A 113,659-nucleotide genomic window follows, 5' to 3' on the forward strand; every position below is an offset into this window, starting at 1 on the left:
GAAGAAGATCCACCGCACCTGGGACCGCGTGCTCGTGAGCGCCTTCCTCGGTGGTGCCTACATCGCCTTCGGCGCGCTGGTGGCCATCACCGTCTCCTCGGGCCTGGACCCGGCCACGTGGGGCACGCTGCCCACGCTCTTCATGGGCGCGGCCTTCACCCTCGGCCTGATCCTCGTGCTCATCGCCGGCTCGGACCTGGCCACCGGCAACATGATGCTGGTCCCGCTGGGCGCGATGCACGGACGACTGAGCCTGGGCGACGTCGGCAAGAACCTCACGCTGGTGCTGGTCGGCAACCTGCTCGGCGCGCTGTTCGTCGCCTACTTCCTCGCCGTCCAGACCGGGGTCATCGGGTCGCCGGGCGCCTCGGGCAGTGCAGCCCTCACGCACGACCGGCTGGCCTCGATCGCCGAGGCCAAGGCGCTCCACGAGTCCCCGTGGCAGGTGTTCCTGCGCGGCGTCGGCTGCAACTGGCTGGTCTGCCTGGGGGTGTGGATGTCCCTGGCGGCGTCCTCGGTGTCGGGCAAGGTGCTCGCCGTCTTCCTGCCGATCATGGCGTTCGTCGCCATGGGGTTCGACCACGTGGTGGCCAACATGTTCTTCCTGCCGGCCGCGGTGTTCGCCGGCATCCCGGACATCGGCTGGGGCGACGTGCTGCTCAACTGGCTGCTGGCGGGCGCGGGCAACCTGGTCGGCGCGGTGGTCTTCGTCTCGACGTCCTACTGGTACCTGTTCCTGCGCGACGAGCCGGCCGAGCAGCCCAGCCGGACGCCGACCGGCGGGGAGGCCGCTGAGCGCGCATGACCCGACCCGGTCGGGGGCACCGCCGCTGCGGATGGCACCGGCTCGGCGTGCCACACGACCGGGAGGGTGCCCAGCCATGAGGTACAGCGAGGGAGCAGACCTCGACCCGTCGGGCGTGCAGGACCGCCGGGGTGGCGGCATCGGCGGAGGGCGCGGCCTCGCGGTCGGCGGTGGCGGGCTGGGCCTGGTCGGCGTCCTCGTGCTCGTGCTGTTCCAGGTCCTCGGCGGTGGCGGTGAGGGCGGGACGGGCGCGGCGCTGGGCCAGTTGAGCGGGCTCGGGGAGGGGCAGACCGCGGACAACACCCAGCTGGAGCAGCAGTGCCAGACCGGCGCCGACGCCAACGAGTCGCTGGACTGCGCCGTCGTGGCCGACATCGAGTCGATCCAGGACTACTGGTCCGGCGTGCTCGGTCCGGACTACCGGCCCACCGACACGGTGTTCTTCAACGGCTCGGTGCAGACCTCCTGCGGCGGGGCGACCAGCGGCTCGGGGCCCTTCTACTGCCCGGGCGACCAGCTGGTCTACATCGACCTGTCCTTCTTCGACACGCTGCAGCAGCAGTTCGGCGCGGAGGGCGGGCTGTTCGTCAGCGCCTACGTGATCGCCCACGAGTACGGCCACCACGTGCAGAACCTGCTCGGGATCAACCAGCAGGTGACGCCGGGCGAGACCGGCCCGGCCAGCGGCACCGTGCGGCTGGAGCTGCAGGCCGACTGCTTCGCCGGGACGTGGGCCAACCACGCCGAGACCGTCCCCGACGAGTCCGGCCAGCCGCTCATCGCCGAGATCACCCAGGACGACATCGACCGGGCACTGGACGCCGCGGCCCGCATCGGCGACGACTTCATCCAGCAGAACCTGGGCGGCGGCACCGTCGACCAGGACGCGTTCACGCACGGCTCGTCGGAGCAGCGGCAGCGCTGGTTCACCACCGGCTACGAGACGGGTGACCCGGCGCAGTGCGACACGTTCGCCACCGACGCCCTGTAGGAGGACCCGCCTGCCCCTCCACCGTGGAAGGACCCCGCGGGCGGGCCGCTCCGGTGATCAGCTGGGATCACGGTCGCGGGTCCTGGCTCACCACCGGTGGTGAGCCAGGACCGCGGACGATCAGCTCACCTGATCACCCGGCGGCGGGACGGGGCCGCGGAGGCGGGAGGCTCAGGCGACCTGGCCGACCGTCTGCTCGTCGGCCTCCACCGCGGCGTTCCACTCCGCCTTCTCGGCCCGCCAGCCCTCGTCGGTGCGACCCAGGCGCCAGTAGCCCGACGCCGAGAGCTGCTCGCGCGGCACCGCGCGCTCCACCCGCAGGTAGCGGCGCAGCTCGCGCACGAACCCGGCCTCGCCGTGCACGAAGGCGTGCACCGAGCCGGTGGGCAGCGCGGCCCCGCGGACGGCGGCCACCAGTGCCTCCCCCGGCAGCCCGGTGCGGTGCACCCAGGTCAGCTCCGCACCGGCCGGCAGCGGCAGCGGCTGCTCCTCGGCGGCGTCGGCGACCTCGACGAACACCCGGGCCGCGGCGCCCGCGGGCAGCCGCTCGAGCGAGGCGGCGATCGCCGGCAGCGCGGTCTCGTCGCCCGCCAGCAGGTGCCAGTCGGCGTCCCCGCTGGGCGCGTAGGCGCCGCCGGGGCCGAGCAGCTGCACCCGGTCACCCGGCCGGGCGGCGACGGCCCAGGGGCCGGCCAGCCCCTCGTCCCCGTGGACGACGACGTCGAGGACGAGTTCCCCGGCGGCCTGGTCCCAGGCCCGCACGGTGTAGGTGCGCAGGCACGGCCACAGCTCGCGCGGGTGCTCGCGCTGCACGGCGTCCATGTCGAACGGCGCGGCGTAGGGCGCGCCGGCCGGCGGGAGCACCAGCTTGACGTAGGCGTCGGCGTACTCGGGCGCGAACCCGGCGAGGCCCTCTCCGCCGAGCACCACGCGGACCAGGTGGGGCGTCGGACGCGAGGTCCGCAGCACGGTGGCCAGCCGGGGCGTGCGCGGGCGGCGCGGGGCCTTGTCGGCCATGGCGGGAACTCCCTCGGGTCGAGCACGGATAGGTGAGGCTCACCTTAGTCGCTTTCCCGGGGCGGGAGCCGCGCCCGGGAGGAGCAGGGCCGGCCGGAGGGACACGCGGGGGTCGCACCGTCCTCCGTCCGGGGTGTCCACCGACCGGTCCCTGCACCCGCACCCCGGTGCCGTGGAGCACGACCCGGGTGCCCCGTCGTCCCCGGACACGGATGGGAACGGCCGTCGGCAGGCCATGTGTGGGTGATCGTTTGACGGGTACCGCCTCGGCTGACCACGACGTTTGCCGAGGAGGAACGATGACTCACTCGATCGATGCCCCGTTCCCGCCCCCGCCCTCCACCGGCTCGGGCGCCACCAGCGGGGCCACCACGGCCACCACGACCACGACCACCTCGACGGGCTCGCCGTCGACCAGTGACGTGGCCAAGGACGAGGCCCGCAACGTGGGCCAGACCGCCGCCCAGGCCGGCAGCCAGGTCGCCTCGACCGCTGCCGACCAGGCCAAGGAGGTCGCCCACGAGACCCAGCGACAGGCGCAGGACCTGCTGCACCAGGGGCGCCAGCAGCTGCGCCACCAGACCGTGGCCCAGCAGCAGAAGGCCGCCTCCGGGCTGTCCTCGCTGGCCCAGGAGCTGCGCGGCCTGGCCGACGGCAGCAGCCAGGGCGCTCCCGGCCCGGCGCGCGACCTGCTCCAGCAGGCCTCGGGCTACGTCGAGCAGTTCGCCGACCGGCTGCAGAACCGCGAGCCGGCCGACCTGCTCGACGACGTCCGCGCCTTCGCCCGCCGCCGGCCCGGCACCTTCCTGCTCGGCGCCGCGCTCGCCGGTGTCCTGGCCGGTCGCCTCACCAGTGGCGTGAAGGCCGCGCACAGCGACGACTCGTCGGCGAGCGGCACGCAGCAGTACCGCAGCAGCTACGCCCAGACGAACTACGTCGACCCGGCGCCGGCCTACTCCGGGTACGCCGAGACGACGTCCTACGAGACCACCACCGGCGGCGGGACCACCGGCACACCCGTCCCGCCGCCGCCGTACGGCACCGTCCCGCCCGCGGGCGCCGCCGTCCCGCCGACCACCCCGGCCGGCTGGGACGACCCGACCCGCCGTCCCGGTCAGGGGGTCTGACCCACATGAGTTCTCCCTACTCCGGCGCGACGCCGGTCGGCTCGTCCTCGGGCCAGGAGCCGTACGCCCAGGGCAACTACGCCGTGTCCCCCGACGAGTCCTACGGCGCCCACAGCGGGGCCGCGGGCACGCCGACGACGGCCGAGGGCCGGCCCGACGTCGAGGGCACCTCGGTCGGGCAGCTGTTCGGCGAGCTGGCCAAGGACCTCTCCACGCTGATGCGGCAGGAGGTGGCCCTGGCCAAGGCCGAGGTCCAGGCCGAGGCCAAGAAGGCGGGCAAGGGCGTGGGCATGATGGCCGCCGCCGCGGTCGCCGGGTTCCTGACGCTGCTCTTCCTCTCCAACGCCCTGTGGTGGGCGTTGGAGAACGTGATGGACGCCGGCCTGGCCGCGCTCATCGTCGCCGTCCTCTGGGGCGTCATCGGCGCGATCGCCTTCTCCATGGGCAAGAAGAAGCTGCAGCAGGTGAACCCCAAGCCCGAGCGCACCGTGGACACGCTGTCCGACGTCCCCAGCGCTCTGAAGCCCAACTGACCCGCGGCCCCAGGCCCCCTCAGACATCGGAGTACCGACCATGACCACGAGCAACGACCCCGAGGCGATCCGGCGGCAGATCGAGCAGACCCAGCGCGAGCTGAGCTACGACGTCGACGCCCTCAACGAGAAGGTGAACCCCTCCCGCGTCATGGACCGCCGGGTCAGCGCGGCCAAGGGCCGGATCGGCCGGGTCCGGGAGCGGGTGATGGGCAGTGCCCACGACACCCGGGCCACGGCCCAGCACCGCACCCAGAACGCCGCGGGCACCGTGCAGGACCGGGCGCACGACGCCGCGGAGTCCGTTCAGGGTGCCGCGCAGCAGGCCGCGCACGCGGTGCAGCAGGCCCCGGACACCATCGTCCGCCAGGCCCAGGGCAACCCGCTGGCCGCGGGCCTCATCGCCTTCGGCGTCGGCTGGCTGGTCTCCAGCCTCCTGCCGGCCTCGGAGCGGGAGCGCCAGCTGGCCGAGCAGGCCGAGTCCGCGGTGCGCGAGCACAAGGACACGCTGCTGCAGCCGGCGAAGGATGCCGCGCAGGAGATCCGCGAGGAGCTCCAGCCCGCCGCCCAGCAGGCAGTCCAGGAGGTCAAGTCCACCGCGCAGGACGCCGCCCAGACCGTCAAGCAGGAGGGCCAGTCCGCCGCGCAGGACGTCCAGGGCCAGGCCCAGGAGTCTCGTCACACGGTGCAGAGCCAGACGCGCAGCTGAACGAGGGCCTCCCTGCCCCCACCGTAGACGGACCCCGTCCTACCCACCCTTCGCACGCTCAGGGTGGGGCCCGGGACGGGGCCACGGCGGGACCATTCAGAGAGGCCACTGCACCACCACCAGTGCGCCCCGCCGGGCCCTCCCCGGCGGGGCGCGCTGCTGTCCGCGGCCGGGTCCCCTGTTGGGGTGAGGCCCCGGCGGGTGCGCTGCAGTCCGTCCTCGCGAGCGCCGACGTCCCCCGGGACGACACCGCCCGAGCGAGGGAGCCCGACCCGTGCCGACCGCAGCGCCGCGCGTCCTGGTCGCCGACGACGAGGACGACACCCGGGCACTGGTGGGCCTCGCCGTCCGCCGCGCCGGCTGCACCGTCGCCACCGAGGTCCCCGACGGGACGCAGGCGCTCGCCGCCGCCCGCACCGACCCGCCCGACCTCGCCGTCTCCATGCCGGGTGCGACCGGGCCGGAGGTCTGCGCCGCGCTGCGCGCCGACCCGGCCACCGCCGGCGTCCCGGTGCTGCTGCTGTCGGCCGGCGCCTCCGCCGACGACGTCGCCCGCGGCCTGGCCGCCGGCGCCGACGCCTATCTGGCCACGCCCTTCCCCGTCGCCGGGCTGGTCGCGCAGGTGCGCGAGCTGACCTCCGGGGGAACCGCGTGACCGTCCTCGAGCCCGAGCCGGCCGAGGAGCTGGCCCGGCTGCGCGCGGAGAACACCGGGCTGCGGGCGCAGATGCAGCACCGCGACGACGAGCTGCAGGTCGCCACCCGGATGCTGCAGGCCCGCGCCCAGACGATGACCAGCGTCATCGACGCGGTCACCGAGCAGTCGATCATCGGCACCGACGTGGACGGCGTGATCCGGGTGTGGAACCCCGGCGCCGAGCGGATGCTGGGCCTCCCCCGCGCCGACGTCGTCCGCCGCCGGTCGATCACCGAGTTCCACCTGCCCGAGGAGCTCGACGACGCCGGCGGCGGCCTGGCCGGCCTGGTGCGCACCGCACAGGAGCAGGGCAGCGACGTCCGGGACTGGACCTACGTCGCCGCCGACGGCGCCGAGCTCACCGTCTCGGTGGCGGTCACCCCGCGCACCGACGACCGCGGTGTGCACGCCGGGTGGAACTTCGTCGGCACCGACATGACCGAGGCCCGGGCGACCGAGCGCATGAAGGACCAGTTCGTGAGCCTGGTCAGCCACGAGCTGCGCACGCCGCTGACCTCCATCCTGGGCTACCTGGAGCTCGTCCTCGACGACCCGGACCTCGGCGAGGAGTCGCGGGCGCACCTGGGCACCGTCGAGCGCAACGCCCGGCGGCTGCTGCGCCTGGTCGGCGACCTGCTGTTCACCGCGCAGGTGGACGCCGGCCGGTTCAGCCTGCAACCGGCGGACGTCGACCTGGCCGACGTCGTCCGGGCGGCGGAGGAGACCGTGCGGGTCACCGCCGCGGCGACCGGTGTCGAGGTCGTCGTCGACGTGCCCGACGACGGCCTGGTGGTGCACGGCGACGCCGTCCGGCTGGGGCAGGCCTGCGACAACCTGGTCTCCAACGCGGTCAAGTTCACCCCGGCCGGCGGCCGGGTCACCCTGGCGCTGCGGTCGGCCTGGCGGACGGCGGACGGCGCGGTCGTCGACGCCCCGCAGGACGACGCGACGCCGGTCGCCCGGCTGGCGGTCAGCGACACCGGCATCGGGATCCCCGCCGGCGAGCAGGGCCAGCTCTTCGCCCGGTTCTTCCGCGCCTCGACCGCCCGGCGGCACGCGGTGCCCGGCGTCGGGCTGGGGCTGGCCATCACTCGGGCCATCGCCGCCGCGCACGACGGCACCCTCGAGGTCGCCAGCGTCGAGGGCCGGGGCACCACGTTCACGCTGACGCTCCCCCGCTGAGGTCCGCGGCCCCCTCGCAGGTACGGGGACCCCGTCCTCATCACCGTGGGGGACCCCGTGGGGGCACGGGGATCCCTCCATCTTGCGGATCCCTCGTGGTTGGCGGGCGGGTGCCCTGCGGTCGGGCGGCCAGGGTCGTTCCTGTCCCCGGGTCACCGCGATCCCGGCCCCACGCAGGAGGAACCCCGGTGAGCAGCAGCACCCCGCCGGCCACCGCCGACAACACCTTCCAGGGCAAGACCAGCACCCTGGCCCTCACCTTCTCCGGCGTCCAGCGCGCCGCCACCACCCGCTGACCCCGGCGACGACGAACCGGACACCGCCATGACCGCCGTCCTCCCGCTCCGCACCCCGCCGGCAGCCCGCACGCTGCCGTTGGTGGCCCCGGCAGCCCTCCGCGTCCTGCGCGACGCCCTGGCGTTCCTGGGACGCTGGTCGGTGCGGCTGCTGGTGACCGCGGCGGTCCTCGCCTTCGCCGTCCTGGCCGCCGGCCCGCACCTGCTGGGCTACCGCACGATGACGATGCTGACCGCCAGCATGGCCCCGGGCATCGAGCCCGGCGATGTCGTGATCACCACCCCGCTGGTCGTCAGCGACGTCATCGAGGGCATGGTGATCAGCTACCACATCCCCATCGACGACCACCGCGTCGTCAGCCACCGCGTCATCGACGTCCAGCGCGCCCCCGACGGCACCGTCACGGTCCGGACCAAGGGCGACGCCAACGACCACCCCGACCCCTGGACCGCCGTCCTGCAGGGCGACACGGCCTACGAGGTCCGCGCCGTCGTGCCCGAGCTCGGGCACCTCATCACCGCCCTGCGCGCCCCCGCCGTCCACCACGCCCTCGTCCACGGCGTGCCCGTGGTCCTCGCCGGCTGGCTGCTGCTCGCCATCTGGCGGCCGGGGGACGAGGAGGACGAGTCGTGAGCGCCGTCCCGACCGCCCTCGTCGTCGGCGCCGACACGGCCGGCCGCGCACCGCTCGCCGCACTGCTGCAGCTGACCGGGTGGGACGTGCGGGAGTCCGCCGGCACCCCGGAAGCGCTCGGCCTGGCCCGGCGCCTGGAGCTGGACCTGGTCGTCGTCGACCTGGACGGCCCGGCCGGGGAGGCGCCGGCCCTGCTGCGCCGGCTCCGGCTGGTCGGCTGCCGGGCCCACCTGCTCGCCGTGACCGCCACCGCCGACGCCTCGGACCGGGCCACCGTCCTCGAGGCCGGCGCCCTGGCCTGCCTGCCCCGGCCGGTGGACGCCCTGCTGGTCGGCCTGCTCGCCCGCCGGGCACCCGGACCGCAGGCCCCCGTCGCCGGCGACGCCCCTGGTGCGGACGTCGACGCCGAGCTCATGGACCGGCTGCAGCAGGTGTACGCCGCCGCACTGCCCGACCGGCTGACCGCCATCGCCGACGGCGCCCGTACCGGGGACGCCGCAGCGCTCGCCCGGGCCTCGGCCACGCTGGCCGGCACCAGCGCCCAGCTGGGCCACCCGGAGGTCGCCGCGGTCTGCCGGGCCATCGCACGAGACGCCCGCCGCGGGGTCCTGGCGCACGAGCTCGTCGTCGAGCTGCGCAGCGTCGCGGGCGGCTGAGAGCGGAGCCTGGCCCCCCTTGCAGGGTCCCGCCGCGAGCTCGCGAGTGGCGGGGGGCAGGGGGTCCTTCTTCAGGCGACGAGCCGGTAGCCGACGCCGCGCACGGTCCGGATCGACGGCGAGGAGAGCCCCGCGGCCTGCAGCTTGCGGCGCAGGTTGGACATGTGCGCCTCGACCAGGCGCACGCTGCCCTCCCAGTCGGTCTGCCAGACCTCGCGCAGCAGCGTCTCGCGCTGCAGCACCCGGCCCGGGCGCGAGGCCAGCGCGGCGAGCAGGTCGAACTCGGTGCGGGTCAGGTCGACGACCACGCCGTCCACCCGCACCTCGCGGCTGTGCTCGTCGACCTCGAGCTCGGCGAGCCGGAGCACCGACTCCTCGGCCGGCGTGGGACGCGGCGCGGGGATGCGCGGACGGCGGAGCATCGCCTGCACGCGGGCGACCAGCTCACGCGGCGAGAAGGGCTTGGCCATGTACCCGTCGGCGCCCACGGCCAGCCCGATGAGCAGGTCGACCTCCTCGGCGCGCGCGGTGAGCATGAGGACGTAGCACTCGCTCTCGGCGCGGATCTGCCGGCAGACCTCGGTGCCGTCGGCGTCCGGGAGGCCAAGGTCCAGGACGACGACGTCGGGCGCCGCGCGCCGGACCTCGGCCAGCGCCTCGGCACCGGACGCCACGGCGCGGACGTCCATCCCCGCCCGGCGCAGGACCGTGCAGACCAGGTCCCTGATCTCCTCGGTGTCCTCGACGACGAGCACGGACTGCTCGGACACGACGTCTCCTCCTGTTGCCTGTGCGACCGGCACCGGGCCGCGGGGGTCGGGCGTCACCTGACCGGGTGATCGGCGGAGGCCCGGGCCGCCTTGAGCGCGGTGTCCCGGCCTCACCCGGGAGGAGGAGGCGCGGCCCCGGCGGGACGGCGCAGCTCGACGGCGGCAGAACCGATGCCCGCGGCCGCCGCCCGGCGGTGCACGGCGGCGAGGCCGAGGCCGCGGGCGCCGCCCAGCCGGGTGACCGGCGCGACGACGTCGTCCGCCGTCCCCGGCGTCATCACCGAGAAGGCGACGACGACCCGGCCGGAGGGCGCGAGCACCCGGTCGACGACGTCCCACGTGGCCGCCTGCGCGGGGTCGGTGAGCGCCCGCACGTCGAAACAGACGACGACGTCGATGGGGACGGACCCGAGGTCGGCGTCGGACAGCGCGGCCGCCTGCAGCCGCACCCGGCCGGCCTCGACCGCCGCGCGGTTGCGGCGGGCAGCCGCGGCGACCATCGTCGGCGAGCGGTCGACGCCGAGCACCTCGCCCGCCCGCTCGGCCAGCAGGGCCACGAGGACGCCGTGGCCGCAGCCCACCTCGAGCACCCGCTCCCCCGGCCGGGCCGCGACCACGCCGGCGGCCCAGATCTGTCGCGCCGACGCGGTCACGGCGCCGACCGTAGGGCTCTCACCCCGACGGGGCGGACCGTGCGGCGCGGGCTCAACCGGGGGCGCCGAGGGGTCGAAGGCATGGGCACCTCACTCCCGAGGGAGCCGCCGGGGCCCGATGCCCCGCCCACCCGGAGGACCGCGATGATCGGCCTCACCCGCCGCACCGGCGAGCACTGCCGTCTGGACCCCGACCACATCGAGCGGGTCGAGGCCGGGTCGGACACCGTCGTGATCACGACCGACGGCAGCTGCTACTGCATCCGCGAGACGATCGACCAGGTCATCACGCGCATCATCGAGTACCGCGCCAGCGACATCGCCGCCTGCTACGTGCTCGACCGCGGTGAGGACGCCGACCCGCTGGGCCTCGGCGGCTCCGGCGTCCCGCCCCAGGCGCACGCCCCCGGCCCCGTCGTGCCGATCCGGCTGCCCTGACCGCAACGGCTCCTCCCCCCTCGGGAGGGGCCGCACCGGCTCGGGTCGACCTCCGTCGGTCCACGGCCGAACTCCTGACCGGAACACCGACCCAGCGAGGAGACGACCGTGAAGATCACCGCCCGCGGGGTGCCCGCCACGGACGCACAGGTCTACAGCGAGGTCGCCCAGCTGCTCGACCGACGGGCGGCGATGAAGCACCCGCCGTTCAGCCTCACCGTGTCCGACTCCGTGGCGCTGGGCATCGCGCGGCTGTTCCGCAGCACGTCGCTGTCCGGCGAGGTGCTCGACCGCTTCGCCGCCGGCAGGAGCGTCGACAGCGACGAGCTGGTCGAGGCCGTGCGCTTCGAGCAGGGCTACGCCTCCCCCGAGGGCTACGCCGCGCTGCGCTGCCTGGTGCTGTGGGTGCACCACCAGGAGCACCGTCGCGACGAGCGCCGCGCGCACGCGGGCTGAGACGCGCGCCGCACCGCAGCAGCGCCTCGTCGCCGGCCAGGCGACCGGCACGGTCCGAGGCACCTCGGCTGGGCGGGATCCACGGCACCCCCAGCACACCGATCCAGCGGCAGTGCTGCCCCTCCAGTGGGGCGATGCTGGGGGCGAGGATCGGCGATCTAACCGGCTGTTGCCGCTTGGGGCGCCGATGCCTGCTGCGGGCCGCTTGCCGACGCCGAGCCGTCCGATGCGCGGAGCAGCTGCGCCATCGCCTCGAGGTTGTCCGCCGCCGACGCGCCGCCGCACGTCAAGGAGGCGAGGATCGAGCCGAGCAGACCGTCCCGGTCAGCCAGGATCCGGACCCGACCGATCTCGACGACGAGACCCAGCAGATCGAGACGGAGTCCGTTCGGGATGTCGAGGATCACACATTCCACCGGCGTCGTCATCGAGCGCCCCTTCCGATGATGGGCGTGCGGTTCACTGCACGCAGCAGGATCCGAGCCTCCTCGGCAGTCGCCTCCCGCCGCTGCACCTTCGGCGGCGTCGGCACAGCGACAGCCTGGAAGGACGGATTCAACACGCGACGGCGTCACCGAAGCGTCACCGGTCCATCACTCGAACCACGCGAGGCAGGCAGCGCCGACCGGACGCCGGCCAAGCGCAGCTGGCCGGCGCGGTCACCCGCGAGGCGCGCAGCTGGTCGGCCGCCTTGAAGCGGGCCATCTGGGCGCTGCGCCGGACCACGTGCAGCGGGCGGTTGATCTCCACCCCACCCTCGGGACGCGAGGAACCAGCGCCGCTCCTCTCGCGTGTCGTGGGTGCTCGCACGTGCCCACGCCTGGCGGGGTATGGAGAGAGCGCACTGGCCAGGTGGCCGATCCGCGGCTGCAGCAAGTGCGGAAGGGTGGCACGGCAGCTCATGACCGATTCGGATCGGCGATCTCCGCCCTGCGCACTGGTCATCTTCGGCGCCTCGGGCGATCTCACGGCACGCAAGCTGCTACCGGCGCTGGAGCGGCTCGCTGCCTACGGAGCGCTGCCGCCGGAGGTGGCCGTCATCGGCGTGGCGCGAACCCCGATGACCGACGACGAGTTCAGGGAGTACTGCCGCGAGCGGGTGCCCGGGACGGAGAACCCCCGCTGGGCCCAATTGACTGCTGCCGCGCGATACGTCGCCGGGGCGTATGACGACCCCGCCACCTACCAGCGGCTGTACGAGGTGCTGGACGAGTGCGATCGCTCCGCTGGAACATCCGGCAACCGGGTCTACTACTTCGCCACCCCACCACGGCTCTTCGGCCCTGTCGCGCTCAGCCTCGGGAAGGCCGGACTCAGCCAGCCGATGGGGAACGGCTTCGTCCGGGCGGTGATCGAGAAACCGTTCGGCTGGGACGAGGAGAGCGCCCGTGAGTTGTACTCCGACCTCTCCTCGGCGTTCTCGGAGGAGCAGATCTTCCGGATCGACCACTACCTGGCCAAGGAAACGGTGCAGAACCTGCTCGCCCTGCGCTTCGCGAACTCCATCTTCGAGCCGATCTGGAACCGCACGTGGGTCGACAACGTGCAGGTCACCGTCGCCGAGACGCTCGGCGTCGGTGACCGGGGCGGGTTCTACGAGACCACCGGCGCGATGCGCGACATCGTCCAGAACCACGTCCTGCAGGTGCTCTCGTTGTTCCTCATGGAGCCGCCGACGTCCTTCCACCCGGAGGCGATCCGCGACGAGAAGGTGAAGTTGCTGCGTGCGATCCGGCCGCTCGAGACGGAGGCGGACATCGCCGCCAACGCCGTCCGGGGGCAGTACACCCGCGGGGGGACCCGGGACGACCTCATGCCGGGCTACCGCGAGGAGTCCGGCGTCGACCCGTTGAGCCACACCGAGACGTTCGTGGCGATGCGACTCGAGGTGGCCAACTGGCGGTGGAACGACGTCCCCATCTACGTGCGCACGGGCAAGCGGCTCCCGGCGCGGGTCACCGAAGTGGCCATGGAGTTCCACCGGCCACCGCAGCTCCCGCTGTTCCCCAGCCGGGAGCACAACTCGGAACCGGACGCACTGATCGTGCGGGTCCAGCCGGACGAGGGCCTCAGCCTCCGGTTCGGCGCGAAGGTCCCCGGCCACGCCTTCCGGGTCCAGAAGGCGTCGATGGACTTCTCCTACCGGAGCTTCGACGAGCAGTCGATCGATGCCTACGAGCGGGTCATCCTCGACGCCCTCATCGGCGATCCCACGCTGTTCATCCGAGCCGACGAGGTCGGCCGGTGCTGGAAGATCGTCGACCCGATCCTGCGGTACTGGGAGCACGATCCCCGGCCGATCCCGCTCTACCAGGCTGCGACCTGGGGACCGCCCGAGGCCGCAGCACTCATCGCCCGGGACGGCCGTGGATGGCGCTCCCTGGCCTGAGCATCGAGGAGGGGCGGGATCCGGCCGAGGATCCCGTCGGTGTGGCCGCAGCCCCGGCTACGACCGACCCGGTCGCCCACCACGGTGAGGGGCCGGTGTGGTCCCCCGCTGGGGCGGGTTCCGCCGGGCGGACCTGCCGGCCGGGGACGTGCTCTCCCTGGCCGACGACACGACGGTGGGCCGGCGGCACGTCAGCGAGGTGGACGCGGCGCTGCGTCGCCGACGGGACGGCGGCGCAGCCCTCGGCATCGAGCATGGCTCCGCCCCGGACGGCGCCTGCACATCCTCTGCGGGGGCCGTCCGGGAGCGGGCACGAGGCGGTGGTGCCACCGGTCCTCGGAGGTGGGGACCGCCCCGCTGCGACCTCAGCTCCGCCCGTGACCAGGCGAGCCCTCGGTCCGGGGGCGCGGGCGGTCGGGGACGGCGTCGGACCAGGCGTCCGTGCGCACCTCCGTGCCGTCCTGGCTCCACCGCGTGTGGAAGGAACCGTCGGCGTCGACGCGGTGGTAGGTGTGGGCGCCGAAGTAGTCGCGCAGACCCTGGATGAGGTTGGCCGGGCCGCGTTCGCGCCGGTAGCCGTCGTAGTAGGACAGGGACGACGCGAAGGCCGGGATCGCCACTCCCTGCTCGGTCGCGGTTGCCACCACCCGCCGCCAGGCGTCCTGTGCGTTGGCCACGGCGTCGGTGAAGTACGGCACCATCAGGAGGTTGACCACGTCGCCGTGCTCGGCGTAGGCCTCGCGGATCCGGTCGAGGAACCGGGCGCGGATGATGCAGCCCCCGCGCCAGATCATGGCCATCGCCCCGAGGTCCAGGTCCCACCCGTTCGCCTGCGACGCCGCGCGCATCTGCGCGAAACCCTGGGCGTACGCCACCACCTTGCTCGCGTACAGCGCCAGGCGGACGTCCTCGACGAGGTCCTCGCGGTCGGCGCCCTGCCCCGGCGCGGGCCCGGTCAGCGTCGCCGCCGCCGCCCGCCGCTCCTCGCGGAGCGCTGAGAGCCCGCGGGCGAACACCGCCTCGGTGATCCCGGTGAGGGGGACGCCCAACTGGAGGGCGTCGATGGCCGTCCAGGTGCCGGTGCCCTTCTGGGCGGCCTGGTCGACGATCACGTCGACGAGGGGACCCCCGGTCTTGTCGTCGGTCTTCGCCAGCACCTTCGCGGTGATCTCGATGAGGAAAGAGTCCAGGTCACCGGAGTTCCACCGCTCGAAGATCCCGGCGATCGCCGGTACGTCCAACCCGGCCACGTGCCGCAGCAGGTCGTACGCCTCGGCGATGAGCTGGATGTCGGCGTACTCGATCCCGTTGTGGACCATCTTCACGTAGTGGCCGGCGCCGTCCGGGCCGACGTGCACACAGCACGGCGTGCCGTCGACGACCGCGGCGATCGAGGTGAGGATCTCCTCCACCTCGGCGTAGGCGGCCGGGTCGCCCCCCGGCATGATGCTCGGTCCGTTGAGCGCGCCCTCCTCGCCGCCGGACACTCCGACACCCATGAACCGCAGGCCCCTCGCCGCGCAGGCATCGGTGCGCCGTCTGGTGTCGGGGAAGTGCGAGTTCCCTGCGTCGATGAGGATGTCGCCCTCGTCGAGCAACGGCGTGAGCTCCTCGATGACGGCGTCGACCGGCGCTCCCGCCTTCACCATCACGATGATCGTCCGTGGCCGCGCCAGCGCCGCCACGAAGTCCTCGAAGCTCTCGCACCCGGTGAAGCTGCCCTCGCTGCCGTAGGCCGCGACGAACTCCTCCATCCGCGCGGTCGTCCGGTTGTGCACGGCCACCGGGAATCCGTGGCGGGCGATGTTGCGAGCCAGGTTCGCCCCCATCACCGCCAGCCCGGTGACCCCGACGCGGCACTGCCCTGTCGAATCAGTCATCGCACACCTCTGCCTCCTCGGTTCTCGACCCCGCAGCGACACCTACGTCGGCTGCTGGCCGGCTGGTGCATCCGGCGCGGTCGTCGCGTGAGTACCCGGTCCGGCTCCATCGGACCCGGAGCGGCAGCCGCGTGGCACGACGCAGGCCCTCACGGGGTCATCGACCCCTCGCGCCGCTGACCGTCCTGCAGCGGTCCGCCGCGCGCTTCCACGCACGAGCTGGAACGCCGTCAGCTGCAACCAGAACTGCCACCCCGCCGGCCGGCTCTCAGCCCTCGTCGTCGGCGCTGGCTGTGGCCTCAGCTGGCGGCTGCGGGCTTCACCCGCGCCGCAGCTGTTCGGTCATGGAGGCGACGGTGACACGCGACGGTCGCATGCTGGCCGGACGTCGCTCGCACCGACCGCCGCGAGCACCTCCCATGGTGTCCCTGTAGACGGCCCTCAGGAGACTCCGGCGGCACACCGCTCCTGTTCGGCCCTCTCGACAGGCCATGTCCGACGCCCTCACTCGCCGCCCCGGCAGCTCGCTCTGGTTCCAGCGCCGTCGGTAGCCGTCGCTGATTCCGCGCCTTGCCCTCCAGGCGATCGAGGGGATGCCAGGCCGGCAACATGGTTAGGGCAGGCTAACCTCGCCTGGTGTTGAAGAGATCGGGCCTGCTGCGCCCGTCCCGTCTCGCCGTCCCCCTCGCCGTCCTGGCCCTGTCCGGAGTGCTCACCGCCTGCAGCGGCTCGGAGGACGACGGCTCCGCGCCCGCCGTGCAACCGTCCTCCACATCGGACGCCTTCCCGGTCACCATCGAGAACAAGTACGGCACCACCGAGATCCCCACGGAGCCTCAGCGCGTGGTCACCGTCGGCTTCAACGACCAGGATTTCGTGCTGGCCCTGGGCGTGACCCCGGTCGGCGAACGGGAGAACCTGGGTGAGTACGACGCCACGACCCGTCCGTGGGCAGAGAACCTGCTCCCGGCGGAGGACATCCCGACCGTGGGAGGCCAGGAGATCAACCTCGAGGCGGTCGCCGCCTTGGAGCCCGACCTGATCGTGGGCGTGTACTCCTTCATGGACCAGACGGTCTACGACCAGCTGTCCGGCATCGCGCCGACGCTCGCCCAGACCGACGAGTACGCCGACGGGGCCACCCCGTGGCAGGAGCAGACCCTCCTCATCGGTCAGGCGCTCGGCCGTGAGGAGGAGGCGCAACAGCTCGTCGACGACGTCGAAGGCCAGGTCGAGCAGGCGGTCGACGAGAACCCCGATTTCGCCGGCAGCTCGATCGCCGTGGACCTGACAGGCGTCGGCTCGGGTCACTATCTGCTCGGCAGGGACGACCTGCGCACCCAGTTCTTCACTGATCTCGGCTTCACCGTCCCCGACGCCAGCACCGACCTCAGCCAGGAGCGGCTGGACCTGCTGAACGCAGACGTGCTGGCGGTGAACGGGTACGACCAAGAAGACGCCGATGCGGACACGCTGTTCTCCAGCCTCGACGTGGTGACCCAGGGCCGCACGGTCCTGCTCGGTGGCTACTCCGGCGATGTGTCCGCCGCGCTCGGCTTCGGCAGCCCGCTGTCGCTGCCTTACCTGCTGGACGAGGCCGTGCCGGCCCTGGCCGCCGCCGCTGACGGCGACCCCTCCACCGTGGTCCCGGCCCTCGGCTGAGTGCTCGACGTGCCCTCGGCCACCCGGCCGAGGGCGCGTGCCGCCTCGGGAGAGATGCCGGTCCTGGACGGGACAGACCAAGACGAGCGCGACGACCTGAGCGCCATCGGACCAGTGGAAGGAATCGACTGCTCAACGGCACCCTGACGGTGCGGCGGAGCATCCACCGCGTCCGGAGTCGCCGCCAGCCTGCCGGTACCCACCTCATGCGCAAGACGATCATCATGACCATCGCGGCGGCGGCGCTCACCGCCGGCTGCGGGGGCGGGGACTCCGCGGAGGCGACCGCCCAGGCCACCGAGTCCAGCACGAGCGCCGCAGCACCCGAGTCCGCGGCCGCGGCCGCACCGTCCACGACCGCCCAGGTGATGGACGCGGAGACCGCACTGGCCACCCTGCAGGACGCCGGGCTGCCCATCGCCGACAGCGCGGTGATCACGGAGACCAACGACGCGAACGACCTCATCGGGCGGCCGGGGCAGTACGTGTCCAAGGTGGCGTTCGCCGACAGCCGCCTGGGCGTGCCGATCGACCCGACCGAGCCGGGCAACGAGGGTGGCGGCTCGATCGAGGTGTTCGCCGACGGCGCCGACGCGCAAGCCCGGTCGGACTACATCCAGGAGACCCTGCAGAGCCAGTCGCCGGTTTGTCCTGAGACGACGACGAAGAGCCTGGCCGGTCGACCTCCGAACAGTCGACGAGCCAGGCTCAGGCCCAGTAGCAGCCAGTGGGCATGATCGCGTCCGTGGCTGTGGTGTCTCTGGTGCCTCACGGCCGGCTCGACGAGGTGGCAGGGCTCCGGCGGTGACCGACCGGCGCGGCGTGGATGCGCTGCAGCCCCCGACGGTGCAGCAGGTAGCCGAGGGCCGCAACGGCCAGCACGAGGGTCGCGGGAACCACCACGGGCGGGCGGGCGACGACGCGAGCAGGCTGCCGATGTTGAGCCCCCCTGCCGAGCGACGGCCTGCTGCATCAGCGTCGGCTCTGCCGAACCGGGACACCAGGGGGCGGGTTGACCCGCACGGAGCTGCGGACAGGTCGGACGCACACGCCTCCTCGGGAGACGGTGAGCCAGCGTCGGCACGCCGGGGGACGTGGCGGCGTGATCGGTCGGCGTCGACTGGTTCATTCGACGGCCACTCCTGGATCGACCGCGGACTCGGCGGCTCTGCTGGACGTCACGGCCGAGTGCATGGTGACCGCGGCACACCGCGCGGGCAGCCGGGTCCTCGGCGCAGCGCCTCCGCCAGGCGCTCACTCCTCCCGCATGCGCTGGGGGCGGAGGTGGGGCCTGACCTTCAGTCGCCGGGCACCCTGAAGTCCCTCAGCGTCGCCGCGCCCGGCCCGACGGCGGCGAAGGACACGGCGAGCTCGAACACCGCCACACCCCCGGCCGGGAACCCCGACTCGACCCCACGTCGCGCCACCGGATCGCCCCGACCGTCGTCGAGGACGCCCGCCAGCTCACCGATCGAGGGGTTGTGCCCGACGACGGCCACCGACAGCACGTCCTCCGGGGTCTCCCGGATCGCCGCGAGCAGCGCATCGACGGTGTTGTCGCCGATCCGCGGGTCACCGATCGGCTGCACTCCCGATGACAGTGCGGCACCGACCTGCTCCCAGGTCTGTACCGCGCGGCGGGCAGGGGACGCGAGCACCCGGTCAGGCACCAGACCGGCGTGCTCCAGCCAGGCCCCGAGCGCCGCGGCCTGCTGCACGCCTTCGGCAGTCAGTGGCCGCTCCGAGTCGACCGGGCCGCCGGCGGCCCTGGCATGGCGGATGAGCAGGAGTCGACGCGGCCGCACCGGCCGAGTCTGGCACCCATCCGCGCGTGGCTCAGCCGGTGACAAGGCGCGCGCGTCGGAGCCTCGGGCGCAGGGCGCGGCCGTCCGGCGTCCATCGACACTGCGATGCCGAGGACCGACGCGAGCGCCGCTGCCGCCTTCGGAGCTCGACACACCTTCCAAGCTGGCCATGCGGGTTCGATCCCGTCACCCGCTCCACGCACAACCGCAGATCAACCCGGCTGTTGCGGTGCTCTACACGGCCGCGGAACGTCACCTCGGGGAGGTAGCGCTCGCGCAGCCCCTCGTACTCCAACGGCTCGACGCCGGCCGGGCATGCGAGGTCGAGCGCCGTGACGGCGAGTTCTGGCAGAGCCACATCCGGGGTGAACCAGCCAGGCACATGGCTGGGAGCCGCGACCGCCACGAGGTCGTAGACGTCGCCCCGAGCAGGGCCGGACAGCACCAACCTGAGCGCGGCGATGCAGGACGTCCCGGTCGATGCGCTCGCGCTTCGTCACCGCGACATCGTCATCCGAAGGCCTCGTCCTGGACTGCCACCCCGAGGACGCCGCCCAGCCCACTGAATCGAGCGCCCGGGCGGGGCGGCGCAATCCAGTACGACAGGCGGCGCCTTCGACAGGTCAACATGACGGCCAGGACACGTTCACGTCCACGGCATCCACCGGCATCGGGCAGTGGCTACCGGACGGTCCAGGCCATGTGCTGTGGGGCTGAGGACCTACGGACCTCCCGCGCCTCATCGTGAGAACGGTGAGGCCCTCGTATCAGACCGGCTGGTTCGACGCTCGATCTCCTTAGCTGCGCACAAGGGGGAAGCCGTGACCGTGAGTGGGCCAGCGGGCGCCGCAGCTGGCGGCGCGACCCCGTGGCGCGTCAGCGGTGGGGAGACCGACTTCTTCATCAGCCACGCCGGCCGGGACACCGGCTGGGCGGAGTGGCTGGCTTGGCAGCTGCAGCAGGCCGGGTACACCGTCGAGTTGGACGTGTGGGACTGGGCGCCGGGCGAGGACTTCGTGACCCGCATGGCCGCGGCGCTGCAGCGGGCTGACCGGCTGCTGGCGGTGTGCACCGAGGCCTACTTCTCCAGCACCTTCGGCCGTGCAGAGTTGCGCGCGGCGTTCGCCCGACACGGGGTGGCCGAGGGGCGGATTGTGCCGGTGATCGTCGAGCCGGTGCGCCTGCCGCCGTTGTACGCGCCGCTGATCTCCCTGGACCTGACCGGCCTGGACGAGGCCACCGCGGCGACTCAGCTGCGGGACCGGCTGACCCGCGGGCGGCCGACGACCGCTCCGCCGTTCCCTGAAGCGGGACTTGCGCCGACGGACAAGCCGGGGTTCGCCGGCGTGCTGCCGGGGGTGTGGCGGGTGCCGCCGCGCAATCCGCGGTTCACCGGCCGGGACGGCCTGCTCACCGAGCTGCGCCAGCGCCTGCACGCGGGTGAAGGCACGTTCGTGGTGCAGGCGCTGTACGGCCTGGGTGGGGTCGGTAAGACCCAGCTGGCGATCGAGTACGCCCACCGGTTCGCCTCCGACTACCACCTGGTGTGGTGGATCGACGCCGAACAGCCGGTACTTATCCCCGACCAGCTGGCTGCACTGGCCGCCCGGCTGGACCTTGCCCACGGACCCACCGTGGCCGACACCGTGGAGCGGCTGCTCACCGAGCTGCGCCACCGCGATCGCTGGCTGCTGGTCTTCGACAACGCCGAACGGCCTCAGGACATTGCCGCCTACCGGCCCGACGGCGCGGGGCACGTGCTGATCACCTCCCGAAATCCTGGCTGGGGCGCGCTGGGCGGCCGGCTAGAGGTCGACGTGCTGACCCGGACGGAGACCGTCGCGCTACTCCAAGCGCGGATTCCGGCCATGAGCCAGGAGCTGGCAAACAGGCTCGCCGCCGAGCTCGGCGACCTGCCGCTGGCCGCCGCCCAGGCGGCCGGCTATCTGGAGCGGACCGACCTGCCGCCTGCGGACTATCTGCGCCGCTTCCGTACGCGCCGGGCGACCCTGCTGGCTCGCGGGGAGGTGGTGGGCTATTCCGGACGGGTCGACACCGCCTGGGCGCTGGCGCTGGAGCGGCTCGGATGCAAGGACCCGGCCGCGGTGCAGCTACTGGAGTTGTCAGCCTTCCTCGCCCCCGAACCGATCCCACTCTTTCTGATCCGGGACCACGCCCGGCTGCTCGGCGAGCCGCTGCGCGGCACCGCCGCCGATTCCGACGCCCTCGCCGACACTGTCGGCGCCCTGGTCGCCTACTCGCTGGCTCGCCGCTCCCCGGACGGCTTCCAGCTGCACCGGCTGGTACAGGCGGTGATCCGTCATCAGCTGCGGCCGGACCGGCAGCAGGCCACCGCCGAGCAGGTGGTGGAGCTGCTGGCCGCCGCCTCCCCCGGCGACCCGGACGATCCGGCCGGCTGGGATGCCTACGCCCAGCTCGCTCCGCACGTGCTCGCCACCGCCCCGCTGGGTGACCATTCGCCCGCCAGTCGGCAACTGGTCCTGCACACCACCCGCTATCTCCAAGCCAAGGGAGATAGCCCCGGCAGCCGGGCCCTCTGCGAGCAGTTGCTCGACCGCTGGCGGGCGATCCTTGGCCCCGACCACCCCGATACCTTGACCGCCGCGGCCACTCTCACCCTGGCCCTGATCCAGCTGGGCGAGGTAGAGCCGGCCCGGACTTTGGGCCAGGACACCCTGCAGCGCTGCCACCAAACGCTCGGCTCCGACCACCCGACCACCCTGTTAGCGGCCGCCACCCTGACCGCCGCTCTGCTCCCTAGGGGAGAGCCGGCCCGCACGCTAGGCCAGGACACGCTGCAGCGCTGCCACCGAACACTCGGCCCCCACCACCCGATCACCCTAGGAACGGCCGCCGCCCTCACCCTCGCGCTGGCCCGGCTGGGCGAGGCGGAGCCGGCCCGCACCCTGGGCCAGGACACGCTGCAGCGCTGCCACCGAACACTCGGCCTCGACCACGCTATTTCCCTGTGGGCGGCCGCCGCCCTCACCCTCGCCCTGGTCCGGCTGGGCGAGGCGGAGCCGGCCCGCACCCTGGGCCAGGACACCCTGCAGCGCTGCCGCCGGGTGCTCGGTCCGGACCACCCGATCACGCTCTACCTGGCCCAGGTCGCTGGCATGGGCCACCTCGTGCTCGGTGACGAAGCTGTTGGGGACCGCCACAGTCGGCCTCTGTGAAGGCCCATCCACCAGCGTGCCGCGGCCGAGCGCCCTGGGACTGCCACTGGGGAGGCCGTTCGGCGGATCGCCGCCCCGACACGGCCTGGAACTCACCGCGTGACCCGTTGTGGTCACGGCGAGGGGCGAACGAGGGCCTCCACCTGGCCGTATGAGCCCGCCCGGCGTGACCAATCCATGACCCAGCCCAACGGCCGGCCGATCGACAGGAAGTCCGACTACGACGACTGGCCCGGTTGCTCAAGGCGGCCGGCGTCGGCATGTACGGCTCCACGACGGGCGGCACACCGCCGCCACTCTGCTGCTGAGCGAGAACATCCACCCGCGGGTGGTCATGGAGCTGCTCGGCCACAGCCAGATGCGCACGACGATGGACATCTACCGCCACGTCATGCCGGCCCTGGCCCGCGAGGCCGCCGACCGGATGAGCGATCTGCTGCTGCCGGGTGAGGGTGGGCGAACTGCAACCACAACTGCGACCAGAGACGACTCAGGCCGCTCTCCGATTCAGAGAACGGCCTGGTCGACGGGGTGGAGCTGAGGGGACTCGAACCCCTGACCCCCACACTGCCAGTGTGGTGCGCTACCAGCTGCGCCACAGCCCCGTGCTCCGACCCGGTCTGGTGTGACCGAGCCGGGATCAACTGTACAGGGCCGCGACGGCGCCTCCGCGCAGGGGGTGGGGCGGGTCAGCCCTGCGTCATCTGCGCGATGCGCAGGTGGTTGCCGAACGGGTCACGGAGCCCGAAGTCGGTCCCGTACGGCTGGTCGACCGGCTCCTCGGTGATCTCCACCCCCTTGGCCCTGAGCTCCGCGTGCGTCTTGTGCGCGTCGTCGCAGCGGAAGAAGAGGTGGCCGCCCGTCGCGCCCTTGGTGAGCAGGTCCCGCACCTGCGCGGCGGTCTCCTCGCTCATCGCCGGCGGCCCCGGGACCTCCAGGAGGATCCCGCGACCGGGGTCTCCCGGGACGTTGACGGTCAGCCACCGCATGAAGCCGAGGTCCACGTCCTCGCGGACCTCCATGCCGAGCTTCCCGACGTAGAAGTCCAGCGCCTGCTCCTGGTCGAGGACGTAGATCTGCGTGGTGCCCAGTGAGGTCAACATGCGGTGGACGCTAGGGCGGGTCAGCGGCTCCGTGCTTCTCCGAAACTGCTCGGCCGCAGCCAGGCCATCGCGAAGCACGAGGGCACCGGACCGAGCGGCCCGCGGCGCCGGTAGGCCGAGGGCGGCTCCCCGACGACGTCCCGGAACACTCGGCTGAAGGTGCCGAGGCTGGAGAACCCGACGGCCATGCAGACGTCGGTGACGCTGTGGTCGGTGGAGCGCAGCAGGAACATGGCCCGCTCGACCCGCCGCCGCTGCAGGTAGCGGTTCGGCGTCTCCCCGAAGGTGGCGCGGAACGTCCGGATGAAGTGCGCCTCGGAGACGTGTGCGATCCGGGCCAGGGCGGGGACGTCGAGCGGCTCGGCGTAAGCGCTGTCCATCGCGTCCCGGGCACGCAGCAACCGCCGGTTGAGGTCCTCCGCAGCGCTGCCCACGGAACGAGGATCAGACCTCGACGCCGCGCTCCGCCAGCCACGGCACCGGGTCGATGCGCTTGCCGTTCATCCCGCCCTGGTGCACCTCGAAGTGCAGGTGCGGACCGGTCGACTGACCGCGGTTGCCCAGCAGCGCGATCGTCTCGCCGGCCTCCACGTACTGGCCGGGCTCGACGAGGATCTGGTCCATGTGGCCGTAGACGGTCACGTCGCCGTTCTCGTGGAGGACGTAGACGGCCAGGCCGAAGCCGCTGGCCGACCCGGCCCGCAGGACGACGCCGTCCATGGCCGCGTACTCGGGCGTCCGCATCGGGGCGGCCAGGTCGATGCCGTAGTGGAAGGTGCCCCACCGGCCCCCGTAGCCACTGGTGAAGCGGGCGCCGTCGACGGGCAGCACCGCCTTGGGCCGCGCGGCCTCCCGGGCCGCCTCGGCGGCGGCCGCCTCCGCCACGGCGCGCTCGGCGCGCGTGGCGGCCACCTCGGCCAGCCGGGCCTGGGCCTCCGCCTCGGTGATCGAGGCCATGGGCAGCGTCTCGACGTCGTCGCCGAGGGTGGCCAGCTCCATCTGCGCGGCGAGCACCGAGCTCGGCCCGGTCGGGGCGTCGGAGGCGTTCGAGACGCCGGTGACGCCTGCGACCAGCCCGCCCACGACCAGCGCGGTCAGCAGCAGCGGCCCGCGACGCGGGCCGGAGGCCGACCGCCGGGCCGGGGAGGATCCGGGGACCCGGGGGTCCCCGGAGCGCTGCGCGCGACGCCGACCGGTCATGCACCTACCCGTTCGTGGGGGGAGAACGCCCGTTGCCGGGCTCGAGGGGCTCGCCGCAGATCCAAACACTCCGTGACGTATCCGTGACCCGTTGCTCGGCGTGTTGCCGAGGACACGCCGTGCGTGATGTCGCCCACGTCCCGCACGTCACGGGGAGCGTGACGGCGATCCTGTTTGGAACCGGTTCCCTGCGGCTAGATTCGCGCCCCGGCGTGAAAACACCGCGCCGCGACGCCCTGCGCCATCGCGGCTCACGCCACTGGGGAACGGCCCCGGACTGGTCGGACCTCGTTGCCCCGTGTAGTCATGATCATCGCCGCACCGCGCGCGGCCCACACGTCACCGGGGCCGCTCAAGGACCGCCGCGAGGGGGGACGTCACCGCACGACTGCACGAGGAGGACCGACGCCGCATGACCACGACAGAGCCCATGACGGGCCCCCAGGCGCCGACCCACAGCCAGGCCGCGGCCACGCTCCTCCCGACGACCCCCCGGCCGGAGGCGCCGCGGGCCCGCCCGCTGAGCCAGGCGATGCTGCACAGCCACGACTCCCGCGTCGCCGTCCCCACGTACGACCGCGGCGCGCTCACCCCGGCCGTCGTCCACCTGAGCGTGGGCGGCTTCTCCCGGGCCCACCAGCTCATCTACTTCGACGAGCTCGCCGAGCGGCGCATCTCCACCGAGTGGGGCGTCGTCGGCGTCGGCCTGCGGCAGCGGCACCTGCAGGAGGCCCTGGCCCCGCAGGACCACCTCTACACCGTCGTCGAGCGCAGCCCGGACGGCGAGCGCGCCCGCGTCGTCGGCGTGATGGTCGACTACCTCTACGCCCCCGACGACCCCACCGCCGTCCTCGACCGGCTCAGCGACCGCCGCACCCGCCTGGTCACGCTCACCATCACCCCGGGCGGCTACCCCCTCGACCCGCAGACCCGCGCCTTCCACGCCGACGACCCCGACGTGGCCCGCGACCTGGCGCAGCCGTCCGCGCCGGCCACCGTCTTCGGCTACCTGGTCGAGGCCCTCGACCGGCGTCGGCGGGCGGGCCTGGCGCCGTTCACCGTCGTCTCCTGCGACAACCTGCACCGCAACGGCGAGGCCACCCGCGCCTCCGTCGTCGGCCTGGCCCGGCTGCGCGACGAGGTGCTCGCCCGCTGGATCGCCGACCGGGTCGCCTTCCCCAGCAGCATGGTCGACCGGATCACCCCGCAGACGCCGCCCGAGGAGCGCACCGCCCTCGCCGCCCGCTACGGCGTCGACGACCGCTGGCCGGTCGTCACCGAGCCGTTCTCCCAGTGGTTCGTGGAGGACGTCTTCAGCTCCGGTCGCCCACCGCTGGACGAGGTCGGGGTCCGCTTCGTCGCGGACGTCGGCGACTACGAGCTGATGAAGACCCGGCTGCTCAACGCGAGCCACTCGGCGCTGGGCCACCTGGGCTCGCTGGCCGGGTACGCCCGCATGGACGAGCTGATGTGCGACCCGGTCTTCACCGCGTACGTCGCCCGGCTCATGGACGACGAGGTCACCCCGCTGCTGCCGGAGCCCGACGGCGTCGACCTCGCCGCCTACAAGGACACGCTGCTGCAGCGCTTCGCCAACCCGGCGATCGCCGACCGGCTGTCCCGGCTGTGCCGACGCGGCTCGGCCAAGCTGCCGCAGCACCTGCTGCCCTCGCTGCGCCAGGCGCTGGTCGGGGGCCGGTCCGCACCGCTGCTCACCCTGGCCGTGGCCGGCTGGTGCCGGTACCTGCGCGGCACCGACGACGCCGGCCGCCCGCTGCCGCTGGAGGACCCGCGTGCCGCTGAGCTGCAGGCCCTGGCGCTGGAGGGCCGCGGCGACCCGCGCCCGCTGCTCGCCGTCCGCCCGGTCTTCGGCGACCTCGGCGACGACCCGGCGTTCGTCGCCGACCTGAGCGGTGCGCTCGACCGGCTCGACCGGCTCGGCGCCCGCGCCGCGGTCGCCGCCACCCTGGCCGCCTCGGCCCGCCCCCTCCCCCGATGACCGCCGCCCCACCCGGAGGTACCGCCCCGATGCCCGCCCTCCCCGAGCCGCTCGTCGCGCGGCTCGAGGCCCTCCTCTGCGACGCCGACGGCAACCTCTTCCCCTCCGAGGAGCCGGCGTTCGTCGCCTCCGCCGACGTGACCAACCGCCTCCTCGCCGACCTCGGCGTCGACCGCCGGTTCTCCCCCGAGGAGCTGCGGCTGGCCACCACGGGCATGAACTTCCGGACGACGTCGCGCCGGCTGGCCGCCGAGGCCGGGCACCCCGAGGTCGACGTCGAGCCGTGGGTCGCCGAGGAGAAGCGGGCGGTCACCGCCCACCTCGGCGCCACGCTGACCCCGCACCCGCAGACCAGCGACGCCCTCACGGCGCTGTCGGCGTACCTGCGGCTCGCCGCGGTCAGCTCCAGCGCGCTGACCCGGCTGGCCGCATGCTTCACCGCCACCGGGCTCGACGAGCTCATCCCGCCGGCCGTGCGCTTCAGCGCCGAGGACTCGCTGCCGGTGCCCACCAGCAAGCCCGACCCGGCCGTCTACCTGCACGCCTGCGAGCAGCTGGACGTCGCGCCGGAGGCCGGGCTGGCCGTGGAGGACTCCGTCCCCGGCGCCCTGTCGGCCGTGCGGGCCGGCTGCCCCACCGTCGGCAACCTGCTGTTCGTCCCGGACGCCGAGCGGGCAGCGCGCGCAGCGGCGCTGTTCGACGCGGGCGTGCTCACCGTGGTCGACTCCTGGCGGCAGCTGGCCGACCTGCTGCTCCCGGTGCTCAGCCGCCGGGCCACCGATGACCTGATCCCGACGGGAGGAGATGGGTGAACATCGTCTACGTGGCCTTCCGCGGCCACTTCTCCGACAGCCCCCGCGCGCTGTACGAGGGGCTGTACGAGCGCGGCGTCGAGGCGACCCACACGTGGCTCTCGGCCCCGCACACCCAGGCGACCTTACCCGCCGACGTCGCCACGGTCCCCTTCGGCAGCCCGGAGTCGATCGCGGCGCTGCAGGGTGCGGACCTGGTGATCAGCAACGACCACATCCCGCTGGACTGGGAGAAGAAGGCCGGCGCCCGCTACCTGCAGACCTGGCACGGCACGCCGCTCAAGCGCATCCACAACGACGTGCGGTGGGCGCCCGAGGGCCGGCTGGCCTACCTGGAGCACGACATCGCCAGGTGGGACCTACTGCTGTCGCCGAACGCGGCGAGCACCCCGCGGCTGCGCAACGCCTTCGGCTACCGCGGGGAGATCCACGAGACCGGCTACCCGCGCAACGACCTGCTCAGCAGCCCCCAGCGGGACGCCGTCCGGGCCGCCGTCCGCGCCGACCTCGGCATCGGCGAGGACCAGACCGTCGTCCTGTACACGCCCACATGGCGCGACGACCTGGTGTTCAAGAAGACCGGTCCGCAGGACTTCGAGTTCCCCGTCGACCTCGACGAGTTCACCGCCCGGCTCGGGAAGGACCACGTGCTGCTGCTCCGGCTGCACAACATGGTCATCGACCGGCTCGAGGTCGTCGACGGCTCGCCGGTGCACGACGTCTGCAGCCACCCCGACATCCGGGACCTGTACCTGGCCGCCGACGCCATGGTCACCGACTACTCGTCGACGATGTTCGACTTCGCCATCACCGGCCGGCCGATGCTGTTCTTCACCTACGACCTGGCCTACTTCCGCGACGAGCTGCGCGGGTTCTACTTCGACCTGGAGGACGTCGCCCCCGGGCCGATGCTGTCCACCAGCACGGAGCTGATCGACGCCATCGCCGACCTCGACGGGGTGCGCGAGCGCTACGCCACCCGCTACGCCGAGTTCCGGCAGACCTTCTGCCACCTGGAGGACGGGCACGCCACCGAGCGCGTCCTCGACCTGCTCTTCCCGCCGGCACCGGCCGCCGGGACCACCACCCGAGGAGGGGACGACCGTGCTCGCTGACCGCGCCACCACCGCCGAACTGAACGGGCCGGCGCCTGCCGCCCCGGGCCTGGACGTACCCGTCCAGGTCGTCATCCTCGCCGCCGGGATGGGCACCCGGCTGGGCCGGCCCTGGCCCAAGCCGCTGACCCCGCTGCACGACGGGCGCAGCATCCTGCAGCGCCAGCTCGACGGGCTTCGCTCGGTGCTCGGCCCCTCGGTCGACATCACCGTGGTCGTCGGGTTCGAGGCCGAGCGCGTCATGCGGGCGGTCCCCGACGTGCGCTTCGCCTACAACCCCGACTACCGGGTCACCAACACCTCGCAGAGCCTGCTGCGCGCCCTGCGGAACACCCGCGACGGCGGCGTGCTGTGGCTCAACGGCGACGTCGTCTTCGACCCGGCGGTGATCGAGACCGCCCTGCCGGCGCTGCGGGCCGACGAGAGCTTCGTCTGCGTCGACACCTCCACCGTCGCCGACGAGGAGGTCAAGTACACCGTCGACGCCGAGGGCTGGATCGACGAGCTGTCCAAGACCGTCGTCGGCGGCCTCGGCGAGGCGGTCGGCATCAACCACGTCTGCTCCGCCGACAAGCCGGTGCTCATCGAGCACCTCGCGACCTGCGCCGAGCAGGACTACTTCGAGCGCGGCATCGAGACCGCGATCGCCGCCGCCGGGCTGCGCGTCCGGCCGCTCGACATCTCCCAGCACGCCGCCGTCGAGGTGGACTTCGAGGCCGACCTCGAGCGCGCCAACGCGCTGTTCACCGAGCGCAGCCACCTGCAGCCGGTGACCGACGCCCCGGCGTGAGCACCGGCCCGGTCGCCGGGTCTCAGCCTCCGAGCAGGGACCCGTCGGCCGGGCGGCGGCTCTCGCGGAACCGGCGGGTGCCGACCAGGCCGCCGACCACGCAGCCGGCGCCCAGGGCCACCAGCACCGCCACCGCCGCGCGGGTCAGCAGCACCGGCCCCTCGGGCAGCACGTTGGCCGTCCACAGCACGTCGACGTCGGGCAGCCCCTGCACCAGCAGCAGCCAGCCCAGGACGACGGCCAGCAGCGCGGTCAGCCCACCGCGGCCCCGGACGGCGGCGACGAAGCCACCGACGGCCACGGCGAGTGCCAGCAGTCCGGGCAGCAGCGCCGACACCAGCGCGCCGGCGTGCGAGGAGATGCTCGCCGCGGGCTCCGGCGTGGTCGCCGCGTGGTACACCGCAGCGGCTCCTCCGAGTCCCAGCAGCAGCCCCAGCGGGCGGGGGCCCCGACCGACCAGCGCCGCGGCGACCGGGGCCAGTGCCAGGACGGTGTAGACCGGCCACACCACCCAGGCCGGCGGCGGCGGGCTCCAGGTCAGCTCGCCGCGCACCTGCACCGGCGTGCCGCCGTAGGTCATCGGCACCACCCACGACGACACCACGTGCTCGCGGGTCGGGTCGGTGGCCACCGGGGGCGGCAGCAGGTCCTCGCTCATCCAGTGCGTGCGGTGGTCGTGCCAGACGTAGCTCGGCTCGGTCGACACCTGCACCCAGTCCGGCTCGGCGGCGGGATCGGCGTGCGCGGGGAGGGTCACCCGGCCGAACCGGTCGAGGTTGATGTAGGTGGCCGGGCTGTTCGCGTTGCGCCACACGCCGTCGGGACCGATGCGCAGGTACGGCTCGTCGGAGTAGCCGGGCACCTCGACCTCGGTCGCGGTCGGGTTGACCACCTCGAACTCGTCACCGAAGGAGAGCACCCGCACCGCCACGCCGGGCAGCGCGGGGTCGACCGCCAGGACCCGCCCGTCGAAGTCGCTGCCCGCCGCCCCGCCACCGACGTGCGCCTGCGCGGGCCCGGCGACCAGCAGCCCGGCCAGGGCACCGAGGACGACGACCAGCAGGCGGGCCGCCGCCCGACTCACGCCCCGGCCACCAGGCCGAGGTCGCCGGCGATGTCGCGGCTGGTGTTGCCCGCGTCGAAGGCGACGTGGGCGAGGTCGTCGGCGCCGTAGAGCAGCAGCAGCGAGGAGTGCAGCCGGCCGGTGTCCTCGGCCAGCGGCACCCCCGCGGCCAGCTGCGCGCGGTCGATGGCGGCCTGGTCGCCGGTCAGCCCGACGAAGCGGGTCGGCAGGTCGGCGTCGAAGCGGCCCAGGTACTCGGCGAGCACCTCGGGGGTGTCGAACGCGGGATCGGTGGTGACGAAGACCACCTGCACCTGCTCGGCCAGCGCCGGGTCGACCCCGCGCAGCGCGACGGCGACGTCGGCCATCGTCGTCGGGCAGATGTCGGGGCAGTTGGTGTAGCCGAAGAACAGCAGCGTCGGCGCTCCGGCGGTCTCCGTGCCGAAGTCGTAGGGCTGCCCGTCCGGGCCGGTGAGGGTGAAGGAGGGCCGCTGGTAGGGGTCGGGCAGGTCCAGCCCGGCGTAGCGGTCCTCGGGGCCCTCGACCACCGCAGGGGCGCCATCGGAGTGGTCGTGGCCCTCGGCGGACGGGGTCCCCTCGGCGGCCGCGCCTCCGCAGCCGGCCAGCAGGAGCCCGGCCGAGACGGTCAGGACGGCCAGCCGGCTGCGGGAGGAGCTCACGAGGACACGGTACGACGGCCTGCGCGCCATCCCAGGACGACGCCGGCCACACCGGTGAACAGCGCCACGATCGACAGGAAAAGGGCGAGCGCGCCCGGGCTGGTGTCGCCGTGGCCGGTGCTTTCCGCCGCGGTGTCGGTGGCCGTCCCGGTCGCGTCGTGCGTGGTGCCGACGGCGGCGGTGGCGGCGGTGCCGGTCGTGACCTCGGCCAGCAGGAGCACCGGGGCGGGGTGCTCCGGCTCGGCCCGGCCCTCGACGGTCGGCTCGATCCACGCCGACTCGGTGCCGTCGCCGTAGGTCTGCACCGTGGGGAAGGACAGCTGGTCGGCCTCGGGGAACGGCCCGCCGGAGAGGGCGAACTCCTGGAACTCGCCGGGCCGGATGCCGCCGTCCAGCGCGCGGAACTCCACGACCGACACGTAGCTGGTCACCTGCTCGCCGTGGCTCTCCAGCGGCGTGGCCAGGTCCGACGTCGTCGTGCTCACCGTCCAGCCGGGCACCGGCTGTGCGCGCAGGGAGGCCATCGCGGACTCCTCCGGGATCGCGATGCGCAGCGCGACGGTGCTGGCGGTGTCGCTCTCGTTCGGCACCCGGAAGGTCAGCTTGCCGAAGCCGCCGGCGGCGGCGTCGGTCGAGGAGACGCCGACGTGCGCGGAGGCGGCGCCCGCTCCGGCGAGGGCGGCGGCCAGCGCCGTCAGCAGGGCCAGCACGACGACGCCGAGCCGGCCGAGCGGTCGGAGCAGGGATGAGGACACGGTTCTCCTGTCAGGACGGGCGTGGAGCGGGGGCTGAGGGGTCAGCGCACCGGGAAGGTGGTGGTGGCGGTGCCGGCGGTGAACTCGTCGAGCCGGACGGTGACGGCGAGGGTCCAGGTGCCGGCGCCGGGGATCGCCATGCCGTCGCCGACGTAGTGCCCGGGCCCGGCGGGCTCGAGGGCGACGTCGATCGGGCCGATCTCCTGGGCCTCCTCGGTGAGGGACACCCGGATGTCGACGGGCTGGGTCAGCTGCCCGCGCACGTCGAGCAGGTACAGGTGCAGCGTGTTCGCCCCGGCGGCGGCGGGATCGACCGACACCTGCACGCTGCCGTCCTGCCCTGCTGCGGTCTGCACCGGCAGCGTCACGTCCACCGGCTGGGCGACCTCCGCGCGCGCCGGGGGCGTGCCGACGAGCACGGCCGACAGCGCCAGGACGACGAGGCCGACGGCGAGCTCGACGAGCACCGAGCGGCGCAGCGCGGGCCGCTCGGCGGCGGCCGCGGTGGCCTGCGCCTCGGCGCGTGCGCCGGCGGCCGAGGCGACGACCGGGTCGGGCTCGGGCTCGTCGGACGACGCGGAGAAGGCGTGCGCGGTGACCCGGCGGCGCGGCGTGGGGCGGGTCCGACGGACACCGAGGTGCTGCTGGACCCACACCCGGGAGACGCCGGCCGCGGCGAGCAGCAGCAGGACCAGGGCGAGCTTGGCCAGCAGCACCCAGCCGTAGGTCGTCGTCACGAGGGCGGCGGGCGAGCCGACCTCGCGGACCGACTGGACGACGCCGGTGACCACCAGCGCGGTGACCGAGCCCGCGGCGAGCCGGGAGAACGGCGGCAGCGCCCGGGCGACGTCGGCCGCCGGGGCGTCCTCGCGCAGCACGCCGCCCAGCAGCCCGGCCAGCCCGCCCAGCCAGACGGCCATCGCCGCGACGTGCACCGCCGCCGCGGCGACCGCCAGGCCCGGCAGCGGCCCGGCGACCGGATGACCGACGGCGGCGACCGTGCCGACGAGGGCGGCCGCGAGCACGCCTCCGGCGAGGACGTCGAGCAGGGAGGGGCTCCCCCGCCGCCACACCGTGCGCAGCACGACCGCCAGCGCGGCCACCAGCACGATCCGCACCAGGTGCGCCGCACCGTTGCTCGAGGCGGCGGTGGCCTGCAGCAGCGCCGGGTCGGCGATCGAGGACAGCCCGCTCCCGGCGGCGTAGGGGCCCTGCAGGAGGAAGGACAGCGCGGCACCCGCGGCGACGGCGAGCAGCCCGCTGGTGGTCATCCGGCGCAGCCGCGGCGACCCCCAGCCGGCCGGCCACGCGGTGAGCAGCAGCACGGGCACGCCGATCGCCAGCGACAGGCCGGCGAAACCCAGCCAGCGGGCCGCCGGCAGCGCCGCGCGCACGACCGGGTCGGTGTCGCCCGCGCCCGCGGTGGCGCCCGCGGCCACCAGCTCGCCGTCGCCGACGGCGAAGGAGAAGGCCCCGGAGATGGGGTGGGAGTCGGCCGAGACCACCCGGTAGGTGACGAGGTAGCCGTCGTCGGGCAGGTCCGCCCGCAGCGGGACGACGACCGTGTCGCCCTCGACCGTGGCGTCCCCGGCGTCGACCCGCTCACCCGAGGCGTCGAGCACCCGGGCGTAGCCGGCCCCGAGGGAGACGCCCTCGGTGAAGGTCAGCGTGACCCGGTCCGGGGCGTCGGGCAGCCGGGCGCCCTCGGCCGGGTCGGTCGACACCAGCTCGGCGTGCGCGGCGGCCGGCGGCGCGGTCGCCACCCCCGCTCCCGACCACAGCCCGAGCAGGGCCAGCAGGATCAGCAGCGCCCCGGGCGCGCGGCGCCTCACGCCGGCACCCGCTCCCGGCCGACGGCGGGCAGCTCCCGGTGCCGGCGTCCCCGCCAGGCCACGGTGCCGACCAGCGCCACGCCGGCGAGCAGCAGCAGGTGGGTGACCGCGCGCTCGGCGTGCACGTGCCCGGCGCGCAGGTCGGCGACGGTGAGGACGGCGAGGAGCGCGGCGAAGGTGCCGAGGAACGGCAGCGCGCCGGCGGCGAGCCGGGGGGCGGCGGCCACGGCGAGGAAGGCCGCGGCGGTGCCCAGGTTCCAGGCGCCGGTCTCGTGGGCCATGTGCACCGGTGCGCTCATGGCCGCGGTGCCGGTTGCGAGGGAGGGCCAGGCGAACGCGGCCTGCGCGACGCCGACTGCCAGCAGGGCCAGGCGCAGCGCGGCGGCGGCCAGCCGGGCACGGGCGGCCGCGGCCGCGCCGGGCAGCTCGCGGGGCAGTGCGGCCAGCACCGTCGCCGTGAGATCGGGCACGTCCGGGGCGGGGGCCAGCCGGGCACGGCGGGTGACCAGCTCGGCCTGTCGCGCCCACGCCGAGCAGCCGGGACACGCGTCGAGGTGCGCGTCGAGCTCGCCGGCGGGCAGGCCGGGCGACTCGCCGTCGAGCCGCGCGGAGACCGCCTCGCGGTACGGGGTGCACTGCATGATGGGTTGGTCGTCCTCCGAGGCCGGTTGGTTCCCCCTCATTCCGGGTGACGCTGTGGAGACGGTCCACCGGGGAGGATGGGACGCGTGGAGGACCTGGAGCGGCTGACCGCTGCCGCCGTCGACGGCGACCCCCTCGCCGCCGCGGCCCTGGTGCGCGCCACCCAGTCCGACGTCTGGCGGCTGTGCGCGGCCCTCGGTGACCGGCAGTCCGCCGACGACCTGACCCAGGAGACCTACCTGCGCGCCTTCGGGTCCCTGCACCGCTTCGAGGGGCGCTCGTCGCTGCGCACCTGGCTGCTGTCGATCGCCCGGCGGGTGTGCGCCGACGCCGTCCGGTCCCGGCGGCGCCGCCGGCTCACCCTCGTGCGGGAGGACGCCGAACTCGAGGCCCTGGGCAGCGGGGACGACGCCGACCGGGTCGGTGAGGGGGCCGCGGTCGCCGACCTTCTGGCCCGGCTGGACCCCGACCGCCGCGAGGCCTTCGTGCTCACCCAGCTCCTCGGGCTGCCCTACGCGGAGGCCGCGGAGGTCGCCGGCTGTCCGGTGGGCACCATCCGGTCACGGGTGGCGAGGGCCCGGGCCGACCTGGTCGAGGCCCTGGGCGACGAGGCGGCGACCGCGCGGGCCTGACGCGCGGCGCCGTCCCACGGGCCGGGACGCCCTTTGGGCATTACTCCATCGATCTGGTAGACATTGCGTCCGTGGCGGCGACGACGGTGCTCCTCGTGGGGCGGATCCACGTCGACCTGCTGCGCGTCTGCACCGCCTGCTGTCCGGGCTGCTGACCTCTTGCGCTCCCGCGCACCCCTCGCTCTGCCTCCCGCGCTGCGCTGCGCCCTCCGGCGCGCCCGCGGCCCTCCCCGGATCCGGAGACCCAGCCCGTGAAGACCCTCGTCCTGCTCGCCCTCGTGGGCCTCGGTGCGCAGCTCGTGGACGGCAGCCTCGGCATGGCCTACGGCGTCACGTCGACCACCCTGCTGCTCGCCTTCGGCACCAACCCCGCCGCCGCGTCGGCCACCGTGCACTTCGCCGAGATCGGCACCAGCCTGATGTCCGGCCTCGCACACTGGAAGTTCGGCAACGTCGACTGGAAGGTCGTCGCCAAGGTCGGCTTCCCCGGCGCGGTCGGCGCCTTCATCGGCGCGAACGTCCTCTCCAGCCTCTCGACCGAGGTCGCCGCCCCGGTCATGTCGCTGATCCTGCTGTCGCTCGGCATCTACCTGCTGGTGCGCTTCACCCTCCGTGGCATCGACCGCCGGCACCTCGGCAAGCCGATCCGCAAGCGCTTCCTCGGCCCGCTGGGCCTGGTCGCGGGCTTCGTCGACGCCACCGGTGGCGGCGGCTGGGGCCCGGTCGGCACCCCGGCGCTGCTGGCCAGCGGCCGAATGGAGCCGCGCAAGGTCATCGGATCGATCGACACCTCCGAGTTCCTCATCGCGGTGGCCGCCAGCCTCGGCTTCCTCGTCGCACTAGGGTCCCAGGGCGTCGACGCCACCTGGGCGCTGGGGCTGCTGGCCGGCGGCCTGGTGGCCGCTCCGCTGGCCGCCTGGCTCGTCCGGCACGTGCCCCCGCGCATGCTCGGCTCCCTGGTCGGCGGCATGATCGTCCTGACCAATACCCGCACGCTGCTGCGCAGCGACTGGATCGACGCCGCCGACCCGGTCCGCTACGCGGTCTACGCCGTCATCTACGCGATCTGGGCCGCCGCGGTGGTCCACTCCTTCCGCGAGTACCGCAAGGACCGCGCGCTGGAGTCCGCCGACGCCCTGGCTGCCGAGGCGGCGCGCAGCCACGACGAGATCGAGCTGCCGGCCGACGGTGCGGATGCCGCCGACCTGCGGCGCGATGTCACGGCGGGCCGGCCCATCGACCCGCGCGACTGAGCAAGGACCCCGCTGCTCGCGGCGGGACCCTGCAGAGGCCGCGAGGGGCCTGGTCCCATTGGTGCCGGGCGGGGCCTCTCGCCGTCTCCTGTGGTGTCGAGCTCCTGTGGTGTCGAGGACCCGATCGTCCGCGCCGTCCCAGTCGGTGGCCACGGCTCCACGCCGCGGACGAGCAGGCCGCCGCCGGGGTCACCTGCTCAGCCTCACCACCGTCTCGAGGTCCGTCGTCCCGGCCACGCCGTCGCGGATCGGCGCGGAGCACCGCACCTTGGGGAAAGGCCAGCCCGCCGGGACCTCTGCGTCGGCCGTCCCACCTGCGGGCCGGGGTGCCCACCGGCGGTCACGCCACGTTCATCTGCGCGTCGACCAACTGCTGGTACGCGCCGCAGAGCGCGACCAGTTCGTCGTGGGTCCCCCGTTCCACGACCTGCCCCTTGTCCATCACGAGGATGAGGTCGGCGTCCCGGATGGTGCTCAGCCGGTGCGCGATCACGATCGTCGTGCAGTCGAGCGTCTCGAGGTTCTTCAGGACCGACCGCTCGGTGACGCTGTCCAGGTCACTGGTGGCCTCGTCGAGCAGGAGGATGGCCGGGCGGTGGGCAAAGGCCCGCGCGAGAGCGATCCTCTGCTGCTGCCCTCCCGACAGCGACGCCCCGCCGTCGAGGAGCAGCGTGTCGTACCCCATGGGCATGGCGGCGATCTCCTCGTCGATGCAGGCCAGCTTGGCGGCCTCGACGACGTCCTCGAGTGAGACGGCCGGGTCGGCGAGGGCGATGTTGTCCCGGATGGTCGAACCGAACAGGTAGGGGCGCTGGGTGACGATGCCCAGCTGCCGGCGCAGGGACTGCACCTCCAGCTCGGCCAGGTCCGTCCCGTCGAAGAGAATCCGCCCGGAGGAGGGAGGGTAGAAGCCGAGGAGGAGATGGGCGAGGGTGGACTTCCCCGACCCGGAGCGGCCGGCGATGCCCAGGCGCTGGCCGGGCCGGACCTCGAGCGAGACGTCACTCACGACCGGCGGGGCCAGCAGGCCGTAGGCGAAGGACACCGCGTCCGCGCGCACGTGCCCGGTGAGGCGGGGAGCGGTCGCCACGGTTCGTCCCTGCTGTTCCCGAGGCGTGTCCAGGACGTCGTTGATCCGTTCCATGTAGCTGCGGGTCAGCTGCACGTCCAGGCCGGTGGTGACGAGAGTGGCGAGCGGTTCGAGGAAGCCGGTTGCCAGGGCTGCGGCCGCCAGCATGGTGCCGAGTGAGAGGTCACCGTCGAGGACCTGGACCGTACCGAAGGCCAGCACGGCCAGCGGGGAGCCCATCCGGAGCGTGCCCATGACCGCGTCGACTGTCGCGTTCAGCCGGCCCTGCGCCACCGAGACGTTCACCTGATCGATGTACAACCCCTCCCAGTGCCCGGCCGCTCGTTGCTCGGCGCCGGCGGCCTTGAGCGTCTCGATGCCGGCGAGCAGTTGGTAGGTGTAGCCCTGCGCCTTGGCCTCGACGTGCAGGCTCTCGGACATCAGGTGCTGGTTGCGCCGCCAGGAGAGCACGAGCACCGCCACCTGGAGCAGGGCCAGCCCTGCCACGAGCAGCGCCAGCGGAGGGCTCAGGGCCACGAGCAGGACCAGGTAGAAGCTGGCCAGGCTGCCGTCCAGCAGGGCCGACAGGGCGCCGGTGGTCAGGATCTCGCGGACGACGGCGTTGCTCTGCAGCCGCATCATCAGGTCGCCGGCCGACCGCCGGAGGAAGAAGGCGTACGGCAGGTCGACGAGGTGCTCGACGAAGCTCGTGGTCAGGCGGACGTCGAGCTGTGTGCGCAGCAGGAGGAGGAGGTGGCCCCGCAACAGCGACGCGAGGAAGTAGTAGCCGATCAGGGCGCCGAGGGCGGTCCCGACCACGAGCAGCAGGTGGTGGTCGTTCCGGGGAGCGATCTCGTCGACGACCAGGGCGGTCAGCAGTGGCAGCGCCAGTGCGACGAGCCGGATGAGCACCGAGGCCACGAGCCCCCGACCGAGCATCCGGGACTGGCCGAGCAGCGGTCGGAGGTAGCGCCAGGTCCCCCTGCTCGCCTGATCGGTACGCAGGCCGCGCCACCCCCGAGGAGGACGGCCCTCCCGGTGGCGGTGCCGCAGAAGGGGCAGGCCCGCGGCACGCCGGAAGTCCTCACCGGCGCTGAGGACCACGGCGACGCCCGTGTAGGCGCGCCGGACCGACTCGAACGACAGCCGCCGGCGGCCCAGCGCCGGGTCGACGACGTGCACGCCGTTCCTGGCCACCCGTTCGAGGACGACGAAGTGGTCGAACTCCCAGTGCAGGATCGAGCCGGACGGGAGACGGTCCAACGCGTCGACGTCTGCGGCCACCCCGCGCGCGGTCAGGCCGTACCAGCGGGCTGCGTGGGTCAGGGCGAACGCGTCCACGCCGTCGCGGTTGGTGCTGGTCATGTCCCGCAGCTCATCGAGCGGGACGTGCCTGCCGTGGTAGGCGAGCACCATGGCCAGGCAGGCGGCTCCGCAGTCAGCCGCCTCCATCTGCCTGACCCAGGGCACGCGCCGCCGCACTAGCCGTTCCCGCCTTCGGACACGTCGTGGAAGCCGCCCAGGAGCAGGGAGAACGCCTGCTCGGAGCCCACGACGACCACGGCCCGGCCCGTTCGGCGCGGCGAGGACCCGGCCTCGTCGAGGGCCACAGCGTCAGGCTCGAGGACCCCGGTCACGAGGACCGCGGATCGGGGGAACGAGTCGAAGCCGGCTCGCCGCACGGCGGCGTCATCCGCGGCGCGCACCTCCCCCACCGAGGCCGCGACGGTCCGCTGTCCGGGGCCGTCCAGCTCCAGCCGCAGTGGGTGGTCACCGCGCACCTCGGCGCCCGCGGCGGCCGGCAGGACGGCGACGAACGTCCCTTGCTGGGGGTCGACGAGCGCGGGCCCCGAGGTGGTCCGGTCGACACGGACGGTGAGGGACACCACCAGGCCCGCGCCCACCATCGCCAGCACGAGCCAGTAGAGCCACCGCACCCAGGGCGCGCCGACCCGGAGGACGCCGCCCGATTCCGGTGGGCGGAGGTGGTGCTCCAGGGCCTCTCGGCGGAACAGCTCGGTGGACATGGTCATCCGGTGGCAGGCCGGCGCCCTGCCAGGGAGCTGTAGGCGCGGTCGAGCAGCTCGTAGAGCACCAGTTCCTGGGCCCGTTGCGCCGAGCGCAGCAGGCGGTTGACGTGCATGTGGGCGTAGCTCATCGCCAGATCCGTGAGCGGCACCGGCAGATGCCCACGACGCGCCAGCTCCTGCAGTTCCGCTCCCACGGGAGCCAGCCGCGACGATCGCCGGCGCAGCGCCTCGAGACCTGGCGCCAACCGGGCAGGAGGGTCCTGGCGGAGGTCGAGCAGGGCCTCCAGGTTCATGCGTTCCGCCCGGTACCGCCGGCCCACCGCACCCCGGAACGCGCCGTCGACACCGAACTCCCTGCCGTACCCCTCCCGCGCCGCCCGCGCCACGGACCTCCTCTCCTCCAGGTCGAGACCGAGAGCCTCGAAGAGGAGGTCGATACCGGGCAGCGCCAGGCGCCAACGGAGGTCGAGCCCCTCCTCGCCCGACAGCGACCGCAGGACGGCGAGCACGGCGTCACTGTCCGCATGGAAGACCTGCTCGGCCAGCTCGATCCCCCGGTCTCCGCCGTAGCGCTCGACCTCGCGCTCATAGGTGTCGAACTGCACCCGCCAGACCTGGCCGGCGTCGACAGAGGCAGCGGCGGCTGCCTCCAGCCGGGGCAGGACCTCGGCGTGGAGTCGTTCGGGCTGGCCGTGCAGGCGGACCCGCAGATGTCGATCGGGATCGCCGTAGCGGATGAAGAACCAGCGGTCAGCGGCGCCGGACGCGAGGGCGGAGTCCACCACGGGCCCGATCAGCTGGGTGAGTACCTGATCCGCAGTAGCTGCGCCGCCGTACAGCTTGACGTAGAGCCACTCCGACCCGGGCGGGAACCGACGACGGACCGACGCTGTCATGCTTGGAAGGAGATCGGCCGTTGGTTCCGGCACATCCGTCCGTACGAACGGAACGATCACCTGGTGCACGAACCGGCCTTCGGGTCCGGATGCGCACAGCTCGTCCGGGCCGGGGAGCATCTCCACCAGGACGGCCTCGCGCCGCCCCCGGAGCTGGTGAGCCAGGGCTTCCACGCCGAGCACGTTGTCGAGGTCAACCACCAGTTCGTTGTCGCCATCAGCGAGGGCCACATGTCGGGGCAGCCGTCGCTCGGCGCGCCAATCCTGCATCTCCGTGAAGCCGGAGGCGGTCCCCGCCCGGGCGAGCATCCGAACTTCCGGCTCGGCCACATTCCAGCGGGCGCGGGACAGCACCAGCCTCCCGCTGACGACCCGCGGGAGGAAGGGGGCCTCGCCGAGCGGGCCCCAGTCCCATTCCAGGTACCCCGCCACCTGCTGGGCCTGCAGCCGGCACAGGAAGCGGTACAGCCCGAGGCTCCGCCAGCTGTAGTTGTGCGCGGTGGTCAGCCGTGGGACCACCTCACGCCCGAGGTGGCGGGAGCGGAGCACGATCCGGTCACCACGCACCGAGACCAGGAGATCGGTGACGGGGATCTGACGATCGGCTGGCGCGCCCGAACGGCCGAGGTAGGGGATCTCGTACTCCCGCAGCACCGGGCGGCACAGGATGTTGCCGATTCGGCCCTCGGGCAGGTGGACGATCTCGGCGAACGTCTGCTCGGGGTTCCGCGCCTGCTCTGCCTGCAGATGAGCCCGGACGAACGTGAGCATCTCCTGGTCGGCATGGCAGAACCGACCCAACAGGCCGGCACCGGACGGGCCCGCGACGTGGTCGATCAGGACCTGGAACGCACCTCGGGCGATGGCGTCGTCCGACTCAGCAGCCACGGCGGCCATGACGGAGAAGGCCTTGGGCAGCGGGGGTCGACGATCAGAGCCCAACCGCTCGAGGTCGGAGGTCTCGATGCTGATCTCGCCGGCCCCTGCGGCGAGCGCCCGGGCCAGCTTCCCGAGGAGCAGGCCGTCCCGCTCGCTCCACTGCTCGTCCTCGGCCTCTCCGCTGCCACCGAACGGAAGCCCGGCCAGCAGTGGCGAGGCGCCGGCCTGGGGCGCGCTGGAGACCTCGAAGCCGATGCCGGTCTCCTCGTCCAGCGCTTCGACCAGGGGAACCTCCCGGGTCTCGTAGCGCTGGAGGAACTCGTCCCGGAATCGGGACAGGCTGTCGGAGGGAGCCGGCGCCAGCTGGTGGAGGATGTGCACGCCACGGCTGATCTCGTTGACCACCTGGCTGCCCAGCGTGGCGTCCTGGCCGGGCTTGACCAGGTCGACCTGGACGAGGCGGGACAGCTCGGCCCGGACGGGGAGGTCACCGAGGCCGGCGGCGATCCCCCGGTAGCGATCGGGTGAGACGCCCAGCCCCTCGGCGTCGATCTTCTCCAGGGCGAGCCGCGACTCGTCGAGCCGGCCGGCCAGCGGTGCCGTTCCGGCGTGCCCGTCCAGGGTCGCCACGAGGCTGTGGACGGGCTCGTCACCTGTGACGCCGGGGCGCACGTCGGACACCAGGAGCTGGCTGTCGACCAGCTCGGTCAGGAACTCCTCGGCCTCGGCCCGGGTGACCTCCTCGTCGGCCAGCGCAGCAGCCAGCTCCCCGAGAGTCACGCCTCCCTCAGCGCGTTCCAGCGTCGCGGTCAGGTAGGGGCTCTTGTCGAAGGCGACCAGGTGATAGGAGCGGCGGGCCTCGGCGAACCGGGCCTCGACCAGACGCAGCCGTCCGGCTGCCTCGTAGAGACTGGAGTTTGGGTGGTAGGTAAGTCCCGCGCGGAGCCGAGGGTCCCGCTCGACAGCTGCGGACAGCGCCCAGAGGTAGTCCATATCGAGCCGGCTGTGCCGTTGATACTGCGACCGGGGTTGCAACCGAAGACTGGTCCGCGAGCCGATTGTCCCTGTCGTGCAACCGGCGAACAGCCCGAACGGGGTCGCGCGGGCCGCAGCCCGGCTGACGTAGGCCATCAATGCGGCCTCCAGCCTGCGGCCTCGTTCGCTGTCCGGCTCTGTCTGCCACACCTCGAGCGCCTCGTCGAGGCTCGGCGACGCGAGAAAGACAGCCTCCCGTAGCTCGGGGCGGGTCACCGCGGTTCGGAGTTGATTCCGCAACCACGACCGATCCTTGTCCAGTGCCTGGTCGAGGCCCTGCGGGTCGCCGAGGGCGTCGACGGCCTCCAGTCCCTCACCCAGGGCCGCCAGCTCATCGAATGGCAGGAGCGGAGTTCGCAGCACGAAGAACCCGGATGGAGCGAATCGAAGCGGCCTCGTACCCTCGGTCATCGGCTGTGTACCTCCGGGACATCAGGTGCCGACAGCAGGAACATCCGGTCCCAGGACGGCTCGACGGGTGTGGCCGCCGCCAAGAGGACCAGAGCGATCCCTGTTACGCCTCTGGTCAGTTCGATGCCGGCCCAGGGTGCCTGTCCCGGGTCCGGGTCGGGTGCTACCCACGAGCCCCCGCCGGCCCTCGCCAGGTCGCACCACTCGAGGGTGCGCTCGAGCCAGTGGACCGCCGCACGGCCGAGCCGCGGGTCGCCCGTGGCCTGGTACAGCCGGTTGTACAGGTGGGCCAGTCCGGCGGTGCCGTGGCAGAAGCCGGCGTCGACGACTCCGGCCTCGGTCCCCGGCCGCTCCGCCGAGCGACAGGCCAGCGCCACCGCCTCACGCGCCCAATCGGGCCTGCCCGCTCCCCGGGCCGCCATCCACAGGGCCGCCGCCACTCCGGGATCGCCGTAGCACCAGGCGCTGCGGGCGGGCGTGGGCTCGAGATCCGGGGCCACCCAGATGGGATACGTCGGCCCCGACTCGGTCGCCACCGCCTGGGCCAGCAGCCAGCTGACGGATCCCTCGAGGAGCGGACGCACCGTCGCCCGCTCCACCCCCACGCCGCACAGTGCACCGAGCAGGCCGATGGCCCCGGCGACCCCGTGCGCCATGCCCAGGTCGGCGCGCCCCGACGGGTACTCCTCCCGATCCTCGGACTCCCGTATCCCGGCCGGTGGCGTCCACCAGTGGATCCCGTGCCCATCGCGCCGCGCGCTCTCGTCGAGCCGCTCGACGACGTGATGCAGACACTCGGCCGCGGAGGGACGCGGACAGCGTTCGAGGGCGTACACCCCGAGCCCGGTGACCCCGAAGACGAGGTCGTGGGGCGCCGGCCACTGCCGGGGCTGGGACAGGAGCAGCGAGAGGGCGTCGTCGACTGCATCGTTGTCGACTGCCGCGTCACCGTCCTCCACGCCACCGTCGAGGGTGCGATCGACCAGTTCCGCGGCCCACGCGATCCCTGGGAATCCCTCCCAGAACGAGCTGCCCATCGCGTCGGTCGCGACCGCCTCGATCGCCCTGTCGAGACACTGCCAGGCGAGAGAGGAAGCCTGTGGACTGCGGCCTGCCTTGGCCAGCCACGCATAGAGGACCGCTAGACCGGCCTGGCCCCCGGCGAGCGATGGATCTCGCTCGCCGGGGGCCAGCGGGGCGATGGACTCCGCCAGCGCGTCGACGGTCCCGAGCGCCCGACGGCGGGCCGCACCCGACAGGAGAGGCCGCCAGCGCAATGCGGCGCCGGTAGCAGCAGAACCCATGCTCGCAGCCCATCCCTCTCGTGAGGAGGCCGGGCCCCCGGATGCGTCGTGTACCGGGAGCCCGGCTCCTCCGCCTGTCGCAGCACAGCTTCTGACGGCAACCATCTGCTTCCCCTCGTGCCGATCACACTATGGATCGGCTCACCAGGGGAGATGGTCGGCTTCCGGAATTACGCGGTCCGACCTAGTAGCCGCCGTGGTCCTCCTTCTTCTTGTCGTGGCCCTTCGCCTTACCAGGGCACTTGGCGTTGCTGCCGCTGTTCGCGCTCTTGTCCTTGTCGCCGGCGCCACCGACAACACGGGCGAGGTCGTCGTCGTCGAGAACGCGCAGGGTCTCCTTGGACAGGGTCAGGGTCTTTCGCATGTCGCACCTCCATGTGAGGGTTCCTGGACTGATGTCACCATGTGCAGCCCAGTCCAGGTCGATTTCGGCTGCCTACTAGGAGCTCCTACTACACTGCATTCCGGCTTCTCACCGAAGGCGCGTTGAGGGGCCGGCAAGCCATTTCGGATCTAGATCAAGATGGCGAGGTGATCCTCGATACCAGAGCAGATCGACAACTATCGGTGTTCATTCCCAGACTCTCGGATAATCCCGATCGAGGGATGCGAAACGGTAAAGCCGATACGGGTGCAGGGGAAGAGGGAGCATGCACGTATCTATCAGAAATAGACACGTAGTTTTCGCTCACCCACCACGTAGATCCTTCGGTGATCTCGCGTAGTCGGCCGGTGCAGACAACACCGGGACCCCGGCGAGTCACCCGTGCACCCCGTGTGACCACTCGAGCCAGCCGGAGGTGTTCCCGCCCCCGTCAGCGGGCGGCCAGGAGCGCGGCCTCAAGGTCCTCCGGGAGTCCGGGACGGGGCAGGCCGTGCGGCGGGGGCGGCAACTCCTCCACGCCGCGCAGCCAGGCCCAGGTGTCGGCGACGGTCGCCGCGAGCGGTCGGCAGGGCAGCCCCAGGTCGCGCGCCCGGGTGGTGTCGACGTCCCAGGCGGTACGGGCCATCTCGGCCGGCAGCCACAGCGGCAGGTGCAGCCACGGCTCGACGCCGGCCGCGAGCAGGTCGGCCTCCGGGACCGGGACCCACTCCGCGTCGCCGCCGGTCACCTCCCGGCAGAGCTCCAGCAGGCCGCCGAGGGTGGCCATGCCCACGGGCCCGGTCGCGTTCACCGCGCCGGAGACGCCCTGCTCGGCCATCGCCACCAGCCAGCCGGCCAGATCACGGACGTCGACGACGGCGATCGGCTGGTCCCACCCCTCCGCCGGGACGACGACCCGGCCGCCGCGCGCGATCCGCCGCAGCCACCAGCCCAGCCGGTCCACGCGGTCGTCCGGGCCGACGATGAGCCCGGCGCGCGCGGTGAGGAACCGGCCCGGCACCGCGGCACCGATCTCCCGCTCGGCGAAGGCCTTGACCGGCCCGTACTCGTCGTCGTCGGTCTGCCAGGTCGGCTCGCCGTCCTCGGGGCCGATCGGGCCGGGCGGCAGGTTCGCGTAGGCGTTGAGGCTGCTGACGAAGGCGTACCCGCGGACGCCGCCCAGCACGGCCGCGGCGTTGCGAGCGGCCGCCCGGGTCTGGCAGGAGGTGTCGACGACGAGGTCGGGCGCCCAGCCGTCGAGCGCGGCCGGCAGCGCGGCGGGGTCGTCGCGGTCGCCGTGCAGCGCGCGGGCGCCGGCAGGTGGGGCTCCGGAGACGCCGCGGGTGAACGTCGCCACCTGGTGACCGCGGTCGAGGGCCGCCGTCACCACGTGCCGGCCGAGAAAGTGGGTGCCGCCGAGGACGAGCAGTCGCATACACGTCAGCCCAGCCCAGCCGCTCCCCCGCCGTCCAGCCGGTTCACTTTCGGCGCAGCCGGCCCCTGCAGGGTCCCGCCGCGAGCTCGCGAGTGGCGGGGGGCAGGGGGTCCTCTTTCAGACCGCCCGGGTGTAGGGCGAACCCACCGGGACCTGCGGCAGCGGGGTGGAGCGGGCGGCGGCCAGCACCATCTGCGGCGAGCGCGGCAGGCCGCGGCGGGTGCACAGCCGCAGTGCCCGGGCCCCGGTGATGACGTCGGTCTCCGGGGGGACGACGAGCAGGTCGGCGCGACGGACACCGCCTGCCCAGGTCAGGCAGACCACCCCGGCGTCCATGCTGCGGAAGCCGCCGGTGCGGACCACCCGCCCGCCGACGACGACCTTGCGCGGTGCCGGGGACCAGGCGTCGAGCGGATAGGTGAAGCGCTCGATGCGCAGACCCCGCTTGTCCAGCGCGGCCACCAGCTCGGGCAGTTCGACCGCGAGGTCGCGGCTGCGCGGGAACCAGGCCCCGTCGAAGGCCTGCTCGCCGGATCCCGCATCGCTGCGCAGGCTCACCCGGACGTCGATCCCGCCGCGGTGCCCCTCCGCCGCCAGCGTGTGCCGGGTGGTCCCCATCAGCGTCGCCTCCTCGTCGATCCCGGGCCCGCGCACACGGCCCCGAGGAGAACGTAGGCAGCCGAGGCAGCGGGTCCGGGTGAGCGTGTCGTGGGCGGGTCGGCGTCCCCCGGCCCGCCGTCACTTCAGGTCATGGGACGGTCACGACGCCCCCGCGGACCTGCGGGTCCGCGGGGGCGCCGGGAGTGTCAGGAGGTGAGCTCGAAGACCGTCGTGCTGTCGTAGACCTCGCCCGGGCGCAGCACCGTGGAGGGGAAGTCCGGCTGGTTCGGCGAGTCCGGGAAGTGCTGGGTCTCCAGCGCCAGCCCGTCGCCCTGCCGGTAGACCCCGCCGCCGGTGCCCACGAGCGTGCCGTCGAGGAAGTTGCCCGAGTAGAACTGGATGCCCGGCTCGGTGGTGGAGATCGTCAGCGTCCGCCCGCTGGCCGGGTCGTGCAGCACCGCAGCCTCCTCGAGCGCGTCCTCGCTGTCCGAGCCCTCGCGGGCACCCTCGTCCTCGCGGTCGAGCGCCCAGTTGTGGTCGTAGCCCTGCCCGTAGAGCAGCTGCTGGTCGGCCACGCGGATGCGCGCACCGATCGGTGTCGGCTCGCGGAAGTCGAAGGGCGTGCCCTCGACCGGGGCGATCTCGCCGGTGGGGATCAGCGTCTCGTCGACCGGCGTGAAGCCGCTCGCGTTCAGCTGGAGCTCGTGGTCGTAGACGTCGCCGGAACCCTCACCCGCCAGGTTCCAGTAGGTGTGCTGGGTCAGGTTGACGACCGTGGGGGCGTCCGTGGTGGCCTCGTAGTGCACGGTCAGCCGCGACTCGGCGTCCAGGCTGTAGGTGACCGTCGTGGTCAGGGTGCCGGGGAAGCCCTGGTCGCCGTCCTCGCTGACCAGCTCGAGCTGCAGGGCGGCCACGTCGCCGTCACTGACGTCGGTGGCGGTCCAGACCCGCTCGGAGAAGCCCCCGGGCCCTCCGTGCAGCGTGTTCGGGCCGTCGTTGAGCGGCAGCTGGTACGTCGCGTCGTCCAGGGTGAACCGGCCCTCGGCGATGCGGTTGCCGTAGCGGCCGATGAGCGAGCCGAAGTAGGGGTCGCCCTCGGTGTAGTACCCCTCCAGGTCGGGGTGGCCGAGGACGACGTTCTCGACCTCCCCCTCGGCGTCGGGTACCTCCAGGGTCTGGATGACGCCGCCGAAGGTCAGCACGCGCATCGTCGTGTCGCCGTTGCTGAGGGTCCAGCGCTCGACCGCGGTGCCGTCGGGGGTGGCGCCGAACGGCTCGACGCTCGTGCTCGGACCGCCACCACCGCCGTCGTCCCGCCCGTCGTCGTCGGCGATCGCGCTCGCCGGTGCGGCGAGGCCGCCGACCAGCAGGCCGGCGCCGAGGACGGCGACCAGCGTGCGGCGGCGCGCGGTGCGGCAGGGGGTGGGGCGCTGTCGGGGCATGGGGACTCCGGTGTCCGTGGCGGTCCACCGGCGTCGTCGCACGGTGGCAGGACCGCTGCCGAGCCCGCCCCTGGGACGGCGTGCACTCGACTCCCCCGTGGTGCGGCCCCAGAACGCCGCCCGACGCTAGGGACGCCCCCGGGGGGTGTCAACGGGCCCGGGGACGCGAGAGGCCCTGACCGGGATCCCGGTCAGGGCCTCGCTGGCCCCGTCCAGAGGCTCGTCGCGAGCTCGCGCACTACGAGGAGGACGGGGTCCTCTTACGGTTCTTCGCCTTGCCCCGCTCGTTCTGGTCGAGGATCACCTTGCGCACCCGGACGGCGGCCGGCGTCACCTCGACGCACTCGTCCTCGGCACAGAACTCCAGCGCCTGCTCGAGGTTCAGGATCCGCGGCGGGACCAGCCGCTCGAGCTCCTCCGCGGTCGAGGACCGCATGTTGGTGAGCTTCTTCTCCTTGGTGATGTTGACGTCCATGTCGTCGGGCCGGGAGTTCTCGCCGACGATCATGCCCTCGTACACCTCGGTGCCCGGGGCGACCATCATCGAGCCGCGCTCCTGCAGCGAGAACATCGCGTACGACGTCGCCACGCCCTGCCGGTCGGCGACCAGTGAGCCGGTCGGTCGGGCGCGCATGTCGCCCATCCACGGCTCGTAGCCCTCGAGGTTGTGGTTGAGGACGCCGGTGCCGCGGGTCTCGGTGAGGAACTCGGTGCGGAACCCGATCAGGCCGCGCGAGGGGACGATGTACTCCATCCGCGCCCAGCCGGTGTCGTGGTGGACGAGGTTCTCCATCCGACCGCGCCGGGTGGCCAGCGCCTGGGTCAGCGTGCCGACGTACTCGCCGGGGGTGTCGATGGTGACCCGCTCGACCGGCTCGTGCAGCTTGCCGTCGATCTCCTTGGTGACCACCTGCGGGCGGCCGACGGTCAGCTCGAACTCCTCACGGCGCAGCTGCTCGACGAGGATGGCCAGCGCCAGCTCGCCGCGGCCCTGCATCTCCCAGGTGTCGGGGCGCTCGGTGGGCAGCATCCGCACCGAGACGTTGCCGACCAGCTCCTGGTCGAGGCGGTTCTTGATCAGGCGCGCGGTGAGCTTCTTGCCCGAGCGACCCGACAGCGGCGCGGTGTTGATGCCGATGGTGATCGAGATCGACGGCTCGTCGACGGTCAGCGGCGGCAGCGGCCGCGGGTCGTTCGGGTCGGCGAGGGTGTCGCCGATCATGATGTCCTCGATGCCGGCGATGGCGACCAGGTCGCCGGGGCCGGCGCTCTCGGCCGGGGTGCGGGTGAGGCCCTCGGTGACCAGCAGCTCGGTGATCTTGACGCGCTGGATGGTGCCGTCGGTCTTGCACCAGGCGACCTGCTGGCCGTTCTTCATCGTGCCGGAGTGGATGCGCAGCAGCGCCAGCCGGCCGAGGTAGGGCGAGGCGTCGAGGTTGGTGACCTGCGCGCGCAGCGGCTCCTCGGCGTCGTAGGTCGGCGCCGGGATGGTGTCCAGCAGCGTCTTGACCAGCGGGCCGAGGTCGGGGCTGTCGGGGCTGGTGCCATCGGCCGGCCGGGTGAGCGAGGCCTGCCCGGTCTTGCCGTTGCTGTAGACGATCGGGAACTCGAGGGCCTCGGGGTCCATGCCGTTGTCCTCGAGCAGCTCCATGAACAGCTCGTAGGTCTCGTCGACGACCTCGGCGATGCGGGCGTCGGACCGGTCGGTCTTGTTGACCACGAGGATGACCGGCATCCCCTTGCCCAGCGCCTTGCGCAGCACGAAGCGGGTCTGCGGCAGCGGGCCCTCGGAGGCGTCCACGAGCAGGACGACGCCGTCCACCATCGACAGCCCGCGCTCGACCTCGCCGCCGAAGTCGGCGTGGCCGGGGGTGTCGACGATGTTGACGACGACGGGGTTGCCGTTCTCGTCGGCCAGGTGGATGGCGGTGTTCTTGGCGAGGATGGTGATGCCGCGCTCACGCTCGAGGTCCATCGAGTCCATGACGCGGTCCTGCGTGGAGTCGTTGTCCGTCCCCTCGCCCTTGGCGCGGCCGAGCGCGCCGGCCTGGCGGAGGAGGGCGTCGACCAGGGTGGTCTTGCCGTGGTCGACGTGGGCGATGATCGCCACGTTGCGCAGGTCGTCGCGGGTGGGCATGCGAGAGGGCACCTCGAGAGGGATCAGGGGGTCGGCGCGTCCGTCTCTGCTGCGGAGCGCCCAGACACCATGGCCAACAGCCGCCGGCCCGGCGACCTTCCCATGCTAGGCGCTCGGCGACCGGTCCCCGGCGTGAGTGGACTCACCCTCGGCAGCAGGACCCCCGCGCAGCTCGGCGCGCAGTCGGTCCACAGGACCTCGGACAGCCGCCCCCGGTCCGCCCGCGTCGTCACACCGCCACCCTGGCCGATCGCCGTCCCGCGGCGCCAGCCCCTGCGGGCGCGTCAGGCGCGGTCGGCCACCGCGTACGTGACCCCGGCGGCGACGAGGGTCACGAGGGCCACCGCCAGCCAGGACGCCATCCCGACGCCGAGGGCCAGCACGTGCGCGAGCACGAAGGCGCCGATGTAGAGGGCACCCAGGCCCACGGCGACCGCCCAGCCGCGGTGTTCGACCCACAGCCAGGCCGCGCCGAGCCCGCCGAGGGCGAAGACCGCGCCGCCGAGGGCGCGGATCCCGGTGCCCTGCGCGACGCCGAAGCCGGCCGCGAGGCCGACGGCGACCAGGAGGGCGGAGGGGATGCGGGTGCGCGCGCGGGTCAGGGTCGAGCTCGTCATGCCGTCCAGTCTCCCCCGGTGGCGTCAGGCCGCACCGAGCAAGGGCTACGCGGCCGGGCGGATGAGGCCGAACCGTCGGCCGAGCAACGGGCCCACGACCGGCCACGCCGATGCGCGCAGCGACGTGTCCCGCACGGTCATCCGCCACCGCTCCTCGGGCACGAACCAGGACGCCGTGCGAGCGCCCGCGTCGGCCAGCCGCGTCACGAGGGGCCCGAGTCGTTCCCTGGCCCGGTCCAGTGCGGCGGGGACGTCGACGACATCCGACACCGTCGCCAGTTCCTCGGCCACCGTCGCACCGCCGGCCAGGGCGAGGGACGCCCCCTGGCCGGCGAGCAGGGACACGCACCAGCAGGCGTCGCCGAGCAGCGCGACCCGGCCGCGGTGCCACACCCGTGCGCGGACCTGCACGGTCCGGTCGGTGTAGCGGTCCACGGCCGAGGGGAACGCCGCGAGCAGCTCGGGGACGAGCCAGCCGAGGTCGCCGAAGCGGTGGTGCAGCGTCCCGGGGAGCTCGGCATCGGGCTCGCCCCCGCCGTCGGGTGACCGGTGCACGAGGAACGCGGCGGTGCGCTCCCCGTCCACGGGGTAGACGGCCACCATGCGTCCCGGTGCCGTGAGCGTGACGAAGTCCTCGCGGCGCACTCCCGGCAGGCTGCGGTCCAGGATCCAGGTCCACACGGCGTGGCCGAGGTCGCGGGTGCTCCACTCGTCCGGCTCCAGCAGGTCGCTGCGCACCCGCGAGTGGACCCCGTCGGCCCCCAGGACGACGTCCCACTCCTCCTCGGCACCGTCGGCGTAGCACACGACGACCGGGTCCCCCGCCGCAGCGGACGGCCGCACGCCGACCACCTTGCGACCGTGGGACGGCTGGACCCCGGCGTCGCGTGCCGCGGCGTACAGCTCGGCCTCCAGATCGCCGCGCAGGAAGTTGTGGTGCCGCCCACCGAACACGCGGCGGCGCAGAGCCGGGTAGCCGACGGCGACCCGCGAGCGGCCGGCCCCGTCGACGAACACCAGGCGCTCGATCGGGGCGTGGATGCGCTCCAGCGCGGGGCCCAGCCCCAGCCGCTCGGCCGCGTCGACGCCGGAACCGAAGAAGTCGATCATGTAGCCGCCGCCCCGGGGACCGGGCGCAGCCTCCACCACGGTCGGGGACCCGCCGAGCTGGCGCAGCCGCAGGGCGGCCGACAGCCCGGCGATGCCGGCTCCGACGACGAGGACCCGCACGGCCACGCCCCACCGTACGAGCTCGCAGACGCCAGAGGGGTCAGCGAGGTCCCGGCTCGCGTCGGCCGGCCGCCGCGAGCCGGGACCCGGACGTCCTGCCGGAGGTGCTCAGTCGGCCTGCGCCGCCTCGACTGCGGCACGCAGCCCCGCGGGCGTCCGGTCCTGGAGGGCCGTGCCGTCGACGAGGACCGTCGGGGTACCGGCCACCCCCGCCCGACTGGCCGCGTCGGTGACCTCGCGCGTCCAGTCCTCGTAGGCCAGCCCCGTGATCGCCTCCTCGACGTCGGCACCGCTGGCACCGGCCTCCGCGGCCAGCTCGCCCAGTCGCTCGTCCGTCAGGCCGGGACCACCCTCCGCCGGCTGCTCGGCGAACAGCGCGTCGTGGAACGCGAGGAACGCCTCGGTGCCGGCCGCGTCGGCGACCACGCCCGCGGCGTTGAGCGCCCGGGTGGAGTAGTCGTCGGTGGAGGCGCGGTCGAGGATCGCGATCGGGTGGTAGCGCACCTGCGCCGTCCCGTCGGCGGCGAGCGCGGCGAGGGTGTCACCGGCGGTTGCCTCGAACTGCCGGCAGGCCGGGCAGAGGAAGTCCTCGTAGACGTCCACGGTCACGGGGGCGTCGGCCGGCCCGACCGCGAACGCCGTCCCGCCGTCCACCGTGTTCGCTGGTACGGCGGCGTCGGGAGAGGTCGACGTCCGGGCGCTCTGGACGACGATCACCACGACGACGGCGACCACGACGACGACCGCCGCGACCACCCCGCCGACGACGACCTGCCGGCGGCGGCGCTCCTGGGCCCGGGCGCGTTCCTCTGCGGCGCGCTTCTCGGCGATGCGACGGCGGGCGGCCTCACGCTTGCTCTCAGCGGACACGTCCGGGCTCCTGGTTCGACGGGTCTGGCGCCTCCTGCCGGCCGCCGAGGGCCAGCCGGGAGCGCGGCCACCTGGCCAGCGCCAACGCGACCGCGAGGAGGGCGACGTCGCGGACGACCTCGGCCGGGTAGGCGGTCTCCCCCGCGGCCACCTCACCCCCGCCGCCGAAGCAGCCGCAGTCGATCTGCAGGCCCCGGGCCCAGGCCGAGCCGACCCCGGCGAGGAACACGACGAGCAGGGCGGCCGCGGCGACCGCCGCCGTCCGCACGAAGACGCCGGCCACGAGGGCCAGCCCGACGGCGATCTCCAGGACGGGCAGCCCGAAGGCCACCGGCGCGACCAGCGGCTCGGGCAGCAGGCGGTAGGCGCGCACGGCGCGGACGGCGGCGTCCGGGTCGGGCAGCTTCAGCGCTCCGGCCACCAGGAAGACCCCGCCGAGGACCCAGCGCGCGACCGCGGCGACCCAGGGCACGACAGACCTCTCCACCCAAGGACAGTCGTCCGGGCGGCGCCGGGGGTTCCCGCGGACACGACGAGGGCCCCGGACGACGACGCGTCCGGGGCCCTCGTACCGGCCGAGGGCGGCCCCGTCCAGAGGCTCGCCGCGAGGCCCCGTCCCGGGTCCCGCCCTGAGCTCGCGAAGGGTGGGGAGGACGCGGTCCTTCCACGGCGAGGAGGACGGGGTCCTCTCTCAGGCGGTGCGGAGCACGGCCTCGATCTCGAGCTCGATGCTGATCTTGTCGCCGACGACGACGCCGCCGCCGTCCATCGGCATGTCGATGTCGACGCCGAACTCCTTGCGGGAGATCTCGGTCTTCGCGCTGAAGCCGGCGCGGGTGCCGCCGTAGGCGTCGGGGCCGAAGCCGTTGACCTCGAGGGCCAGCTCGACGGTCTTGGTGATGCCCTTGATGGTCAGGTCGCCGACGACGGTCCAGTCGGCGCCGTCGGTGCGGACCTCGGTCGAACGGAAGGTCATCTCGGTGTGGTTGCCCACGTCGAAGAAGTCGGCGGAGCGGATGTGCGCGTCGCGCTGCTCCTGACGGGTGTCGATCGAGTCCATGTCGATCGAGGCGGTGACGGTGGACTGCGCCGGGTCCTCGGCGGTGACGATCTCGCCGGAGAACTTGGTGAAGTAGCCGCGGACCTTGCTGACCATCATGTGGCGGACGGAGAAGCCGACCGTCGAGTGGCTGGCGTCGATGTCCCAGGTGCCGACGACGTAGCCGGGGATTCGCGTGGCGGTGGTCATGGGTGCCTCCGAGTGGTTGAGCGTTGGACCATCCTGCTTGGTCGAACTGTAGTTGAAGACTCATCCATTCCGCCAGTACCCTCACCGGTATGACCGCCGACGTGTCGCGCGCCCCCCGGGACCCCGGCTCCGACGCCGAGGGGACCCGCTGGCTCGACGCCGAGGAGCAGCAGGCCTGGCGGGCGTGGCTCTACAGCGCCCAGCTGCTGCTCGACCGGCTCGACCGGGAGCTCATGCACGCCACCGGCATCTCGCACGCCTACTACGAGATCCTCGTCGCCCTATCGGAGACCGAGGGCCGGATGATGCGGATGAGCGAGCTCGCCGACCGGTGCCTGTCCTCGCGCAGCCGGCTCTCGCACGCCGTCTCCCGGCTGGAGGAGCGCGGCTGGGTGCGCCGGCAGGTCTGTCCGGACGACGGCCGCGGCCAGCTCGCCGTCCTCACCGACGACGGGTTCGCCGCGCTCGAGGCGGCCGCCCCGGTGCACGTGGAGAGCGTCCGCACCCACCTGTTCGACCAGCTCTCCCCCGAGCAGGTCGCGGCGATGCGGGACCTCGGCGAGACCCTGCTGCGCCACCTCGGCCCACGCTGAGGAGTGGCCGGGGAGGACTGACCTCGCCGGCCACCGGCGCTGCAGCCGGGGCCGCGGTGCCCCCGTCCTCGGACCGAGGTCAGGCCACGGCGACGATGACCCGCTGGGGCTCGCCGATCCTCTCGTGCAGCGTCCGCAGCGCCGTGTCCGCCTCGTCCAGCGGGAACCTGTGCGAGATCGAGCCGCTCAGGTCGAGCCGACCGGAGGCGACCAGCGGGAGCACCCGGCGCAGCGTCGCGATGGTGCCGCCGTAGGAGCCCAGGAGCTGCACCTGCTTCCGGACGAAGAGCGTCGGCGGGAGCACCGTGATCGGATCGGCGCCCAGGCCCACGACGACCGCCCGCCCCCCGGTCCGCAGGCACTCGACGGCCTGCGCGATCGTGTCCTGCCGGCCGACGAACTCGGCGGCCACGTCCACACCGAGCCCGGCGGTGGCTTCCCGCACCGCGTCGACCACCGGATCCCGGGACGCGTCGATCGTGACGTCCGCGCCGCTGCGCGCAGCGCGCTCCAGCTGGGACCGGCGGGTGTCGACCGCGATCAGCGGGAACGCCCCGGCGAGCCGGGCGATCTGCACGGCGTGCAGGCCCAGGCCGCCGACGCCGATCACCGCGATCGACTCCCCGGGCCTCAACCCGGCCACGTCGGCCAGGGCGTGGAAGGGGGTGATGACCGCGTCGGTGCAGACCGCGGCCAGTTCGGGAGGCACCGGCCCCGGAACGGCGCACAGGTTCCTGGCCGGCACGGTGACGTACTCGGCCAGCCCACCGTCGGCGTGGATGCCGAGCACCTGGCGGCTGGCGCAGATCTCGCCGTGACCGGCCAGGCAGGCGCTGCAGGTCCCGTCATAGGTCAGCGGGAACACGCAGACCCGGTCGTCCACGGCCCAGTCGGCGACCTCCGTACCGACCTCGGCCACCGTGCCGGCGATCTCGTGGCCGAGGGTGATCGGGAGGAAGGGTGTCGGGGTGATCCCCTCAATCGCGACGTGGACGTCCGACCCGCACAGCCCGGTGGCCGCGACCCGCACCAGCACCTCGTCCCGGGCCGGGCGCGGCAGCGCGACCTCCCGCACCGCCAGAGGCCTGCCGACGCCCTCGAACCGGGCGGCTCTCATCGTCGCTGCCTGTGTCACGCCGCCTCCCGGCCTCCGAGGCGAGGACCGTAGCGAGGGAGCCCGACACATACGCCCCGGCCTGTGCCCCGGACGGCGGCCCCCGGCTGCCGTCAGCGAGTCCCCACGGTGCGTCGCCGACCACGTCCGGGCAGAGGCCGCTCCGGGCGTCCCGATCAGGAGGGCGCCGTGACGTCGTCGGGCGGGGCCGGCCAGCGGGGCACGCCGGCCACCGCGTCGTCCCCCAACCGGGCGGGGAACCGCGCCGGCCGCCGCTCGAGGAACGACGCCACGCCCTCGGCGGCGTCCGGCCCGGCGCCGAGCTCGACGAGGGCCCGGGACTCGGCGCGGTGGGCGTCCCAGGGCGAGGGCGCCCCGAGCATCGACCACAGCAGCTGACGGGCTGCCCCCACCGCGACCCCCGAGGTGTTGTCGGTGATCTCGCGGGCCAGGCCGAGGGCGGTGGGCAGCAGCTCGTCGTCCGGGACCACCCGGGACACCAGCCGACCGCGCAGCGCCTCGGCGGCGTCGAACACCCGGCCGGTGGCCACCCACTCCATCGCCTGGCTGATGCCGACGACCCGCGGCAGGAACCACGACGACGCGGCCTCCGGCACGATGCCGCGTCGGGCGAAGACGAAGCCGAACCGCGCCGACGCGGCGGCGATCCGGACGTCCATCGGCAGCGTCATCGTGGCGCCGATGCCGACCGCGGGCCCGTTGACCGCGGCGATGACGGGCTTGCGCAGCCGGGCGAACGGCAGGGAGGCGATGCCGCCCCAGTCCCGCGGGACGCCGTCCACCGTGCCGCGCGGCACGGGGTCGGGGCGCCCGCCGCGGTCGCGGAAGGTGCCCTCGCCGCCACCGAGGTCGGCGCCGGCGCAGAAGGCCCGGCCGGCGCCGGTCACGAGCACCACCCGGACGTCGTCGTCGGCGTCGGCGGCCGCGGCGGCTCCGGCGAGCTCCGCGGCCATGACCGGCGTGAAGGCGTTGAGCCGCTCGGGCCGGTGCAGGGTGATCGTGGCGACGCCGTCGGCGACCGCGTAGCGCAGCTCGGTGGGGGTCACCCGAGCGCGCCCGCCACGGCGAGCCGGGCGACGGCGTCCAGGTGCTCGGCGGCGTCGCCGAGGAGCAGCCGGTCGACCTTGGCCCGCCGCCAGTACAGGTGGGCGTCGTGCTCCCAGGTGAAGCCGATGCCGCCGTGCACCTGGACGCACGTCTCGGCGGCCCGCTCGAGCACCTCGGCGGCGTGCGCCTTGGCGGCCGACGCGGCCAGCGGCAGTTCCTCGGGTGCGGCGTCGGCGGCCCAGGCCGCCCACCACACCAGCGAGCGCAGTTGGTCCACACCGACCCACGCGTCGACCAGCATGTGCTTGACCGCCTGGTAGGAGCCGATCCGCCGGCCGAACGCCTCCCGCTGCTGCGCGTAGCCGACGGCCATCTGCACAGCGGCGTCGGCCGCGCCGAGGTCCTCGGCGGCGAGCACGACGGTGGCGACCTGCCGGGCGCGGGTCCACAGCTGCCCCGCGTCCTCGGCGAGCACCCGCCGTGAGGTCAGCCGCACCGAAGCCAGCCCGCGGGTGGCGTCCAGCGGGCGGCCGGGGGTGACGTCGCCCTCGCCGACGACGAGCGCGCCGTCGTCGTCCAGGCCGAGGAAGAGCGTCGCGCCGACCGCGTCGATGGACGGGGACGAGCCGGTGAGCGGGCCGTCGACGACGGCGAACGCCGCGGACCCATCGGCCAGCTGCGCGGCCAGGTCGGGGGCGCCGGCCAGGAGCACCGCGGCGCGCGCGGCGATTCCCAGCGACGGGCCGGCCAGCACGGCCCCGCCCTGCTCGGCGACGACGGCGAGGTCGAGCAGCGACCCGCCCGCACCGCCTGCGGACTCGGGGACGGTGATCCCGAGGAAGCCGATGTCGGCCAGCGCCTTGCGGCCCGGCGCGACGGCGCCGCCCTCGAGCGCGGCGCGGGCGGCGGCCGGCGAGGCCGAGCCGCGGTAGAAGTCACGCGCGCCGGCGGCGGCGTCGCGCTGGTCGGGGCCGAGGTCGAAGTTCACCGCGCACCGCCGGCGGGCCGGCTCGAGAAGGGCCCGGTCGAGAACGGCGAGGCCTTGTCCGAGCGGGGTTCCGGCGGGAGGCCGAGCACCCGTTCGCCGAGGATGTTGCGCAGCACCTGGTCGGTGCCGCCGGCGATGGCCAGGCCGGGCAGGAAGCCCTGGCTGCGCTGCCAGGTCTCGTCGCCGTCGGCCGCGGCGGCGTACACGGCGTCGTCCCCGAGCAGGCGGACCCCGGCGTCGGCGACGAGCTTCGCCGCGGCGGTGCCGGCCAGCTTGCCCGCGCTCGCCTCCGGCCCGGGCACCCCGCCCCGGCTGAGCTCGGTGAACCGGCGGTAGCCGGTGTAGCGGGTCGCGAGGGAGGCGACGACCGCCCGGCCGACGGCCTGCCGGGCGAGCACCTGCCGGTCGGGGTCCAGCTGCGGCAGCCGCTCCCGGGCGTGCGCGACCAGCCTCTCGACCGGGACGCCGAGGTCGCTGCCGGCGCCGCCGATCGCCACCCGCTCGTTCATCAGCGTGGTCAGTGCCACGCGCCAACCCTCGCCGGGCTCCCCCAGCCGCTCGCTGTCGGGGATCCGGACGTCGTCGAAGAACACCTCGTTGAACCCGGCAGAACCGATCATCTGCCGCAGCGGCCGCACGGTCACACCGGGGGCGTGCATGTCGACGACGAACATCGTCAGGCCGGCGTGCTTGGGCTTCTGCGGGTCGGTGCGGGTGAGCAGGATGCCGTGGTCCGCGACGTGCGCCAGCGTCGTCCAGACCTTCTGGCCGTTGACCACCCAGTCGTCGCCGTCCCGGACGGCGGTGGTGCGCAGCGCCGCGAGGTCGGAGCCGGACGCCGGCTCGCTGAACAGCTGGCACCACACGTCGTCGGCCCGCAGCAGGCGGGTGAGGTACCGCTGCCGCTGGTCGTCGCTGCCGTGGGCGATGACGGTCGGCCCGCACATGCCCAGGCCGATGTGGTTGACCAGAGCCGGTACGCGGGCGCGGACCAGTTCCTGCTGCACGATCGCCTGCTGCACCAGCGTGCCGCCCTGTCCGCCGTGCTCGCGGGGCCAGGTGACGCCCACCAGACCGGCCTCGTACAGCACGCGCTGCGTCCGGCGCAGGTCGGCTTCGGCGGTGGCGGCGTCCACCGTCTCCTCCCCCGCGCCGACGTGCAGCAGCTCGGCGGAATGCTCCTCGAGCGCCCGCCGGACGCCGGCCCGGTACTCGGCTTCCTCGGGGGTGTCGTCGAAGTCCACGAGCGGCGCCTCTCTCCGTCCGGCGGGTCGGCCGCAGCGTGACAGCGGTCACCCGCAGTGGTCAACGACGACCGACTGTTGACCACCCCGGTCGCCCCGGCCAGCATGACGCGCGTTCCACCCGTGCGGTCAGGAGGCCCCGTGAGCGCAGACGTCCCCCGGCTGGTGGGCCGCGGCATGACGACCAGCGACCAGCTGGCGCGGTGGGCCCGGCGGACACCCGACGCCGTCGCGCTGCGGTTCGAGGGCGCCGGGCGCAGCTACGCCGAGCTCGACGAGCGGGTGACCCGGCTGGCCCGCGCCCTGGCCGACCGCGGGGTGGGCGCCGGCGACCGCGTCGCCGTCCTCGGGCTCAACGGGCTGGAGGTGTGGGAGGCCCACCTCGCCGGGGTGCGGCTGGGCGCGGTCGTCGTCCCGGTCAACTTCCGGCTCGTCGCGGACGAGGTCGCCTACGTGCTCGGCGACAGCGGCGCGGTGGCCCTCGTCGTCGACACCGCGCTCGCCGAGGTCGCGGCCGAGGCCCGCGAGCAGGCGCCTAGCGTGCGGGCCGTCCTGACAATCGGCGGGAACTACGAGGAGGCGCTGGCCGCCGCGGGCACCGAGCCGCTCGACGTCGAGGTGGACGAGGGCGCCGCCGCCTTCATCATGTACACCTCCGGCACCACCGGCCGCCCCAAGGGCGCCGTGCTGACCCACCGCAACCTGCTCATGCACGTGTTCAGCCAGGTCACGCACCTCGGCGTGGACCCCTCCGACCGGGTGGCGGTGCCGGGAGCGCCGCTGTTCCACATCGCCGGGCTCGCCGGCGGCCTGCCACCGCTGCTGCTCGGCGGCACCCACGTGATCCTGCGCTCGGGCGGCTTCGACCCGGTCGCCACCCTCGACCTCATCGAGCGCGAGCGGGTCACCAACATCTTCCTGGTGCCGGCGATGTGGGCGGCGGTGGTCGCCGTCCCCGACATCGCCTCCCGCGACCTGTCCTCGCTGCGGCGCATCTCGTGGGGTGCGGCGCCCGCGTCGACGACCTTGCTGCGGACGCTGATCGACACGTTCCCGCAGGCCGAGGTGGTCACCGCCTTCGGGCAGACCGAGTGCAGCCCGGTGACCTGCCTCCTCCGCGGCGAGGACTCGGTGCGCAAGATCGGCTCGATCGGGACGCCGATGCTCAACGTCGAGGTCCGCGTGGTGGACGACGCGATGGACGACGTCCCGCAGGGCGAGGTCGGCGAGATCGTCTACCGCAGCCCGATGGTGATGCGGGAGTACTGGGGGAAGCCGGAGGCCACCGCAGAGGCGTTCGCCGGCGGCTGGTTCCACTCCGGCGACCTGGTGCGGCAGGACGAGGACGGCTACCTCTACGTCGTCGACCGCAAGAAGGACATGATCATCACCGGCGGCGAGAACGTGTACTGTGCCGAGGTCGAGGACGTGCTGGCCGGCCACCCGAAGGTCGGTGAGGTCGCGCTGATCGGGGTCCCGGACGCGCGCTACGGGGAGGCGCCGCTGGCCGTCGTCGCCCCGCGGGACCCGGCCGACCCGCCGACGCCGGCCGAGCTGACGGCGTGGTGCCGGGGACGGCTGGCGGGCTACAAGAACCCGCGGGAGTACTCGATCGTGGGCGCGCTGCCGCGCAACCCCAGCGGCAAGGTGCTCAAGACCCGGCTGCGCGAGGAGCACTCGGCCGGCTCGCTGGTCGCCGAACCGGTCGTCTGATGGCCGGCCCCCTGCAGGGGCCGGTGCTCAGCTGGAACAGCCGTCGCGGCCGCAGACCTCGCCGCCGGTGATGACCGGGATGAGCGGCGTCCGCTCGGTCCAGGCCTGCTCGAGCACCTGCAGCAGAGCGTCGGCCGGCTGGGCGCCGTTGACGCCGTACCTGCGGTCGACGACGAAGAACGGGACGCCGCTGATGCCCAGCGCCTGCGCCTCGGCCTCGTCGGCGCGGACCGCGCCGGCGTAGCGCTGGTCCTCCAGCGCCGCCCGCACCTCGTCGGCGTCCAGCCCCGCCTCGGCGGCCAGTCGGACGAGGGTCTCGCGGTCGCCGACCGCCTCCCCCTCGCTGAAGTAGGCGGTCAGCAGCCGCTCCTTGACCGCATCCTGGACCCCGCGCTCGCCGGCCAGGTGAATCACCTGGTGGGCGTCGAAGGTGTTGGCGCGCACCGCCTGGTCGAACCGGAAGTCCAGGCCCTCGGCGGCGGCCTGCTGGGTCATGTGGTCGGTCATCTGCTGCGCGCCGGGCACCGAGGTGCCGTACTTGCGGGCCAGCCGCTCGGCGTAGTCGGTCGGCGAGACGGGGTCGCCCGCCGCGGCCGACGGTGCCCCCGGGTCCAGCTCGAAGGCCCTCCACACCACCTCGACGGCGTCCCGGTGCGGGAAACGCTCGAGCGCGGCCTCGAACCGGCGCTTGCCGATGTGGCACCAGGGACAGACGACATCGGACCAGATCTCCACCTTCACGCCCGGCCCCAACGCCGGCGCAACGCTCGGCTCTTCCCGAGACGGGCGGTCCTCAGGCATGGGACGCCGGATATCGCGTACGGCGGGTGATGGGTGTAGCACTGGCGCGTGAGCGATCGGGGGACCGATTTCTTCATCAGCCACGCCGGCCGGGACACCGGCTGGGCGGAGTGGCTGGCCTGGCAGCTGCAGGAGGCCGGGTACAGCGTCGAGCTGGACGTGTGGGACTGGGTGCCGGGTGAGGACTTCGTGGTCCGCATGCAGGCGGCCCTGGAACGGGCCGACCGGCTGCTGGCGGTGTGCACCGAGGCCTACTTCACGTCGACGTTCGGGGGCGCGGAGTTGCGCGCGGTGTTCGCCCAACAGGCGGCGGGTCGGATCGTGCCGGTGCTCGTCGAGCCGGTCACTCTCCCCTCGCTCTACGCCTCGCTGATCCACGTGGACCTGACCGGCCTGGACGAGGCCACCGCGGCAGCCCGCCTGCGGGCCCGGCTGGCCGGCGGCCGCCCGACGAGCGCGCCGCCGTTCCCGAGAGCCGGGCCGCTGCCGGCGGACAAGCCACGGTTCGCCGGCACCCTGCCGGCGGTGTGGAAGGTGCCGCCGCGCAATCCCCGGTTCACCGGCCGGGACGGCATGCTCGCCGAGCTACGTCGGCGACTGCACTCGGGTGAGCGCACGCTGACGGTCCAGGCCCTGTACGGGCTGGGCGGGGTGGGCAAGACCCAGCTGGCGCTCGAGTACGCCCACCGGTTCGCCGCCGACTACGACCTGGTGTGGTGGATCGACGCCGAACAGCCGGTGCTCATCCCCGACCAGCTCGCCGCGCTGGCCACCCGGCTACATCTGGGTCCCGGGCCGACGGTGGGCGCCACCGTCGACCGGCTGCTCGCAGAGCTGCGCGGCCGCGACCGCTGGTTGCTGGTCTTCGACAACGCCGAACGACCACAGGATGTGGCCGACCACCGGCCCGGTGGCGGCGGGCACGTGCTGATCACCTCCCGCTCCCCCGGATGGGGAGCACTGGGCGGGCGACTTGAGGTCGACGTGCTGGCCCGCGCCGAGACGATCACACTCCTGCGGTCGCGGATCCCCGCCCTGAGCGAGGAGCTGGCCGACAAGCTCGCCGCCGAACTGGGCGACCTGCCGCTCGCTGCGGCGCAGGCCGCCGGCTACCTCGAGCAGACCGACCTGCCCCCCGCCGACTACCTGCGTCGGTTTCGCGCACGCCGGGCGACCCTGCTGGCGCGCGGCGACGTGGTCGGCTATGCCGGGCGGATCGACACCACCTGGGCGCTGTCCCTGGAACGGTTGCCCAGCCAGGACGCGGCCGCCGTACAACTGCTGGAGCTGGCCGCCTTCCTCGCTCCCGAACCCGTCCCTCTGACCCTGTTCACCGACCACCCCGAGCTCCTCGACGAGCCGCTGCGCAGCACCGCCGCCGACCCCGACGCGCTGGCCGACACCGTCGGAGCACTGGTGGGCTATTCGCTGGTCCGCCGCTCCCCCGACGGCTTCCAGGTGCACCGCCTCCTCCAGGCCGTCATCCGCCACCAGCTGCCGCCCGACCGGCGGCAGGCCACCGCCGAGCAGGTGGTGGCGCTGCTGGCCGCCACCACCCCCGGCGACCCCGAGGATCCGACCGGCTGGGCTGCCTACGCCACGCTTGCCCCGCACGTGCTCGCCACCGCCCCGATGGGGGACTCCTCAGCCGCCGGCCGGCAACTGGTCCTGAACACCGTCCGCTATCTGCTGACCCGCGGCGATGTCCACGGCAGCCGGTCCGTGGGCGAGCAGGGGCTCGACCGCTGGCGGGCGGTCCTCGGCGCTGACCATCCCGACGCACTGGCCGGGGCGATCACTCTCACCATCGCCCTGTTCGGGCTGAGCGACGCAGAGGCGGGCCGCGCCCTGGGCGAGGACACCCTGCAGCGCTGCCGCTGGGTGCTCGGCCCGGACCACCCGACCACCCTGGAGGCAGCGACCGCCCTGACGCTCGCCCTGGTCCAGCTGGGCGAGGCGGAGCAGGCCCGCGCCCTGGGCGAGGACACCCTGCAGCGCGCCCGCCGGGTGCTCGGGCCTGATCCCGTCACGACCCTCGCGGTGGCGACCGCCCTCGCCCTCGCGCTGGACCAACTGGGCAGGGCAGAGCCGGCCCGCGCCCTGGGCGAGGACACCCTGCAGCGTGCCCGCCGGGGGCTCGGCCCGGACCACGCCACCACCTTGGCGGCGGCAACCGCCCTCACCTCGGCGCTGGTCCAGCAGGGGAAGGTGGAGCCGGCCCGCGCCCTGGGCCAGGACGCGCTCGAGCGCTGCCGCCGGGTGTTCGGCCCGGATCACGTGCTCACGCTGTGGGCGGCGACCGTCCTGGCCTCGGCGCTGGCCCAGTTCGGTGCAGGAGATCCGGCCCGTGCCCTGGGCGAGGACACCCTGCAGCGCGCCCGCCGGGTGCTCGGCCCGGACCACCTCATCACCCTGTCGGCAGCGGCCGCCCTGACGCTCGCCCTGGTCCAGCTGAGCGAGGGGGATCCGGCCCGCGCCCTGGGCGAGGACACCCTGCAGCGTGGCCGCCGGGTGCTCGGCCCGGACCACGTGATCGTCCTGTGGACGGCCAGCGCGCTGACCCACGCCCTGGTACAGCTCGGCGAGGTGGAGCGGGCTCGCGTTCTGGGCGAGGACACGCTGCAGCGCTGCCGCCGGGTGCTCGCCTCCGAGCACCCGATCGCGCAGTACCTGGTGCAGGCCGTCAGCATCAAGCAGCTCCTCGGTGACGACGCCGCTGCCGACCGCCCGGATCCTCAGCCGTGAACCGGACCTGCTGACGCGCGCCGAGGCTCAGTCGAGGAACAACTCCCGGGAGACGAGACCGGTGTCGGGGTTGTCGGTGAACAGCCCGTCGATGCCGGTCGCCCAGAACTCCAGCTGCTCGTCGATCGCCCGGCCGTAGTCGCCGGGCTCCTCGCCGGGGTCGCGCAGCTCGGCGGGGAGGAAGTCGTTCTCGTTGCGGAAGGTGTACGGGTGCACGAGCAGGTCCGCGGCGTGCGCGTCGGCCACGAAGGACGTCGGTTCGCCGAGGGTGCCGTCGGCTTCCCGGGGGATGACCTGGGCCTTCTCCGGGCCGACGCCGTCGGCGTACTCCCCGATGTCCGCCAGCCCCTCGGCCGTGGACAGGTCGGCGTAGGTGCGCGGGTCACCGGCGGCCACCAGGTCGGCCGGCGCGCCGGTCGCCGACAGCAGCTGCACCAGCGGGACGTCGACCACCCCGTCGAGCTCGCGCAGGTTGGCCGTCTCGAACGACTGCAGGAACACCGGGTCGCCCTCGTCATCGAGCCCGGCCTCGTCGAGGTCGGTGACCAGCGGCTCCTCGAGCGAGAGGTCGATGGAATCGAAGTAGGTCGGGTGCTTGGTCTCGATGTAGACGCCGACCTCGCGGCGCAGCTCGCGGGAGAGCTCCTCGCGCAGCTCGAGCACCTCGTCGAGGGTCGGCACCTGGTAGAGGCCGTCGTAGAGGGTGTTCTCCTCCCGGATGTCGGGCAGCCGCTCCACCGCGCGCAGCGAGCGCAGCTCGGCCAGCGTGAAGTCCTCGGTGAACCAGCCGGTCAGCTCTTCGCCGTCGATGGTCTTGGTGGTGCGCCGGTCGGCGAACTCGGGGCGCTCGGCGACGTCCGTCGTCCCGGAGATCTCGTTCTCGTGGCGGGCGACCAGCACGCCGTCGGCGGTGCTGACGACGTCGGGCTCGACGTAGTCCGCGCCCATCCGGGCGGCCAGCTCGTAGGCGGCCAGCGTGTGCTCGGGCCGGTAGCCCGAGGCGCCGCGGTGGCCGACGACGAGCAGCTCGTCGGCGCCGTCCCCGGTCTCCTGCTGCGGCGGGGCGGCGGTGGCCGGCCCGGCCAGCAGCAGCGGGACGGCGAGGACGGACGCGGCGAGCAGCGCGGTCCGGCAGTGGGCAGGTGACATGGGTTCTCCCCCGGGCTCGGACGGCGACCCTCGCCGCCGGCCCGGACGATCCCAGCCCCATGACGTGGCCGCGACGTGAGCGCTCGCGCGAACACGGGGTGAACCCCGGCCCGGTTCCTCTCGGGGAGCCCGGCTCAGCCCTGCCAGACCTCGGTGACCTCCGCGGCCACGCCGGCGGCCTGCGCACGGCCGGCGCGCGCGGAGCCCGCACGTGCGGCGGGGTCGAGCACGTTGCGGCCGATCGCGCGGCGGCTGGCCTCGTCCGGGGAGACGACGGCGACCCGCGCGACCATCCCGGTGACCTGCGCGTCGACGCTGGCCATCGGCCCGAGTCCGCGCGGGATGGGCGCGAGGACGACGACCCGGTCGTACCCCTCGGCGAGGTCGGCGTTGGCCGCCGAGCGCATGCCGCCGTCGACGTAGCGGCGGCCGTCGATGGTGACCGGCGGGTACACGCCGGGGACGGCGCAGCTGGCCGCCACCGCCTGCAGCAGCGGGACGCCGGAGGTGCGGTCGAGGACGCGGAACTCCCCGCTCTCCGCGTCGACGGCGGTGATGCGCAGATCGCGGTCGGGCCACTCGCGGCTGACCAGGCGCGAGCCGATCACGTCGAGCCGCTCCTGCTCGGTCGGGGTCAGACCGGCCCGCTCGGCGGCCAGCGCCAGCGCGCCGATCCGGCGGCGGAACCCGACGTCGTCCCGGCGGCTGCGCAGCGCCGCCAGGCCGTAGCGGAGCAGCGCGGAGCGGGTCATCCGGGCCGCCTGCTCGCCGGTGGGCGGCTCGAGCTGGCGGGCGAAGAGTGCCTCCAGGTCGGCACCGCTGGTGAGCTGCGCGCCGACCACCGAGCCGGCCGAGGTGCCCACCACGAGGTCGGCGCCGGTGAGGTCGACGCCGGCCTCGGCCAGACCGGTGAGCACGCCGATCTCCCAGGCGATGCCGGTGATGCCCCCGCCGCCGAGGACGAGGGCCCTGTGCTGGTCGCTCATCCCGCCATCCTCACCCACGGTCCGCCCTCGACACGGGTAGTGACGTACGCCACGCTGGGGGCTCCGGAGAGGAAGGACCCGCATGACCGCCACGCAGGACGCACCGACCCCGACGGCGCACAGCTGGCCGCCCGGCCTGCCGCGGTCGCTGGACTACCCTTCGGTCCCGGTCGGCTCGATCCTGCGGGCGGCGGTGCGCCGCTGGGGCGACCGGACGGCGTTCGTCGACCACGACGTCCCGCTCACCTACTCCGAGCTGGGCGCCCGGGCGCACGCCGTCGCCGGCTGGCTGGCCGACCACGGCGTCGGGCGCGGTGACGTCGTCGCGGTGCACATCCCGAACTGTCGCCAGTACCCGGCGGTCTACTACGGGGTGCTGCTGGCCGGGGCGACCTTCTCCCCCACCAACCCGCTGCTGCCGGCCGCCGACCTCGCCGCGCAGCTCACCGACGCCGGCGCGCGCGTGCTGGTCACCTGGGACCAGGTGCTGCCGTTCGTGCGGTCGGCGCTGGCGGCCACGCCCGTGGAGACCGTCGTCGTCACCGGCGAGGCGCACACCCTCGACCTCGGCGCCCGCCTCGAGCTCGAGCCCGGGGACGTCGACCTCGCCGACCTGCTCGCCGGCGACCCCGGCGACCGGCACCTCGACGCCGACGTCGACCCGGCCGCGGACCTGGCGCACCTGGCCTACACCGGCGGCACCACGGGGGTGAGCAAGGGCGTCGAGCTGCCGCACCGCGCCGTCGTCACCAACGTGCTGCAGTCGGCCTGCTGGTCGTCGGGGTCGGTCCCCGAGCTCGACGAGGCCGGCGACGTGACCCTGCGGCAGGTGCTCGGGCGGGACGAGTACCCGACGGCGCTGGGCGAGGGGCGGCTGATCAACCTCACGCCGTGGTTCCACGCCATGGGCGCGATCGGCTACCTCAACGGCATGGTGATGGCCGGGACGACGACGGTGATCCACATGCGCTTCGACCCGGTGCGCTACGTCGAGGACGCCGTCCGGTACGCGGTGACCTCGATCGGCGGGGCGCCGCCGGTGTTCGTGGCGCTGCTGCAGGTGCCGGGCTTCCTGGAGGCCGACTGGTCCGGCGTCCGCGGGGTCTCCTCCGGAGCCGCGCCGTTGCCCGTGACGCTCATCGAGCGGCTGCAGCAGGTGCTGCCCAACGCCGTCATCGGCGAGGGGTACGGGCTCACCGAGGTGACGATGCAGGCCACCGGCAACCCGGTGTACCGGTCGGGCACCCGCAAGCCCGGCACCGTGGGGGTGCCGATCTTCGACACGGAGATCAGCATCCAGCCGCTCGGCGGCGGTGCTCCGCTGCCGCCCGGCGAGCGCGGCGAGGTGTGCATCCGCGGCCCGCAGGTGATGCGCGGCTACGCGCACCGGCCGGCGGCGACCGCCGAGGCGATCGACCGCGACGGCTGGTTCCACACCGGGGACGTCGGCGCCCTCGACGAGGACGGCTACCTGGCGATCGTCGACCGCACCAAGGACATGCTGCTCTACAAGGGCTACAACGTCTTCCCGCGCGAGCTGGAGGAGGTGCTGTTCGGCGTGCCCGGGGTGGCCGGCGCGGCGGTGGTGGGCCGGCCGGACGAGGAGGCCGGGGAGCTGCCGGTGGCCTACGTGGTCCGCAGGGCCGACGAGGCCGGCGCCGCACTGACCGCGGAGTCGGTGATGGCCGCGGTCAACGACAGGGTCACGCCGTACAAGCGGCTGCGCGACGTCGTCTTCATCGACGCGATCCCGGTGTCGGCCGCCGGCAAGGTGCTCAAGCGGGAGCTGGCCGCACGGGAGCGGGCCGCCGTCCCCCGGGACTGAGCCCCGCCGGCCCCGGCTGCCGTACCCGTCCGCTCACCCGGACGGGTACGGCGGTGCAGGCGGGACGGTGGGGGGCTCACTATCGTCCGGCGGGTGGCGAGCGAGATCGAAGCGGGTAGCGAACACACCGGCGTGCAGCTCGCGCACGTCGAGCCCTCGCCGATCCGCCAGGTCGCCCGGAGGATCGTCTTCGCCGTCGTCGTCTTCGTGGTCACGGTGCTGCTGGTCTACCTCGACCGGGAGGGATACCGGGACCTCGAGGACCTCGGTGCGATCACCCTGCTCGACGCCGCCTACTACGCGACGGTGACGCTCTCCACCACCGGGTACGGCGACATCACGCCGGTCACCGAGCAGGCCCGTCTGGTGAACCTGCTCGTCATCACGCCCCTGCGCGTGCTGTTCCTCATCGTCCTCATCGGGACCACCCTCGAGGCGCTCACCACGCGCTCCCGGGAGGAGTTCCGCATCCGCCGCTGGAGGTCCCGCGTGCGCCAGCACGTCATCGTGTGCGGCTACGGCACCAAGGGCCGCAGCGCCATCCGTTCCCTGCAGGCCAGCGGCACCCCGCTGGAGCAGATCGTCGTCGTCGACCCCGAACCCCGGGCGATCGAGGAGGCCAACTCGGTGGGGCTGCACGGGATCGTCGGGGACGCCGGCCGCACCGACGTCCTGCGCCGGGCGCACGTCGAGCGCGCCCGCGCCGTGATCGTCGCCGCCAACCGGGACGACGCGTCGGTGCTGATCACGCTGACCGTGCGGCAGCTGAACCCCAGCGTGCCGATCACGACGTCGGTGCGTGAGGAGGAGAACGCCGCGCTGCTGCGGCAGTCGGGTGCGGACACGGTCATCACGACCTCGGCCACCTCGGGGCGGTTGCTGGGTCTGTCCACGGACGCCCCGCGGGTCGTGGCCACGGTCGAGGACCTCGTCACCGGCGGCCAGGGCCTCGACCTCCAACAGCGCCGGGTCACCGCCGGCGAGGTGGGCCTCGGGCCGCGGCAGCTGCGCGACATCGTGCTGTCGGTGACCCGGGGTGGGCGCACGCTGCGCTTCGACGACCCGCTGATCGGCACGCTGGAGCCCGAGGACGTGCTCGTCGTCGTGCGGTCGCACCCGGCAGGCGGGCAGATCGCCGCGAGCTGACGGCTCGGCGCCGTCGGTCTGCGCCCGCCCGGCCCTCACGCAGCGAGGCCTCGACCCGGGGCTCGGGCCGGGGTCTCGCTGTGTCGCGCCGCCTCGTGCGGCCGGTGTGGTTCTCGTTCCCGCCCCTCCATCTTACCGGAGGCCAGCCTCGCCTCGGCAACGGCCCTCGCTCTCACAAGGACGGACGGCCCTCCCAGTAGGGCGGTGGCTCGGCGACGGCGGTCAGGCCGGTGGGGGTGGTGACGGTGAGGGTGCCGTCGGGCGCGAGGGTGTGGGTCCAGCCGGGGGGACGTCCCTCATGGACCAGATATGGGAGCCGGGAGGTCGCGCACGGCTCCCATGGTCACCGAGGCGCGCCCCCCTCCCCGCAGCCGGGGCCTCAGACGAGGACGGCCTCCAGGGCGTCGGCCTGCTGCACCAGGTCGGCCGCGGTGGTCAGCCAGCCGGCGACCAGCAGCAACGGCCATGCCTGCTCGTCGTCCAGCGAGGCCGTCGTCGCCACCAGCGAGGCCTGGGCCACGGCCCTGCACGCCATGTTCCGCATGACGGCTCCTTCCATCGGTTGCCAGGACGGTCGGCACCGACGGGGCGGGGATGCAGTCGTACAACACAGATGTCACCCCGAGGGGGTGGCGCCGCCGAGCGTCAACGCGCGGTTGACGCCCGGGTCAGCGTCAACCTACGGTTGACGCCATGACCGTCTCTCCCGTCCGGCTGGACGACCTCATCCACGCGGTCGCGCAGGCAGACGACGCGCCGCTCGACCGGCTCACCCGCGCGATGCTGCTCGCCGAGCACCTCGGTGAGGTCGCCGACTCGCTCATCGGCCACTTCGTCGACCAGGCGCGCCGGGCCGGGGCGTCCTGGTCGGACATCGGCGGCGCGATGGGGGTGAGCAAGCAGGCCGTGCAGAAGCGTTTCGTCGCCCGCGGGCAGACGTCCGCGACGCCGCTGGACCCGAGCCAGGGCTTCAGCCGGTTCACCGACGCGGCACGGGCCGTCGTCGTCGGCGCTCAGGAGCAGGCCCGCACGGCGGGGAACGAGACCATCGGCGTCGCACACCTCGTCCTCGCCCTCGTCGACGACCCGCAGGTGGCCCGGATCGCCACGGCGCAGGGCGTCTCCCCGGACCACGCCCGCCGGACCGCGACGGCCACCCTGCCGCCGGCCGCGGCGACCGTGCCCGCCCTCGTCCCGTTCGACGCCCACGCGCGGGACGCACTGGAGCGCTCCTTCGCCGAGGCCCAGCGCCTGGGTGCGGACGCCGTCGACGCCCTGCACGTCCTGCTGGGCGTGCTCGCCGTGGAGGACGGCACGGGCGTGCTGGCCGCCCTCGGCGTGGATCCCACGGCCGTCGAACGGGAGCTCGCGTAGGCGATGGCCGACGGGACGGGGTCCGCCCCGTCGCCCCCGGCTCAGTGCGCCCTGGGACCGGAGCGCGCGGCGGCGATGTCCTCGGCGCTGAGCTGGATGCCGAGGTTCTGCTCCATCTCCTCCAGCGGCACGTTCTTCGTCTCCGGCATGACCTTCAGCACCCAGACGAGCTGGCCGACCATGCACACGAAGAAGACGGCGAACGCCGCGCCGCCGCCGAGCGCCGCGGCGATCCCGGGGAAGGACCAGGACACGACCGCGGCGAACACCCAGTGCGTCAGGCTGCCCAGCGACTGACCGCGGGCCCGGATCCGGTTGGGGAAGATCTCGGAGATGAAGACCCAGATGACCGAGCCCTGACCGAAGGCGTGCGCGGCGATGAAGACCACGAGGGCGGCCAGCACCATCACGCTCGAGGCACCCGTGAACTGCCCGTCGTAGATGGTGAACACCGCCGCCAGCGCACCCAGGCTGACCAGGTAGCCGATCGAGCCGATCAGCATCAGCCGCCGGCGGCCGATCTTGTCGATGACCGTCAGCGCCGCCATGGTCGTCACCAGGTTGACCAGCCCGACGACGACGCTCTGCAGTGCGGCGGAGTTGTCGCCGGCGCCGGCCATCCGGAAGATGTCGTTCGCGTAGTAGAGGATCGCGTTGATCCCCGACAGCTGGTTGAACGCGGCGATGGCCACCGCCAGCAGGATGACCTTGCGGTTCTGCCGCACGAAGAACGGCGCCCGGGCCGACTCGGCGTCGTTGGCGAGCGTCTGCTCGATCTCCCGGATCTCGAACTCCGCCTCGTCCCGGGAGTTCGTCAGCCGGTGGATCGTCTCGACGGCCTCCTCCCGGCGTCCCACCATGTACAGCCAGCGCGGCGTCTCCGGCGTGGTGAACAGCAGCAGGAAGAAGACCACCGCCGGCACGGCCATGACCATGAACATCCAGCGCCAGGCGATGTCGCTGGGCAACGCGCTGGCCAGGATGTAGTTGGACAGGTACGCCAGCAGGATGCCGAGCACGATGTTGAACTGCACCAGTCCGACCAGCCGGCCGCGGTACTTCGGCGGGGCGACCTCGGCCGTGTAGATCGGCGCGACCACCGAGGCCACGCCCACGCCGATGCCGCCGATGAACCGGAAGAACATGAACAACCAGAGGTTCGTGACCAGGCCGGTGCCCAAAGCGCCGACGACGAAGAGGATGCCGATCGCGAACAGCACCTTCTTGCGGCCGTAGCGGTCCGCCGGCTTCCCGGCGATGAGCGCGCCCACGATGGTGCCGAGCAGCGCGGTCGCGACGGTGAAGCCGAGCCAGAACCCGCCGATGTCGTAGACCCGCTCGAGGTCCTCGGTGGTGCCGGAGATGACCGCGGTCTCGAAGCCGAACAGCAGGCCGCCCAGGGCCGCCACGATCGCGCTGCGCACGACGAGGGGATTCATCGGGGGGCTCCTCACGCCTCGGATCGGTGCGTCCTTCACGAGGTCAGAACCGTCGTCCCCGGCGGCCCGTCGGGGGGCACGGTAGGGACCGGTCCCGGCGGCAGGCAAGAGCCGAACGGCACCGCCCGGTCCGCTCTCCCGGCGCGTCGTCCGCGACGCGCCGTCCGGCAGGGGCGAGCGGGCGGCCCGTCGACCCCGACCCCCCGGATTGGCGGGCGCGGGGCCTGGGCAACGGGGAGAGACTGGCTGCGCCAGGAACGGTCAGGTCGTGGGGGACGTCGCATGTCGCAGGAGTCCAGGCCCGGGCGGAGGCACCGGCACGGGTCGGGCCTGTGGCAGGGCGCAGCCGTGGTGGTCGCCGCCGCCACCCTGGTGGCGAGCTCGCAGGTGGCCGACGCCGGTCGGCCGGCCGCGAGCGCTCGACAGGACCCGCCGCCGGTCGGCGTCGCCACGTCCACCACGCCAGCGGGCAGCTCTGCCGCCACCCCGTCCGCCGCTCCGGACACGCCCGCGTCCCCCGCGTCGCCGTCGGCGCCGTCCCCGTCGTCGAGCGCGGCGGCGGCCGCGTCGGGACTGGCGGCGGGCGGGATCCCGTCGGTCGCCAGGGCGGCCTACGACTCCGCAGCCGCGGCGGCGCCCGCGGACTGCGGCGTCACCTGGTCGCTGGTGGCCGCCATCGGCCGGGTCGAGTCCAACCACGGCCGCTTCGCCGGAGCGGTGCTGCAGACCGACGGGCGCTCCGCACCCCGGATCATCGGGATCCCGCTGGACGGGACCGGCACGGCGCTGATCCGCGACACCGACGGCGGACGCCTCGACGGCGACACCGTCCACGACCGCGCCGTCGGCCCGATGCAGTTCATCCCGTCCACCTGGGCGCGTTACGCCAGCGACGGGGACGGCGACGGGAGCAGCGACCCCTTCGACATCCAGGACGCCGCTCGCGCCACCGCGCGATACCTGTGCGCCGCCGGTGGGGACCTCACCACCGTCAGCGGGCAGCGGCGCGCCGTCCTGGCGTACAACCACTCCGACAGCTACGTGGCGACGGTCCTGACCCTCGCCGCCCGGTACGCCGGGACGCCGGCGCCCACCGTGCCGACCGACCCGGTGCCCCTGCCGTCGGAGCCGCCGGCCAACCCGGGGCCCCCGCCGGCGGTGGAGCCGGTCGTGAGCCCGTCGTCGTCCGCCGTGCCGTCGCCGAGCCCCCTGCCGACGCCCTCGCCTGGCACGACGCCGCCGACGGTCACCACGCCACCGTCGACGACGCCACCGACCACGACCCCGCCGTCGACGACGCCGCCGATCACCACGCCACCGTCGACGACGCCACCGACCACGACCCCGCCGTCGACGACGCCGCCGATCACCACGCCACCGTCGACAACACCCCCGCCGACCACGACCCCGCCGTCGACAACACCCCCGCCGACCACGACGCCGCCGATCACCACGCCACCGTCGACGACGCCACCGACCACGACCCCGCCGTCGACAACACCCCCGCCGACCACGACGCCGCCGACCACCACGCCACCGACCACCACCCCACCGACCACCACCCCACCGACGACGACGCCGCCGACGGTCACCACCCCGCCCGGGACGACGCCACCGCCGAGCACGACGCCACCGCCGAGCACGACGCCACCGACCACCACCCCACCGACCACCCCTCCGCCGTCGACGACCCCGCCGACCGCGACGCCGGGGTGCACGACTCCAGCAGTCGCATCGCTCGGCACGGTGGACATCCGCGACGGCTCCGCTGACCCGTCGGTGTCGACCGCCGTCGGTGCCCGGGTGGCGGAAGCGGGTGGCACGGTCGGCGACGTCAGCACCACGCAGGACACCACCTCCGGCGTCCTGTACCCGGAGGGTCAGGCCGAGCCGGCGACGGCGCTCGCCGACGCGCTGGGCCTGACCGGTGCCGCGCGGGTGGGGGACGTCCAGCGGGTCACCGTGGTCGTCGGGGCCGGCGACGCCGCCCGGCTGGCCTGCGCCGACTGACCTCGACGTCGCTGCGCCGGACTGCTCAACCGCGCTGGGCGCCGGTCAGGCGGTGAGCTGCCCCACGAGCAGCAGCGATCGCCGCGGATCGGCTGAGTACGGTCGGCGCGTGCGGGTGGGTCTCAGCGTCCCGGTCATGGACGAGCCGTCCTCGCTGGTGGACCTCGGCGTCGCCGCCGAGGTCAACGGGTGGGACGGTGTGTTCCTGTGGCACCACGTCGTGGGGACCCCCGACTTCGCGGTGCCCGTGTCCGATGCGTGGGTCGTCCTCGGTGCGCTGGCGGTCCGGACCGAGCGGGTCCGCCTGGGCACGACGATCACGGCGCTGCCCCGCCACCAGCCCCAGGAGATCGCCCGCCAGACGGTCACCCTCGACCGGCTGTCCGGTGGCCGGCTGGTCCTCGGTGTCGGTCTCGGCGAGCCGCCCTCCGAGTACACGGCGGTCGGCCGCAGCGCGGACCGCCGCACCCTGGCCGCCATGCTCGACGAGGGGTTGGAGGTCGTGTCGGGACTGTGGTCCGGTCAGCCGTTCTCCCACCACGGCGCGCACTACTCGTTCGACGACGTGCAGTTCCTGCCGCCGCCACTCCAGCAGCCGCGCATCCCGGTCTGGGTGTCGGCGATGACCCGCAACCACCGCACGTTGGGTCGGGCCGCACGGTGGGATGGGGTCCTGCTCGGCGCGATGTCAGCAGACGGCGGGATGGACGTGCTCCCCGCCGAGGCGGTGGCCGAGGTGGCCGCCCGTCCGGACGCGCCCGCCGACATCGTCGTGGCAGCGCCGGCCGGCACCGATCCGGCGGTGTACGAGGGTGCCGGAGCCACCTGGGTGCTCATCACGGGCTGGCTCGACGACCTGCGGAGGCTCGCCTCTGCACCGGCACCGGGCCGCTCGGTCGGGTAGCAGCGAGCGCCCCGCAGGGCCGCGCGCGGCAGGGGGCCGGGCCGGCCCCGTCGACTTCCCTCCGGCACTACGCCAGTGGGCGGACTCCGGGGACCGACGCCTGTGCCTGCCGCTCGGCCAGGACCTGCACGTCGACGTTCGTCCGGTGCGCCCGGGGATCCCAGCTCTCCTCGAGCGGGGCCAGCACCGAGCCGCCGATGGTGCGGCGGCGCGCACGGCGTCCGAGCCACGCGTAGCCGGCGGGTACCCCGATCAGGACCGCGAGCACGTCGGGCGTCAGGACGACCTCGCTCACGTGTCGCACGGTACGCACGCCGACCCGATCCGCCCGAGGCCGCGTGGCACCAGGCCGGGTCGCCGGAGGAGACGTGCGCGATGACGAACGCCCCGGACCAGACGGTCCGGGGCGTTCGTCGTTCGGGGTGGAGGTGGCGGGAATCGAACCCGCGTCCTACGACGCATCACCAGGGCTTCTCCGAGCGCAGTCCGCTCTGTCTCTGCTCGACCCCATCGATCTCACGAACAAGTCGATGTGACGGGCCCAGTCGCTGTGCGGTGTCCCGCGCGCGCCCGCGACCGGCACGCACGGTGAGTCATCTAGCTGATGCCAGGATCCGGGCCGATGACGAACCCGGGCTGACAGAGTCGCTCCGCTGCTTAGGCAGCGAGGGCGAACTCGCGCTGACTGGAGTCGGCGCTTGTGTTGTTTCCGACGCGTGGTTAACGAGCTCATCGTCGGCTTCCTCGGCTCGCTTCCCCTGGTCATCCGACCGCAGTCGAGACCATTCACCCCCTGTGTAGTTGTGCTGACAGCGTAACGGCACCCGCCGACGGGTTGTTCCCGCGCAGCGCCGACCGCGTTCAGATCCAGCCGCGGCGCTTGAAGACGACGTACAGCGCCAGGCTCACCCCGATCATCGCCAGCAGCGCCATGGGGTAGCCGAACGACCAGTGCAGCTCGGGCATGTCGTCGAAGTTCATCCCGTACACCGTCCCGACCAGCGTCGGCGCGAAGAGGATGGCCGCCCACGCGGAGATCTTCTTGACCTCCTCGCCCTGCGCGATCGAGGCCTCGGTGAGCTCGCGGATCTCCTCGTTCTGCCGCTGCGCCACCAGCGTCGCGTTCACGGTGAGGATGTCGCGCAGCTGCAGCCGGAAGCCCTCCACCCGCTCGGTGACCGAGGTGACGTGGTCGGCGACGTCGCGCAGGTAGCTGCGCAGCTCCTCGTCGACGCCGTACTTGTCGAAGCCGGCGGCGATCGCGTCGAGGATGCCGGTGAGCGGCTGCGCGGCGCGCTGGAACTCCAGCACCTCCTGCGAGAGCTCGTAGATGCGCCGCGAGACACCGGGGTCGCCGCGGAAGACCTCGGTCTCGATCTCGTCGATGTCCGTGGCCAGCCCCGCCACCACCGGCGCGTACCCGTCGACGACGGCGTCGAGGATCGCGTACAGCACCGCCTCGCTGCCCTTCTCGAGCAGTGCCGGCTCGCTCTCCAGCCGCCGGCGCACGCGGGAGAGGTCCGGGGACTCGCTGTGCCGCACGGTGATGGCGAAGTTCCGGCCGAGGAACAGGTGCAGCTCGCCGAACTCCACCTCCTCGGCCGCGTCGAGGTACCGAGCGGCCTTGAGGACGACGAACAGCGTGTCCCCGTAGCGCTCGAACTTCGGCCGCTGGTGGGCCTTGATCGCGTCCTCGACCGCCAGCTCGGGCAGGTCGTACTGCTCGGCCAGCTCACCGAGCTCGGCGGGCTCGGGCCGGTAGAGGCCCAGCCACACCAGGCGGTCGGGGTCCTCGACCAGCCACTCGTGGCTCTCCGCGACGCTGTCCGGCGTCGCCACCCGCCGTCCCGACGAGTAGACGGCGTTGTCGACGATCAGCGACTGCCGCTGCGGCTCGGCCGGAGCCGGGGGCTGCGGTGCGGGCGCGAGGGTCAGCTCGGGGCGTGGCCGGCGGGCCAGGGTGGACAGGGCGGTGAGGGACGCACGACGGCGGTCGACCACGGCGGACTCCCGGGGAGGCGCTGGAGCAGGGGGACTCGTCGGGAGTCCGCACCCCGCGAGGCCTCGTCCCGGGTCCCACCCTGAGCGTGCGAGGGGTGGGGAGGACGGGGTCCTTCACCAGGGGGTGCGGCCCCCGGTGCCGGTACTGGGCGGTTCACTGCGCATGGCACAGCACCTCCCGTCGTCCGTGGGCCGGCCCGCTCGAGTGGGCCGTCGTCCATCGTGACACGCGCTGTCCACCCGGCTCCCCCGGCCGGGTGAACGTCACACGACGGTCAGCCGACGTCGAGCACGAGACCGATCAGCAGGGGCAGCAGGAGGACGATGAGGATCGCCCCGAGGACGTCGAAGGAGATGCCCGACCGGATCATCTTCGTGATCGGCACGACCCCGGAGCCGTAGACGATCGCGTTCTGCGGCGTCGACACCGGCAGCATGAACCCGAACGAGGCCGCGAACGTCGCCGCGAGCGCCGGCACGAACGGGTTGACCCCCGCGGCCACCGCCACCGGGATGATGATCGGCACGACGACCGCAGCCGAGGCGGTGTTCGAGGTCGTCTCCGAGATGATGATCGCCAGGACCACCGCGAAGATGGTGATCAGGAAGAGGTTCGTCAGGCCGAGCGCATTCGCCGAGCTGTTGCCGATGGTCTCGGCCAGGCCGGTGTCGGCGAGCAGCGAGCCGAAGATGATCCCGGTGCCGAACAGCAGGATCGTGCCCCAGTCGATCTGCGCCGCATCCGACCAGTTGAGGGTGAACTCGCGACGTTGCCAGTCGGTGGGCAGCAGGAACAGCAGCGAGGCACCGAGGACGGCCACGATGCCCTCGTCGAGCCGGTTGCCCACCTCGGTGTAGAGGGCGGAGTCGGTGCCCGCGGTCAGCGCGATGACGCCGGGGAAGATCCAGAAGGCCACGGTGATGCCGAAGGCGACGAGCGTGTTCTTCTCCGCCCGCGACATCGGGCCGAGGGCCGCGCGCTCCCGCTCCACGTACTCGTGCACGCCCTCGATCCGTTTGATCTCCGGGCGGTTCAGCAGCAGCAGGACGGCGGCCAGCGCCACGAACATCAGCGCGCAGATGGGCAGCGCCATGAGCATCCAGGAGAGGAAGCCGATGCGCTCGCCCGTCGCCTCCTCGATCAGCCCGCGGCCGATCAGGTTGGGCGGGCTGCCGACGGGTGTGAGCAGCCCGCCGACGCTCGCGCCGTACGCCAGCATGAGCATCAGCACGACGCCGACCCGCAGCCGCAGCGGGTCGAAGTCCGCCGCCACCAGCTCCTTGTGCTGCAGCAGCTTGGCGATGACCGAGAGGATGCCGATCGCGGTGGGCAGCAGCATCGCGACGGTGGCGGTGTTGGACACGAACGCCGAGAGCAGGCAGGTGATCAGCCCGAAGGCGATGATCAACCGCGCGGTCGAGCCGCCGACCCAGCGCAACGACAGGATCGTCATGGCGAACCGCCGGGCCACGCCGTGCTTGAGCATCGCCTGGGCCAGGATGAACGCACCGATGAAGGTGAACACCGTCGTCGACCCGAGCGGGGCGACGGCGTCGTCGCCCGACACGACCCCGAGGACGGCGATCGCGCCGACCCCGATCAGGCCGCCGATCGGGATGGGCACCGGCTCGGTGATCCACAGGACGATGACGCCCAGCAGCACCGCGGCGAGCAGGTGCTGGTCCCGCGGCAGGTCCAGGGGCAGCAGCGCGAAGACGATCGTCACCGCCGGGGCGAGGAACAGCCCGACCGTGCGGCGCCCCTTCTCGAACCGCTCCTCGGCCGGGCTGAGCTGCTGCTCCCCCAGGCTGCGGTAGGTGGCGTGGCCGCGGAACGCGGCGTCGACGTCGGTCCGCCGCCCGGATCCGGGCCCCCGATCGGTGATGGCCATGACCCCTCCCTGGAGTGTGACCCAGACCATAGGCAGCCGACGGCTATCCGGGGACCTCTCCTGGTGGCGGCGGGACCTGCAGTGCGACGAGGAAGCGGGACACCATCGCGTAGCCGCCCACCAGCGCGGTCAGCTCCACGACCTGCCGGTCGTCGAGGTGCCCCCGCACCCCGGCGAACACCTCCTCGGGGACGGCGACGTCGCGGGTCGAGGCGTCGGTGAACGCGAGGACGGCGGCCTGCAGCGGTGTCCACACCGGCTCGGCGGCGGCGTCGGGACGGCGCAGCACCTGCAGCTGCAGCTCGGCAAGACCGGCGCGGCGGGCGATCGGCTCGTGCGAGACCCACTCGAACGCGGCGTCGTTGAGCACCGCCACCCGCAGCACCACCAGCTCGCGCAGGTCGGCCGGCAGCGTCGTCGCCCCGCGCAGCGCGCCGAGCAGCGCGTTCCAGCCCTCGGCGACCGGCGGGCTGTGCAGCAGCAACCGGTCCAGCGCGGAGAGCTCGCCGCCGCGGCGGGCGCGCAGCAGCTCCGCCGTCGGCCCGTCGTCGTCCGACTCCGGGACACGCGGCCCGCTCACCGGGCGGCGAGGACGCCGGCCGGGTAGGCGCCGGCCGCCACCAGCCGCGCCGACAGGCCGCGGCCCAGCTCGACCACCCGGGTGGTCCGCTCCGGACCCAGGTGCACCCAGGGCGCCGCGGAGAGCTCGTCGGTGCCGGCCTCGATCTCGGCGCGCAGCGCGATCCCGGCCTCGGTCAGCGCGCCGTCGGCCACCAGGCCCCGCGCGGCCAGCTGGTCGGCGGCCGCGGCCCACTCCTCGTCGCTCCAGCCGCGGGTGGCCTTGGCCGCGGCCTCGGTGAAGCCGCGGCCGGTCAGCGTGTGGGTGACCAGCGACTCGAGGCCGGTGAGCCCTGCCCGCAGCAGGCAGGCGACGTGCCCGTCGCCGCGGTGCTCGCGCAGCAGCGTGGCGCCGTGCCACAGCGACAGCACCGGCTCCTCGGGCCAGGGCTGGTCGGCGTGCGCGGCGTAGAGCGGGCGGCCCTCGGGCGTGAGCGCGTCGCACGCCTCGCGCAGCAGGCCGGCCAGCTCGGCGACCTCCGGCGCGGCCGCGGCCTCCTCACCGCCGAGCAGCCGGGTCAGCGAGGCTCGGGCGCCGTCGAGGCGGGCGGCGAGGACCTGCTCGGGGGTGGCCAGGGTCCAGGCGCGCGGCACGTGCCGGGCCACGAGCGCGGGGGCGAAGTTGGCGAAGGTCGCCGTCACGGTGCCCGGACCGACCGCGCCCATCGCGGCCGCGCGCCCGGCGAAGTAGCACATCCGGCCGGGGCGCAGCCCGACCGCGGTCAGGTACTCGTCCTGCTCGGGTGAGAAGTAGACGTGGTTGTGCAGCGGCTCGACGGCGCGGTGCGCGCGGGCGACGTCGGGGGCGGGCTGATCGGCACTGACCATGCGCCGGACCCTAGCGACCGCCGTCCGCCGGCCCGAGCGAGCGCAGCCACCGGCGCTGACACGGCGTCTCCACCGCACGCGGGTGGTACCGCTCGCGGACCCACCCGACGGCCTCGTCGGCCGGCAGCCCGTCGAGGACGGCGAGCGCGGCCAGCGCGGTGCCGGTGCGGCCGATCCCACCGTGGCAGGCCACCTCGACCCGCTCCCCCGCCCGCGCGCGGTCCAGCGCCTCGGTGAGCGCGGCGAGGGCGTCGGCCCGGTCCAGCGGGGTCCAGAAGTCCGGCCAGCGCACCCGGCGCGCGGGCCACGGCGGCAGCGGGCCGCTGCCGAGCACGACCGCCCGGTCGGCCGGGGACGCCGGCGCGCCCAGCCGGCGACCGCGGACCCGCGCCCCGCCGGGCAGCTCGACCAGGCCGGCGCCGTCCGCCCAACTCATGCCACCGGTGGGCGGGTGCAGGCCCACTGGACGCGGGTGCGCACGGGCGCGAACCCCAGCCGCTGGTACAGCCCGAACGCCCCGGTCGGGTTCTCGGTGTCGACCTGCAGCCCGGCGGTGTCGCAGCCGGCAGCGGCAGCGGCCCGCAGCGCGGCGACGATCGCGGCCGACGCGATGCCGCGCCCGCGGGCGGGCCGGAGGACGCCCAGCTGCCCCAGGTGGGCTTGCTGGACGCCGGTCGCGCGGGTGTCGGCGTCGTACACGTAGGTCAGCACGTAGCCGGCCACCGCCCCGTCGACCAGGGCGAGCACCGACAGGTCGGGCCGGAAGGCGCGCTGCCCGGTGAACCAGGCCCGCCACGCCGTCTCGTCGCGCTGGGCCGAGCCGTGGTGGTCGGTGAAGGCCGCGTTGTGGGCCCGCCGCACCTCGTCGTCCCGGTCCTCGGTGTAGGGCACCAGGCTCACGCCCGGCACGGGCGGGACCTCCGGCAGCCCGGTCAGCGGGCGCTCCATGTCGGCGTACCAGCGCTCGGCGGTGAACCCCGTGCGGCGCACCAGGAACTCCAGGGGACCCATGCCCGGGTACACCGAGACCGTCAGCAGTCCGGGCAGCTCGGGGTGGTCGCGCCGGTGCACCTCCGCGCCGCGGCGCAGCTGCCAGTCCAGCAGCGCCGTCCCGACGCCGCGCCGTCGCCAGTCGGGGTGCACCCGGCCCTCGAGCGCGATGCGGTGGTCCTCCCGGGTCCCGCCGAGGGACATCACCACGGCGACCGCCACGAGCGTGCCGTCCCCGGCGCACACCGCGCGGCCGTCGCGCGGCAGGTCGACCAGGTCGTTGACCCACCACTCGGCGAGGTCGTCGGCGTCGAAGTGCTCGCCGGTGTCGTCGACCGGTTCTGCGGCGGCGAGCAGTCCAGCCGCGGCGGGGAGGTCGTCGCCGGTCAGCGGTCGGGCGGTGAGGCCCGCGGGCAGGTCGGGCACGCCCCGCAGCGTAGGGACGGCGACCGCCGCGGTCGACCGGGTTCCGCGGGTCCCTTGCGGCCGCGTGCGGGCGGACGTCAGCATCGGCGCACGCCGCCGAGAGGAGGGCCCCGTGCCCCGCTTCCTGGTCATCGCCCGGTACGAGGCGCAGGGCGCGCGGGCGGTGATGGCGGCCGGCGGGTCGGCCCGGCGCAGCGCCTTCGCGCACGCCGTCCTCGACCTGGAGGGGCGGCTGGAGAGCTTCGACTTCGCGCTCGGGGACGCCGACGTCTACGCGATCGTCGAGCTGCCCGACAGCGCGGCCGCCGCCGCGCTGTCGCTCACCATCACCGGGGGCGGCGTCGCGTCGGTCCGCACCGTCGCGCTGCTGACGCCCGAGGAGGTCGACCGGGCCGCCCAGCTGCACCCGGACTACTCCCCCGGCCCGCGCTGAGGGTTCACCAGCCGGGCAGGAACAGGCAGAACGGGTGACCGGTCGGGTCCAGGCACACCCCGACGCCGGCCTGCGGCTGGAACTCCGCCACCGTCGCACCGGCCTCGACGGCGAGCGCGACCGCCGCGTCGAGGTCGTCGACCTCGATGTCGAGGTGCAGCTGCATGCGCGGGTCGCCGGGGCCGGCCGGCCACACCGGCGGCACGTGGTCGGTCTCGAGCTGGAAGGACAGCCCCGCGCCGCCGTCCTCCGGCCGGAGGGTCACCCACTCCGGCTCGTCGCTGCCGATCGGCCAGCCGAGCAGCCGCTGGTAGAAGCGCCCGAGCCCCCTCGGGTCGGGGGTGTCCAGGACGGTCGCGGTGAGTCGCACCCGTCCACCCTGGGCAGCCGGGCGCGGCCCTGCCACAGCAGCGGCCCGCCCCGGGGTCAGGGCGCCAACGCGAACAGCCGGGCGCCGTTGTGCCACAGGACGGCCCGCAGCCACTCCTCCCCCAGGCCCAGCCGGTGCAGGGCGGCCAGCTGGTGGGCGTACGGGTACGGGATGGACGGGAAGTCGCTGCCGAGCACCACCTTGTCCCGCAGCGCGCCCAGCCGCGGCCGCAGGGCCGGGTCGAACGGCATGAGCCGTTCGGTGAAGTCGGTGGCGAACATGGTGGTGTCCAGGTGCACCCGCTCGTGGCGCTCGGCCAGGTCGAGGAAGGCCGCGTACTCGGGCATGCCGAGGTGGGCGATGACCAGCTGCAGCCGCGGGTAGCGCTCGAGCAGGCCGGTCATCGGCGCCGGCCCCGTGTGCTCCCCGCGCAGCGGGCCCGATCCGCAGTGGATGACGACGGGGGTGCCGGTCTCCTCCAGCCGCGCCCACACCGGGTCCAGCAGCGGGTCGCGCGGGTCGAAGGCGCCCACCTGCACGTGCACCTTGAACACCCGCGCACCGGCCGCCAGCGCCGTCTCGACGTAGGACGCCGCCTCCGGCTCGGGGTAGAAGGTGGCCGACTGCAGCACCTGCGGGTGGGCGGCGGCGAACCGCGCCGACCAGTCGTTGAGCCAGGCGGCCATGCCGGCCTTGTGCGGGTAGGGCAGCGTCGGGAAGGCCCGGACCCCGAGGCGGTCGAGCACCGCGAGCCGTTCCTCCTCGGGCAGCGGGTACTGCACCGGCCAGGGTGCGCCGTAGTGGGTCTGGCTGTGAGCGAAGTAGTCCCAGACCTTGGCCTGCACCCGCTCGGGCAGGAAGTGCACGTGCACGTCGACCAGCCCGGGCAGGCCCAGCTCGCGCCAGTACCGGGGGACGTCGGCGTCGTCGGCCGGAGGGGTGGTCACCTCAGCGTGACCATGCCCGTGGTCACGAGCGCAGCGTGACGACGACCTTGCCGCGCACGTGCCCGCCCGCGACCAGCTCCTGCGCCTCCGCGGTCTGCTCCAGCGGGAACGCCCGGGCGATCGGCACCCGCAGCTGGCCGGCGTCGGCCATCCGGCCGAGCTCCTCGAGGTGCTCGTGCTCGGGACGGACGAAGACGTAGCGGCCGCCCATCTCGTCGACCACCGGGTCGACGACGGAGACGATGCGGGCGCGGTCGCGGACCTGCTTCGGCGCGTCGGCCAGGGTGTCGCCGCCGACCAGGTCGAGGACGGCGTCGACCGGCTCGGACAGCTGCGCGCTGATCGGCCCGGCCGAGTAGTCGAGCACCTCGGCGACCCCGGCGTCCCGCAGGAAGCCGTGGTTGCGCGGGCTCGCCGTCCCGATGACGTGCGCACCGAGCGCGACGGCGATCTGGACGGCGGAGAAGCCGACCCCACCGGCCGCGCGGTGCACCAGCACCCGCTCGCCCTCGTGGACGTCGAGCGCCTCGGTCAGCGCCTGGTAGGCGGTGAGCCCGGCCAGCGGCAGCCCGGCGGCCTCGGCGAAGGACAGCGACTCCGGCTTGTGCGCCAGGCAGCGCTGCGGCGCCGGCACGAGCTCGGCCGTCGTCCCCCACTGGACGTCGTCCCGGCGGACGTAGCCGAGGACCTCGTCACCGGCGGCGAACGTGGTGACCGCGGGGCCCGCGGCCTCGACGACCCCGGCGACGTCCCAGCCCGGGACGATCGGCAGGTGGTGCGGGTACGCGCCGGTCAGCCCGCCGGAGCGGATGAGCACGTCGACCGGGTTGACGCCGGCGGCGTGCACGCGCACCAGCACGGTGTCGGGGCCGACCGGCGGGTCGGGCAGGTCGTCGCGGAGGGCCAGGACCTCGGGGCCGCCGTACCGGTCGTAGGCCACACCCCTCATCGGCACACCAGCACCTACCGCCGTCCCTTCACGTAGCGCCCGAAGGCCCGCTGGATCTCCCGGCGCGAGTCGCGCTCGGCGAGGTCCTGCCGCTTGTCGTAGGACTTCTTGCCCTTGGCGAGGGCCAGGGTCGCCTTGACCTTGCCGTCCTTGAAGTACAGGTCGAGCGGCACGAGGGTCAGGCCGCCCTCCTTGGTCTTGCCGATGAGCTTGTCGATCTCGGCGCGGTGCATGAGCACCTTGCGCTTGCGCCGCGGGGCGTGGTTGGTCCACGTGCCCTCGGCGTACTCCGGGATGTGCACGTGCTGCAGCCACACCTCGCCGTCGTCCACCGTGGCGAAGCCGTCGACGAGCGAGGCACGGCCGGCACGCAGGCTCTTCACCTCGGTGCCGGTGAGCACCAGGCCCACCTCGTAGGTGTCGAGGATCGAGTAGTCGTGCCGCGCCTTCTTGTTCTGGGCGATGAGCTTGCGCCCCTCTTCACGCGGCATGACCCCAGGTTACTGGGCGCCCTCGACCGTCGAGATCGCGCGATCTCGCACGCCGGCAGGCCCGGGACGGGCGAGATCGCGCGATCTCGACGGGAGGTGCGGCGGGGTCCCCCCTCAGATGCGCACGTACAGCCGCAGCGTCACGTAGGCGGCGACGGCGGCCAGGCCCACGCCGGCGGCGGCGATCACCGGGCTGATGAAGGCGATCGCGCCCCAGTCGACCGGCGGGATGATCCCGGCCCGGATCGGCCCGGCGAGGGTCTTGTCGACGAAAAGGATCTTGGTGACGACCAGCCCGCCGATGGCCAGCAGCGCACCGATCAGCCCGGCCAGCGCGGCCTCGAGGATGAACGGCAGCTGGGTGTACCAGCGGGAGGCGCCGACCAGCCGCATGATGTTGGTCTCGTTGCGCCGGTTGAACGCGGCCAGCTGGATCGTGTTGGAGATCAGCAGCAACGCCGCGAGCGCCTGGACGACGGCGACGGCGATCGTCGCGTTGCGGGCGCCGTTGAGCAGGCTGAACAGCCGGTCGAGGAAGTCACCCTCGTCGCGCACCTGGTCGACGCCGTTCTGCCCGTTGGGGAACTCCGCGGCGATGATCGAGTAGCGCTCGGGGTTGACCAGCTCGACGCGGAAGCTCTCGGGCAGCGCGTCCGGCGGGGTGTTCTGCACGAGCTCCGGCTGCTGGCTGAACTGCTGCTGGAAGCGGGCGTAGGCCTCTTCCTTGGACTCGTAGATGTGGTCGGCCACCTCCGGCGAGTCCGACAGCTGCTGGTCGATGGCCGCCCGCTGCTCGTCGGTGACGTCGTCGGCCAGGAAGATGGAGACCTGCACCTTGTCGTAGTAGATCTCCTTCATGTCGGAGATCATCCCGGCGATCAGCAGGCCGGTGCCCATGAGACCGAGCGAGATGGCCGTGGTCAGGATCATCGCGACCGTCATGGTCAGGTTGCGACGCAGCCCGGTGGCCACCTCGGAGAGCACGAAGTTGACGCGCATGGATTCCCTGTCGTGAGGTCAGGCAGGTGGAGGAGCGGGCAGCCGGGTCAGCGGCCGACCCCGTAGACACCGCGCGACTGGTCGCGGGTGAGGACTCCCCCGTTGAGCTCGATCACGCGACGGCGCATCGAGTCGACGATGTGGTAGTCGTGCGTCGCCATGACGACCGTCGTCCCGGTCCGGTTGATGCGCTCCAGCAGGAGCATGATGCCCTCGCTGGTCTCCGGGTCGAGGTTGCCGGTGGGCTCGTCGGCCAGCAGCACCAGCGGCCGGTTGACGAACGCGCGGGCGATGGCGACGCGCTGCTGCTCGCCACCGGAGAGCTCGCTGGGCAGCCGGTTGGCCTTGCCCTCGAGGCCGACCATCTCCAGCACCTCGGGGACGACGCGCTTGATGGTCCGCTGGGGCTTGTTGATGACCTCCAGCGCGAAGGCCACGTTCTGCGCCACGGTGCGGTTGCGCAGCAGGCGGAAGTCCTGGAAGACGCAGCCGATGGTGCGGCGGAGCTTGGGCACCTGCCACTTGCTCATCGTGTTGAGCGTCTTGCCGTTGACGATGACGTTGCCCCTGGTGGGGTCGTCCTCCTTGAGCAGCAGCCGCAGGAAGGTCGACTTGCCCGAGCCCGAGGAGCCGATGAGGAAGACGAACTCGCCCTTGTCGATCTCCGTCGACACGTCCTCGAGAGCCGGCCGCGCGCTGGCCGGGTAGAGCTTGGTGACGTGTTGCAGTTCGATCACGAGGGGCCACGGTACCTCTCCGACCGGGGAGACTGGAGTGTCACGCGCGGTCGGCCGCCGCCCCGTCCCGACGGAGCGTGAGCAACTCCGCACGGGGCCCGGGACGCCCGTCACCCAGCGTGGCGCATCCGGCGTCCGGCCGTGCGACGGGTGTGACGAACGGGACGCCTGAAGTCGTCAGCCCCTCCGGGTCCTCCCGGCTCTCTGCAGGGGCCCGCCGCCGGCCCCGTCCAGGGCACCGCTGGCCCCCTGCAGGGGTCCGCTGCGAGCCTGCGAGTGGCGGGGAGCAGGGGTCCTTTCACGAGGGGTGGGGAGGACGGGGTCCTTCCTCGGCGGGGGCAGGGGTCCTTCGTCAGCTGGACGGCACGGCCTCCTGCTGACGGCGCCACCGGATGCCGGCCTCGATGAAGGGGTCGATCTCCCCGTCGAGGACGGCGGCGGTGTTGCCGGTCTCCTGCTCGGTGCGCAGGTCCTTGACCATCTGGTACGGGTGCAGCACGTAGGAGCGCATCTGGTTGCCCCAGCTGCTGCCCTCCCCGCGCAGCGCGTCCATCTCGGCCCGCTGCTCCTCCTGCCGCTTGGCCAGCAGCCGCGCCTGCAGCACGCGCATGGCCGCCGCCCGGTTCTGGATCTGGGACTTCTCGTTCTGGCAGGAGACGACGATGCCGGTCGGCAGGTGGGTGATCCGGACGGCGGAGTCGGTGGTGTTCACGCTCTGCCCGCCGGGACCGCTGGACCGGAAGACGTCGATGCGGATCTCGTTCTCCGGGATGTCGACGTGGTCGGTCTGCTCGACGACGGGCAGCACCTCGACGCCGGCGAACGACGTCTGCCGGCGGCCCTGGTTGTCGAACGGCGAGATGCGCACCAGCCGGTGGGTGCCCTGCTCGACCGAGAGCGTGCCGTAGGCGTAGGGCTGCTTGACCGCGAAGGTCGCCGACTTGATGCCGGCCTCCTCCGCGTAGCTGACGTCGTAGAGCTCGACGGGGTACTTGTGCCGCTCGGCCCAGCGCAGGTACATCCGCATGAGCATCTCGGCGAAGTCGGCGGCGTCGACGCCACCGGCCTCGGAGCGGATGGTCACCAGCGCCTCGCGGGAGTCGTACTCGCCCGACAGCAGGGTCCGCACCTCGAGCTCGTCGATCGCCTGCCGCAGGCTCGCCAGCTCCCGCTCGGTCTCGGCCAGGGTCCCCGCGTCGTCCTCCTCCTGCGCGAGCTCGTGCAGCAGGCCGACGTCGTCCAGCCGGCTGCGCAGCTCCTCGACCCGGCGCAGGTCGCCCTGCAGGTAGGAGAGCTTGGAGGTCAGCGCCTGCGCGGCCTCGACGTCGTTCCAGAGGTCGGGGGCGGAGGCCTGCCGCTCGAGCTCGGCCACCTCGCGGCGCAGCCGGTCGACGTCGAGGACCGCCTCGATGGACCTCAGGGTCGTGTCGAGCTCGTCCAGGACGACGGAGAAGTCAGCGGCCACATCGACCCAGGGTAGTCGCGCTCCGGGACGGGGTAGCCAGCCATGGCATGAGCGAACCCCGCCGGCGGCGGTCCCGCGAGGACTACCAGCGCGGCCTCCCCGACCACCACGACCCGACGGCCGGCATCGGCGGCGCACCGCCGGCGCGGTCGGCGCTGACGCTGCGGCTGGTGCTGGCCGCCTTCGGCCTCGTCTTCTGCCTGGGCGCCGGTCTGCTCTGGCTCTCCGGCGACGACCTGCCGGTCTGGCCGGCGGTCGTGCTGTTCGTCCTGGCGGCGGCCGCCGCCGTCGACCTCGTCGTGGTGGCCCGTCGCAAGATGCGCGGCGAACCCGGCTGAGAGAGGACCTCCCGGCCGCCGGCGGCGAGCCGGGCGGACGCGGACGTCCTCAGAAGAGGGCGGTGGCCGGCTGGGTGGCGTGCTCGGCGAGCCAGCCGGTCAGCTCCTCGGCCGGCATCGGCCGGCCCAGGTGGAAGCCCTGCGCGAAGGTGCAACCGAGCTCGGTGGCCAGCGCCAGCTGCTCGGCGGTCTCCACGCCCTCGGCCTGGGTGCGCACACCACAGGCCCGGGCCAGCGCGACGACGGCGGCGATCGCCGCGGCCGCCTGGCTGCGCCGTCCCTCCGGGTAGGCGACCAGGCTGCGGTCGATCTTGAGCAGCCCGGTCGGCATGGCGACCAGCTGGCCCAGCGAGGAGAAGCCGCTGCCGAAGTCGTCGATCGAGACCTCGACGCCGGAGCGGCGCAGCTCGGCGAACTGCGCGGCGGCGCGTTCGACGTCCTCGGCGACCGAGCGCTCGGCCAGCTCGACGACGAGCTGCTCGGGTGGCAGCCCGGAGGCCTCCAGCGCCTCGTGGACGTCGGCGACCAGCGTGCCGGTGGCGACGTGGTTGGCGCTGATGTTCACCGAGGTGACCAGGTGCAGCCCGGTTGCCGCCCACGCGGCGGTCTGCCGGGTCGCGGTGCCCAGCACCCAGCGGGCGATCGGCGTCATCAGGTCGTGCTGGAGCGCCGTCGGCAGGAAGTCGGCCGGTGCGAGCAGGCCTCGGCGCGGGTGCTGCCAGCGGATCAGCGCCTCGACGCCGGTGCACCGGCCCGAGGCCAGGTGCAGCACCGGCTGGTAGTGCAGCACCAGCTGGCCGTCGTCCACCGCGTCGCGCAGCTCGGCGGCGACGGTGGCCTTGTGCTGGGCGGCGGCGCGCAGGTCGGCGGTGAACAGCCGGACCCGGTTGCGGCCGGCCTCCTTCGCCGCGTACATCGCCAGGTCGGCGTCGCGGACCAGGTCCGTGGAGCGCAGCCGCGTCCGCGGGGAGGCCGGTGCGGTGGCGATGCCGATGCTGACGCCCAGCCGCACCAACCGGCCGCCGAGGTCGAACGGGCGGTCGATGCTGGCGCGGCAGCGGTCGGCCAGGGCCTCCGCGCCGGTGGTGTCGCAGTCGCGGCACAGGACGACGAACTCGTCGCCGCCCAGCCGGCCGACGGTGTCGCCGACGCGGGTCACGCCGGTCAGCCGCTGCGCGATCTGGCGCAGCAGGTCGTCGCCGGCGTCGTGGCCGAGGGAGTCGTTGACGTCCTTGAAGCCGTCGACGTCGAGGAAGAGGACCGAGACCGGGCCCCGGTCGTGCTGCTGCAGCTCGGCGTCGATGAGCTCGTGCAGGTGGGCGCGGTTGGGCAGCTCGGTGAGGGTGTCGTGGCGGGCCCGCCAGTGCGAGGCCCGCTCGGCGGCGACCCGGTTGGTGATGTCGGTGTGGGTGACCACGACCTGGCCGGCCTGGTCGACCCGCGAGGCCTGCAGGTGGACCCAGTGCGTGCCGCCGCGCAGCTCGAGGGCGTAGTCGGCCTGCACCGAGGGGCGCTCGCCGCGGGAGAGCGCGCGCAGCTCGTCGATCAGCGTGGCGGTGCTGTCGTTCCCGTTGAGCCGGCGGGCCATGGCGAAGTAGTCGCCGTCCACGCCGACGCGCACCCGGTCGTCGCCGAGGACGTCGGCGACCTTCTCCCAGGCGGTGTTGGCCAGCAGCACCGTGCCGCTGGCGTCGATCAGCAGGGTCGGCGAGGGCAGCGCGTCGAGCACGGCCTCGACGACGACGGCGGGCTGGGCCGGCCCGTCGACCCGCCGCCGGACGTCGCGCGGCAGCTCGCGCTCCCCCGGTCGTCGTCCCATGGGCGCTCCTGCCATGTCGAGGCGGTACTCCTCGGTATCGGTCGATACGGTGCCCAGGTCGACGGGGGTCATGCCACCCGTCATGCCTTCCCGCCGTCCGGCTCCCGGGTCTCCCGGACCACCCAGTCGAGGTAGCCGGGGTGGCCCCCGACGAGCGGCAGGGCGATCACGCAGGGGACGTCGTACGGGTGGAGCTCGGCGGTGCGTGCGACGACCTCCGGCACCAGCGACCGGCGGGTGTGCAGGGCGACACGCGCCTCTGGTTCGTCGTGCACGGCACCCTCCCAGCGGTAGACCGACCGGATCGCGGCGAACTGGTGTCCGCAGGCCGCCAGTCTCTCCTCCACCAGTGTCCGTGTGTACCCGCTCAGCCACTCCGCGTCACTTCCGGTGACCACGATCTCGCACACGTCCTCCGCCACGCGCCCATCCTGCAGGGGTGGAGTGACAGGTCCGCGGGGTAGGGCGGGGGCATGAGCGACGAGATGACCATCACGGTCGACAGCGAGGAGTACGTGCTCCGGCGCGAGGGCGACCGCCTGAAGGTGGGCCGGCGGATGGGCGACGACACGGCCTGGCTCGACGACGTCGACCTGGCCACCCTGCCCGCGGACGCCCGCATCGCCCTCGAGCGCGGCAACACGTCCGACGCGGCGCTCGAGCTCGCCCTCCGCGGCGTGGTGGCCGCCGAGGTCCGGCGCGGCGGCTGAGCCGACCGGGAGGGGCGCGCCCACCGTGCCCGGACGGAACCGGGCTCGCGAGGTCACGCATGGCCCAGCACCGCGGGTCACGTGGGCGGCGAGCGTCAGCGAGGAGGACGCGTGACCTCTCCCGACCGGCTGCCGGCCGACCTGGTCCTCGAGGGTGGTGGGGTCAAGGGCATCGCCCTGCTCGGCGCCGTCGTCGAACTGCTGCGCCGATACCGCTTCGAGCGGGTCGCCGGCTCCTCGGCCGGCGCCGTCCTCGCCGCCTTCCTCGCCACCGGGCTGGACGCCGACGGCGTGCTAGAGCGGACGTCCCGGCTGGAGTACGACCGCGTGCCCGACTCCTGGGCGCCGGTCCCGGTCCTGGCGCCGGCGGTCGGCCTGCTCACCCGGTCCGGCCTGCACCCCGGGCGCTACGTCACCGAGTGGCTGCGCCGGGAGCTCGCCGACCTCGGCGTGCACACCTTCGGCGACCTGCGCCGCGAGGACCCCGGCGACGACCCGGCACTGGCGCCGTGGCAGCGCTACCGGCTGGTGGTGACGGCGACCGACGTCACCCGCGGCCGGCTGCTGCGGCTGCCCTGGGACTACCGCGACCACGGCCTGGACCCCGACGCCCAACCCGTCGCCGACGCCGTCCGGGCGTCACTGGCCATCCCGTTCTTCTTCGCCCCGCGCACGCTGCGCGACCCGCGCACCGGGCGGCGGTCGACGCTGCTGGACGGCGGGGTGCTGTCGAACTTCCCGGTGGAGATCTTCGACCGCACCGACGCCGCCTCCCCGCGCTGGCCGACCTTCGGCGTCGGGGTCGGGGACCTCCTCTCCGACGAGGAGGTCTCCGTCTTCCCCCACCACCGCCTGCTGCCGCCGCCGGTGCGCCTGCTGGACTCCCTGGTCGCCACCACCGTGAACGGCCGGGACCGCACCTACCTCGCCCAGCCGTGCGTGCGCCGCCGGGCCATCTCCATCGACACCAGCGGCACCCGAGCGACCGACTTCGACATCAGCCCGGCCGAGCGGGCGCGGCTGGTGACCGCGGGGACGACGGCGGCGCGGGACTTCCTCGCCGGGTGGGACTGGGTGGACTACCTCCGCGAGTGCCGCGGCGTCGGGGTCACGCAGGGCGCCGCGGTCCCCGGCCCGCGCTGACCGACCACGCCCGGCCGGACGCCGCCCGGGGCGGACGGCGGCCTGCCCGCAGGAGAGGGGTCCTGTCTCAGCCCTCCTCGCCGTCCACCAGCTCCAGGGCCATCTCGGGCCACCACTGGCCGGCCGGCGGACCGCCTGCGCAGGTGCCGTCGGAGTCGCCCGGCTGCTTCACCCAGAGCAGCGCGTCGACCCGCTCGAGGTCGGGGGACGTCGTCGGCGCGGCGCCGACCTCCCGGTCCGGCGGGTTGCACCAGCGGCCCTCCCCGCCGGCGGCCTCCGGCGGGCCAGCGCCGTTGCGGCTGGTGTCGACGAGGAAGTGGGCGGTGGGCGTCCCCTCGGGCGCACCCTCCTCCAGCTCCCGGGACAGCTCCAGCCCGTAGTCCGCGCTCGCCTCGGTGGTCTCGTAGTTGGAGACGTTGAGGGCGAACCCGTCGGCCCGGTCGACGCCGCTGCGGCGCAGGGCGTCGGCGAGCGCCGGCAGGTCGTCCACCCAGCTGGCGTTGCCGGCGTCCAGGTAGATCCGGGTCTCCGGCTGCCGGTCGAGGATCTCCACGGCCTGGGCGAGCAGCTGGTAACGCGCCGCGGGGTCGACGCCCTCGCACCCGACCAGGGCCTGGGGGACGGCGTCCGGCTCGAGGACGACCACCGCGGGCCGGTCGCCGAGGGCCGCCGCGAAGCTGCCGATCCAGCTCAGGTAGGCGTCGACGCCGGCAGCGCCGCCGGCGGAGTAGGACCCGCAGTCCCGCCCCGGCACGTTGTAGGCCACCAGCACCGGGAGCTCGTCCTCGGCGGCCGCGGCCCGGGAGACCTCCTCGACCGCCGGATAGGGGTTGTCGGGGGTGGCGATCCAGGTGGCGGTCGGCTGCTCGGCCAGCGGGGCCAGCGCCTCGGCGTCCACCGTCCGCCCCTCGGCGAGGGCCTGCTGGACCGCGGCCGGACCGTGGCCCTCGGGGTTGAGCCACAGCTCCTCCCCCGCCAGCCGGCCGGACTCCGGCGCCGGGGTCTGGGGTGTGTCGGTGCCGCCGCAGGCGACCGCGGTGCCGGCGACGGCCGCCAGCACCGTGGCCTGGACGGACCGTCGGGCGTGCAGACGCGTCCTCATCCGACGTGCACCCAGCGCGCCGGGGAGGGGACGCCCTTCTCGTCGACCACGACCAACATGTACCAGCCGTCGGGCGTCAGGCCCTCCTCCTCGGGGACGCCGAGCTCGTAGGACCCGCTGCCGCAGCAGCCGTCCGGGCAGTCCGCGGGGTGCTCGGCGGCGGGGTCGCCGGTCCCCGTCTCCGGGCAGGACGCCGACTGGACGTCGAGGGCGATGGAGCGCTGCTCGGGGTCGGTCTGGTGGGTCACCGCGCTGGGCCGCATCAGCCGCGCCTCCGCGACCTCGCCGTCGGTGGTGACCGGGAAGGAGCTGCCCCGGGTGACCTCCTCCGGTGCGTCGGTGACCTCCGGGCGGTCGCCGGCGAAGAGGTACGGCGGGGAGTAGATCTCGATCCGGGTCTCGAACGTCCCGGGGATGGTGTTCTCCTCGTCGGAGAACAGCGGGTCCGAGCCCATGGTCATGACCCGCCCGTCGGGCAGCAGCAGCGCGGTGGCGTGGTAGTTGCGCCCGACCTCGTTCGGCGCCGCCTCGTGCAGGTGGCCGCTGTGCGGGTCGTACACCGTCGTCAGGTGCAGGTCGCTCTGCGAGTTGCCGCGGTAGCCGACCGAGCCCCCGGTGAGCAGGGTGGTGTCGTCGGGCAGCGTGACCGCGTTGAGGTAGCGCGCAGGGCTCGGGTAGTCGCTGGCGGCCGGCTCGTAGCGCGGCTCCGGCTCGCTGAGGTCGACGACGTCGAAGCGCGCCGTGGACTCCTCGCTGTCCCCGACCCCGCCGCCGCCGACGATGCCGACCCGCTGGTCCTGCGCGGGCGCGAGCAGGAACGAGGAGCTGGTCTCGTTGAACTCCGGGTCGCGCAGGCCGGGGACGTCGGTCCAGCTGTTGTCGTCGAGGTCCCAGATGCCCGGCTGGCGCCCCTCCTCGGCCGGCCCGTAGCCGGTGTTGGAGCCGCTGTAGAACAGCCGGTGCCCGTCGGCGAGCCGGAACAGGGCCGGGTAGGTCGGGAAGTAGCGCTCCAGCTCGGGGCGGTCCTCCCAGGTGCGGGTGGCCGGGTCGTAGACCTCGTTCTCGCCGTCGAGGACCTGGCCGTGCTCGTCGAGACCGGAGACGGCGAGCACGCCGCCGTCCTCCAGGCCGACCAGCGTCGGGTACCAGCGCGACTCGGTCAGCCGGTCGGTCCTGCGGTAGGTCTCGGTGGCGACGTCGAACTCGTAGGAGGCGTCGAGCCCGCGGTAGTTCTGCTTGTCCAGGGTGATGGTGTCGCCCTGGCCGTAGAGGTCGCGGCGCCGCTCGGGCTCGACGTCCTCGACCTGGAACTGCTGGCCGCCCGTGACGACCGGGGCGTCGCCCTCCTCCTCGGCCTCGATCCAGACGTCCTGCTCGCCGGCCATGGAGCTGCCGTCGCCCATCAGGTGCGCGGGCGGCACCGTGACGTCCTCGGTGGAGTGGTAAGTGTGGTCGCGCGCGGTGAAGCGGGTGCCCTCGGGCAGGGTGACCGGGCCGTCGTGGCGCTCGTTCTTCACGGTGAGGACGCCGGCGGCCCTGGTGACGTCGTCGGCGAGCACCTCGTACTCGCGCGTGCCCCCGGCGATGAGCAGGTTGCCGTTGGGCAGGTAGGCGTGCCCGGAGCAGAACAGGTCCTCCGGCGTCGGCACCTCCTTGGTGTCGCCGGTGACCGGGTCCCAGACGATGGTCGTGAAGCTGCCGGCCTCGAAGTCCTGGGCGTCGTTGCCCGACCCGGCGACGAGCAGCACCTTGCCGGTGTGCAGCAGCGCGGCGTGGACCGCCTGGGTCCGGTACTCCTCGGGCAGCTCGATGGTCTCCCACGAGCCGTACTGCGCCTTGTAGTCCGGCCGGCTGTGCTGGAAGTCGTGGTAGGCCTCCTGCGCGACGGCGCTGACGACCGGGCCGTTGGCCGCGACCAGCCCGGTCACCGTCGCGGCGACCAGAGCGGCGTTGCGCAGCCGGCGGCTGGGCTTCGGCTTGGGGCGGATCATCGGGTGCTCTCCTGGGTCTGGGGGACGTCGACCACGCGGTTGCCGACGAAGGTGACGGCCGGCGTGCGGGGGCGGACGGCGGCGACGGCGTCCGGTACGACCGGGGCGGGCAGGGACGGCGTCGGTTCGGGCGCGTGCAGGCGCTCCCGGACCGACGCGGTGGCCCAGATCGCCACCGGCAGCAGGCACATGACCAGGCTCAGCACGGCCCAGACGCGGATCGCCGGGTGGGTGTGGCCGAGCAGCTGCGAGGTCACCAGCGCGACGAGCAGGACGGCGGCCCAGACCAGGTGCCGGGAGAAGGCGGCCAGGCTGCTCCCGCTGACCGCGCCCTTGCGGGTGACGGCGAAGCCGGTGCTGCGGTTGCGGATCGCGGCCCACAGCGCGCTGACGTACAGCGGCGTGGACATCACCGAGATCGCCATCCCGCTGACGCCGGAGGAGCCCTCCTCCTCGTGCGGGCTGACGTTGTGCCTGCGGTTCCAGAAGTAGACGGCGACCTGCAGCACCGCGGCGTTGACGTAGAGCATCAGCCACAGCTGGGCCGACACCAGCAGGCCGGCCACGCCGGTCAGCAGGTAGGCGACCAGGTTGGTGACGCCGAGGACCCAGCTGATCGCCGTCGCCGGGTAGTACGACATCAGCAGCGCGTAGTGCAGCCGCTGGGCGAAGGCCATCCGCGGGGCCAGTCGCCAGAAGCGGCGCAGCACGATCTCGTCGGTCCCGCGGGCCCACCGGCCCTGCTGGGTGAAGTAGTCCCGCCAGGTGCTCGGGCCCTCGCCCACCGCCAGGACGTCGGGGGTGTAGACCGACCGCCAACGCGCGCCGGTGCGCGCGTTGGTGCTGGCGTGCCAGACCAGGCTGGTCGCGGCGTCCTCGGTGATGGAGTCCTGCAGCCCGCCGATGTCGCGCAGCGCCGAGATGCGGACGGCGTTGTTGGTGCCGACGAACATCGCGCTGCGGAACCGGTTGGCCGCCCGCTGCAGGACGCTGTGGAACAGGTACTGCTGCGACTCGGCGGCGCGGGTGACGAAGGCGTCGTAGTTGCCGTACACCTGCGGGCCGACCACGAAGGCGACGTCCGGGTCGCGGAAGTAGCCCATGAGCCGCTCGGCCATGTTCGGCAGCGGCACGTGGTCGGAGTCCACCGAGATCCAGAAGTCGTAGCCGTCGCCGTGCGCGTCGAGCCAGGCGTTGTAGTTGCCGTGCTTGGTCCGCGCCTTGTGCCGGCCGGTGGGCTGGTTCCACTCGGCGACGCCGGCCCGGGTGAAGTGGAAGACGCCGAGCTCGGCGCACATGGCGCGCACCGCCGGGTCGTCGCCCTCGTCGAGCAGCCAGACGTCGAACGTGCCCTCGTACCGGACGGCGCGGGCGGCGGCCAGCGTCCGGCGCACCATCTCGATCGGCTCCTTGCTCGGCACGATCGTGGTGATGAACGCGATCCGCTGACCGGTGACCGGGGTCAGCGGGATCGGGTCGCGGGCGTTGAGCGTCGCGACCGCCAGGGTGAAGACGTTCACCAGGCGCAGGGCCTCGATGACGGCGACGCTGCCGATCAGCGCCACGACCAGCACCGAGCGCCAGTCCCCGGCCCACTCCGGGTGGTGCGCCGGCCGCAGCAGGAAGACCAGGAACAGCACCTCGAAGAGGAGGGCAGCGGTCACCAGCAGCCAGGCCCGGACGCGTGCGCCGCCACGGGCCACCGGCTGGAACCGGACGCGGGGGTCCTCCGCCGGCTCCTGCAGCGGGCCGGCGAGCTCGCTGAAGTCGGCGTAGGGGTAGCTGCGCTCAGCCACGCCGGGACGTGACCGGGAGGCTGCCTCCAGCGCAGGAGGGCGTCGGGGACGCGGGCCGGCGGGGCGCGAGGGCGGATGAGGGCATGGGGCAACCGTTCGTGAGGGGGCGGGGAGGTCACGCGGGCAGGCCGGGATCCCGGGCCGGCGTCCTGGGTGGAGCCGGGCCGGTTCGGTCGGCCGGGTGCTGCCGGGGTCGGAGGGCGCAGCACGAGCGACGTGCTCGCGACGCCCGGCAGCGGGCGTGCGCTCAGCTCAGGTGGACGGCTGAGCGGTGGTGGAGGTGTCCGGCGTCAGCTCTGACGGGACCGGTGGGCACGAGGACTCGGACGCGGCAGGCAGGGCATTCCAACTCCCTCTCCGGGCGGGTGGGACCGGACAGGACAGCGGCCTCGTCGCCGCCCTCTCCCCCGCGCACCTGCGCATGGCGTCGGTGGGACCTTCGGTTCTCCACATCGTTCACTCGGGCACCCGCTCGGGCGCCGGCAGGCACCGTAAGCACTCGTGTCCGTCGCACGCCAACGGATCGGGCGATCTTGCGGTCGCGGACCGCCTCGCTGGGCATGTCCGTGACAGAACGTGTTCGCGTACTGAACACGGAGATACCGCCGAGAACACCGCCCGTGTTCGCGTACCGAGACCGGCGTCACCACACCCGGCGCGCCGACACGTAACGGAACTCGCCGTTGCACGGTGTGACGATCATCGCGTTTAGGGCCGGCGCACCGCGGTCCCGCGGCGGACCCCTGCGAGCCGCCCCGAGCCGGCCGGCGCTACTCCGTCGCGCAGGGCAGCGGGATCCACCAGAACCACGGCGGGTCGCAGTCCTGGGATCCGATGTCAGCCGTGGCGACTCCGGGCGCGAACAGCACCGCTGCCGCACCCACCACCGCAACGACCATGGTCCTGAGCGCTCGCATGATCTCCCCCAGGCATGTCTCACCCACGACGAGACCTACCCGTCTCGCCGAAGGGCGCGATGCTGCCATCCAGTCTCCGCAGATCACCACAGGGTCCTTCGCCCCTGCGCGCCGCACCGGGCCACTGCCGGTGTCCCTCACCGGCCGCTCGTGGTCCAGGACGGGCCGTGCGCGCCGTGGCCACGTCGTACGCAGCGCCGCCACGCGCCCACCGGCAGAGCCATCGCCGGGGTTCGACGTAGCGGTCGCGCTCGCGACCGGCCGCGCGTGGAGGAGACCTCGGCAGCGTGCTCGGCTGTCCGGGCACCGGCCGGAGGAGCGCCCGACACGTATCAGCACGACGACCTCGCCCCTCCCTCCGGTGGCAGCTCCCGCGCCCCGCGAACGGCTGCCGTCCCGCGGACCGCACTCCAGGCGGAGGACACGGTGGCCGATCGAGCAGCACAGTCGACCTCTCCCGGCGCGACGGCGACAGCGGCCGGCACATCTCCCCCGGCACCGGGAGGAGCCGCCGAGGCCGGACCGCCGGTCTCGACGATGGAGCCGACCACCAAGATGCAGCGCCGGATCTCCCGCACGGCGGCCGTCGCTCTCGCCCTGGCGGCCGTGGCTGCCACCGGAGCCGGATGGGCGGTCTACCGGCACCTCGCTCCACCTCTGCCCGGCCTCGTCCGCATCGAGCTGGGGCTCGAGCGCCCGGGCGACCCGGCGCTCCTGCGCGACACGCTCGGGCCGGACGTCTGGCTCATCCTCGGCTACGGCTCCGCTCTCGCCGTCCTGTGCTGGCTGGCCCGGATGATGACCTGGAGCAAGACGTCCCGGCACCTCGCCGACCTCGGCCTCCTCTGCGCCGCCGCGACCGTGGTCGCCGACCTCGCCGAGAACGCCTTCCTGTACTTCGGCGAACGGGCCGAGTGGTGCTACGTCGCCGCGGGGGCAGCCGCGACGGTGAAGTGGTCGGCAGCCGTCCCCGCCGCGGTCGCCGCGCTCATCGGTCTCGTGCTGACCTTCGCTCGGGTGATCGGCAACACCAGGGGCCGCCTCCGGCGGTTCGCCGCGATGGACACGAGCGGCATCATCGCGCCGCCCCCGCTGGAACCACCCCCCTCGGACAACATCCCCGACCGGGTCCCCGCAGCGATGCTCGACTCCACCCGGTGGCGCAACGCCTACCGCGTGCCCCGGGACCCGCGGTCCACTGCGAGATCGGCCGAGGACGGCGGGCCGGTGGCGGTGTGCCTGTCCGGCGGGGGCGTGCGCTCGGCCAGCGTCGCGCTCGGCGCGGTCCAGGCGCTGCGGCCGGTGGTCAAGCAGGCCGACTACGTCATCTCCGTGTCCGGCGGCGGCTACACCGCCGGGGCGCTGGTGCAGGCCCTGACCCGTGGCGGCTCGGCCGACCCGCCCAGGGACGGCGTCGACCGGAACCCGGACAACGCACTGGCACCTGGCAGCGTCGTCGAGGACCACCTCCGACGGCACTCCAGCTACCTGGCCAGCACGGCGGGCAAGCTGGCCCTGGCCCTGGCGCTGCTGGCGCGGGGGCTCGTCGGGAGCCTGTTCGTCCTCTTCAGCGGTGCCGTCGTCGTCGGTGTGCTGATCGGCGTCTACTACGCCGCCGTCCCGGTCACGGAGCTGAGCCACGTCGGGGTCCCGGTCAGCGGCCGGTCCGTCCCCTATCCGGCGCCGCACGCAGCGGCGCTCTGGGGCCTGGGGGTCCTCACCGCAGCCGCGTGCCTGTCCTGGATGGCCGGTGCGGTCCTCACCAGCTGGTGGGGCCGACGCTCACGCACGTGCCGGTTCCTCGTGCGCACCGCTCAGGCGGCCGCTGCCCTCGCCGCGGTCGTGGCCACGTTCGTCCTCGTGGTCCCGGCGGTCACCTTCGCGAGCTGCTGGCTCTACGCGCGCACGGGGGACAGCAGCGCCGTCGCCGTCGGCGGCCCGCTCGTCACCGTCCTGCTCAGCTACCTCGCCACGGTGGCGGCCTTCTGGAAGAAGAAGCCCGGCAGCGTCAAGAAGCTCCTCGAGCGGGGCGAGGCCGCGCAGTCCACGGCGACGACGCCCGCCTCGGTCCTGCGGCTGCTGCTCCTCGCGCTCGTGCTCGCCCTCCTGGGTGCCGTCTGGCTGCTGGTCTTCGGCGCTGCGGTCTCCACCCGGGCGGGTGCGGCGGCGCTGTGGACCGCCCTCGTCTTCGGCGTGCTGTGGTTGTTCGTCGGCGGCTTCGTCGACGAGACGGCGCTGAGCCTGCACCCCTTCTACCGCTCCCGGCTGGCCAGTGCCTTCGCCGTCCGCGCGACACGGGGGGTCGCCGTCCCCTACCTGCCGACCGAACGGACCACGCTGAGCAGCTACGGCTGCGTGCACCCCGACGACTGGCGATCGCCGGCACCCCGGTTCCTGTTCGCCGCCGCCGCCAACCTCGTCGACGACGACCGGACCGCTCCCGGGCTCCGGGCGGTCTCCTACGTGATGAGCAGCGACCACATCGGCGGGCCGGACGTCGGCTGGGTCCCGACGTCCGTGGCGATCGAGGCCTGCCCGGAGCAGCTGAGGAGGGACCTGACCGTCCAGGCGGCCGTGGCCATCAGCGGCGCGGCCTTCGCCTCGGCGATGGGCCGGGCCTCGTCCTGGTACGGCAGCCTGCTGGCCATCTCCGGCGCCCGGCTCGGGTCGTGGCTGCCCCACCCGGACTACCTGCTCCTGCGCCAGAACCTCGCGGCCGAGGACGACTGGACCCTGCCGGGGATGCCGCACGTGCGCCGCTTCCCCTACCTCCTGCGGGAGGTGCTGGGCGTCCACCCGTACTTCCAGCGGCTGCTCCACGTCTCCGACGGCGGCCACTACGAGAACCTGGGCCTGGTCGAGGCGCTGCGGCGGAAGTGCCGCACCATCTACGTCATCGACGCCAGTGGCGACGCGCCGCCGACCGCCGGAACGTTCGGTGCGGCCCTGCGCCTGGCGCACGACGAGCTCGGGGTGCGGATCGAGCCGCAGCCGGGGTTCGACCTGTTCGACCTCGTCCCCGGCAGCGGCGAGCCGTTCGAGCCGAAGGACCCGCTGGCGGCGCTCAACGCCCGGCTGTGCAAGCGCGGCGTCGTCACCGCGCGGATCACCTACCCGGAGGAGAGCGGGCTCCCCCCGGGTCAGCGCACCGGCGTCCTCGTGCTCGCCAAGGCGGTGCTGTGGCCGGACCTGCCCTACGAGGTCCTCGCGTACGCCGCGTCGAACCCCGTGTTCCCGCACGACAGCACCGCCGACCAGTGGTTCGACGAGGGCAAGTTCTCCTCGTACAAGCGGCTGGGCCACGAGCTCGGGCTCCGCTGTCTCTCCCTCGGTGAGCACATCGGCGACCCGTCCGCGAGCGCGGACGGCGCCGGGGTGCGGGTGCCGACGCCTCCCCCACCGCCGGTCGGGAACGGAGCGCCCGCGGCGTCCGCCGTGTCCGTCGCCGCCGCGGTCGCCGGCGGCTTCGACCGGCCGCCGTCCTACCCGGGCCCGGGGAGCGCCGGTCGGCGCAGGTGGTTGCCCGCGAGCCGGCTCAACGGCAGCCGGCTCAACGGCAGCCGGCACTGACGACTTCCGCCGGGCTAGGGCTTGCGGGTCGTGGCCTCCGGATTGAGGAACAGGCCGGGCAGCAACATGTGGATCGCGCCGACCAGGACGTTGTCCCCGGACGAGAGCGCCGTGGCCGACCCGGTCGCCCGCGCACGCAGCCGGGCTCCCTCCGCCAGGGCGTGGAAGACCTCCGCGACGTCGTGCCAGGTGTACTCCGGGCGCAACTGCAGACCGAACCGGCCGGCGAGCCTCTCGTGGAGGACGGTCCAGTAGGCGATCCACTGCTCGTACTGGGCCTTGAGGAACATCTGCACCCGCGGGTGGTTCGGCAGGGCGACCCAGACGACCGTGCGCAGGCCCCACAACGGGTCGTCCAGGGTCACGCCCATCACCCGCTCGACCACCTGCCGGACGAGTTCGGCGAAGGGCAGGTCCTCGGGGAGTCCCTCGGCCGCCTCGGCCACGTCGTTGATGGTGTGCTCCACGAGAGCCGGCCGCAGCAGGTAGGCGATGAGGTCCTCGGTGTAGCGGCTCTTGTACCGCCAGCGGTCGCGGAACATCCCGACGGTCAGCATCCTCGGGTGCTCCCGGCGGGCGTCCTCGTGCTCCGCGCGCTCGATCAAGCGGGCCTGCGACAGCCCGGCGAACAGGCGGGTGCCGGCGTCGTGGTCGTCCATCAGGTCGGGACCCCGGTGGTCGAGCAGGTCGTCGCAGAGCAGCAGCAGCCCGATGTCGAGGAAGGCGCGCGTCTCCGGGCTGTTGGCGATCTTCGTGCGGGTGACCGGGCGGGCATCGGCTGCGACGTTCGTCAGCACCGCCGACAGGTCGTCCTCGGGCATCGGCTTCCCCCGGCTGCCACAGGAGCTGGACCTCCAGCCTAGGACCTCCAGCGCTGGAGGTGTCGCACTCGCACCCCGGCAAGCGCGTGCCCGGCTCGGTGTCCCCGTGCGTGTCCGCGGTCCCTGATGGGCTTGGACCTGCCGTGCCGGCCCCCTCGACAGTCGTCCCACCAGCGAACGGCCGCCACGGAGGACCGACATGTCCACGCTCCACGACAGCCTCGACGCGCTCCCCCAGGACGACTCGGGCCGCGGTGCACAGCGGTACGCCGCGAGCCCGGGCACGAGCGGCCGGCCCGACCTGCCGACGCTCGTCGAGGCCGCCCGGCGCGGCGAGCCCTGCGCCTGGCAGGGGCTCGTGCAGGAGTTCACCCCGCTGGTCCGCGCGATCACCAGCGGGTACCGGCTCGGCGAGCACGACGCCGAGGACGTCGCGCAGGTGATCTGGCTGCGTCTGGTGGAGCACCTCCACCGGCTCCGCGAGCCGCTCGCGCTGCCCGGCTGGATCGCGACGACGGCTCGCCACGAGAGCCTCCGCCTGGCCCGCGCCCACGGCCGGACCCTCCCGGTCGACCCGCTGGACGGCTCCGCGCACGAGTTCGCGGGAGGGGACCCCGAGGTCGACGCCGACCTGCTGCAGGCCGAGGAGGTCGAGGCCGTGCGGGAGGGTCTCGCCGACCTGCCGACGACGCAGCGCGACCTGCTGCTCCTGCTCGCGGCCGACCCTCCCCTCAGCTACCGGGAGATCAGCGCGAGGCTGGGGATGCCGATCGGCAGCATCGGCCCGACCCGGGCTCGCACCCTGGCCCGCCTGGAGGCGACGCCGGCGGTGCGCCGGTACCTGGGATCCGGCCGGCAGGGGATCGTCCGTCGGCCGTGTGCGGCGTGAGGTACGCGGGACCGGCAGGTCAGCGCCACGCGAGGTTCGCCTACTCCCTTCCTCCGGGCCAGGCGTGAACTCGACCGCGCAACCAGCCCGCGGCCCTACCAGTGATAGGAGTTGCCCGTGCCCTCCACTCCGGCGGACTTCGATGTGGCCCCTTCTTTCGCAGGCGAGCATCGCAGGTATGTAGCCGAGGTTGCTGCAGGGATCCGCGATAGGGGATTCGTCGTTTTCTACGACGAGTTTGAGCGCGTGAACCTCATCGGCCGGGAACTGCTGGCCTATCTGTAGGAGGTCTACAGTCACCGCTCATCGCTCGTGGCTGCGTTCATCTCGCAGGAGTGGGTGACAAAGCCTTGGACCGGCCATGAGCGTCAAACGGCACTGGCCCATGCCCTGCTCCACGCCACTGTGCCCGCGGCCACGGCCGGGGAGACGCGCAGCGGGACGCCGAGCACCATGCGCCAGGTGGCGGCGGTGGGGTCGAAGCCGAGCAGCGGCTTGTTGCTGCCGGTGGCCTCCTTGACCTTGGCCAGCGCCAGCGCGTCGGCGGGGTTGGCCACGAACGACGTCAGCGTCGCGCCGACCTGCTCGGCGGCCGACAGCGCCTCGGCGAACGGGTCGGCATCGGTGAACGCGGCACCGGCGTCGACCGTGGACACGGCCCCGGCACCGGTGGTCGGCAGCGCGGCCAGGCCGGCGGGGGCCGGCAGGGCGAGGTTGCCGAAGAAGGCGATGTCGAGCTTGCGGGCCATGTCGCGGGCCAGGGACTGGCCGACGACCTGGGCGGCGGCCGGGGTGGAGTCCTCGGTCAGCTCCCGGCTGACGATGGTCAGCCCGGCGAGCTTGCGCGGGGTGACGACCAGCTCGTCGAAGGCGGCGCCGGACGGGGCGATCTCGTCGCCCTCGGCGACCCAGGCGGCCCCGGCGTCGCGGGTGACGATCGGCAGGTGGAAGTCGTGTGCGCCGGTGGTGACGACGGAGGCGACCTGGGTGGCGACGGCGGCGTCCTGAACCGGCTGGACGATGAGGTCGCCGTACTGCTCGGGCAGCAGACCGCCGATGCCGACGATCGAGGTGTAGGTGGGCACGTAGGGCTCCAGGAGACGGTGCGAGCGGGATGGGCGTCACCGGCTCGACCGGATGTTGGCGGTGCCCTCCTGAGGCGGCCGACCGGCGCAGCGGACACCAGGCCGGGCTGCGCGGGGCTACGTGCAGGATTACTCACCGAGCGGTCGATGATCAGGCGCAAGCCGTGGCTTGCGCCCCTAGTTGGCCCACTCCGATAGCGTGACCGGTAGCGGCAATGGGTTGGAGCCGCGCGTATCAGGCTAGCGACGGGGGAAGCGACGGCATGACGGATTCAGCTCAGCGCATGAGGTGCTTCGTGATTTCGCCGATCGGCAAGGAAGATTCGCCTGAGAGACTGCGCGCCGATCGAGTTCTCAAGTACCTAATCCGGAGAGCGATTGGGGACAAGTTCGATGTGCAGCGAGCCGACGAGGACGTCAATCCCGGGGCTATTACTCCTCGGATAATTAGCAGCATCTTTGAGGCTGATCTGATTGTTGCCGACATTACCGGACTGAACGCCAACGTGTTCTATGAACTCGCGATCGCGCACGGATACGGCAAGCCAACTGTGCATCTCCAAGAAGGGAGCGATCGGCCGCCTTTTGACATCAAGGACATGCGGATCGTTGCCTACGACACAACAGCTCCAGAGAAGCTGGAGCAGGCCCAGAAGATGCTGGCCAGCTTCTCAGATTTTGCAGTATCGAAGCCCGGGGAGATCGAAACGCCGCTCCGTGAGGCGCGGCGGTTCGAGGCCGTTCAGGCCAGTGGTGACCCGGTGGCCGACAGCAATGTCCAGATCCTGGAAGCCTTGCAGAATCTCCGGGAACAGGTCGCGACCATGGGGAAGTCGCTGGGGCGTCGGCCGCGGCGGCCCTTGTCCGTGATTGATGACCACGACAAGCGCGGCCTCATTAGGATCGTGAACCGTATCGTGCGGGCAGGTCGCGCCGAACTGGCAGACTTTGACGGGGTTCGAACCCTCGAAACGTCCACGTCTTTTGATGACTGGGTCCAGAAGCATGTTGTGCAGATTGATCCCGCGCTATCTCAGGACCAGCTCGAAGACTTAGTGAACGACGTCCAGATGGCCGCAGCTGGGGATGAATCGGCGCTCATCGCGGACAAGCCACCGTTCTAATGGCAGGGGCCGGACGCCGCATCTGACGGGTCCGGCCCCTGTCATGGACTGCCGGACGACGCCGCCCCGCAGGACGTCGGCGAACGTCGGACCGTTACCTGAAGCGCCGCCGCGGCTGCCCTGCGAGCGGTCCGGCCGCGGGCTCCGGCGGGCCTGCAGGTGCGGACGCTGCGCCAGCAGAGCGTTGACGGCGGCGGTGACCCGGTCAGGGTCGACCTGGCCGTCGTCGTCGAACAGGTCGTCGACGTTCACGCCGAACCGGGCGAGGTCGCTGCCGTCGGCCATGCGGACGCCGGATGAGCTTGCCCGCGCACATGGCTCGTGCGCCGGGGTGGGGCTGGCAACCCTCGTCTATGTGTGTCCTCTGGCGCGGTGGCTAACCAGAGAAGCCGGTCCCGCGCTACGAAATGTGACACGCCATTCACCGCTGTCAGCGAACACATCCGGTGCGGCGTCGTCGCCCTCCCCCGTCGGCGCAGTCTCCGGCCCGTCCTCCCCCGGTCAAGGGTCCGCTTCGCCGCTGCGCGCCCCTGACCGACTCCCCCCGGACCTACACCCCGCGCCTATGGGAAGGACGCCTCCGTGTGGTGACCCCACGAAGGCGCGACGCCGCAGGGAGGACACCGCTCCGAGTTATGTTGCATCTTCAAGTCAAGAGCGCGCCTACGGCGCGCTTCATGCGCAAGGCTTAGGCGATTGGCTGCGACATCCGCGCGAGCCCACGTCGACAAGACAGAACAACGGCATTCAGGCTCTGCTCCATCGCCTAAGCTCTGCGGTCTTCTCCATGAGCACTGCTACCCGATTGTCTCGCTCCCCCACTTTACTCAACTCCTGACTAGCACGCTTCTTCACATCGGCGTAAGAGCGCCAGCCGCTAGCTATCGTGAAGCGAGAAGCCCCGGACTGGTTCATGTCAGTGAGCACGAGCAACGACGCAGCCACACTCCGGCGGAGCGTGACGTCGGGGTCCGTCTCCAACGCTGCGTCAAGAATCGCAACAGCCCACGTTGCCCCATGAATCCACCAGGATCGCGGCCGTGACATGAGGGCTGTATGAACGGCAAAGCGGATGGCTATGCGCGCATCCATGCGAATATCCCCGCGCCACTCTTCCAACCATCGCAAGGCCAGTGCAAGTCGCCCGGCCGGTCGTCGGTAACGAGCTGACCGGCATTAGTCATGAGGAGGTTCGCCTCAAGTTGCGAACCGCCGTCATCCGAGGCAAGGCCCTCGTCGATGAGCCCGGTAGCGCTCGCCGTATCTATAGCCTTATCCGCCCATGCGGCCGCTAGGCAGCGCATAGCAATAACCGGGTGCCCGAGGTGTACAAGAGTCGCAAGGGCGCCAGCCACCGCCGCACGTGGAGCGTACTTGCCATCCCCGGCACCCAGCAGGCTCACACCCTTCACGGCCGTGTCAAGAACAAGACGCCGCTCTGTCTCCTCTTGGACGATTGCTTGCTGACTCTCGGCCGCTTCCTGTGCGGCGAGAAGTCGGAGGTTGTGCGCACGCGTGATCAAAAAGCCGGTGAGCGTGACGGTGGCCGTAAAGCCGGAGGCAAGAAGCGCCCAAAGCGCCTTCGTCTCGTCGGCCGAGAACGTCTTATCGACGTCCAGCAGGTCCGCCCGCACAACGGAGACAGTCGCTATCGCATATACCGGGCCGACTACAAGCACACCAAGCAAGACCCACGGAACCCAGGTTGTGCGCGTGGAGGCGGCTCGTGACACGGTTCGGAGAGTATGGGAACAGGGGCGTGCGACCGCGCTTTGCTTCGCCTGACGGCCAGGCGCGTCGACAAGCCGGTGTCCCAACTGCCTGCCGCCCCGGCTTGGAGCCCAGCCGCCGAGCCGCAAAGACCCTCCAAGCTGAACAGGGTTCGGGTGAACTGACGATTTGTGGTCTTCCCGGCCTGGGTGCCGCCGGCGACCAGCACGTTGAGACCGGAGACCACGGCGGCCTCGAGGAACCGTGCGGCCTGCGGGGTCAGCGTGCCCAGCGCCACCAGCTCGTCGAGGGAGTGCGCCTGCAGCACGAACTTGCGGATGTTGACCGCCATGTGCCGCCGGGTGATGTCGGGGATCACCACGTGCAGCCGCGACCCGTCGGGCATCATCGCGTCGACGAACGGCGTGGACATGTCGATCCGCCGCCCCGAGGTGCGCAGCATCCGCTCCACCAGGTCGGCCAGCTCCCCGGGCGCCAGGATCGTCGTGGTCAGCTCCGACCGGCCGCGCCGCGCGACGAACACCCGGCCCGGCTCGTTGACCCAGACCTCCTCGACCTCCGGGTCGTCCAGCCACCGCTGCAGCGGCCCGAACCCGGCCACCCGGCCCAGCACGTCACGCACCACCGACTCCGGGTCACCGATCGGCGGCAGCGCCGAGGTCAGCGACCGCTCGGAGTAGTCGGCCACCACATCGCGCACCAGCAGCCGCACCGGACCGGGGTCGGTGAACGGGTCCAACCCACGCCGGCGGATCAGCTCGCGCACCTCACCGTCGACGACCTCCAGCGCACTGGTCGGCACGGCACCCCCGTCGTCACACCCGGTCAGGACGACGACGGACAGTAGGCCGACGAGCCGGTCCACGGGCCGACGTCGCCACGATCTGTGGACGACGGACGTGCCGGCCCACCCGGACGGGTGTCACCCGACGCCGGGACGGTTCGGCAGGACACGTGCCCCGCGGCCCGCTGCTGCGGCCGTGGGGACACGGACGGCGACCCCCGTCGGATCACGGCACGGTCACCTCAGGGCGAGGTCCTGGAGCCCAACCGTTGCCAGCGTCTCCCGCAGGCGAGCGAGGATCCGGGCACGCGTCGGACCGATGCTGCCGACCGGCATGCCCAGGCGGGCGCTGATGTCCTGGTAGCTGATCGGAGGGGACGCGACCAGCAACTCCATCAGCTGCCGGTGGCGATCGGGGAGCTCGGCCAGCGCGCGACGGACCAGCACCTGCTGCTCCTGTCGCATGGCGGCCGCCTCGGGGCCGTCCTCGTCGGGGCCCTCGTACCGGACGCCGCTCACCGGGCCCCGGTCCTCTTCCCAGTCGGTCAGCTGCTCACGGCCCCCCTGACGGATCACCTGCAGGCACACCCGGTGGGCGGTCGTCTTCAGCCACCCCGCCACGTGCTCGGGTTCCCTGAGGTCGGCGATGTGCTCGACCAGCCTCAGCCACGTGGTCTGCACCGCGTCCGCGGACTGCGCCTCGTTGAGCCGGAACCCGCGGACCACCGACCACAGCAGGCCGGAGAACTCGTCGACGATCGCGTTCCAGGCCGCGGGGTCGCCCTCGGCAGCACGGTGGACCAGCACGGTGACCTCGGCAGGCTCCATGTCCCTGTTCCTCTCGTCCGCTCGGCGCACCGCGCCGACAGGACAGAGGTTCGGGAGGTCGCGCTAGCGGAGCGCCAGCCGGACGAAGACGCTGGTCAGAGCGGGGAGGAACGGATGGGCGGGCCTCAACGGCGGGGAGCCAGCCGCTGCGCGAGCGCGCGGGTGCGCGGCTGGGGCGGCACACCCAGCTCGTGCAGCATCTGCTGGCAGCGACGCAGGGCGCGGTGCGCGTCGACGAGGTCGCCGTCGGCGAGGTGGACGGCGACGAGGAGCTGGTGGGCGTCCTCCGAGCAGTCGTCGGCCCGCAGGGCACGCTCGGCGAGGCTCCGGGCCGTCGTGGTGTCCCCCCGCGCCAGCAGCAGGTTGCCGGCCCGGACGGCGCTCGAGACGAACCGGCTGCGCAGGCGGTCCCGCTCCCACTCCAGCCAGGTCCCGCCGGCCACGTCGGCGAGGAGGTCCCCGCCCCACAGCTCCGCCGCCCGCAGGTAGGCCGAGAGTGCCGCCGAGGGCGCGCCCTGGCGCTCCAGCCGGGCAGCCTCGTCCAGGGCCCGCTCGAACTGCAGCACGTCGATCTCCAGCGCGCCGTCGGTCACCAGGTGCAGCACCGGACCGGCGCTCCGGAGGAAGTACGGCGGGTCGAGCTCGCCGCGGTCGGGCTCGAGGACGTTCTGCAGGTAGGCGAGGGTGACGCGCAGGTTCCGGCCGGCCGCCGCGTCGTCGAGGTCGGGCCACAACTCCGAGATGATGGCGGTGCGGGTCGGCCGGTCGTGGGTGAGCAGGTAGCCGAGGAGCTGACGCACCCGCTCCCGGCGCAGCTCCGGCGCGGCGACGACCACGCCGTCGCGGCGGAGCTCGAGCGGGCCGAGGACGCGCAGGTGCAACCGTGCGGTCGGCACCGCCGGGATCGCGCGCAGCAGCGAACGGGCGGTGGCCGCGAGGGTCGGGGGTGCCGTCGCGGCCTGGGCCCGCAGCGTCGCCCGGGCGGCGGGACCGAGGTCCTCGACGATCGCCCGTGCACTGTCCTGACCGGCGGCGACCAGCCCCAGGGCCAGCTGCGCCGTCCACGGCACCGGCAGGAGGGCGCGCAGGACCGGCCAGGCGCTGGACGGGAGGGCGCCGGCCGCAGCCGTCGACCCGTGCTCGCGCAGCTGGACGAGGGCGCGCGCCCCGGCGTGCAGGTCGGCGAGGGCGCCGGGCGGCGGATCGGCGTCCCAGCGTTCCCGAAGCTCGGGCAGGAGCACGTAGAGCAGCGGCAGCGCGACCGGGGAGACCCGTAGCGCACCCGAGAGGCGCCCACCGTTCGACGGGACGATCGACCGCAGTGCGGCCGCCGCCTGGTGCTCGGCGCCCCCCGACAGAGCGTGGAAGGCCTCGGCCAGGGTCCGGGCGTGGGGTGCCCAGGCGACCGGGGAGGCGCCGAGGACGGGCCGGAACCTCCCGAGGAGTTCCCCTGCCTCCCCGTGCCGCCCCAGGACGTCGAGCACGGAGACCGCACAGGGCACCAGGTCGGGGGACGTGAGGACCTTGTCCGGCTGCATGTCGCCGAGCAGGTACGGCAGCAGGCGCTCCGCCTCCTCCAGCCGTCCCCGGAGCCGGAAGGACTCGAGGAGGAGGCACCGCGAGACGCCGTGCATCGTGGTTGCCGGGTGGGACAGCGCCCGTCGAGCGAGAACCTCGCCGGTCGCGGCGTCGCCCAGCCTCAGCAGGACGAGGTGGGCGTGCAGCCACTGCTGGACGGGGTGCTGTACGGAGTTGAGCGCCGTCCGCGACATCAGACTCGGGTTCGCCAGCGCGGATCGCACCTCGTCGGTGGAGCGCGCCTCCCCGCCACGGACCAGCGCGACGAAAGCCGGGGCTCCGGGGTGCCCCTTCGCCGCCAGCTCCTCCAGCTCCTGCAGCAGGAACTGCATCCGCCGTCGGTCCTTGCCCCAGAACGCCAGTTGGACGAGCGCGTTGAGACACGCGTAGCGCAGGTCGGGGTCCCCGTGCGCGCCGGCGAGCGCCTGCACCAGGAGCTCCTCGGCCGCGCCCGGGCTGGCCGGCTCCGCCGCCATGGCGGCGAGCAGCAGCCCCTCGGGGCTCTGCTGCACCTCGGGCGGCAACCGGCGCAGCCACGACTCGAGGACGTCGGTCGGCACCAGCGCGGTGCAGCACTCGCAGACCTCCACGACGAGCCGGCGGACGTCCTCCCACGCCCGGGCGTCCAGCAGCAGCCCCATCGCCTCCTGGTACTGCCCGCGGCCACGCAGGACGGCGGCCGCGGTCCGCCGCGCCTCCGCCACCTGCCCGGAGTCGAGGTGGTGCTGGAGGGCCGCTGCCCACAGCCCGTGCAACGACCACCACCCGGAGCGGGAGCGCACGACCAGGGGCAGCCCGTCGAGCAGGGACCGGAGGTCCACGTCCCGGCCGAGCAGCTCGGCGGCGATCTCGTCGTCCGCGCCGCCCACGGCCACGAGCAGCGCGAGCGCGTGGCGGCGCTCCGGCGACAGCTGGGTGAGCAGCTCCTCCCAGACGTACCCGCTGACGGCGAACGGGCCCGCCGTGGCCGTCAGCTCGGCCAGGGCCGGCCAGCCCCCGACGTCGCTGAGCAGCTCCAGTGGGACACCGCGGGACTCGGCGAACGCGGCGACCTCGTCCTCGCGGAACTGCAGGTCGCCCTCCCGCAGCACCGCGGCGTCCCCGGTGGCCACGAGCCGCGAGACCGACAGCGGCAGCGGCGGGCGGGAGGCGAGGACGAGGTGCCCGTTCCTCGGCAGCTCCTCGATCAGGTGGCCGAGGAACTCGCCGGCCGGCGATCCCCGGGTCACCAGGTGGACGTCGTCGAGGATCAGTGCGACCTGGCGCGGAGCCGCGCTCCACAGCGCCTCGGCCACCGCGACCGCAGCCTGCCGCGGGTCCTCCGGCACCGGGGCCGAGAGGCCGACCGCGGCGAAGGCACCGGAGGCCAGGACCGAGAGCGTCGTGTCGTCCCGCTGGCAGGTCAGCCAGCGGTCCTCCCCCGCGGGCGAGAGGGCGTTCTCGCTGACGGCCTGTCCCAGCAGCGTGGTCTTGCCGAAGCCGGCGGGCGCCACCACCGCGGTGAGGGGGCGCTCGAAGCGGCTCCGCAGGGCGTCCAGGAGCCGGGGCCGCACGATCAGGTCCCGGCTGGCGAGCGGCGGTGTGTACCTGAGCGCCCGGCTCATGGGCCGACTCTAGGCACCGTGCGACCGGCGGCACACCGGATTCGTCACGGCTGATGCGCCGCTAGCGATGTGTCGGGGCGGGCGGTGTATCAGCACGGGTGGCTCCGGCCTCTGTGCAGTACGGAGCTCGTCGGGACCCCGGCCTGGCGTTCTGCGGTCTGCCGGTGTGCGGCCGGGGTGCACGAGGGAGGCGGTCGTGGACGACAACGACGGGTACCGGTGGGACGACGGCCAGCTGATGACGCTCCTGACCGGGGTGCTGGACGACCCCGAGGCCGACTGTGCGGAGGCGCCGACGTCCGCCGCGCGGGACGACGAGCCCGCCGAGCTCTCCCTGGAGGACGTCGTCGCCGCGGGGCGGGCCGCGTTCTGCTGGCTCGACGTGGTCGTCACGGTGCGGGACCTCGCCCGGCACCTGGGGCCGACCACCGGAACCCCGACCGCCGGCGGGTCCGGCTCCCGGCTCGGCCGCTCCCCCACCGGATCGACGACGACCTGAGGGCGCGGGGCGAGCCCCGCTCCGACGTGCGGCGCACCGCGCGGGGTGGGCGTTCGGGGAAGCGCCGTCAGGCCGGGAGCTCCTCGATGCTCGACGGCTCTCGCTTCTGGACCCCGTTCACCGTGTGCCGGAAGTCGCTGGACCCCGCGTACGCCACGCGACGGGAACGCATGATCGAACCCAGGGGTCGGTGGGCCTCCAGCGCGTGCCACGGACTGAACGACAGGACGTCGTCGGCGTAGCGGCGGCGGGCGTCGCTGTACGGGTCCTGGGCCGGCAGGTGCAGGACCGCGACCCGGCGGTGCGGTGACAGCTCCTCGGGCCAGAGCACCGAGGCGTCCTCGATCGGCATCCGGTCGACGTCGACGCACAGCTGTGCGCGCAGTTCGTATTCGGCGCTGTGGCGGGCGAAGAAGTCCGCGACCAGGTCACGCAGCGCTGAGTCCCCGGCGCGCCTGCCCACGCGTCTGCCGGTGAGCGCCCGCACGTCCTCGGACAGCGGGGCGGCCGAGATCTTGGCGACGTGGTCGCCGTAGCGCAGGGCTGCCATCGAGTGGAAGGTCTCCCCGAGGATGTGGTGGTTCGGCGTGGCCAGGACCTCGGCGATCCGCGGGAGCGGGAACCGGAGGCGGGTGAGCACTCGGGCGACCAGCCTGGTGGACCGCTGCCTCAGGTCGCTCTGGCGGTGCTGCCGCTCGAGCACCTTCTGCAGCTTGAGGTACGCGCCGACCGTGCCGAAGGGCAGGGTCGGGTGGTTGACCAGGAGGAAGTCCTGCGTGGTGGCGCCGTCCTCGATGGCCCGGGGACCGTCCACCCCGATCACCTTGATGGCCATCCCGCGCGGGGCGGGCACCCGGTCGGTACGGAGGTCACCGGGTGAGGTCGAGAAGCGCACGATGACCGGATAGGTGCGCGGGGCGGCGAACAGGCCCTGGGCGAGGTGCGCGGGCAGGTCCGGCTCGATGCGCAGCTCGCCGGCGAGGATGCCGTGGCTCTTGGCGTGCGCGTCGCGCAGGCCGTGCCGGTGCTTGGTGGCGACCTGGCGGTTGGCGCGCTCCATCGCCCCGACGATCCGGCGGACCAGTTCCTCCTCGTCCGGGAACGGCCGCTCCAGGTCTTCCCGGTAGCGCACGTAGGGCTGTGCCGTGGTCACGGGGATCACCGTGTCGCCGCCGAGTCGGTACGGGTGAAGGTGACCAGCGGCTCGATGTCCTCGCCGGGGGTGTTCCGGTCGACGAGGTCCTGCAGGCGACTGGTCCGCTTGATCTCACGCTTCCCGACCTTGGAGAAGGTCGAGGCCTTGAAGACGCTCTTCACCAGCAGCGGGTTGGTGAGCGCCTGGGAGAAGGCGTCCACCGCCACCATCGTGCCCATCACCGTGGGCAGCGCGGAGTTCCGCCGCACGTCCTCGGCGAAGAGCCCGACGTACAGCTCGACGTCGTCCACCGACCGGTACCTGGCGGCCAGCGCCCGGCCCACCTCGGGGTCGGCGGAGAAGTCGCGGAAGGACCGCAGCCGCGGGTAGCCGCAGGCCTCGCGGTAGTCGTTGAAGCCGGCCAGTGCCGCCCTCCGGCCGATGGCGATCGTGCGCTCCTCGACCTCCCGCAGGAACTCCGCCGTGTTCCGGATCCCGATCTCGGTACTCGGCTGCCGGGACGCCTCGTCGAAGAGCGCGGCGAGCCCCTTCTCGGGGACGATGTCGGTCTGCCACAGGACCTTCTCAGCCTCGCGTCGCTCCCCACCGA

General features: G+C 73.5%; 107 protein-coding genes, 1 tRNA gene, 1 other RNA gene and 2 pseudogenes (2 of these 111 only partly in view). 41 read left to right on the plus strand and 70 right to left on the minus strand.

Annotation, left to right across the window (positions count from 1 at the left end; translation table 11 throughout):
- A protein-coding gene (locus ACWIX7_RS06840; RefSeq protein ID WP_448620802.1) for a formate/nitrite transporter family protein crosses the window boundary here: on the plus strand, positions 1-805 show its 3' portion. Its footprint begins 53 nt before the window's first position; the window shows 805 of its 858 coding nt (coding positions 54-858); its start codon lies beyond the left edge, outside the window; the stop codon is at positions 803-805.
- Between the two features lie 76 nt (positions 806-881).
- The gene (gene ypfJ, locus ACWIX7_RS06845) at positions 882-1,796 is read left to right on the plus strand and encodes a KPN_02809 family neutral zinc metallopeptidase (RefSeq protein ID WP_448620803.1); all 915 of its coding nucleotides are present in this window, start codon (positions 882-884) and stop codon (positions 1,794-1,796) included.
- A gap of 171 nt (positions 1,797-1,967) precedes the next feature.
- Here the strand turns inward: ypfJ and ACWIX7_RS06850 are convergent, their stop codons facing one another.
- Positions 1,968-2,813 (minus strand): siderophore-interacting protein, encoded by an 846-nt coding sequence (locus tag ACWIX7_RS06850; protein WP_448620804.1) that lies wholly within the window; start codon positions 2,811-2,813, stop codon positions 1,968-1,970.
- A 299-nt stretch (positions 2,814-3,112) separates the two neighbouring features.
- Here ACWIX7_RS06850 and ACWIX7_RS06855 point away from each other — a divergent pair, with 299 nt between their 5' ends.
- The 7 genes from ACWIX7_RS06855 (at position 3,113) to ACWIX7_RS06885 (ending at position 8,646) form a co-directional block, all read left to right on the plus strand.
- The gene (locus ACWIX7_RS06855; protein ID WP_448620805.1) at positions 3,113-3,940 is read left to right on the plus strand and encodes a hypothetical protein; all 828 of its coding nucleotides are present in this window, start codon (positions 3,113-3,115) and stop codon (positions 3,938-3,940) included.
- Between the two features lie 5 nt (positions 3,941-3,945).
- Positions 3,946-4,473, plus strand: coding sequence for a phage holin family protein (locus ACWIX7_RS06860; protein ID WP_448620806.1), 528 nt, complete (start codon positions 3,946-3,948; stop codon positions 4,471-4,473).
- A gap of 40 nt (positions 4,474-4,513) precedes the next feature.
- Complete coding sequence (locus tag ACWIX7_RS06865; RefSeq protein WP_448620807.1) at positions 4,514-5,182, plus strand: DUF3618 domain-containing protein; 669 nt, start codon at positions 4,514-4,516, stop codon at positions 5,180-5,182.
- A gap of 274 nt (positions 5,183-5,456) precedes the next feature.
- A complete protein-coding gene (locus tag ACWIX7_RS06870) occupies positions 5,457-5,837 on the plus strand; it encodes a response regulator transcription factor (RefSeq protein WP_448620808.1) in 381 nt (126 codons plus the stop codon).
- Positions 5,834-7,060, plus strand: coding sequence for a sensor histidine kinase (locus ACWIX7_RS06875; RefSeq protein WP_448620809.1), 1,227 nt, complete (start codon positions 5,834-5,836; stop codon positions 7,058-7,060). Before ACWIX7_RS06870 ends, ACWIX7_RS06875 begins: the two co-directional genes overlap by 4 nt.
- A 324-nt stretch (positions 7,061-7,384) precedes the next feature.
- Positions 7,385-7,990 carry a signal peptidase I gene (locus ACWIX7_RS06880; protein WP_448620810.1) on the plus strand — a complete coding sequence of 202 codons (606 nt, stop codon included), beginning with the start codon at positions 7,385-7,387 and terminating at the stop codon, positions 7,988-7,990.
- Positions 7,987-8,646, plus strand: coding sequence for a response regulator (locus tag ACWIX7_RS06885; RefSeq protein WP_448620811.1), 660 nt, complete (start codon positions 7,987-7,989; stop codon positions 8,644-8,646). Before ACWIX7_RS06880 ends, ACWIX7_RS06885 begins: the two co-directional genes overlap by 4 nt.
- A 71-nt stretch (positions 8,647-8,717) precedes the next feature.
- Here the strand turns inward: ACWIX7_RS06885 and ACWIX7_RS06890 are convergent, their stop codons facing one another.
- Positions 8,718-9,416 (minus strand): response regulator, encoded by a 699-nt coding sequence (locus ACWIX7_RS06890; protein ID WP_448620812.1) that lies wholly within the window; start codon positions 9,414-9,416, stop codon positions 8,718-8,720.
- Between the two features lie 110 nt (positions 9,417-9,526).
- Positions 9,527-10,069 (minus strand): class I SAM-dependent methyltransferase, encoded by a 543-nt coding sequence (locus ACWIX7_RS06895; RefSeq protein ID WP_448620813.1) that lies wholly within the window; start codon positions 10,067-10,069, stop codon positions 9,527-9,529.
- A gap of 144 nt (positions 10,070-10,213) precedes the next feature.
- On the opposite strand from ACWIX7_RS06895, the gene ACWIX7_RS06900 reads away from it, so the two are divergent.
- Both ACWIX7_RS06900 and ACWIX7_RS06905 read left to right on the plus strand, forming a co-directional pair.
- Positions 10,214-10,507: a flagellar FlbD family protein gene (locus tag ACWIX7_RS06900; RefSeq protein ID WP_448620814.1), complete on the plus strand. Its 294-nt coding sequence runs from the start codon at positions 10,214-10,216 to the stop codon at positions 10,505-10,507.
- Between the two features lie 108 nt (positions 10,508-10,615).
- Positions 10,616-10,963, plus strand: coding sequence for a hypothetical protein (locus tag ACWIX7_RS06905; RefSeq protein WP_448620815.1), 348 nt, complete (start codon positions 10,616-10,618; stop codon positions 10,961-10,963).
- A gap of 158 nt (positions 10,964-11,121) precedes the next feature.
- On the opposite strand, the gene ACWIX7_RS06910 is transcribed toward ACWIX7_RS06905, so the two are convergent.
- The gene (locus ACWIX7_RS06910) at positions 11,122-11,391 is read right to left on the minus strand and encodes a hypothetical protein (protein WP_448620816.1); all 270 of its coding nucleotides are present in this window, start codon (positions 11,389-11,391) and stop codon (positions 11,122-11,124) included.
- 154 nt (positions 11,392-11,545) lie between these two features.
- Entirely contained in the window at positions 11,546-11,713 is a 168-nt protein-coding gene (locus ACWIX7_RS06915; RefSeq protein ID WP_448620817.1) for a hypothetical protein, read from the minus strand.
- A gap of 151 nt (positions 11,714-11,864) precedes the next feature.
- Between ACWIX7_RS06915 and zwf the strand changes: the two genes are divergently transcribed.
- Positions 11,865-13,352 carry a glucose-6-phosphate dehydrogenase gene (gene zwf / locus ACWIX7_RS06920; RefSeq protein WP_448620818.1) on the plus strand — a complete coding sequence of 496 codons (1,488 nt, stop codon included), beginning with the start codon at positions 11,865-11,867 and terminating at the stop codon, positions 13,350-13,352.
- Positions 13,353-13,717: 365 nt separating this feature from the next.
- Here the strand turns inward: zwf and gndA are convergent, their stop codons facing one another.
- On the minus strand, positions 13,718-15,232 hold the full coding sequence (gene gndA, locus ACWIX7_RS06925) for an NADP-dependent phosphogluconate dehydrogenase (RefSeq protein WP_448620819.1): 1,515 nt from the start codon (positions 15,230-15,232) through the stop codon (positions 13,718-13,720).
- 636 nt (positions 15,233-15,868) lie between these two features.
- Here gndA and ACWIX7_RS06930 point away from each other — a divergent pair.
- On the plus strand, positions 15,869-16,894 hold the full coding sequence (locus ACWIX7_RS06930) for an ABC transporter substrate-binding protein (RefSeq protein WP_448620820.1): 1,026 nt from the start codon (positions 15,869-15,871) through the stop codon (positions 16,892-16,894).
- A 206-nt stretch (positions 16,895-17,100) separates the two neighbouring features.
- Complete coding sequence (locus tag ACWIX7_RS06935; protein WP_448620821.1) at positions 17,101-17,631, plus strand: hypothetical protein; 531 nt, start codon at positions 17,101-17,103, stop codon at positions 17,629-17,631.
- A gap of 561 nt (positions 17,632-18,192) precedes the next feature.
- Here the strand turns inward: ACWIX7_RS06935 and ACWIX7_RS06940 are convergent.
- On the minus strand, positions 18,193-18,699 hold the full coding sequence (locus ACWIX7_RS06940; protein ID WP_448620822.1) for a SixA phosphatase family protein: 507 nt from the start codon (positions 18,697-18,699) through the stop codon (positions 18,193-18,195).
- A gap of 31 nt (positions 18,700-18,730) precedes the next feature.
- Entirely contained in the window at positions 18,731-19,144 is a 414-nt protein-coding gene (locus ACWIX7_RS06945) for a hypothetical protein (protein WP_448620823.1), read from the minus strand.
- Between the two features lie 376 nt (positions 19,145-19,520).
- Here ACWIX7_RS06945 and fxsT (ACWIX7_RS06950) point away from each other — a divergent pair, with 376 nt between their 5' ends.
- Both fxsT (ACWIX7_RS06950) and ACWIX7_RS06955 read left to right on the plus strand, forming a co-directional pair.
- The gene (gene fxsT, locus ACWIX7_RS06950; protein WP_448620824.1) at positions 19,521-21,896 is read left to right on the plus strand and encodes an FxSxx-COOH system tetratricopeptide repeat protein; all 2,376 of its coding nucleotides are present in this window, start codon (positions 19,521-19,523) and stop codon (positions 21,894-21,896) included.
- Between the two features lie 259 nt (positions 21,897-22,155).
- Positions 22,156-22,437, plus strand: a pseudogene (locus tag ACWIX7_RS06955) (tyrosine-type recombinase/integrase); the annotation flags it as partial.
- Here the strand turns inward: ACWIX7_RS06955 and ACWIX7_RS06960 are convergent.
- The 4 genes from ACWIX7_RS06960 to ACWIX7_RS06975 form a co-directional block, all read right to left on the minus strand.
- Positions 22,429-22,501: transfer RNA gene (locus ACWIX7_RS06960), tRNA-Ala, on the minus strand. The pseudogene ACWIX7_RS06955 and the gene ACWIX7_RS06960 sit on opposite strands and share 9 nt — an antisense overlap.
- Before the next feature lie 84 nt (positions 22,502-22,585).
- On the minus strand, positions 22,586-22,999 hold the full coding sequence (locus ACWIX7_RS06965) for a VOC family protein (protein ID WP_448620825.1): 414 nt from the start codon (positions 22,997-22,999) through the stop codon (positions 22,586-22,588).
- Positions 23,000-23,019: 20 nt separating this feature from the next.
- A complete protein-coding gene (locus tag ACWIX7_RS06970) occupies positions 23,020-23,433 on the minus strand; it encodes a helix-turn-helix domain-containing protein (RefSeq protein WP_448620826.1) in 414 nt (137 codons plus the stop codon).
- A 10-nt stretch (positions 23,434-23,443) separates the two neighbouring features.
- Positions 23,444-24,199: a M23 family metallopeptidase gene (locus tag ACWIX7_RS06975; RefSeq protein ID WP_448620827.1), complete on the minus strand. Its 756-nt coding sequence runs from the start codon at positions 24,197-24,199 to the stop codon at positions 23,444-23,446.
- Positions 24,200-24,611: 412 nt separating this feature from the next.
- On the opposite strand from ACWIX7_RS06975, the gene ACWIX7_RS06980 reads away from it, so the two are divergent.
- From ACWIX7_RS06980 to ACWIX7_RS06995, 4 genes are read left to right on the plus strand one after another with little or no spacing between them, the layout of a single operon-like run.
- On the plus strand, positions 24,612-26,198 hold the full coding sequence (locus tag ACWIX7_RS06980; protein ID WP_448620828.1) for a mannitol dehydrogenase family protein: 1,587 nt from the start codon (positions 24,612-24,614) through the stop codon (positions 26,196-26,198).
- 29 nt (positions 26,199-26,227) lie between these two features.
- Positions 26,228-27,010 (plus strand): HAD family hydrolase, encoded by a 783-nt coding sequence (locus ACWIX7_RS06985; protein WP_448620829.1) that lies wholly within the window; start codon positions 26,228-26,230, stop codon positions 27,008-27,010.
- The gene (locus ACWIX7_RS06990) at positions 27,007-28,125 is read left to right on the plus strand and encodes a CDP-glycerol glycerophosphotransferase family protein (protein WP_448620830.1); all 1,119 of its coding nucleotides are present in this window, start codon (positions 27,007-27,009) and stop codon (positions 28,123-28,125) included. The genes ACWIX7_RS06985 and ACWIX7_RS06990 overlap by 4 nt, the downstream gene beginning before the upstream one ends.
- Positions 28,115-28,915, plus strand: coding sequence for a phosphocholine cytidylyltransferase family protein (locus tag ACWIX7_RS06995; RefSeq protein ID WP_448620831.1), 801 nt, complete (start codon positions 28,115-28,117; stop codon positions 28,913-28,915). The genes ACWIX7_RS06990 and ACWIX7_RS06995 overlap by 11 nt, the downstream gene beginning before the upstream one ends.
- Before the next feature lie 22 nt (positions 28,916-28,937).
- On the opposite strand, the gene ACWIX7_RS07000 is transcribed toward ACWIX7_RS06995, so the two are convergent.
- Genes ACWIX7_RS07000 through ACWIX7_RS07020 form a run of 5 tightly spaced genes read right to left on the minus strand, consistent with a single transcriptional unit; the run spans position 28,938 to position 33,886 of the window.
- Positions 28,938-29,999 (minus strand): hypothetical protein, encoded by a 1,062-nt coding sequence (locus ACWIX7_RS07000; protein ID WP_448620832.1) that lies wholly within the window; start codon positions 29,997-29,999, stop codon positions 28,938-28,940.
- Positions 29,996-30,658 carry an SCO family protein gene (locus ACWIX7_RS07005; protein ID WP_448620833.1) on the minus strand — a complete coding sequence of 221 codons (663 nt, stop codon included), beginning with the start codon at positions 30,656-30,658 and terminating at the stop codon, positions 29,996-29,998. Before ACWIX7_RS07005 ends, ACWIX7_RS07000 begins: the two co-directional genes overlap by 4 nt.
- A complete protein-coding gene (locus ACWIX7_RS07010) occupies positions 30,655-31,413 on the minus strand; it encodes a YcnI family protein (RefSeq protein WP_448620834.1) in 759 nt (252 codons plus the stop codon). Before ACWIX7_RS07010 ends, ACWIX7_RS07005 begins: the two co-directional genes overlap by 4 nt.
- Before the next feature lie 41 nt (positions 31,414-31,454).
- A complete protein-coding gene (locus tag ACWIX7_RS07015) occupies positions 31,455-33,245 on the minus strand; it encodes a copper resistance CopC/CopD family protein (RefSeq protein ID WP_448620835.1) in 1,791 nt (596 codons plus the stop codon).
- On the minus strand, positions 33,242-33,886 hold the full coding sequence (locus tag ACWIX7_RS07020) for a zf-HC2 domain-containing protein (RefSeq protein ID WP_448620836.1): 645 nt from the start codon (positions 33,884-33,886) through the stop codon (positions 33,242-33,244). Before ACWIX7_RS07020 ends, ACWIX7_RS07015 begins: the two co-directional genes overlap by 4 nt.
- 78 nt (positions 33,887-33,964) lie before the next feature.
- On the opposite strand from ACWIX7_RS07020, the gene ACWIX7_RS07025 reads away from it, so the two are divergent.
- Both ACWIX7_RS07025 and ACWIX7_RS07030 read left to right on the plus strand, forming a co-directional pair.
- Positions 33,965-34,519, plus strand: a complete 555-nt coding sequence (locus ACWIX7_RS07025; protein ID WP_448620837.1) for a sigma-70 family RNA polymerase sigma factor — start codon at positions 33,965-33,967, stop codon at positions 34,517-34,519.
- 251 nt (positions 34,520-34,770) lie between these two features.
- The gene (locus tag ACWIX7_RS07030) at positions 34,771-35,772 is read left to right on the plus strand and encodes a sulfite exporter TauE/SafE family protein (RefSeq protein WP_448620838.1); all 1,002 of its coding nucleotides are present in this window, start codon (positions 34,771-34,773) and stop codon (positions 35,770-35,772) included.
- Between the two features lie 340 nt (positions 35,773-36,112).
- Here ACWIX7_RS07030 and ACWIX7_RS07035 read toward each other — a convergent pair whose 3' ends face one another.
- From ACWIX7_RS07035 to ACWIX7_RS07100, 14 genes are all read right to left on the minus strand, one after another.
- Positions 36,113-38,323, minus strand: a complete 2,211-nt coding sequence (locus tag ACWIX7_RS07035) for a peptidase domain-containing ABC transporter (protein ID WP_448620839.1) — start codon at positions 38,321-38,323, stop codon at positions 36,113-36,115.
- Entirely contained in the window at positions 38,323-38,874 is a 552-nt protein-coding gene (locus ACWIX7_RS07040; protein WP_448620840.1) for a hypothetical protein, read from the minus strand. The genes ACWIX7_RS07035 and ACWIX7_RS07040 overlap by 1 nt, the downstream gene beginning before the upstream one ends.
- On the minus strand, positions 38,871-42,092 hold the full coding sequence (locus tag ACWIX7_RS07045) for a lantibiotic dehydratase (RefSeq protein WP_448620841.1): 3,222 nt from the start codon (positions 42,090-42,092) through the stop codon (positions 38,871-38,873). The genes ACWIX7_RS07040 and ACWIX7_RS07045 overlap by 4 nt, the downstream gene beginning before the upstream one ends.
- Positions 42,089-43,396: a lanthionine synthetase C family protein gene (locus ACWIX7_RS07050; protein ID WP_448620842.1), complete on the minus strand. Its 1,308-nt coding sequence runs from the start codon at positions 43,394-43,396 to the stop codon at positions 42,089-42,091. Before ACWIX7_RS07050 ends, ACWIX7_RS07045 begins: the two co-directional genes overlap by 4 nt.
- 184 nt (positions 43,397-43,580) lie before the next feature.
- Entirely contained in the window at positions 43,581-43,760 is a 180-nt protein-coding gene (locus ACWIX7_RS07055; protein ID WP_448620843.1) for a hypothetical protein, read from the minus strand.
- Between the two features lie 451 nt (positions 43,761-44,211).
- Positions 44,212-45,195: an NAD-dependent epimerase/dehydratase family protein gene (locus ACWIX7_RS07060; RefSeq protein ID WP_448620844.1), complete on the minus strand. Its 984-nt coding sequence runs from the start codon at positions 45,193-45,195 to the stop codon at positions 44,212-44,214.
- A 117-nt stretch (positions 45,196-45,312) separates the two neighbouring features.
- A complete protein-coding gene (locus tag ACWIX7_RS07065; protein ID WP_448620845.1) occupies positions 45,313-45,813 on the minus strand; it encodes a DUF5994 family protein in 501 nt (166 codons plus the stop codon).
- 188 nt (positions 45,814-46,001) lie between these two features.
- Positions 46,002-47,237 (minus strand): aldose epimerase family protein, encoded by a 1,236-nt coding sequence (locus ACWIX7_RS07070; protein WP_448620846.1) that lies wholly within the window; start codon positions 47,235-47,237, stop codon positions 46,002-46,004.
- A gap of 238 nt (positions 47,238-47,475) precedes the next feature.
- Positions 47,476-49,374 (minus strand): translational GTPase TypA, encoded by a 1,899-nt coding sequence (typA, locus tag ACWIX7_RS07075; RefSeq protein ID WP_448620847.1) that lies wholly within the window; start codon positions 49,372-49,374, stop codon positions 47,476-47,478.
- 284 nt (positions 49,375-49,658) lie between these two features.
- Positions 49,659-49,991: a hypothetical protein gene (locus ACWIX7_RS07080; RefSeq protein WP_448620848.1), complete on the minus strand. Its 333-nt coding sequence runs from the start codon at positions 49,989-49,991 to the stop codon at positions 49,659-49,661.
- Between the two features lie 45 nt (positions 49,992-50,036).
- Positions 50,037-51,227 carry an FAD-dependent monooxygenase gene (locus tag ACWIX7_RS07085; protein ID WP_448620849.1) on the minus strand — a complete coding sequence of 397 codons (1,191 nt, stop codon included), beginning with the start codon at positions 51,225-51,227 and terminating at the stop codon, positions 50,037-50,039.
- A gap of 102 nt (positions 51,228-51,329) precedes the next feature.
- Complete coding sequence (locus tag ACWIX7_RS07090) at positions 51,330-52,091, minus strand: DsbA family protein (protein ID WP_448620850.1); 762 nt, start codon at positions 52,089-52,091, stop codon at positions 51,330-51,332.
- Complete coding sequence (locus ACWIX7_RS07095; RefSeq protein ID WP_448620851.1) at positions 52,081-52,578, minus strand: MauE/DoxX family redox-associated membrane protein; 498 nt, start codon at positions 52,576-52,578, stop codon at positions 52,081-52,083. The genes ACWIX7_RS07090 and ACWIX7_RS07095 overlap by 11 nt, the downstream gene beginning before the upstream one ends.
- Before the next feature lie 204 nt (positions 52,579-52,782).
- Positions 52,783-53,340, minus strand: coding sequence for a YceI family protein (locus ACWIX7_RS07100; RefSeq protein WP_448620852.1), 558 nt, complete (start codon positions 53,338-53,340; stop codon positions 52,783-52,785).
- 89 nt (positions 53,341-53,429) lie between these two features.
- Between ACWIX7_RS07100 and ACWIX7_RS07105 the strand changes: the two genes are divergently transcribed.
- Positions 53,430-53,933 (plus strand): MarR family winged helix-turn-helix transcriptional regulator, encoded by a 504-nt coding sequence (locus ACWIX7_RS07105; protein ID WP_448620853.1) that lies wholly within the window; start codon positions 53,430-53,432, stop codon positions 53,931-53,933.
- A gap of 79 nt (positions 53,934-54,012) precedes the next feature.
- On the opposite strand, the gene ACWIX7_RS07110 is transcribed toward ACWIX7_RS07105, so the two are convergent.
- The 4 genes from ACWIX7_RS07110 to ACWIX7_RS07125 all read right to left on the minus strand — a co-directional run bounded on the left by ACWIX7_RS07110 (position 54,013) and on the right by ACWIX7_RS07125 (position 58,347).
- Positions 54,013-55,068 carry an alcohol dehydrogenase catalytic domain-containing protein gene (locus ACWIX7_RS07110; RefSeq protein WP_448620854.1) on the minus strand — a complete coding sequence of 352 codons (1,056 nt, stop codon included), beginning with the start codon at positions 55,066-55,068 and terminating at the stop codon, positions 54,013-54,015.
- Positions 55,069-55,223: 155 nt separating this feature from the next.
- Positions 55,224-56,114 (minus strand): enoyl-CoA hydratase-related protein, encoded by an 891-nt coding sequence (locus tag ACWIX7_RS07115; RefSeq protein WP_448620855.1) that lies wholly within the window; start codon positions 56,112-56,114, stop codon positions 55,224-55,226.
- Positions 56,111-57,103, minus strand: a complete 993-nt coding sequence (locus ACWIX7_RS07120) for an acyl-CoA dehydrogenase family protein (RefSeq protein WP_448620856.1) — start codon at positions 57,101-57,103, stop codon at positions 56,111-56,113. The genes ACWIX7_RS07115 and ACWIX7_RS07120 overlap by 4 nt, the downstream gene beginning before the upstream one ends.
- Positions 57,100-58,347, minus strand: a complete 1,248-nt coding sequence (locus tag ACWIX7_RS07125; RefSeq protein ID WP_448620857.1) for an acyl-CoA dehydrogenase family protein — start codon at positions 58,345-58,347, stop codon at positions 57,100-57,102. The genes ACWIX7_RS07120 and ACWIX7_RS07125 overlap by 4 nt, the downstream gene beginning before the upstream one ends.
- 141 nt (positions 58,348-58,488) lie before the next feature.
- On the opposite strand from ACWIX7_RS07125, the gene ACWIX7_RS07130 reads away from it, so the two are divergent.
- A complete protein-coding gene (locus ACWIX7_RS07130) occupies positions 58,489-60,060 on the plus strand; it encodes a long-chain-fatty-acid--CoA ligase (RefSeq protein WP_448620858.1) in 1,572 nt (523 codons plus the stop codon).
- A gap of 27 nt (positions 60,061-60,087) precedes the next feature.
- Here ACWIX7_RS07130 and ACWIX7_RS07135 read toward each other — a convergent pair whose 3' ends face one another.
- The gene (locus tag ACWIX7_RS07135) at positions 60,088-60,801 is read right to left on the minus strand and encodes a DsbA family oxidoreductase (protein ID WP_448620859.1); all 714 of its coding nucleotides are present in this window, start codon (positions 60,799-60,801) and stop codon (positions 60,088-60,090) included.
- 108 nt (positions 60,802-60,909) lie between these two features.
- Here ACWIX7_RS07135 and fxsT (ACWIX7_RS07140) point away from each other — a divergent pair, with 108 nt between their 5' ends.
- Positions 60,910-63,606: an FxSxx-COOH system tetratricopeptide repeat protein gene (gene fxsT / locus ACWIX7_RS07140; RefSeq protein ID WP_448620860.1), complete on the plus strand. Its 2,697-nt coding sequence runs from the start codon at positions 60,910-60,912 to the stop codon at positions 63,604-63,606.
- 27 nt (positions 63,607-63,633) lie between these two features.
- Here fxsT (ACWIX7_RS07140) and ACWIX7_RS07145 read toward each other — a convergent pair whose 3' ends face one another.
- A complete protein-coding gene (locus tag ACWIX7_RS07145; RefSeq protein ID WP_448620861.1) occupies positions 63,634-64,755 on the minus strand; it encodes a glycerophosphodiester phosphodiesterase in 1,122 nt (373 codons plus the stop codon).
- A gap of 134 nt (positions 64,756-64,889) precedes the next feature.
- Positions 64,890-65,741, minus strand: a complete 852-nt coding sequence (locus ACWIX7_RS07150) for a patatin-like phospholipase family protein (protein ID WP_448620862.1) — start codon at positions 65,739-65,741, stop codon at positions 64,890-64,892.
- 82 nt (positions 65,742-65,823) lie between these two features.
- Between ACWIX7_RS07150 and ACWIX7_RS07155 the strand changes: the two genes are divergently transcribed.
- Both ACWIX7_RS07155 and ACWIX7_RS07160 read left to right on the plus strand, forming a co-directional pair.
- The gene (locus tag ACWIX7_RS07155; RefSeq protein WP_448620863.1) at positions 65,824-67,566 is read left to right on the plus strand and encodes a class I adenylate-forming enzyme family protein; all 1,743 of its coding nucleotides are present in this window, start codon (positions 65,824-65,826) and stop codon (positions 67,564-67,566) included.
- A 93-nt stretch (positions 67,567-67,659) separates the two neighbouring features.
- A complete protein-coding gene (locus ACWIX7_RS07160) occupies positions 67,660-68,712 on the plus strand; it encodes a potassium channel family protein (RefSeq protein ID WP_448620864.1) in 1,053 nt (350 codons plus the stop codon).
- Between the two features lie 379 nt (positions 68,713-69,091).
- Here the strand turns inward: ACWIX7_RS07160 and ACWIX7_RS07165 are convergent, their stop codons facing one another.
- Positions 69,092-69,256: a hypothetical protein gene (locus ACWIX7_RS07165; protein WP_170856897.1), complete on the minus strand. Its 165-nt coding sequence runs from the start codon at positions 69,254-69,256 to the stop codon at positions 69,092-69,094.
- Between the two features lie 149 nt (positions 69,257-69,405).
- Here ACWIX7_RS07165 and ACWIX7_RS07170 point away from each other — a divergent pair, with 149 nt between their 5' ends.
- Positions 69,406-70,086, plus strand: coding sequence for a Clp protease N-terminal domain-containing protein (locus ACWIX7_RS07170; protein WP_448620865.1), 681 nt, complete (start codon positions 69,406-69,408; stop codon positions 70,084-70,086).
- A gap of 41 nt (positions 70,087-70,127) precedes the next feature.
- Here ACWIX7_RS07170 and ACWIX7_RS07175 read toward each other — a convergent pair whose 3' ends face one another.
- Positions 70,128-71,525, minus strand: a complete 1,398-nt coding sequence (locus ACWIX7_RS07175) for a sugar porter family MFS transporter (protein WP_448620866.1) — start codon at positions 71,523-71,525, stop codon at positions 70,128-70,130.
- A gap of 611 nt (positions 71,526-72,136) precedes the next feature.
- Positions 72,137-72,388: a hypothetical protein gene (locus tag ACWIX7_RS07180; RefSeq protein WP_448622210.1), complete on the minus strand. Its 252-nt coding sequence runs from the start codon at positions 72,386-72,388 to the stop codon at positions 72,137-72,139.
- Here ACWIX7_RS07180 and ACWIX7_RS07185 point away from each other — a divergent pair.
- Positions 72,378-72,440, plus strand: a pseudogene (locus tag ACWIX7_RS07185) (hypothetical protein); the annotation flags it as partial. The gene ACWIX7_RS07180 and the pseudogene ACWIX7_RS07185 sit on opposite strands and share 11 nt — an antisense overlap.
- A gap of 122 nt (positions 72,441-72,562) precedes the next feature.
- On the opposite strand, the gene ACWIX7_RS07190 reads toward ACWIX7_RS07185, so the two are convergent.
- Complete coding sequence (locus ACWIX7_RS07190) at positions 72,563-73,279, minus strand: hypothetical protein (RefSeq protein ID WP_448622211.1); 717 nt, start codon at positions 73,277-73,279, stop codon at positions 72,563-72,565.
- Here ACWIX7_RS07190 and ACWIX7_RS07195 point away from each other — a divergent pair.
- Together ACWIX7_RS07195 and ACWIX7_RS07200 are read left to right on the plus strand one after the other, a co-directional pair.
- Entirely contained in the window at positions 73,272-73,535 is a 264-nt protein-coding gene (locus tag ACWIX7_RS07195) for a LytR C-terminal domain-containing protein (RefSeq protein ID WP_448622212.1), read from the plus strand. The genes ACWIX7_RS07190 and ACWIX7_RS07195 overlap by 8 nt on opposite strands.
- Before the next feature lie 109 nt (positions 73,536-73,644).
- Positions 73,645-74,439: an LLM class flavin-dependent oxidoreductase gene (locus tag ACWIX7_RS07200; RefSeq protein ID WP_448620867.1), complete on the plus strand. Its 795-nt coding sequence runs from the start codon at positions 73,645-73,647 to the stop codon at positions 74,437-74,439.
- A gap of 67 nt (positions 74,440-74,506) precedes the next feature.
- On the opposite strand, the gene ACWIX7_RS07205 is transcribed toward ACWIX7_RS07200, so the two are convergent.
- The 8 genes from ACWIX7_RS07205 to ACWIX7_RS07240 all read right to left on the minus strand — a co-directional run bounded on the left by ACWIX7_RS07205 (position 74,507) and on the right by ACWIX7_RS07240 (position 81,194).
- Positions 74,507-74,734 carry a hypothetical protein gene (locus ACWIX7_RS07205; protein WP_448620868.1) on the minus strand — a complete coding sequence of 76 codons (228 nt, stop codon included), beginning with the start codon at positions 74,732-74,734 and terminating at the stop codon, positions 74,507-74,509.
- 125 nt (positions 74,735-74,859) lie between these two features.
- Positions 74,860-75,233, minus strand: a transfer-messenger RNA (tmRNA) gene (gene ssrA, locus ACWIX7_RS07210).
- A gap of 67 nt (positions 75,234-75,300) precedes the next feature.
- A complete protein-coding gene (locus tag ACWIX7_RS07215) occupies positions 75,301-76,440 on the minus strand; it encodes a magnesium and cobalt transport protein CorA (RefSeq protein ID WP_448620869.1) in 1,140 nt (379 codons plus the stop codon).
- A gap of 275 nt (positions 76,441-76,715) precedes the next feature.
- Positions 76,716-78,332, minus strand: coding sequence for an SLC13 family permease (locus ACWIX7_RS07220; RefSeq protein WP_448620870.1), 1,617 nt, complete (start codon positions 78,330-78,332; stop codon positions 76,716-76,718).
- Positions 78,333-78,375: 43 nt separating this feature from the next.
- A complete protein-coding gene (locus ACWIX7_RS07225; protein ID WP_448620871.1) occupies positions 78,376-78,912 on the minus strand; it encodes a carboxymuconolactone decarboxylase family protein in 537 nt (178 codons plus the stop codon).
- Complete coding sequence (locus tag ACWIX7_RS07230; protein WP_448620872.1) at positions 78,909-79,778, minus strand: SCO6745 family protein; 870 nt, start codon at positions 79,776-79,778, stop codon at positions 78,909-78,911. The genes ACWIX7_RS07225 and ACWIX7_RS07230 overlap by 4 nt, the downstream gene beginning before the upstream one ends.
- Positions 79,779-79,788: 10 nt before the next feature.
- A complete protein-coding gene (locus ACWIX7_RS07235) occupies positions 79,789-80,214 on the minus strand; it encodes a protein-tyrosine phosphatase family protein (RefSeq protein ID WP_448620873.1) in 426 nt (141 codons plus the stop codon).
- Positions 80,211-81,194, minus strand: a complete 984-nt coding sequence (locus ACWIX7_RS07240; RefSeq protein WP_448620874.1) for a GNAT family N-acetyltransferase — start codon at positions 81,192-81,194, stop codon at positions 80,211-80,213. Before ACWIX7_RS07240 ends, ACWIX7_RS07235 begins: the two co-directional genes overlap by 4 nt.
- A gap of 112 nt (positions 81,195-81,306) precedes the next feature.
- On the opposite strand from ACWIX7_RS07240, the gene ACWIX7_RS07245 reads away from it, so the two are divergent.
- A complete protein-coding gene (locus tag ACWIX7_RS07245; RefSeq protein ID WP_448620875.1) occupies positions 81,307-81,627 on the plus strand; it encodes a GYD domain-containing protein in 321 nt (106 codons plus the stop codon).
- A gap of 4 nt (positions 81,628-81,631) precedes the next feature.
- Here the strand turns inward: ACWIX7_RS07245 and ACWIX7_RS07250 are convergent, their stop codons facing one another.
- From ACWIX7_RS07250 to prfB, 7 genes are all read right to left on the minus strand, one after another.
- Complete coding sequence (locus tag ACWIX7_RS07250) at positions 81,632-81,997, minus strand: VOC family protein (protein WP_448620876.1); 366 nt, start codon at positions 81,995-81,997, stop codon at positions 81,632-81,634.
- Between the two features lie 56 nt (positions 81,998-82,053).
- Positions 82,054-82,944: an amidohydrolase family protein gene (locus tag ACWIX7_RS07255; RefSeq protein ID WP_448620877.1), complete on the minus strand. Its 891-nt coding sequence runs from the start codon at positions 82,942-82,944 to the stop codon at positions 82,054-82,056.
- 22 nt (positions 82,945-82,966) lie between these two features.
- Positions 82,967-83,893: an NADP-dependent oxidoreductase gene (locus ACWIX7_RS07260; protein ID WP_448622137.1), complete on the minus strand. Its 927-nt coding sequence runs from the start codon at positions 83,891-83,893 to the stop codon at positions 82,967-82,969.
- Between the two features lie 14 nt (positions 83,894-83,907).
- Positions 83,908-84,384 (minus strand): SsrA-binding protein SmpB, encoded by a 477-nt coding sequence (gene smpB, locus ACWIX7_RS07265; RefSeq protein WP_091215566.1) that lies wholly within the window; start codon positions 84,382-84,384, stop codon positions 83,908-83,910.
- Positions 84,385-84,498: 114 nt separating this feature from the next.
- On the minus strand, positions 84,499-85,383 hold the full coding sequence (ftsX, locus tag ACWIX7_RS07270) for a permease-like cell division protein FtsX (protein ID WP_448620878.1): 885 nt from the start codon (positions 85,381-85,383) through the stop codon (positions 84,499-84,501).
- A 47-nt stretch (positions 85,384-85,430) separates the two neighbouring features.
- Positions 85,431-86,120, minus strand: a complete 690-nt coding sequence (ftsE, locus tag ACWIX7_RS07275; RefSeq protein ID WP_448620879.1) for a cell division ATP-binding protein FtsE — start codon at positions 86,118-86,120, stop codon at positions 85,431-85,433.
- A gap of 352 nt (positions 86,121-86,472) precedes the next feature.
- On the minus strand, positions 86,473-87,585 hold the full coding sequence (gene prfB / locus ACWIX7_RS07280; RefSeq protein ID WP_448620880.1) for a peptide chain release factor 2: 1,113 nt from the start codon (positions 87,583-87,585) through the stop codon (positions 86,473-86,475).
- Positions 87,586-87,632: 47 nt separating this feature from the next.
- Here prfB and ACWIX7_RS07285 point away from each other — a divergent pair, with 47 nt between their 5' ends.
- A complete protein-coding gene (locus ACWIX7_RS07285; RefSeq protein WP_448620881.1) occupies positions 87,633-87,923 on the plus strand; it encodes a DUF6343 family protein in 291 nt (96 codons plus the stop codon).
- A 49-nt stretch (positions 87,924-87,972) separates the two neighbouring features.
- Here the strand turns inward: ACWIX7_RS07285 and ACWIX7_RS07290 are convergent, their stop codons facing one another.
- Together ACWIX7_RS07290 and cutA are read right to left on the minus strand one after the other, a co-directional pair.
- Entirely contained in the window at positions 87,973-89,742 is a 1,770-nt protein-coding gene (locus ACWIX7_RS07290) for a putative bifunctional diguanylate cyclase/phosphodiesterase (protein ID WP_448620882.1), read from the minus strand.
- Positions 89,743-89,822: 80 nt separating this feature from the next.
- On the minus strand, positions 89,823-90,164 hold the full coding sequence (gene cutA, locus ACWIX7_RS07295) for a divalent-cation tolerance protein CutA (RefSeq protein WP_448620883.1): 342 nt from the start codon (positions 90,162-90,164) through the stop codon (positions 89,823-89,825).
- A 51-nt stretch (positions 90,165-90,215) separates the two neighbouring features.
- Between cutA and ACWIX7_RS07300 the strand changes: the two genes are divergently transcribed.
- Entirely contained in the window at positions 90,216-90,452 is a 237-nt protein-coding gene (locus tag ACWIX7_RS07300; protein WP_448620884.1) for a hypothetical protein, read from the plus strand.
- 111 nt (positions 90,453-90,563) lie between these two features.
- Positions 90,564-91,595: a patatin-like phospholipase family protein gene (locus ACWIX7_RS07305; protein ID WP_448620885.1), complete on the plus strand. Its 1,032-nt coding sequence runs from the start codon at positions 90,564-90,566 to the stop codon at positions 91,593-91,595.
- A gap of 67 nt (positions 91,596-91,662) precedes the next feature.
- Here the strand turns inward: ACWIX7_RS07305 and ACWIX7_RS07310 are convergent, their stop codons facing one another.
- From ACWIX7_RS07310 to ACWIX7_RS07320, 3 genes are read right to left on the minus strand one after another with little or no spacing between them, the layout of a single operon-like run.
- Positions 91,663-92,697 carry a glycoside hydrolase family 6 protein gene (locus ACWIX7_RS07310; RefSeq protein ID WP_448620886.1) on the minus strand — a complete coding sequence of 345 codons (1,035 nt, stop codon included), beginning with the start codon at positions 92,695-92,697 and terminating at the stop codon, positions 91,663-91,665.
- Positions 92,694-94,688, minus strand: a complete 1,995-nt coding sequence (locus ACWIX7_RS07315) for a galactose oxidase-like domain-containing protein (RefSeq protein WP_448620887.1) — start codon at positions 94,686-94,688, stop codon at positions 92,694-92,696. Before ACWIX7_RS07315 ends, ACWIX7_RS07310 begins: the two co-directional genes overlap by 4 nt.
- The gene (locus ACWIX7_RS07320; RefSeq protein WP_448620888.1) at positions 94,685-96,484 is read right to left on the minus strand and encodes a glycosyltransferase family 2 protein; all 1,800 of its coding nucleotides are present in this window, start codon (positions 96,482-96,484) and stop codon (positions 94,685-94,687) included. The genes ACWIX7_RS07315 and ACWIX7_RS07320 overlap by 4 nt, the downstream gene beginning before the upstream one ends.
- A gap of 1,454 nt (positions 96,485-97,938) precedes the next feature.
- On the opposite strand from ACWIX7_RS07320, the gene ACWIX7_RS07325 reads away from it, so the two are divergent.
- Positions 97,939-100,971: a patatin-like phospholipase family protein gene (locus ACWIX7_RS07325; protein ID WP_448620889.1), complete on the plus strand. Its 3,033-nt coding sequence runs from the start codon at positions 97,939-97,941 to the stop codon at positions 100,969-100,971.
- A 14-nt stretch (positions 100,972-100,985) separates the two neighbouring features.
- On the opposite strand, the gene ACWIX7_RS07330 is transcribed toward ACWIX7_RS07325, so the two are convergent.
- Complete coding sequence (locus ACWIX7_RS07330; protein WP_448620890.1) at positions 100,986-101,792, minus strand: hypothetical protein; 807 nt, start codon at positions 101,790-101,792, stop codon at positions 100,986-100,988.
- A 199-nt stretch (positions 101,793-101,991) separates the two neighbouring features.
- On the opposite strand from ACWIX7_RS07330, the gene ACWIX7_RS07335 reads away from it, so the two are divergent.
- Positions 101,992-102,681, plus strand: coding sequence for an RNA polymerase sigma factor (locus ACWIX7_RS07335; RefSeq protein ID WP_448620891.1), 690 nt, complete (start codon positions 101,992-101,994; stop codon positions 102,679-102,681).
- A gap of 117 nt (positions 102,682-102,798) precedes the next feature.
- Positions 102,799-102,966, plus strand: coding sequence for a hypothetical protein (locus ACWIX7_RS07340; protein ID WP_448620892.1), 168 nt, complete (start codon positions 102,799-102,801; stop codon positions 102,964-102,966).
- 83 nt (positions 102,967-103,049) lie between these two features.
- Here ACWIX7_RS07340 and ACWIX7_RS07345 read toward each other — a convergent pair whose 3' ends face one another.
- A complete protein-coding gene (locus ACWIX7_RS07345) occupies positions 103,050-103,766 on the minus strand; it encodes a phage major capsid protein (protein ID WP_448620893.1) in 717 nt (238 codons plus the stop codon).
- A gap of 296 nt (positions 103,767-104,062) precedes the next feature.
- On the opposite strand from ACWIX7_RS07345, the gene ACWIX7_RS07350 reads away from it, so the two are divergent.
- Together ACWIX7_RS07350 and ACWIX7_RS07355 are read left to right on the plus strand one after the other, a co-directional pair.
- On the plus strand, positions 104,063-104,890 hold the full coding sequence (locus tag ACWIX7_RS07350) for a hypothetical protein (RefSeq protein WP_448620894.1): 828 nt from the start codon (positions 104,063-104,065) through the stop codon (positions 104,888-104,890).
- A gap of 159 nt (positions 104,891-105,049) precedes the next feature.
- The gene (locus ACWIX7_RS07355; protein WP_448620895.1) at positions 105,050-105,190 is read left to right on the plus strand and encodes a hypothetical protein; all 141 of its coding nucleotides are present in this window, start codon (positions 105,050-105,052) and stop codon (positions 105,188-105,190) included.
- Between the two features lie 776 nt (positions 105,191-105,966).
- On the opposite strand, the gene ACWIX7_RS07360 is transcribed toward ACWIX7_RS07355, so the two are convergent.
- From ACWIX7_RS07360 to ACWIX7_RS07375, 4 genes are all read right to left on the minus strand, one after another.
- Positions 105,967-106,524, minus strand: coding sequence for a hypothetical protein (locus tag ACWIX7_RS07360; protein ID WP_448620896.1), 558 nt, complete (start codon positions 106,522-106,524; stop codon positions 105,967-105,969).
- 35 nt (positions 106,525-106,559) lie between these two features.
- The gene (locus ACWIX7_RS07365) at positions 106,560-107,423 is read right to left on the minus strand and encodes an ATPase, T2SS/T4P/T4SS family (protein WP_448620897.1); all 864 of its coding nucleotides are present in this window, start codon (positions 107,421-107,423) and stop codon (positions 106,560-106,562) included.
- 219 nt (positions 107,424-107,642) lie between these two features.
- Entirely contained in the window at positions 107,643-108,233 is a 591-nt protein-coding gene (locus ACWIX7_RS07370) for an RNA polymerase sigma factor (protein WP_448620898.1), read from the minus strand.
- A 125-nt stretch (positions 108,234-108,358) separates the two neighbouring features.
- Positions 108,359-111,415, minus strand: coding sequence for a BTAD domain-containing putative transcriptional regulator (locus ACWIX7_RS07375; RefSeq protein ID WP_448620899.1), 3,057 nt, complete (start codon positions 111,413-111,415; stop codon positions 108,359-108,361).
- 196 nt (positions 111,416-111,611) lie between these two features.
- Here ACWIX7_RS07375 and ACWIX7_RS07380 point away from each other — a divergent pair, with 196 nt between their 5' ends.
- On the plus strand, positions 111,612-111,914 hold the full coding sequence (locus ACWIX7_RS07380; protein WP_448620900.1) for a hypothetical protein: 303 nt from the start codon (positions 111,612-111,614) through the stop codon (positions 111,912-111,914).
- 67 nt (positions 111,915-111,981) lie between these two features.
- On the opposite strand, the gene ACWIX7_RS07385 is transcribed toward ACWIX7_RS07380, so the two are convergent.
- Positions 111,982-113,067, minus strand: coding sequence for a catalase family protein (locus tag ACWIX7_RS07385; protein WP_448620901.1), 1,086 nt, complete (start codon positions 113,065-113,067; stop codon positions 111,982-111,984).
- A 5-nt stretch (positions 113,068-113,072) separates the two neighbouring features.
- Positions 113,073-113,659: the 3' portion of a peroxidase family protein gene (locus ACWIX7_RS07390; RefSeq protein WP_448620902.1), read on the minus strand. Its footprint extends 1,027 nt past the window's final position; the window shows 587 of its 1,614 coding nt (coding positions 1,028-1,614); its start codon lies off the right edge, out of view — the gene reads right to left on this strand; the stop codon is at positions 113,073-113,075.

It is taken from the genome of Geodermatophilus sp. URMC 65, assembly GCF_053502545.1.

Bases quoted from the DNA above. Each gene is read 5' to 3' on its own strand.
- ACWIX7_RS07155 (WP_448620863.1), top strand. From the start codon at position 65,824: ATGACCGCCACGCAGGACGCACCGACCCCGACGGCGCACAGCTGGCCG.
- ACWIX7_RS07165 (WP_170856897.1), bottom strand. From the start codon at position 69,256: ATGCGGAACATGGCGTGCAGGGCCGTGGCCCAGGCCTCGCTGGTGGCG.
- ACWIX7_RS07325 (WP_448620889.1), top strand. From the start codon at position 97,939: ATGGAGCCGACCACCAAGATGCAGCGCCGGATCTCCCGCACGGCGGCC.
- ACWIX7_RS07170 (WP_448620865.1), top strand. From the start codon at position 69,406: ATGACCGTCTCTCCCGTCCGGCTGGACGACCTCATCCACGCGGTCGCG.
- ACWIX7_RS07065 (WP_448620845.1), bottom strand. From the start codon at position 45,813: ATGGGGACCACCCGGCACACGCTGGCGGCGGAGGGGCACCGCGGCGGG.
- ACWIX7_RS06900 (WP_448620814.1), top strand. From the start codon at position 10,214: ATGATCGGCCTCACCCGCCGCACCGGCGAGCACTGCCGTCTGGACCCC.
- ACWIX7_RS07045 (WP_448620841.1), bottom strand. From the start codon at position 42,092: ATGACCGAGGGTACGAGGCCGCTTCGATTCGCTCCATCCGGGTTCTTC.
- ypfJ (WP_448620803.1), top strand. From the start codon at position 882: ATGAGGTACAGCGAGGGAGCAGACCTCGACCCGTCGGGCGTGCAGGAC.
- ACWIX7_RS07315 (WP_448620887.1), bottom strand. From the start codon at position 94,688: ATGATCCGCCCCAAGCCGAAGCCCAGCCGCCGGCTGCGCAACGCCGCT.
- ACWIX7_RS07175 (WP_448620866.1), bottom strand. From the start codon at position 71,525: ATGAATCCCCTCGTCGTGCGCAGCGCGATCGTGGCGGCCCTGGGCGGC.
- ACWIX7_RS06880 (WP_448620810.1), top strand. From the start codon at position 7,385: ATGACCGCCGTCCTCCCGCTCCGCACCCCGCCGGCAGCCCGCACGCTG.
- ACWIX7_RS07330 (WP_448620890.1), bottom strand. From the start codon at position 101,792: ATGCCCGAGGACGACCTGTCGGCGGTGCTGACGAACGTCGCAGCCGAT.
- ACWIX7_RS07025 (WP_448620837.1), top strand. From the start codon at position 33,965: ATGGGACGCGTGGAGGACCTGGAGCGGCTGACCGCTGCCGCCGTCGAC.
- ACWIX7_RS07335 (WP_448620891.1), top strand. From the start codon at position 101,992: ATGTCCACGCTCCACGACAGCCTCGACGCGCTCCCCCAGGACGACTCG.
- ACWIX7_RS07040 (WP_448620840.1), bottom strand. From the start codon at position 38,874: ATGACCATGTCCACCGAGCTGTTCCGCCGAGAGGCCCTGGAGCACCAC.
- ACWIX7_RS06985 (WP_448620829.1), top strand. From the start codon at position 26,228: ATGCCCGCCCTCCCCGAGCCGCTCGTCGCGCGGCTCGAGGCCCTCCTC.
- ACWIX7_RS07080 (WP_448620848.1), bottom strand. From the start codon at position 49,991: ATGACGAGCTCGACCCTGACCCGCGCGCGCACCCGCATCCCCTCCGCC.
- ACWIX7_RS07230 (WP_448620872.1), bottom strand. From the start codon at position 79,778: ATGGTCAGTGCCGATCAGCCCGCCCCCGACGTCGCCCGCGCGCACCGC.
- typA (WP_448620847.1), bottom strand. From the start codon at position 49,374: ATGCCCACCCGCGACGACCTGCGCAACGTGGCGATCATCGCCCACGTC.
- ACWIX7_RS07375 (WP_448620899.1), bottom strand. From the start codon at position 111,415: ATGAGCCGGGCGCTCAGGTACACACCGCCGCTCGCCAGCCGGGACCTG.
- ftsX (WP_448620878.1), bottom strand. From the start codon at position 85,383: ATGCGCGTCAACTTCGTGCTCTCCGAGGTGGCCACCGGGCTGCGTCGC.
- ACWIX7_RS07220 (WP_448620870.1), bottom strand. From the start codon at position 78,332: ATGGCCATCACCGATCGGGGGCCCGGATCCGGGCGGCGGACCGACGTC.
- ACWIX7_RS07105 (WP_448620853.1), top strand. From the start codon at position 53,430: ATGACCGCCGACGTGTCGCGCGCCCCCCGGGACCCCGGCTCCGACGCC.
- ACWIX7_RS07050 (WP_448620842.1), bottom strand. From the start codon at position 43,396: ATGGGTTCTGCTGCTACCGGCGCCGCATTGCGCTGGCGGCCTCTCCTG.
- ACWIX7_RS06975 (WP_448620827.1), bottom strand. From the start codon at position 24,199: ATGACCGGTCGGCGTCGCGCGCAGCGCTCCGGGGACCCCCGGGTCCCC.
- ACWIX7_RS06855 (WP_448620805.1), top strand. From the start codon at position 3,113: ATGACTCACTCGATCGATGCCCCGTTCCCGCCCCCGCCCTCCACCGGC.
- ACWIX7_RS06865 (WP_448620807.1), top strand. From the start codon at position 4,514: ATGACCACGAGCAACGACCCCGAGGCGATCCGGCGGCAGATCGAGCAG.
- ACWIX7_RS06980 (WP_448620828.1), top strand. From the start codon at position 24,612: ATGACCACGACAGAGCCCATGACGGGCCCCCAGGCGCCGACCCACAGC.
- ACWIX7_RS06935 (WP_448620821.1), top strand. From the start codon at position 17,101: ATGCGCAAGACGATCATCATGACCATCGCGGCGGCGGCGCTCACCGCC.
- ACWIX7_RS07150 (WP_448620862.1), bottom strand. From the start codon at position 65,741: ATGAGCGACCAGCACAGGGCCCTCGTCCTCGGCGGCGGGGGCATCACC.
- ACWIX7_RS07145 (WP_448620861.1), bottom strand. From the start codon at position 64,755: ATGTCACCTGCCCACTGCCGGACCGCGCTGCTCGCCGCGTCCGTCCTC.
- smpB (WP_091215566.1), bottom strand. From the start codon at position 84,384: ATGCCGCGTGAAGAGGGGCGCAAGCTCATCGCCCAGAACAAGAAGGCG.
- ACWIX7_RS07310 (WP_448620886.1), bottom strand. From the start codon at position 92,697: ATGAGGACGCGTCTGCACGCCCGACGGTCCGTCCAGGCCACGGTGCTG.
- zwf (WP_448620818.1), top strand. From the start codon at position 11,865: ATGACCGATTCGGATCGGCGATCTCCGCCCTGCGCACTGGTCATCTTC.
- ACWIX7_RS07235 (WP_448620873.1), bottom strand. From the start codon at position 80,214: ATGAGTTGGGCGGACGGCGCCGGCCTGGTCGAGCTGCCCGGCGGGGCG.
- ACWIX7_RS07300 (WP_448620884.1), top strand. From the start codon at position 90,216: ATGAGCGACGAGATGACCATCACGGTCGACAGCGAGGAGTACGTGCTC.
- ACWIX7_RS06860 (WP_448620806.1), top strand. From the start codon at position 3,946: ATGAGTTCTCCCTACTCCGGCGCGACGCCGGTCGGCTCGTCCTCGGGC.
- gndA (WP_448620819.1), bottom strand. From the start codon at position 15,232: ATGACTGATTCGACAGGGCAGTGCCGCGTCGGGGTCACCGGGCTGGCG.
- ACWIX7_RS07285 (WP_448620881.1), top strand. From the start codon at position 87,633: ATGAGCGAACCCCGCCGGCGGCGGTCCCGCGAGGACTACCAGCGCGGC.
- ACWIX7_RS07060 (WP_448620844.1), bottom strand. From the start codon at position 45,195: ATGCGACTGCTCGTCCTCGGCGGCACCCACTTTCTCGGCCGGCACGTG.
- ACWIX7_RS07100 (WP_448620852.1), bottom strand. From the start codon at position 53,340: ATGACCACCGCCACGCGAATCCCCGGCTACGTCGTCGGCACCTGGGAC.
- ACWIX7_RS07070 (WP_448620846.1), bottom strand. From the start codon at position 47,237: ATGCCCCGACAGCGCCCCACCCCCTGCCGCACCGCGCGCCGCCGCACG.
- ACWIX7_RS07260 (WP_448622137.1), bottom strand. From the start codon at position 83,893: ATGAGGGGTGTGGCCTACGACCGGTACGGCGGCCCCGAGGTCCTGGCC.
- ACWIX7_RS07370 (WP_448620898.1), bottom strand. From the start codon at position 108,233: ATGGAGCCTGCCGAGGTCACCGTGCTGGTCCACCGTGCTGCCGAGGGC.
- ACWIX7_RS06910 (WP_448620816.1), bottom strand. From the start codon at position 11,391: ATGACGACGCCGGTGGAATGTGTGATCCTCGACATCCCGAACGGACTC.
- ACWIX7_RS06850 (WP_448620804.1), bottom strand. From the start codon at position 2,813: ATGGCCGACAAGGCCCCGCGCCGCCCGCGCACGCCCCGGCTGGCCACC.
- ACWIX7_RS07020 (WP_448620836.1), bottom strand. From the start codon at position 33,886: ATGCAGTGCACCCCGTACCGCGAGGCGGTCTCCGCGCGGCTCGACGGC.
- ACWIX7_RS07180 (WP_448622210.1), bottom strand. From the start codon at position 72,388: ATGAACTGCATCGGGCCGACGGCGCGGTCGTGGACGGTGTCGCCGTCG.
- ACWIX7_RS07290 (WP_448620882.1), bottom strand. From the start codon at position 89,742: ATGGGACGACGACCGGGGGAGCGCGAGCTGCCGCGCGACGTCCGGCGG.
- ACWIX7_RS07190 (WP_448622211.1), bottom strand. From the start codon at position 73,279: ATGTCCACCGTGCCGAGCGATGCGACTGCTGGAGTCGTGCACCCCGGC.
- ACWIX7_RS06965 (WP_448620825.1), bottom strand. From the start codon at position 22,999: ATGTTGACCTCACTGGGCACCACGCAGATCTACGTCCTCGACCAGGAG.
- ACWIX7_RS07055 (WP_448620843.1), bottom strand. From the start codon at position 43,760: ATGCGAAAGACCCTGACCCTGTCCAAGGAGACCCTGCGCGTTCTCGAC.